At 36.3% G+C, this 115,343-nt stretch carries 114 protein-coding genes, 2 tRNA genes, 1 pseudogene and 4 other annotated features (1 of these 121 running past the window's edge); of the genes and pseudogenes, 99 read left to right on the top strand and 18 right to left on the bottom strand.

Features of this window, described 5'->3' with window-relative positions:
- The 4 genes from pheT to G9F74_RS10165 form a co-directional block, all read left to right on the top strand.
- On the top strand, positions 1-1,781 hold the 3' portion of the coding sequence (gene pheT / locus G9F74_RS10180) for a phenylalanine--tRNA ligase subunit beta (protein ID WP_165406224.1). Its footprint begins 640 nt before the window's first position; 1,781 of the gene's 2,421 nt are visible here — the last part of the coding sequence; its start codon lies off the left edge, out of view; it ends in the stop codon at positions 1,779-1,781.
- 176 nt (positions 1,782-1,957) lie between these two features.
- Positions 1,958-2,209, top strand: a binding site (T-box leader).
- Between the two features lie 52 nt (positions 2,210-2,261).
- Positions 2,262-3,653, top strand: a complete 1,392-nt coding sequence (gene asnS / locus G9F74_RS10175; RefSeq protein ID WP_000432186.1) for an asparagine--tRNA ligase — start codon at positions 2,262-2,264, stop codon at positions 3,651-3,653.
- A 177-nt stretch (positions 3,654-3,830) separates the two neighbouring features.
- A complete protein-coding gene (locus G9F74_RS10170; RefSeq protein ID WP_000503915.1) occupies positions 3,831-4,733 on the top strand; it encodes an SDR family oxidoreductase in 903 nt (300 codons plus the stop codon).
- An 82-nt stretch (positions 4,734-4,815) separates the two neighbouring features.
- Positions 4,816-4,950: a YuzL family protein gene (locus G9F74_RS10165; RefSeq protein WP_000039591.1), complete on the top strand. Its 135-nt coding sequence runs from the start codon at positions 4,816-4,818 to the stop codon at positions 4,948-4,950.
- A 168-nt stretch (positions 4,951-5,118) separates the two neighbouring features.
- Here the strand turns inward: G9F74_RS10165 and rnhC are convergent, their stop codons facing one another.
- Positions 5,119-6,054, bottom strand: a complete 936-nt coding sequence (rnhC, locus tag G9F74_RS10160; protein ID WP_016109169.1) for a ribonuclease HIII — start codon at positions 6,052-6,054, stop codon at positions 5,119-5,121.
- A gap of 123 nt (positions 6,055-6,177) precedes the next feature.
- Here rnhC and zapA point away from each other — a divergent pair, with 123 nt between their 5' ends.
- The 13 genes from zapA (at position 6,178) to srtB (ending at position 21,410) form a co-directional block, all read left to right on the top strand.
- Entirely contained in the window at positions 6,178-6,447 is a 270-nt protein-coding gene (gene zapA / locus G9F74_RS10155) for a cell division protein ZapA (RefSeq protein ID WP_000082703.1), read from the top strand.
- A gap of 2 nt (positions 6,448-6,449) precedes the next feature.
- Positions 6,450-6,989 (top strand): CvpA family protein, encoded by a 540-nt coding sequence (locus G9F74_RS10150; RefSeq protein ID WP_000565405.1) that lies wholly within the window; start codon positions 6,450-6,452, stop codon positions 6,987-6,989.
- Positions 6,990-7,044: 55 nt separating this feature from the next.
- On the top strand, positions 7,045-8,763 hold the full coding sequence (gene polX, locus G9F74_RS10145) for a DNA polymerase/3'-5' exonuclease PolX (protein ID WP_016109168.1): 1,719 nt from the start codon (positions 7,045-7,047) through the stop codon (positions 8,761-8,763).
- Between the two features lie 19 nt (positions 8,764-8,782).
- Positions 8,783-11,143 (top strand): endonuclease MutS2, encoded by a 2,361-nt coding sequence (locus G9F74_RS10140; protein WP_000893740.1) that lies wholly within the window; start codon positions 8,783-8,785, stop codon positions 11,141-11,143.
- 193 nt (positions 11,144-11,336) lie between these two features.
- Positions 11,337-12,026, top strand: coding sequence for a 23S rRNA pseudouridine(2604) synthase RluF (locus G9F74_RS10135; protein ID WP_016109167.1), 690 nt, complete (start codon positions 11,337-11,339; stop codon positions 12,024-12,026).
- Positions 12,027-12,134: 108 nt separating this feature from the next.
- Positions 12,135-12,390: a binding site (T-box leader), on the top strand.
- Between the two features lie 114 nt (positions 12,391-12,504).
- On the top strand, positions 12,505-13,830 hold the full coding sequence (gene brnQ6, locus G9F74_RS10130) for a branched-chain amino acid transport system II carrier protein BrnQ6 (RefSeq protein WP_016109166.1): 1,326 nt from the start codon (positions 12,505-12,507) through the stop codon (positions 13,828-13,830).
- 490 nt (positions 13,831-14,320) lie between these two features.
- Positions 14,321-15,019: a heme uptake protein IsdC gene (gene isdC / locus G9F74_RS10125; protein WP_016109165.1), complete on the top strand. Its 699-nt coding sequence runs from the start codon at positions 14,321-14,323 to the stop codon at positions 15,017-15,019.
- 23 nt (positions 15,020-15,042) lie between these two features.
- Positions 15,043-15,501: an NEAT domain-containing protein gene (locus G9F74_RS10120; protein WP_000476169.1), complete on the top strand. Its 459-nt coding sequence runs from the start codon at positions 15,043-15,045 to the stop codon at positions 15,499-15,501.
- Between the two features lie 29 nt (positions 15,502-15,530).
- Positions 15,531-17,891: an NEAT domain-containing protein gene (locus G9F74_RS10115; protein ID WP_165406223.1), complete on the top strand. Its 2,361-nt coding sequence runs from the start codon at positions 15,531-15,533 to the stop codon at positions 17,889-17,891.
- 69 nt (positions 17,892-17,960) lie between these two features.
- Positions 17,961-18,842: a heme ABC transporter substrate-binding protein IsdE gene (isdE, locus tag G9F74_RS10110; protein ID WP_002093211.1), complete on the top strand. Its 882-nt coding sequence runs from the start codon at positions 17,961-17,963 to the stop codon at positions 18,840-18,842.
- Between the two features lie 27 nt (positions 18,843-18,869).
- On the top strand, positions 18,870-19,853 hold the full coding sequence (locus tag G9F74_RS10105) for a FecCD family ABC transporter permease (protein ID WP_001036848.1): 984 nt from the start codon (positions 18,870-18,872) through the stop codon (positions 19,851-19,853).
- On the top strand, positions 19,843-20,613 hold the full coding sequence (locus tag G9F74_RS10100; RefSeq protein WP_000403763.1) for an ABC transporter ATP-binding protein: 771 nt from the start codon (positions 19,843-19,845) through the stop codon (positions 20,611-20,613). The genes G9F74_RS10105 and G9F74_RS10100 overlap by 11 nt, the downstream gene beginning before the upstream one ends.
- A 32-nt stretch (positions 20,614-20,645) precedes the next feature.
- A complete protein-coding gene (gene srtB, locus G9F74_RS10095; protein ID WP_016109162.1) occupies positions 20,646-21,410 on the top strand; it encodes a class B sortase in 765 nt (254 codons plus the stop codon).
- 66 nt (positions 21,411-21,476) lie between these two features.
- On the opposite strand, the gene isdG is transcribed toward srtB, so the two are convergent.
- A complete protein-coding gene (isdG, locus tag G9F74_RS10090; protein ID WP_000587821.1) occupies positions 21,477-21,800 on the bottom strand; it encodes a heme oxygenase in 324 nt (107 codons plus the stop codon).
- A 286-nt stretch (positions 21,801-22,086) separates the two neighbouring features.
- On the opposite strand from isdG, the gene G9F74_RS10085 reads away from it, so the two are divergent.
- Positions 22,087-23,286, top strand: coding sequence for a class I SAM-dependent rRNA methyltransferase (locus G9F74_RS10085; protein ID WP_016109161.1), 1,200 nt, complete (start codon positions 22,087-22,089; stop codon positions 23,284-23,286).
- Positions 23,287-23,325: 39 nt separating this feature from the next.
- Here the strand turns inward: G9F74_RS10085 and G9F74_RS10080 are convergent, their stop codons facing one another.
- Both G9F74_RS10080 and G9F74_RS10075 read right to left on the bottom strand, forming a co-directional pair.
- A complete protein-coding gene (locus G9F74_RS10080) occupies positions 23,326-23,520 on the bottom strand; it encodes a YwbE family protein (protein WP_001014310.1) in 195 nt (64 codons plus the stop codon).
- Positions 23,521-23,694 carry a hypothetical protein gene (locus tag G9F74_RS10075; protein WP_001293579.1) on the bottom strand — a complete coding sequence of 58 codons (174 nt, stop codon included), beginning with the start codon at positions 23,692-23,694 and terminating at the stop codon, positions 23,521-23,523.
- 168 nt (positions 23,695-23,862) lie between these two features.
- Between G9F74_RS10075 and G9F74_RS10070 the strand changes: the two genes are divergently transcribed.
- From G9F74_RS10070 to G9F74_RS10040, 7 genes are all read left to right on the top strand, one after another.
- A complete protein-coding gene (locus tag G9F74_RS10070) occupies positions 23,863-24,555 on the top strand; it encodes a response regulator transcription factor (RefSeq protein ID WP_000018038.1) in 693 nt (230 codons plus the stop codon).
- Position 24,556: 1 nt separating this feature from the next.
- Entirely contained in the window at positions 24,557-25,492 is a 936-nt protein-coding gene (locus tag G9F74_RS10065; RefSeq protein ID WP_000183219.1) for a HAMP domain-containing histidine kinase, read from the top strand.
- A 126-nt stretch (positions 25,493-25,618) separates the two neighbouring features.
- A complete protein-coding gene (locus tag G9F74_RS10060) occupies positions 25,619-26,542 on the top strand; it encodes an ABC transporter ATP-binding protein (protein ID WP_016109160.1) in 924 nt (307 codons plus the stop codon).
- Entirely contained in the window at positions 26,535-26,696 is a 162-nt protein-coding gene (locus G9F74_RS10055; protein ID WP_016109159.1) for a hypothetical protein, read from the top strand. Before G9F74_RS10060 ends, G9F74_RS10055 begins: the two co-directional genes overlap by 8 nt.
- Before the next feature lie 34 nt (positions 26,697-26,730).
- Complete coding sequence (locus tag G9F74_RS10050) at positions 26,731-27,435, top strand: ABC transporter permease (protein ID WP_016109158.1); 705 nt, start codon at positions 26,731-26,733, stop codon at positions 27,433-27,435.
- A gap of 35 nt (positions 27,436-27,470) precedes the next feature.
- Positions 27,471-28,343, top strand: coding sequence for a DUF4097 family beta strand repeat-containing protein (locus G9F74_RS10045; RefSeq protein ID WP_016109157.1), 873 nt, complete (start codon positions 27,471-27,473; stop codon positions 28,341-28,343).
- A gap of 26 nt (positions 28,344-28,369) precedes the next feature.
- Positions 28,370-29,065, top strand: a complete 696-nt coding sequence (locus G9F74_RS10040) for an ABC transporter permease (RefSeq protein WP_000902921.1) — start codon at positions 28,370-28,372, stop codon at positions 29,063-29,065.
- A gap of 62 nt (positions 29,066-29,127) precedes the next feature.
- Here the strand turns inward: G9F74_RS10040 and G9F74_RS10035 are convergent, their stop codons facing one another.
- Positions 29,128-29,460, bottom strand: coding sequence for a YfjL-like protein (locus tag G9F74_RS10035; RefSeq protein ID WP_016109156.1), 333 nt, complete (start codon positions 29,458-29,460; stop codon positions 29,128-29,130).
- Positions 29,461-29,597: 137 nt separating this feature from the next.
- Complete coding sequence (locus tag G9F74_RS10030; RefSeq protein ID WP_000284956.1) at positions 29,598-30,101, bottom strand: DinB family protein; 504 nt, start codon at positions 30,099-30,101, stop codon at positions 29,598-29,600.
- 185 nt (positions 30,102-30,286) lie between these two features.
- On the opposite strand from G9F74_RS10030, the gene G9F74_RS10025 reads away from it, so the two are divergent.
- Entirely contained in the window at positions 30,287-30,838 is a 552-nt protein-coding gene (locus G9F74_RS10025; protein ID WP_033668606.1) for a sigma-70 family RNA polymerase sigma factor, read from the top strand.
- Complete coding sequence (locus G9F74_RS10020; RefSeq protein ID WP_016109153.1) at positions 30,835-31,503, top strand: hypothetical protein; 669 nt, start codon at positions 30,835-30,837, stop codon at positions 31,501-31,503. Before G9F74_RS10025 ends, G9F74_RS10020 begins: the two co-directional genes overlap by 4 nt.
- Before the next feature lie 36 nt (positions 31,504-31,539).
- Here G9F74_RS10020 and fhuB read toward each other — a convergent pair whose 3' ends face one another.
- The gene (gene fhuB, locus G9F74_RS10015) at positions 31,540-33,576 is read right to left on the bottom strand and encodes a Fe(3+)-hydroxamate ABC transporter permease FhuB (protein WP_033668557.1); all 2,037 of its coding nucleotides are present in this window, start codon (positions 33,574-33,576) and stop codon (positions 31,540-31,542) included.
- Between the two features lie 7 nt (positions 33,577-33,583).
- A complete protein-coding gene (locus G9F74_RS10010; RefSeq protein WP_016109151.1) occupies positions 33,584-34,558 on the bottom strand; it encodes an ABC transporter substrate-binding protein in 975 nt (324 codons plus the stop codon).
- Between the two features lie 356 nt (positions 34,559-34,914).
- Between G9F74_RS10010 and G9F74_RS10005 the strand changes: the two genes are divergently transcribed.
- The 8 genes from G9F74_RS10005 to uvrC all read left to right on the top strand — a co-directional run bounded on the left by G9F74_RS10005 (position 34,915) and on the right by uvrC (position 43,393).
- The gene (locus G9F74_RS10005; RefSeq protein WP_097854233.1) at positions 34,915-35,709 is read left to right on the top strand and encodes a BclA C-terminal domain-containing protein; all 795 of its coding nucleotides are present in this window, start codon (positions 34,915-34,917) and stop codon (positions 35,707-35,709) included.
- Positions 35,710-35,898: 189 nt separating this feature from the next.
- Entirely contained in the window at positions 35,899-37,584 is a 1,686-nt protein-coding gene (locus G9F74_RS10000) for a long-chain-fatty-acid--CoA ligase (protein WP_016109149.1), read from the top strand.
- Between the two features lie 106 nt (positions 37,585-37,690).
- Complete coding sequence (locus G9F74_RS09995) at positions 37,691-38,278, top strand: fatty acid metabolism transcriptional regulator FadR (RefSeq protein WP_000742218.1); 588 nt, start codon at positions 37,691-37,693, stop codon at positions 38,276-38,278.
- An 11-nt stretch (positions 38,279-38,289) separates the two neighbouring features.
- The gene (locus G9F74_RS09990; protein ID WP_000911298.1) at positions 38,290-39,066 is read left to right on the top strand and encodes an enoyl-CoA hydratase; all 777 of its coding nucleotides are present in this window, start codon (positions 38,290-38,292) and stop codon (positions 39,064-39,066) included.
- 80 nt (positions 39,067-39,146) lie between these two features.
- Positions 39,147-39,920 carry an electron transfer flavoprotein subunit beta gene (etfB, locus tag G9F74_RS09985; protein ID WP_001029031.1) on the top strand — a complete coding sequence of 258 codons (774 nt, stop codon included), beginning with the start codon at positions 39,147-39,149 and terminating at the stop codon, positions 39,918-39,920.
- A 36-nt stretch (positions 39,921-39,956) separates the two neighbouring features.
- Positions 39,957-40,934, top strand: a complete 978-nt coding sequence (gene etfA / locus G9F74_RS09980) for an electron transfer flavoprotein subunit alpha (RefSeq protein ID WP_000101960.1) — start codon at positions 39,957-39,959, stop codon at positions 40,932-40,934.
- 211 nt (positions 40,935-41,145) lie between these two features.
- The gene (gene trxA / locus G9F74_RS09975) at positions 41,146-41,460 is read left to right on the top strand and encodes a thioredoxin (RefSeq protein WP_000974757.1); all 315 of its coding nucleotides are present in this window, start codon (positions 41,146-41,148) and stop codon (positions 41,458-41,460) included.
- 148 nt (positions 41,461-41,608) lie between these two features.
- Entirely contained in the window at positions 41,609-43,393 is a 1,785-nt protein-coding gene (uvrC, locus tag G9F74_RS09970; RefSeq protein ID WP_000544286.1) for an excinuclease ABC subunit C, read from the top strand.
- 114 nt (positions 43,394-43,507) lie between these two features.
- Here the strand turns inward: uvrC and G9F74_RS09965 are convergent, their stop codons facing one another.
- The gene (locus tag G9F74_RS09965) at positions 43,508-43,957 is read right to left on the bottom strand and encodes a YslB family protein (RefSeq protein WP_000042215.1); all 450 of its coding nucleotides are present in this window, start codon (positions 43,955-43,957) and stop codon (positions 43,508-43,510) included.
- A 299-nt stretch (positions 43,958-44,256) separates the two neighbouring features.
- Here G9F74_RS09965 and sdhC point away from each other — a divergent pair, with 299 nt between their 5' ends.
- The 4 genes from sdhC (at position 44,257) to G9F74_RS09945 (ending at position 47,980) form a co-directional block, all read left to right on the top strand.
- A complete protein-coding gene (sdhC, locus tag G9F74_RS09960; protein ID WP_000678354.1) occupies positions 44,257-44,883 on the top strand; it encodes a succinate dehydrogenase cytochrome B558 in 627 nt (208 codons plus the stop codon).
- A 13-nt stretch (positions 44,884-44,896) separates the two neighbouring features.
- Positions 44,897-46,690, top strand: coding sequence for a succinate dehydrogenase flavoprotein subunit (gene sdhA, locus G9F74_RS09955; RefSeq protein WP_000676745.1), 1,794 nt, complete (start codon positions 44,897-44,899; stop codon positions 46,688-46,690).
- A complete protein-coding gene (gene sdhB, locus G9F74_RS09950) occupies positions 46,683-47,444 on the top strand; it encodes a succinate dehydrogenase iron-sulfur subunit (protein WP_001291830.1) in 762 nt (253 codons plus the stop codon). The genes sdhA and sdhB overlap by 8 nt, the downstream gene beginning before the upstream one ends.
- Positions 47,445-47,533: 89 nt before the next feature.
- On the top strand, positions 47,534-47,980 hold the full coding sequence (locus tag G9F74_RS09945; protein WP_000822752.1) for an acyl-CoA thioesterase: 447 nt from the start codon (positions 47,534-47,536) through the stop codon (positions 47,978-47,980).
- A 38-nt stretch (positions 47,981-48,018) separates the two neighbouring features.
- On the opposite strand, the gene G9F74_RS09940 is transcribed toward G9F74_RS09945, so the two are convergent.
- Positions 48,019-48,798: a M15 family metallopeptidase gene (locus G9F74_RS09940; RefSeq protein WP_016109148.1), complete on the bottom strand. Its 780-nt coding sequence runs from the start codon at positions 48,796-48,798 to the stop codon at positions 48,019-48,021.
- A gap of 264 nt (positions 48,799-49,062) precedes the next feature.
- Between G9F74_RS09940 and motA the strand changes: the two genes are divergently transcribed.
- Positions 49,063-49,857: a flagellar motor stator protein MotA gene (gene motA / locus G9F74_RS09935; protein ID WP_000344856.1), complete on the top strand. Its 795-nt coding sequence runs from the start codon at positions 49,063-49,065 to the stop codon at positions 49,855-49,857.
- Positions 49,847-50,632 carry a flagellar motor protein MotB gene (gene motB / locus G9F74_RS09930; RefSeq protein WP_001256738.1) on the top strand — a complete coding sequence of 262 codons (786 nt, stop codon included), beginning with the start codon at positions 49,847-49,849 and terminating at the stop codon, positions 50,630-50,632. Before motA ends, motB begins: the two co-directional genes overlap by 11 nt.
- A 29-nt stretch (positions 50,633-50,661) precedes the next feature.
- On the opposite strand, the gene G9F74_RS09925 is transcribed toward motB, so the two are convergent.
- Positions 50,662-51,489: a 5'-nucleotidase, lipoprotein e(P4) family gene (locus tag G9F74_RS09925; RefSeq protein WP_000782780.1), complete on the bottom strand. Its 828-nt coding sequence runs from the start codon at positions 51,487-51,489 to the stop codon at positions 50,662-50,664.
- A gap of 342 nt (positions 51,490-51,831) precedes the next feature.
- On the opposite strand from G9F74_RS09925, the gene G9F74_RS09920 reads away from it, so the two are divergent.
- The 3 genes from G9F74_RS09920 (at position 51,832) to G9F74_RS09910 (ending at position 54,495) form a co-directional block, all read left to right on the top strand.
- On the top strand, positions 51,832-52,716 hold the full coding sequence (locus tag G9F74_RS09920) for an ABC transporter ATP-binding protein (protein WP_000058105.1): 885 nt from the start codon (positions 51,832-51,834) through the stop codon (positions 52,714-52,716).
- 2 nt (positions 52,717-52,718) lie between these two features.
- A complete protein-coding gene (locus tag G9F74_RS09915; RefSeq protein ID WP_001224992.1) occupies positions 52,719-53,945 on the top strand; it encodes an ABC transporter permease in 1,227 nt (408 codons plus the stop codon).
- Positions 53,946-54,063: 118 nt separating this feature from the next.
- Complete coding sequence (locus G9F74_RS09910) at positions 54,064-54,495, top strand: Rrf2 family transcriptional regulator (protein WP_000512996.1); 432 nt, start codon at positions 54,064-54,066, stop codon at positions 54,493-54,495.
- Positions 54,496-54,554: 59 nt separating this feature from the next.
- Here the strand turns inward: G9F74_RS09910 and G9F74_RS09905 are convergent, their stop codons facing one another.
- Positions 54,555-55,220 (bottom strand): aquaporin, encoded by a 666-nt coding sequence (locus G9F74_RS09905; protein ID WP_000913214.1) that lies wholly within the window; start codon positions 55,218-55,220, stop codon positions 54,555-54,557.
- Positions 55,221-55,361: 141 nt separating this feature from the next.
- Positions 55,362-56,327 carry a DMT family transporter gene (locus tag G9F74_RS09900; RefSeq protein ID WP_001201643.1) on the bottom strand — a complete coding sequence of 322 codons (966 nt, stop codon included), beginning with the start codon at positions 56,325-56,327 and terminating at the stop codon, positions 55,362-55,364.
- 100 nt (positions 56,328-56,427) lie between these two features.
- Between G9F74_RS09900 and G9F74_RS09895 the strand changes: the two genes are divergently transcribed.
- Entirely contained in the window at positions 56,428-57,000 is a 573-nt protein-coding gene (locus G9F74_RS09895) for a helix-turn-helix domain-containing protein (RefSeq protein WP_016109147.1), read from the top strand.
- 68 nt (positions 57,001-57,068) lie between these two features.
- Here the strand turns inward: G9F74_RS09895 and G9F74_RS09890 are convergent, their stop codons facing one another.
- On the bottom strand, positions 57,069-57,254 hold the full coding sequence (locus tag G9F74_RS09890; protein WP_000038412.1) for a PspC domain-containing protein: 186 nt from the start codon (positions 57,252-57,254) through the stop codon (positions 57,069-57,071).
- Between the two features lie 189 nt (positions 57,255-57,443).
- Here G9F74_RS09890 and G9F74_RS09885 point away from each other — a divergent pair, with 189 nt between their 5' ends.
- The 5 genes from G9F74_RS09885 to G9F74_RS09865 all read left to right on the top strand — a co-directional run bounded on the left by G9F74_RS09885 (position 57,444) and on the right by G9F74_RS09865 (position 62,058).
- A complete protein-coding gene (locus G9F74_RS09885) occupies positions 57,444-58,685 on the top strand; it encodes an amidohydrolase family protein (RefSeq protein ID WP_016109146.1) in 1,242 nt (413 codons plus the stop codon).
- 98 nt (positions 58,686-58,783) lie between these two features.
- Positions 58,784-60,079, top strand: a complete 1,296-nt coding sequence (locus G9F74_RS09880) for a purine/pyrimidine permease (protein WP_000792689.1) — start codon at positions 58,784-58,786, stop codon at positions 60,077-60,079.
- A 165-nt stretch (positions 60,080-60,244) separates the two neighbouring features.
- Positions 60,245-60,469, top strand: a complete 225-nt coding sequence (gene gerE, locus G9F74_RS09875; protein ID WP_000659484.1) for a spore germination transcription factor GerE — start codon at positions 60,245-60,247, stop codon at positions 60,467-60,469.
- 107 nt (positions 60,470-60,576) lie between these two features.
- Entirely contained in the window at positions 60,577-61,239 is a 663-nt protein-coding gene (locus tag G9F74_RS09870) for a type 1 glutamine amidotransferase domain-containing protein (protein WP_016109145.1), read from the top strand.
- A 180-nt stretch (positions 61,240-61,419) separates the two neighbouring features.
- Positions 61,420-62,058, top strand: coding sequence for a TetR/AcrR family transcriptional regulator (locus G9F74_RS09865; RefSeq protein ID WP_016109144.1), 639 nt, complete (start codon positions 61,420-61,422; stop codon positions 62,056-62,058).
- A gap of 43 nt (positions 62,059-62,101) precedes the next feature.
- On the opposite strand, the gene G9F74_RS09860 is transcribed toward G9F74_RS09865, so the two are convergent.
- Positions 62,102-62,791, bottom strand: coding sequence for a type 1 glutamine amidotransferase domain-containing protein (locus G9F74_RS09860; RefSeq protein WP_016109143.1), 690 nt, complete (start codon positions 62,789-62,791; stop codon positions 62,102-62,104).
- 219 nt (positions 62,792-63,010) lie between these two features.
- Here G9F74_RS09860 and G9F74_RS09855 point away from each other — a divergent pair, with 219 nt between their 5' ends.
- From G9F74_RS09855 to G9F74_RS09815, 9 genes are all read left to right on the top strand, one after another.
- Complete coding sequence (locus G9F74_RS09855) at positions 63,011-64,342, top strand: MFS transporter (RefSeq protein WP_000503390.1); 1,332 nt, start codon at positions 63,011-63,013, stop codon at positions 64,340-64,342.
- Positions 64,343-64,598: 256 nt separating this feature from the next.
- Positions 64,599-65,405: a glutamate racemase gene (gene racE / locus G9F74_RS09850; RefSeq protein WP_000773999.1), complete on the top strand. Its 807-nt coding sequence runs from the start codon at positions 64,599-64,601 to the stop codon at positions 65,403-65,405.
- Between the two features lie 180 nt (positions 65,406-65,585).
- Entirely contained in the window at positions 65,586-66,632 is a 1,047-nt protein-coding gene (locus G9F74_RS09845; RefSeq protein WP_001126732.1) for a GerMN domain-containing protein, read from the top strand.
- A 128-nt stretch (positions 66,633-66,760) separates the two neighbouring features.
- Positions 66,761-67,498, top strand: a complete 738-nt coding sequence (gene rph / locus G9F74_RS09840) for a ribonuclease PH (RefSeq protein ID WP_001261767.1) — start codon at positions 66,761-66,763, stop codon at positions 67,496-67,498.
- A gap of 11 nt (positions 67,499-67,509) precedes the next feature.
- A complete protein-coding gene (locus tag G9F74_RS09835) occupies positions 67,510-68,118 on the top strand; it encodes an XTP/dITP diphosphatase (RefSeq protein WP_016109142.1) in 609 nt (202 codons plus the stop codon).
- A 13-nt stretch (positions 68,119-68,131) separates the two neighbouring features.
- The gene (locus G9F74_RS09830; protein WP_000645514.1) at positions 68,132-68,635 is read left to right on the top strand and encodes a metallophosphoesterase; all 504 of its coding nucleotides are present in this window, start codon (positions 68,132-68,134) and stop codon (positions 68,633-68,635) included.
- Between the two features lie 109 nt (positions 68,636-68,744).
- Positions 68,745-68,818 (top strand) — tRNA-Gly (locus G9F74_RS09825).
- Position 68,819: 1 nt separating this feature from the next.
- Positions 68,820-68,893 (top strand) — tRNA-Arg (locus tag G9F74_RS09820).
- A gap of 412 nt (positions 68,894-69,305) precedes the next feature.
- Positions 69,306-69,506: a hypothetical protein gene (locus G9F74_RS09815; protein WP_000090056.1), complete on the top strand. Its 201-nt coding sequence runs from the start codon at positions 69,306-69,308 to the stop codon at positions 69,504-69,506.
- A gap of 84 nt (positions 69,507-69,590) precedes the next feature.
- Here the strand turns inward: G9F74_RS09815 and G9F74_RS09810 are convergent, their stop codons facing one another.
- Positions 69,591-70,205 carry a PH domain-containing protein gene (locus tag G9F74_RS09810; RefSeq protein ID WP_016109141.1) on the bottom strand — a complete coding sequence of 205 codons (615 nt, stop codon included), beginning with the start codon at positions 70,203-70,205 and terminating at the stop codon, positions 69,591-69,593.
- A 113-nt stretch (positions 70,206-70,318) separates the two neighbouring features.
- Between G9F74_RS09810 and G9F74_RS30665 the strand changes: the two are divergent.
- The 8 genes and pseudogenes from G9F74_RS30665 to ysxC all read left to right on the top strand — a co-directional run.
- Positions 70,319-70,431, top strand: a pseudogene (locus tag G9F74_RS30665) (group I intron-associated PD-(D/E)XK endonuclease); the annotation flags it as partial.
- A 288-nt stretch (positions 70,432-70,719) separates the two neighbouring features.
- The gene (locus G9F74_RS09805; RefSeq protein ID WP_001983650.1) at positions 70,720-70,968 is read left to right on the top strand and encodes a hypothetical protein; all 249 of its coding nucleotides are present in this window, start codon (positions 70,720-70,722) and stop codon (positions 70,966-70,968) included.
- Between the two features lie 198 nt (positions 70,969-71,166).
- The gene (locus G9F74_RS09800) at positions 71,167-72,165 is read left to right on the top strand and encodes a hypothetical protein (protein WP_000358251.1); all 999 of its coding nucleotides are present in this window, start codon (positions 71,167-71,169) and stop codon (positions 72,163-72,165) included.
- 309 nt (positions 72,166-72,474) lie between these two features.
- Complete coding sequence (gene tig, locus G9F74_RS09795; RefSeq protein ID WP_000729257.1) at positions 72,475-73,752, top strand: trigger factor; 1,278 nt, start codon at positions 72,475-72,477, stop codon at positions 73,750-73,752.
- Between the two features lie 264 nt (positions 73,753-74,016).
- Positions 74,017-75,276 (top strand): ATP-dependent protease ATP-binding subunit ClpX, encoded by a 1,260-nt coding sequence (clpX, locus tag G9F74_RS09790; RefSeq protein ID WP_000472286.1) that lies wholly within the window; start codon positions 74,017-74,019, stop codon positions 75,274-75,276.
- A 106-nt stretch (positions 75,277-75,382) separates the two neighbouring features.
- The gene (gene lonB / locus G9F74_RS09785; RefSeq protein WP_033668605.1) at positions 75,383-77,053 is read left to right on the top strand and encodes an ATP-dependent protease LonB; all 1,671 of its coding nucleotides are present in this window, start codon (positions 75,383-75,385) and stop codon (positions 77,051-77,053) included.
- 184 nt (positions 77,054-77,237) lie between these two features.
- Positions 77,238-79,568 carry an endopeptidase La gene (gene lon / locus G9F74_RS09780; protein ID WP_000097313.1) on the top strand — a complete coding sequence of 777 codons (2,331 nt, stop codon included), beginning with the start codon at positions 77,238-77,240 and terminating at the stop codon, positions 79,566-79,568.
- A complete protein-coding gene (gene ysxC, locus G9F74_RS09775; protein WP_000869123.1) occupies positions 79,565-80,161 on the top strand; it encodes a ribosome biogenesis GTP-binding protein YsxC in 597 nt (198 codons plus the stop codon). The genes lon and ysxC overlap by 4 nt, the downstream gene beginning before the upstream one ends.
- Positions 80,162-80,194: 33 nt before the next feature.
- Here ysxC and G9F74_RS09770 read toward each other — a convergent pair whose 3' ends face one another.
- On the bottom strand, positions 80,195-80,611 hold the full coding sequence (locus G9F74_RS09770; RefSeq protein ID WP_016109139.1) for an organic hydroperoxide resistance protein: 417 nt from the start codon (positions 80,609-80,611) through the stop codon (positions 80,195-80,197).
- A 2-nt stretch (positions 80,612-80,613) separates the two neighbouring features.
- Positions 80,614-81,066: a MarR family winged helix-turn-helix transcriptional regulator gene (locus G9F74_RS09765; protein ID WP_016109138.1), complete on the bottom strand. Its 453-nt coding sequence runs from the start codon at positions 81,064-81,066 to the stop codon at positions 80,614-80,616.
- Between the two features lie 416 nt (positions 81,067-81,482).
- Between G9F74_RS09765 and hemA the strand changes: the two genes are divergently transcribed.
- The 32 genes from hemA (at position 81,483) to pheA (ending at position 115,170) form a co-directional block, all read left to right on the top strand.
- Positions 81,483-82,817 carry a glutamyl-tRNA reductase gene (gene hemA, locus G9F74_RS09760; RefSeq protein ID WP_000547854.1) on the top strand — a complete coding sequence of 445 codons (1,335 nt, stop codon included), beginning with the start codon at positions 81,483-81,485 and terminating at the stop codon, positions 82,815-82,817.
- A gap of 17 nt (positions 82,818-82,834) precedes the next feature.
- On the top strand, positions 82,835-83,668 hold the full coding sequence (locus G9F74_RS09755; protein WP_000009003.1) for a cytochrome c biogenesis protein: 834 nt from the start codon (positions 82,835-82,837) through the stop codon (positions 83,666-83,668).
- Between the two features lie 15 nt (positions 83,669-83,683).
- The gene (gene hemC / locus G9F74_RS09750; RefSeq protein WP_016109137.1) at positions 83,684-84,613 is read left to right on the top strand and encodes a hydroxymethylbilane synthase; all 930 of its coding nucleotides are present in this window, start codon (positions 83,684-83,686) and stop codon (positions 84,611-84,613) included.
- 2 nt (positions 84,614-84,615) lie between these two features.
- Positions 84,616-85,368 carry a uroporphyrinogen-III synthase gene (gene hemD, locus G9F74_RS09745; protein WP_016109136.1) on the top strand — a complete coding sequence of 251 codons (753 nt, stop codon included), beginning with the start codon at positions 84,616-84,618 and terminating at the stop codon, positions 85,366-85,368.
- A gap of 169 nt (positions 85,369-85,537) precedes the next feature.
- Positions 85,538-86,527 (top strand): porphobilinogen synthase, encoded by a 990-nt coding sequence (gene hemB, locus G9F74_RS09740; RefSeq protein ID WP_016109135.1) that lies wholly within the window; start codon positions 85,538-85,540, stop codon positions 86,525-86,527.
- Positions 86,527-87,816, top strand: coding sequence for a glutamate-1-semialdehyde 2,1-aminomutase (gene hemL, locus G9F74_RS09735; protein WP_016109134.1), 1,290 nt, complete (start codon positions 86,527-86,529; stop codon positions 87,814-87,816). The genes hemB and hemL overlap by 1 nt, the downstream gene beginning before the upstream one ends.
- 79 nt (positions 87,817-87,895) lie before the next feature.
- Positions 87,896-88,900, top strand: a complete 1,005-nt coding sequence (gene spoVID / locus G9F74_RS09730; RefSeq protein WP_002045157.1) for a stage VI sporulation protein D — start codon at positions 87,896-87,898, stop codon at positions 88,898-88,900.
- Positions 88,901-88,966: 66 nt separating this feature from the next.
- Positions 88,967-89,992 (top strand): spore coat protein YsxE, encoded by a 1,026-nt coding sequence (ysxE, locus tag G9F74_RS09725; RefSeq protein WP_000350668.1) that lies wholly within the window; start codon positions 88,967-88,969, stop codon positions 89,990-89,992.
- A 176-nt stretch (positions 89,993-90,168) separates the two neighbouring features.
- Positions 90,169-90,400: a binding site (T-box leader), on the top strand.
- Between the two features lie 38 nt (positions 90,401-90,438).
- A complete protein-coding gene (locus G9F74_RS09720; RefSeq protein ID WP_000072230.1) occupies positions 90,439-93,084 on the top strand; it encodes a valine--tRNA ligase in 2,646 nt (881 codons plus the stop codon).
- 92 nt (positions 93,085-93,176) lie between these two features.
- On the top strand, positions 93,177-94,478 hold the full coding sequence (locus tag G9F74_RS09715) for a bifunctional folylpolyglutamate synthase/dihydrofolate synthase (RefSeq protein WP_016109133.1): 1,302 nt from the start codon (positions 93,177-93,179) through the stop codon (positions 94,476-94,478).
- Positions 94,479-94,643: 165 nt separating this feature from the next.
- Entirely contained in the window at positions 94,644-95,606 is a 963-nt protein-coding gene (locus G9F74_RS09710; protein WP_016109132.1) for a hypothetical protein, read from the top strand.
- A 220-nt stretch (positions 95,607-95,826) separates the two neighbouring features.
- Positions 95,827-96,402, top strand: coding sequence for a Maf family protein (locus G9F74_RS09705; protein ID WP_001226282.1), 576 nt, complete (start codon positions 95,827-95,829; stop codon positions 96,400-96,402).
- 47 nt (positions 96,403-96,449) lie between these two features.
- Positions 96,450-97,127, top strand: a complete 678-nt coding sequence (radC, locus tag G9F74_RS09700; protein WP_001013401.1) for a DNA repair protein RadC — start codon at positions 96,450-96,452, stop codon at positions 97,125-97,127.
- 158 nt (positions 97,128-97,285) lie between these two features.
- A complete protein-coding gene (gene mreB / locus G9F74_RS09695; RefSeq protein ID WP_000466737.1) occupies positions 97,286-98,305 on the top strand; it encodes a cell shape-determining protein MreB in 1,020 nt (339 codons plus the stop codon).
- Positions 98,306-98,346: 41 nt separating this feature from the next.
- Positions 98,347-99,201: a rod shape-determining protein MreC gene (mreC, locus tag G9F74_RS09690; RefSeq protein WP_001135475.1), complete on the top strand. Its 855-nt coding sequence runs from the start codon at positions 98,347-98,349 to the stop codon at positions 99,199-99,201.
- A 14-nt stretch (positions 99,202-99,215) separates the two neighbouring features.
- Positions 99,216-99,761, top strand: coding sequence for a rod shape-determining protein MreD (mreD, locus tag G9F74_RS09685; RefSeq protein WP_000975760.1), 546 nt, complete (start codon positions 99,216-99,218; stop codon positions 99,759-99,761).
- Between the two features lie 35 nt (positions 99,762-99,796).
- Entirely contained in the window at positions 99,797-100,483 is a 687-nt protein-coding gene (gene minC, locus G9F74_RS09680; protein ID WP_000391516.1) for a septum site-determining protein MinC, read from the top strand.
- A gap of 2 nt (positions 100,484-100,485) precedes the next feature.
- On the top strand, positions 100,486-101,283 hold the full coding sequence (gene minD, locus G9F74_RS09675; protein ID WP_000503310.1) for a septum site-determining protein MinD: 798 nt from the start codon (positions 100,486-100,488) through the stop codon (positions 101,281-101,283).
- Positions 101,284-101,417: 134 nt separating this feature from the next.
- Positions 101,418-102,164: a stage IV sporulation protein SpoIVFA gene (spoIVFA, locus tag G9F74_RS09670; RefSeq protein WP_000797540.1), complete on the top strand. Its 747-nt coding sequence runs from the start codon at positions 101,418-101,420 to the stop codon at positions 102,162-102,164.
- The gene (gene spoIVFB, locus G9F74_RS09665; RefSeq protein WP_000598976.1) at positions 102,157-103,017 is read left to right on the top strand and encodes a stage IV sporulation intramembrane metalloprotease SpoIVFB; all 861 of its coding nucleotides are present in this window, start codon (positions 102,157-102,159) and stop codon (positions 103,015-103,017) included. Before spoIVFA ends, spoIVFB begins: the two co-directional genes overlap by 8 nt.
- Before the next feature lie 67 nt (positions 103,018-103,084).
- A complete protein-coding gene (locus G9F74_RS09660) occupies positions 103,085-104,473 on the top strand; it encodes an Rne/Rng family ribonuclease (RefSeq protein ID WP_000855449.1) in 1,389 nt (462 codons plus the stop codon).
- Positions 104,474-104,550: 77 nt separating this feature from the next.
- Positions 104,551-104,628: a sequence feature (ribosomal protein L21 leader region), on the top strand.
- Positions 104,629-104,642: 14 nt separating this feature from the next.
- Positions 104,643-104,951, top strand: a complete 309-nt coding sequence (rplU, locus tag G9F74_RS09655) for a 50S ribosomal protein L21 (protein WP_000270907.1) — start codon at positions 104,643-104,645, stop codon at positions 104,949-104,951.
- 11 nt (positions 104,952-104,962) lie between these two features.
- On the top strand, positions 104,963-105,307 hold the full coding sequence (locus tag G9F74_RS09650; RefSeq protein WP_001973720.1) for a ribosomal-processing cysteine protease Prp: 345 nt from the start codon (positions 104,963-104,965) through the stop codon (positions 105,305-105,307).
- Between the two features lie 3 nt (positions 105,308-105,310).
- Positions 105,311-105,601, top strand: a complete 291-nt coding sequence (gene rpmA, locus G9F74_RS09645; protein ID WP_000944957.1) for a 50S ribosomal protein L27 — start codon at positions 105,311-105,313, stop codon at positions 105,599-105,601.
- A 63-nt stretch (positions 105,602-105,664) separates the two neighbouring features.
- Entirely contained in the window at positions 105,665-106,213 is a 549-nt protein-coding gene (locus G9F74_RS09640) for a sporulation initiation phosphotransferase B (protein WP_001003572.1), read from the top strand.
- Positions 106,213-107,499, top strand: coding sequence for a GTPase ObgE (obgE, locus tag G9F74_RS09635; protein ID WP_000497121.1), 1,287 nt, complete (start codon positions 106,213-106,215; stop codon positions 107,497-107,499). Before G9F74_RS09640 ends, obgE begins: the two co-directional genes overlap by 1 nt.
- 213 nt (positions 107,500-107,712) lie before the next feature.
- A complete protein-coding gene (locus tag G9F74_RS09630) occupies positions 107,713-108,420 on the top strand; it encodes a response regulator transcription factor (RefSeq protein WP_000276708.1) in 708 nt (235 codons plus the stop codon).
- Complete coding sequence (locus G9F74_RS09625) at positions 108,410-109,492, top strand: HAMP domain-containing histidine kinase (protein WP_016109131.1); 1,083 nt, start codon at positions 108,410-108,412, stop codon at positions 109,490-109,492. The genes G9F74_RS09630 and G9F74_RS09625 overlap by 11 nt, the downstream gene beginning before the upstream one ends.
- A gap of 93 nt (positions 109,493-109,585) precedes the next feature.
- Complete coding sequence (locus G9F74_RS09620) at positions 109,586-110,362, top strand: ABC transporter ATP-binding protein (protein WP_000114533.1); 777 nt, start codon at positions 109,586-109,588, stop codon at positions 110,360-110,362.
- On the top strand, positions 110,337-112,259 hold the full coding sequence (locus tag G9F74_RS09615) for an ABC transporter permease (protein WP_016109130.1): 1,923 nt from the start codon (positions 110,337-110,339) through the stop codon (positions 112,257-112,259). Before G9F74_RS09620 ends, G9F74_RS09615 begins: the two co-directional genes overlap by 26 nt.
- A 49-nt stretch (positions 112,260-112,308) precedes the next feature.
- Positions 112,309-114,222 carry an ABC transporter permease gene (locus G9F74_RS09610; RefSeq protein ID WP_016109129.1) on the top strand — a complete coding sequence of 638 codons (1,914 nt, stop codon included), beginning with the start codon at positions 112,309-112,311 and terminating at the stop codon, positions 114,220-114,222.
- 96 nt (positions 114,223-114,318) lie between these two features.
- Complete coding sequence (pheA, locus tag G9F74_RS09605; RefSeq protein ID WP_000621713.1) at positions 114,319-115,170, top strand: prephenate dehydratase; 852 nt, start codon at positions 114,319-114,321, stop codon at positions 115,168-115,170.
- Positions 115,171-115,343 lie beyond the last annotated feature (173 nt).

Raw genomic sequence — 115,343 nt, 5'->3', positions numbered from 1 at the left:
TAAGTGTAGAAGCGAAAGAAGAAAACCCATTATATATTGCAAAAATGGTGAAGAACGTAAAGATTGGTCCATCACCAATGTGGATGCAAACGCGCCTTATGGCAGCTGGCATTCGTCCAATTAGCAATGTAGTTGATATTACAAACTACATTTTAATGGAATACGGTCAACCGTTACATGCATTCGATTACGATAAATTAGGTTCAAAAGAAATCGTTGTTCGTCTTGCAAAAGAAGGCGAAAAAATTGAAACGTTAGATGATCAAGAGCGTACGTTACAAGAACATCATCTTGTAATTACAAACGGCACAAAAGCTTTAGCGGTTGCTGGTGTAATGGGCGGAGCTGATTCTGAAGTTACAAATGAGACGGTAAACGTTTTAATCGAGTCTGCATACTTTGCAGGTCAAACAGTGCGCCGTACATCAAAAGACTTAGGTCTTCGCAGTGAATCAAGTGCACGTTTTGAAAAAGGAATTGATCCAACACGTACGTTTGAAGCAATTCAACACGCAGCTGCTTTAATGGCGAAATATGCTGGCGGAGAAGCACTTGAAGGTGTAGTAGAAGCTGATAACTTACAAGTACAAGAGCGTACAGTATCTGTTACGGCTGAAAAAGTAAACCGTGTATTAGGTACAGATATTTCTGCAAGTGAAATGGGTACAATGTTCACAAACTTGAAATTCCCATTCACAGAAGTAGAAGGAACATTCCATGTAAATGTACCAGCACGTCGTCCTGATATTACAATTTCAGAAGACCTAGTAGAAGAAGTGGGTCGTCTGTATGGGTATGATCACATTCCAGTTACATTACCTTCTGGAACGATGACACGTGGTAAACTAACATCAGCACAAACGAAACGTCGTAAAGTACGTCGCTTCTTAGAAGGTGCTGGTTTATATGAAGCAATCACATATTCATTAACAAGCGCTGACAAAGCGAAACAATATATGGTTGAGCCGAACGAAAAAGCTCCTGTAAATCTTGCGCTTCCAATGAGTGAAGAACGTAGTCAACTTCGTTTAAGCTTAGTGCCACAATTGTTAGAAGCAGTTTCATACAATGTTGCACGTAAAAACGACAGTGTTGCTCTATACGAAGTAGGTTCTATCTTCTTACCGACAGAAGCAGGAGAACTTCCGAAAGAAGAACAACATCTTGCAGGTGTTATGACAGGTCTTGCTCTTCACCATGCATGGCAAGGCGAGAAGAAAGTAGTAGACTTCTTCGTTATGAAAGGTGTGCTAGAAGGATTATTCGACGTACTTAGCGTTGCAAACCAAATCGCATATGCACCAGCAAAACGTGAAGGTATGCACCCAGGCCGTACAGCTGACATCGTATTAGATGGCGAAGTAATTGGATTCATCGGTCAATTGCATCCAGAATCGCAAAAACAATTAGATGTGAAAGATACATTCGTATTCGAACTATCTCTTGTAAAAGTATTCGGTGCAGACGTGGAAGAAACTTACTACTCACCAATCCCACGTTTCCCATCGATGACACGTGATATGGCTGTTGTTGTAACGAAAGAAACAAAAGCTGGCGAAATGAAGCAAGTCATTGCTGAAGCTGGTGGAGAACTTCTGAAAGACGTAACACTATTCGACTTATACGAAGGTGAAAAAATGGAAGAAGGCAAGAAATCACTTGCATTCTCTATGACTTACTTCGATGCAGAACGTACGTTAACAGACGAAGAGGTAACAGAAGCACATAACCGTGTATTAACAACGGTAGAAGAGAAATTTGGTGCGGAGTTACGTAAGTAATAAGAAATTGCCGGATCTATTCCGGCAATTTTTTTTATGATGCGATTGTCGATATATTATAAAAATTGCCGATATATTTGAAGTTACGGTCGATATATTGCGAAAATCGCTGATATATTTTCTGGTGTCTTGCATCTTTCCCTCGAATGTAGTACATTAATTTTAGTTTAACAAAATGAAAGACGATGATAAGGAAAAGTAGTATATACTATAATCCATAGCGAGTCAGGGACGGTGAGAGCCTGATGAGGCGGTATATGTGAAGAACACCTTGGAGTTGCTAACCGAAATTGAATCTTGTATTCAAGAGTAGACTTAGACGGGAATCCGGCCTGTTACAAACCGGGAAGTATGTATTACATACGAGTTAAAGTTGGTCTTTATGACAAATTGGGTGGTACCGCGAAGTTTAACCTTTCGTCCCTTTATGGATGAAAGGTTTTTTTGTATTTAAATATATCAGCAAAGGAGAATTTCACTATGGAAAACACATTAGTAAAAAGTCTGTATAGAGATACAGAAAAGTATGCAGATCAAACAGTACAAGTATCAGGGTGGATTCGTAACTTACGTGATTCAAAAGCATTTGGTTTCATCGAATTAAACGACGGTAGCTTCTTCAAAAGCGTTCAAATCGTTTTCGATACAGAATTAGAGAACTTCAAAGAAATTGCAAAACTTCCACTTAGCTCTTCAGTTAAAGTAGAAGGTAAAGTAATTGCAACGCCTGGAGCGAAGCAACCATTTGAAATTAAAGCAGAAAAAATTGATATCGAGGGCTTATCAGATTCTGATTACCCACTTCAAAAGAAGCGTCATACGTTTGAATACTTACGTACAATCGCTCACTTACGCCCAAGAACAAATGCATTCTCTGCAACGTTCCGCGTACGTTCTATCGCAGCATTTGCGATTCACCAATTCTTCCAAGAGCGTGGATTCGTACATGTTCACACACCGATCATTACTGGTAGTGATACAGAAGGTGCTGGCGAAATGTTCCGTGTAACAACGCAAGATTTAAACAACGTATCAAAAGGTGAAGACGGACAAGTTGATGAATCAAAAGACTTCTTCGGTAAAGAAACAAACTTAACAGTAAGTGGACAGCTGAACGCTGAAGCTTATGCATTAGCATTCCGTGATGTATACACATTCGGACCTACATTCCGTGCGGAGAACTCAAACACAACTCGCCATGCAGCTGAGTTCTGGATGGTTGAGCCTGAGATTGCATTTGCTGAATTAGGCGATGTAATGGATCTTACAGAAGATATGCTGAAATATGCAATGAAATATGTATTAGAACATGCACCAGAAGAAATGGACTTCTTCAACAGCTTCGTTGATAAAACAGTTCTAGAGCGCATGAACAATGTGATTAACTCTGACTTCGGTCGTATCACTTATACAGAAGCAATTAAAGTACTTCAAGAATCAGGTGCTGACTTTAAATACCCAGTAGAATGGGGTATTGACTTACAAACAGAGCATGAAAGATACTTATCAGAAGAAATCTTCAAACGCCCTGTATTCGTAACAGACTATCCAAAAGACATTAAAGCGTTCTATATGCGTATGAATGAAGACGGTAAAACAGTAGCTGCTACTGACCTTCTAGTTCCTGGCATCGGCGAATTAATTGGCGGAAGTCAACGTGAAGAAAGAATGGACGTTTTAGTAGAAAGAATTAAAGAACTAGGCATGAACGAAGAGGACTACTGGTGGTACTTAGAACTTAGAAAATACGGCGGTACAAAACACGCTGGATTCGGTCTAGGTTTCGAGCGCTTCCTAATGTACATTACTGGTATGGCTAACATCCGTGACGTAATTCCATTCCCAAGAACTCCAGGTTCTTCTGAGTTTTAAGATATAAAAAAAGCGAGAGCAACTGCTCTCGCTTTTTTTATTGAGAAAGGTTGTAATTGCAACCTGAACTTTATAAAGTATTTCACGACTAGAAAAGATGTTGTTCATAGTTCAATTCCCACTTCATATATAAGTAAAACGAATGCGACATTTATATAGGGAAGGGGTTTTTATACAATGGGGGAAATTCCAAGTCATACAAAGTGGACATTGCGTGACAAGTATATAGTAATCACTGGTGCAACAAGTGGTATTGGATTAGCGGCAGCTAAGGTGTTTGCAAAAAGCGGTGCTAAGCTAGGAATCATTGCACGTAATGAAGCAAAAGCGAATGATGTTATGACTCAACTTGAAAATATAACGGATGGGAATGCAGTGGTAGATATATTTTTCGCTGATATGTCTTCCCAACAATCTATACGCCAGGTAGCTACCAATATTTTAGAAAGATGTCCGAGAATTGATATATTAGTAAATAATGCGGGTGCTTTATTTCAAACAAGGCAAATTACAGAGGACGGTTTGGAGATGACCTGGGCGGTAAACCATTTAGGTCCATTCTTACTTACAGATTTGTTGTTGGAGCGTTTAAAAGAAAGTGCTCCTGCTCGCGTCATTACCACTGCATCTCACGGTCACAAAATGGCTAAAAAGGGAATTGATTTCGATGATCTAGATGCAGAACAACTGTATCGCGGTATTAAGAAGTTTATGGGCGGTCCTACAATGCGTTATGCACAAACAAAACTAGCTAACATTTTATTCACCTCTGAATTGGCACAGCGGTTGGAGGGAACGGGTGTTAGTGCTTATAGCTTTGACCCGGGGCTAGTGAATACGAATTTTAACCAGGATAATGGTCTAGCTGCTCGCTTAACTATGGCAGCAATGAAACCTTTCTCCCGTACGCCGGAGAAAGGTGCTGAAACTTTAGTATGGCTAGCAGAATCAACTGGATTTACTAATCAGAGTGGTTATTACTATGCCGATAAACAAGTAGGGGAAATGTCTGAAGCTGCCTTGGATAAGGATGCAGCAAAGCGTCTATGGGACATAAGCGAAAACCAAACACGAGAGTAAAAGAGTAGCGAGTATATGTTCAGATTATTATGTTGAATAGTTTTTTACCCTTAAGTAAAAAGTAACCTTGGGGGTGAGTGCAATGAGTAAAAAAGTGAAAAAAGACCATTCAAGATCAATCCTAGGTTCTCCAGAAGTGGAAGGACAAGGGACAACAACACATGAAACTGGTTCTCATAAAGTATCTTCATCAAATAAGAAGCAGAAACGAAGCTAATATAAAAAAGGGAGAGTCTTGGCGGCTCTCCTTTTTTATAGGGGAATTACTAAAAATGAGTTAATTTAGCGATATAGTTAGGAGAGGAAAATAGTAAATGCAATTACATTGAATCGAGAACACATGAAACAAAAAACAGGAGTTTGTAAGCCCCTGTTTTTGTCGATACTATTTCAATAAGCGAAACGCTTTCTCTGTATTAGCAAAATGCAGTTTTACAAACTCAGGTAATCTTTCTTTACCTACTTTTTGAATTAATTTAGCAGCGGCGATATCAACTTGTTTACCAGCACCTTTTGGAAGTGGCACACCAGCTTTTTTACTTAGTTCGTCAAATTGTTTTACGAATGAGTAACGAGCTAAAATGGAAGCGGCGGCAACAGCTAAATGAACACTTTCACCTTTCGTAGCGAAGTAAACATTTTCACGCTGTACCTGTTTTTGTTTTGCTAAATACTTATAGTATGTATCAGGTTGCGTAAATTGGTCGATTAAGATGCCTTCTGGTGTTGTAGGAGCAATTTTCGCTAATAAGTTTGTAATGGCTTTATTGTGTAGTAAAGCTTTTAGCTTACCTTGATTATTTCCTTTATCAAATAGCTCGTTATATTTTTCATTATGAAGAACGAGAGAGCTGTAAGGAACAACGTGAAGTAGTTGTTTTGCAATAGCGGTAATTTGAGCATCGTTTAAGTTTTTGGAGTCTTTTACACCAAGTTCTTTTAAAAGTGGAATTTGTTTTGCGTCCACATATACAGCAACTACTGTCATCGGTCCGAAGTAATCACCAGTACCTACTTCATCTGATCCTGCTATAGACATTGTACCGATGGAAGCAGGCGGTGCAAAACGATGAGAATCGACCGATTTTTTTACAGTTGTTTTCGGTGTTTGAGAGACAGTTTGCCAACGAGAAGCTTCTGCTTCAGCACGTCCACCTTGGAACATTACTTTTCCAGATTTATATGCTGTAATCGTGCAAGATGGCACCTTTGCCATAAAGATACCGCCTTGCGGAATTTTTGAGCTAAGTGCTTGTTTATATTGTTGTTTCATGTCTTCAATTACTGTAGAACTTGTTTGTATTACGATAGAATTTGACAAAATGGTCGCTCCTTTTTTATATTGTTATTTTTATCATATCGGATTGTTCTTTCTGTTTCCATATTATGATGGTTCATGGTATGATAAACTTTAGGATTCTGTACGTGATTGGAGGCCGGTGAGTTGTCACAACAAAAGGGAAATAAAAGTCGAATTAATGTAGAAATATATGGCCAACAGTATTCAGTTGTTGGCGATGAAAGTACAAGTCATATCCGCATGGTAGCAGCGATTGTGGATGATAAAATGCGCGAACTCAATGCCAAGAATCCTTCGCTTGATACGAGTAGACTAGCGGTATTGACGGCGGTAAACGTCATACACGATTACATAAAATTAAAAGAAGAACATGAGAAGTTGAAAGAAAGTATGACAAAAAAAGGAATGGAATAAACATGATTGATATTATTATCATTTTACTGCTTGTTATGGGATTTTTCCTCGGATTACGCAGAGGTTTTATCTTACAACTTGTAAAGTTAACAAGCTTTATTATCGCATACCTTGTTGCATACTGGTACTGTAAAGATTTAGCGCCAGCACTTGCGAAATTTATTCCGTATCCATTTGATAAAAATGTATCTGTTCCAGAATGGATTGATGCAAATAATATTGAGACAGTATTTTATCAAGCAATTGCGTTTATCGTATTATTTATTATTACAAAAATCGCACTTTCATTACTTGGTAATTTGTTAAATATGTTTGCAGAAATACCGGTGTTAAAGCAAGTAAATGCGTTTGCGGGGGCAATCCTCGGATTTTTAGAAGTATATATTATTTTGTTTGTTTTAATTATTGTTGGAAATATTCTTCCGATTGAACAAATACAAACACCATTACAAAAATCATCAATTAGCAAAATAATTGTAGACGATACACCGATTCTCTCTGAAAAGGTGAAGGAGCTATGGCAGACAGGTAGCAGAGTATAACTTCTCTTTTTTCGGAAAGAGAAGTTTTTTTCTATGAAAGAAAGGCGGGGCAATGATGAAAGTAAATAAAAAACAAGTTATTAAATTACTAGAGACAATCGGGCTTTTTATGGAATTAAAGGGTGCGAATCCATTTAAAATATCTGCATTTCGTAAAGCAGCAGCAGCACTAGAAAGTGATGATCGTAGTCTTTCTGAAATTGAAGATTTTACAAAGATTCCAGGCATCGGAAAAGGAACGGCAGCAGTTATTCAAGAATATATAGAATCGGGAACATCTGAAGTATTACAAGAACTTGAAAAAGAAGTGCCAAGCAGTTTGTTACCGTTATTAAAACTTCCGGGCCTTGGTGGTAAAAAGGTAGCTAAGTTATACAAAGAACTTGGTGTAGTGGATATGGAATCGTTAAAAGCTGTTTGTGAGGAAAATAAAGTACAAGCTTTAGCAGGTTTCGGTAAGAAAACAGAAGAGAAGATATTAGAAGCAATTGATCAAGTAGGATCTCGTCCAGAACGTTTACCGATTGCGATGGTATTACCTATTGCCGGGGAAATAGAGGAGAAGTTGTCGAATATTGCTGAAGTAATTCGTTTTTCTCGCGCTGGTAGCTTACGCCGTGTTCGTGAGACAGTAAAGGATTTAGATTTCATTATTGCAACGACAGAACCAGCAGCAGTACGTGAACATTTATTGCAATTCGATAATATGATTGAAGTAATTGCAAGTGGAGATACGAAAGTTTCTGTTCGTCTTCAATACGAATATGATATTTCAATCGATTTCCGTTTAGTAAAACCAGAAGAGTTTATTACAACGCTTCACCATTTCACAGGATCAAAAGACCATAACGTAAAAATGCGCCAAATTGCAAAAGATAAAGGCGAAAAAATTAGTGAGTACGGTGTAGAGAACTTGGAAACAGATGAAGTAAAAACATTCGAGACTGAAGAAGAATTTTTTGCTCATTTCGGTCTTCCATTTATCCCACCAGAAGTGCGTGAAGATGGAAAAGAAATTGAATTAATTAAAGAGTATCCAAACTTAATTCAGTTTTCTGATATACAAGGTGATTTACATATGCATACAACGTGGAGTGACGGTGCTTTTTCTATTGAAGAAATGGTACAGGCATGTCGTGCCCGTGGATATAAGTTTATGGCGATTACTGATCACTCACAATACTTGAAAGTAGCGAACGGTTTAACGAAAGAGCGTCTTCGTGAACAAGCGAAAGAAATTGAACGTATGAATGAAAAGTATCCAGACATTACAATTTTACGCGGAATTGAAATGGACATTTTACCGGATGCATCACTTGATTTTGATGATGAAGTATTAGCAGAATTAGATTATGTTATTGGAGCTATCCACTCTAGCTTCTCACAAGACCGTGAAACGATTATGAAGCGTCTTCGCGCTGCACTTGAGAATAAACATGTTACAATGATTGCTCACCCGACAGGACGCCTTCTTGGACGTCGCGAGGGTTACGATGTAGACACAGATTTATTAATTGAACTCGCAAAAGAAACAAATACAGTTTTAGAATTAAATGCAAATCCAAACCGTCTAGATTTAAGCGCGAAATTATTAAAACAAGCACAAGATGCTGGTGTAAAAGTAGCGATTAATACGGATGCTCATACACTTGAAATGTTAGAAGACATGGAAACAGGTGTAGCAGCAGCACGTAAAGGTTGGATTCAAAAAGATAACGTGATTAACACGTGGGATATTGAACGTTTATTAGACTATATTAAACGTAATAAGTAACACAAGGGGGACCTGCAACATGTTAGAAAGAACGTTGCGTGTATTAGAATACAATAAAGTAAAAGAACAATTACTTGAACATACAGCCTCTTCACTTGGTCGTGACAAAGTGAAGAATTTAGTACCGAGCACTGATTTTGAAGAAATTGTAGAACTACAAGATACGACGGATGAAGCGGCGAAAGTCATTCGTTTAAAAGGGAGTGCGCCATTAGGTGGTATTACTGATGTTCGCTCAAATGTGAAGCGTGCAAAAATCGGAAGTATGTTAAGCCCAAATGAACTACTTGATATTGCAAATACGATGTATGGTAGTCGCAATATGAAACGTTTTATCGAAGATATGGTTGATAATGGTGTCGAGCTTCCGATTTTAGAAACTCACGTCGCTCAAATTGTATCTTTATATGACTTAGAAAAGAAAATTACAAATTGTATCGGTGATGGCGGTGAAGTAGTCGATAGCGCAAGTGATAAACTACGTGGTATTCGTAACCAAATTCGTACTGCGGAAAGCCGTATTCGTGAAAAGTTAGAGAATATGACGCGTTCTTCAAACGCACAAAAGATGTTATCTGATGCGATTGTAACGATCCGTAACGAACGTTACGTAATCCCGGTAAAACAAGAATACCGCGGTGTATATGGTGGTATTGTTCACGATCAATCTGCTTCTGGACAAACGTTATTTATTGAACCACAAGTAATTGTAGAATTAAATAACGCACTTCAAGAAGCACGTGTGAAAGAAAAACAAGAAATCGAACGCATCTTATTAATGTTAACAGAAGAAGTGGCAGTAGAAGCTGATATTGTTTTGTCTAACGTAGAAGTAGTTGCAAATCTTGACTTCATTTTTGCAAAAGCTTTTTATGCGAAGCGAATTAAAGCAACGAAGCCAATCGTAAATAACGAGCGCTACATGGATTTAAGACAAGCGCGTCATCCGCTTATTGATCCGGAAATTATTGTGCCAAATAACATTATGCTCGGTAAAGATTTCACAACAATTGTAATTACAGGACCGAATACAGGTGGTAAAACAGTTACGCTGAAAACGGTTGGTATTTGTGTATTAATGGCGCAATCTGGTCTTCATATTCCAGTAATGGATGAGTCAGAGATTTGTGTATTTAAAAATATTTTCGCTGATATCGGTGATGAGCAATCGATTGAACAAAGTTTAAGTACGTTCTCCTCACATATGGTGAACATTGTAGATATTTTAGAAAAAGCTGATTTTGAAAGCTTAGTTTTATTCGATGAATTAGGTGCTGGAACAGACCCGCAAGAAGGGGCTGCACTAGCAATTTCAATTTTAGATGAAGTATGTAATCGTGGTGCTCGCGTTGTTGCAACGACGCATTACCCGGAATTAAAAGCATACGGATATAACCGTGAGCAAGTTATTAATGCGAGTGTTGAGTTCGATGTGAACACATTAAGCCCAACGTATAAATTATTAATCGGTGTACCAGGACGTAGTAACGCCTTTGAAATTTCGAAGCGCCTTGGATTATCTGATCGCGTTATTGATCAAGCGCGTAACCATATTAGTACGGATACAAATAAAATTGAAAATATGATTGCGAAGTTAGAAGAAAGTCAAAAGAACGCAGAGCGTGACTGGAACGAAGCAGAAGCGCTTCGTAAGCAATCTGAAAAACTTCATCGTGAATTACAGCGTCAAATTATTGAATTTAACGAAGAGCGTGATGAAAAATTATTAAAAGCGCAAAAAGAAGGGGAAGAAAAAGTCGAAGCTGCGAAGAAAGAAGCAGAGGGCATTATTCACGAACTTCGTCAATTGCGCAAAGCGCAGCTTGTAAACGTGAAAGATCACGAGCTTATTGAAGCGAAGAGCCGCCTAGAAGGTGCAGCGCCAGAGCTTGTGAAGAAACAAAAAGTGAATGTGAAAAACACAGCGCCAAAACAACAATTACGTGCAGGCGATGAAGTAAAAGTATTAACGTTCGGTCAAAAAGGTCAATTACTTGAAAAAGTAAGTGATACAGAGTGGAGCGTACAAATTGGTATTCTGAAGATGAAAGTGAAAGAATCCAATATGGAATACATTAATACACCGAAGCAAACAGAGAAAAAAGCAGTCGCAAGTGTGAAGGGTAGAGATTATCACGTGTCGTTAGAGCTTGACCTTCGCGGTGAGCGTTACGAAGATGCAATGATGCGCGTTGAAAAATATTTAGACGATGCACAGCTTGCAAGCTATCCTCGTGTGTCAATCATTCACGGTAAAGGAACAGGAGCGCTTCGCCAAGGTGTACAAGATTACTTGAAAAAACATCGCGGCGTGAAAAACTACCGTTACGGTGACATGGGCGAGGGAGGCCTAGGCGTAACAGTTGTCGAATTAAAATAGCAAACAACGAAACAAAGGGGAAACCATTATATGTTTATGGACAAACTTGCAAAAGCATTGTTAGCTTGTTGTGGAATATTTTTGGTGATTGGGGTTATTTATTTAGTTGTTTTTGCGAAGTGAAGGAGCGTCAATCATGGCATAATGATATTGCCATAGATTGACGCTTTTAATATACGAAAAGGAACAAAATATGAAAATCAACCAATACATAAGCGAAGCAAAATCCTGCTCAAGACGCGAAACAGATCGTCTTATTAAAGCTGGACGCGTGGCTATTAACGGCGAAATTTGTACGCACGGTGCTCTCGTGAGCGATGATGATGTTGTAACGATTGATGGGCAGGTTATTGCAAAAGAAGAGAAAGAAAAGGTGTATATCGCCTTTCATAAACCAGTTGGAATTACTTGTACAGCAGCCGATCATATTGAAGATAATATTATTAATTATATCAATTACCCAGAGCGAATCTTTCCCGTTGGACGATTAGATAAAGCATCGGAAGGACTTATTTTATTAACGAATGATGGCGCGATTGCGAATCAAATTTTACACGGAGATCACGAGCATGAGAAAGAATACGTTGTGACGGTAGATAAACCTTTTACAGATTGGTTTATTGATGAGATGTCCAGCGGTGTAAAGATTAAAGATGGAATGACGAAGCCATGCAAAGTGACGAGAGTCGGCCAATCTACATTTCGCATCGTTTTAACACAAGGAATGAACAGGCAAATTCGTAGAATGAGCCGTGCTTTCGGGTTTACTGTAACAAAGCTAAAGCGAGTGCGCATTATGAATATAGAATTACATGAGCTTGAAGTGGGAAAGTGGCGGAGCGTTACAGCTGAAGAGTTAGAAATTTTAATAGGGCAGTTATAGGGAGGAAAAATTTTCTCCCTATATTTTTTTGTCAGAAAAAATAAAACTATTGATTTTTTAAAAAATAGCCCATATAATAAAAAACAACAAGTTTCGACAAGATATTTTATAAAAGTAATGATGAGGACATGAGTTGTTTTCTACGATTCTCAGAGAGGGAAGCCTTAGGCTGTGAGCTTCCTAATACGAAAAGACAATCTTACCACCTCTAAACTTCAAGAGTGAACTGCATGCATGATGCATTGTAATTCTTGGCGGATAAAACCGTTATCAATTTACACGAGCTATAAAATGAGCTTATTTCGTTATAAATTCATTTTATTAGAATAAGGGTGGAACCACGATTTCAACACTCGTCCCTTTGTTAGGGACGGGTGTTTTTTGCGTTCTTTTACGGGGAAGTATGCTTGAAAGAGGAGATTTGACGGATTTTAATTCAGAATATTTTGTCAATTAATTATTTAGGAGGTTAGTAGAAATGAAATCATCTTTAAAATTTTCTGAGATGTTTGCAATAAGTTTAATGTTATTTGCACTATTTTTCGGTGCAGGTAATATGATTTTTCCACCAGCGTTAGGACAAGGTGCTGGAACAGATGTATGGATCGCGTTATTTGGTTTTATCGTAACAGGTGTTGGATTGCCTTTATTAGGGGTAATCGTTATAGCTCTAAAGGGAGATATTAATGAGCTAGCAGGACGTGTGCATCCTATCTTCGCACTTGTTTTTATCACTGCAATTTATTTATGCTTAGGCGTATTCGTAAGCGTTCCGCGTACAGGGACAGTTGCTTATGAAATGAGTGTTGCACCATTTTTACCAAGTGAGATAGCTAGCCAATCCTATCCACTTGTTATCTTTACATTTATTTTCTTTGCGGTAACTTTCTATTTAGCTTTAAATCCTTCAAAATTAGTGGGACGCATCGGTAAAGTGTTAACTCCAATTTTATTAGCTGTTATTGCAATTATTGTAGGTAAAGCACTTATTACACCAATTGGAGAATTTGGTTCACCGACAGAAGCGTATAGTGCTCCTCTTTTCAAAGGTTTTATTGACGGATATTTAACTTTAGATGGACTGGCAGCACTTGTTTTCGGAAATGTTGTCATTAATGCTTTAAAAGCAAAAGGTGTTACAAATAAGAATAGCATTGCGAAAGTAACAATCTTTGCAGGATTTATTGCAGCACTTGGTTTACTACTTGTGTATTTAGCGCTTGCGTATCTTGGAGCTTCTAGTGTATCGCTTGGAATGGGCGCAAACGGGGGCATTATTTTAACAAACGTTGTAAATCATTTATTTGGTAGTTACGGAACATTATTACTAGGTATCGCAATTACAGCAGCATGTTTAACAACTTCTGTAGGTATTGTTGCAGCTTGTGGAGAATATTTCTCTTCCTTATTACCAAAGCTTTCATATCAAAAAGTCGTTTTCATTTTCTGTGTACTAGCATTTATGGTAGCCAATCTTGGTTTAACGCAGTTAAACGCATTAGCATTACCAATCTTAATCGCCATTTATCCAATTGGAATCGTTCTTATCGTATTATCACTTGTTGAAAACTACGTTCGTCTTCCATTAGCGACGTATGTGGGTGGTATTGTAGGAGCGTTCGCAATTAGTTTCTTTGATGGATTACACAATGCAAACCTTCAAATTGCAGCATTAGCACCTATTTTAGATAAAATTCCATTATATAGTGTAGGAATTGGTTGGTTAGTTCCAGGCATAATCGGTATAGGATTTGGTTATATAGTTTCTAAGTTTCAAAAGCAGGAAATTGCTGTAGAAAAATAGAGAAAAGAGGCTTTCTATAATAGAAAGTCTCTTTTTTTTTGTAGAAAAAGCCACATATAGAGAAATTCAGATATTAAAAATTTTATACGTAATATAGTTGACAAAAAATTTATGAGTAGGCTAAGATTGACTTAGTTGTGGAAATATTGGAAGGGAAGTGAAGGAAAGGGGTTTCTATAACTATAGTGTTGTTATGGGAAGAGGTGAAAGAGGAGGAGAAGGGATAGTTTATTTTTTTTGATTTATATTGAGAATGATAATCAATGAATAAGTTTTATAATTTTTTCTCAGTTTCTATGCCTTCGTATAAGGAATAGGGTGAGATATTATTTTTAACATTCAATGAGAATGATAATCAATAATACTTATATTACATAAAAGAATGCTAATTAAATATAGGTGGAAAAGATTATTTTTTTTCTTATAAATTGAGAATAATTATCATTTTCAAAAAGTGAAATGCAAGATAAATAAGGAGGAAAAAAGAAAAATGAAAAAGTTTTCTGTATTACCCGCTTTTATTATGACATTTGTATGTATGCTAGCTTTTCTTGTAGTGCCGTTCGGACAAGCTTCAGCAAAATTAGCTGACGGTACGTATGATATTAACTACGTAATACAAAAAGCGGAAAACGAGTCAGCTTCAATGGCAAATGATTATTTTGAAAAGCCAGCTAAGTTAATTGTAAAAAATGGTGAGATGAAAGTTCAAGTTCCAATGAAGCATAGTGCTTGGATTACAGAATTTAAAGCACCGGAGAATGGGAATTTTGTTGATGCAAAAGTAGTGAGTAAGGACGAAGCGGCTGATAAAAGAACGGTTGAATTTAAAGTTGATGATCTATCAAAGCCGTTGGGAGTAAAAATTCATGTTGTTGTACCAAGTGCAAACTATGACCACCACTATACAATTCGTTTTGCGTTTGATGCAAATGTAAAAGCTGTAGGTGGCGATAACGGTGTAGTTGCTGCAACAAAAAATAATGACCAAGCGAAAACAGATACACAAGTAAAAGAAGAAAAAACGAAAGTAGAGAATAAAGAAGTGAATAAAGAAACAAATGAGAGTGGAAAAGCTGAAAAAACAGATAATCCAAAAACAGGAGACGAAGCACGTATCGGATTATTTGCAGCGTTACTTCTTGTTTCAGGTGTTTTCTTAATTCGTAAAGTGAAGCTAAACAAATAAATATTTCGAAGGGTGATGAATATATGTTTAAACAATTTAAAATGATTATTGCCGTATTTGCTGTTTTATTTACGTTTATCGCAACACTAGGTTCACAAGATGCAAAGGCTGCTACAAAACTAGCTGATGGGAAATATAATATTGCTTTCACTGTATGGAAAGGCGATAAAGATGAATCATCTAGAATGAATAGTTATTTTGAAAGCCCAGCAACATTAACAGTTAAAAATGGAAAACAATATATTTCATTTAAAGTGAAAGATAGTTCTTCTATTAAAAGTTTCCAAGTAGAAAAAGATGGTCAATTTATAGAAACAACCGTGTTAAGTGAAAACAAAACAGATAATACTAGAGTTGTAGAATTTGAAGTTGCTGACTTGTCAAAAAAACTAAACGGCAAGGTGAAAATTAATATCCCAATTATTAATTACAATGCTTCATATGATATTCGCTTTGTATTTGATGGGAACAGTGTTAAATAATTAATTTTTTATAAAGGAGCGTTATTTCATTGAACAAGTATCTTAAGATTGTTGTTGCAATGTGTCTAATGATATTTACATTCGTATCAACATTACAACCACTTGCAGTTCAAGCAGCTACCAAGTTAGTTGACGGTGAATATTCAATTGGCTTCAAAGTTTTAAAAGATACATCAGATGAAGAATCGATGATGAATCAATATTCAGTAAGCCCGGGAACTTTAAAAGTGAAGGATGGGAAAAAAAAAGTATCCTTTACATTAACGAATAGTTCATGGATTACGAAGTTTGAAACAGAAAAAGCAGGCCAACTTGTTGAGACAAATGTAATTAGTGAAGATAAAGAAAAAGATACAAGAGTAGTAGAATTTGATGTGGAAGATGTAGAGAAGGTATTAAATGCAAAAGTAAAAGTAGATATTGATTTTTTAAATTATCATCATGACTATGATGTGCGCATTGTCTTTGATCAAAATAGCATTAAACCCGTTCATGTAGAAAAGCCAAATGAAAAAGAGGACCCAGCTAATAAGCCAGATCCAAATGAAAAACCTGATCCGAGTCAGAAGCCCGACCAAAAGCCTGACCCAGATCAACAACCAAATTCTAACACAATTACAGATGGTGAGTACAGCATTCCATTTAAAGTGTTCAAAGATCAAACAGATGAAGAATCCAAGATGAATAGTTACATGGTAAATCCAGGAGTATTAAAAGTAGAAAATGGTAAGAAAAAAGTCGTTATAACACTAAAAAGTAGCTCATTAATTAAAAATTTCCAAACGGAAAAAGATGGTGCATTTGTTGATGCAAAAGTAGTGAGTGAGGATAAGGAAAAAGATACAAGGGTAGTAGAGTTTGAAGTAAACGATTTATCTAAAAAACTAAATACAAAAGTATTTATCGAAATGGCATCAAGAAATTATAAGCAAACGCATGATGTACAACTTTTATTTGAACAAGATAAACTTGAAAAAATTAAAAATGAAGAGAAAAAACCAGAAGTAGAAAAACCGGAAGTAGAAAAACCAGAAGTAGAAAAACCAGAAGTAGAAAAACCAGAAGTAGAAAAACCAGAAGTAGAAAAACCAGAAGTAGAAAAACCGGAAGTAGAAAAACCGGAAGTAGAAAAACCAGAAATAGAAAAACCAGATGATAATAAAAATCCAGATGCTGAAACAATTAAAGATGGTGAATACAGCATCAATTTTAAAACATTAAAAGATCAAACAGAAGAAATTTCAATGATGAACACATATACAAAAAGTCCAGGTGTGTTAAAAGTAAAAGATGGTAAGAAGTATGTGTCCTTTACGTTAACGAATAGTGCTTGGATTACAAAGTTTGAATTTGAGAAAAATGGTGCGTTTGTTGATGCAAATGTAATAAGTGAAGATAAAAAAGCTGATACACGCGTAGTGGAAGTAGAAGTACCGGATTTATCGAAAAAGTTAAATGCAAAAGTAAAAGTAGATATCGATTCAATGAATTATCACCATTTTTACGATATTCAATTTGCATTTGATAAAGGTAGCATTAAGCCGTTAAATAACCAAGGTGGAAACGACAACCAAGGTGGAAACGACAACCAAGGCGGAAACGACAACCAAGGCGGAAACGACAACCAAGGCGGAAACGACAACCAAGGCGGAAACAATAACCAAGGTGGAAACGACAAGCAAGGCGGAAACGACAACCAAGGTGGAAACAATAACCAAGGCGGAAACAACAACCAAGATAATAACACAACAATTGATCCAAAAGCTCTTAAAGATGGTGAATACAGCATTGGCTTTAAAGTGTTAAAAAATCAAACAGATGAAATCTCAATGATGAACACATACACAAAAAGTCCAGGTGTATTAAAAGTAAAAGATGGTAAGAAATATGTATCGTTTACATTAACAAATAGTACATGGATTACGAAATTTGAATTTGAGAAGAATGGTGCTTTCGTTAATACAAAAGCGTTAAGTGAAAATAAAGAACAAAATACAAGAGTAGTAGAAGTAGAAGTAAACGATTTGTCTAAAAAATTAAATGCAAAAGTAAAGGTAGACATCGATGAGATGAACTACCATCATTTCTACGATGTACAAATTCAATTTGATACAAATAATATCGGTGCGTTAGGAACTATTAAAGAGGATCCAAAAAATGAACCAAAAAATCCAGTGACTACACCGAAAGTAGATAATGTAAAAACAGTAGGTAATCCTGATTTTAATCGAAATGCAGATGATAAGAAGAAAAACAACGCTACAGATAATGATGCAAAAAAAGAGAAAAACTCAAAAACTGCAGATACAGCACAACTTGGTTTATACATGGTGTTACTGCTAGGTTCACTTGCTTTACTAGTTCGTAAATATAGAGCGGGTAGATTGTAATTTTTGGAGTCTTGATGCATGTTCGCGTGCATCAAGACTTGTTTCATATTGTATGGAAAGGAGTGGTGATTGAGAGTGAAGAAAATTGCAAGTGTACTAATGGCTATCATTTTGTTAATGAGTATAGCCGGGTGCTCATCACCCAAAAAAGAAACAGCAAAGCAGGTAAAGAGTGAGAGTAAAGAGCGCATTGTTGCAACAACAGTGGCTGTTACTGAAATTATGGATGCGTTAGAAGTAGATTTAGTCGGCGTTCCAACAAGTTCTAAAACTTTACCAAAGCGATATAAAGGTTTACCTGAAGTTGGGAATCCAATGAGTCCAGATATGGAAAAGGTAAAATCATTAAAGCCGTCAGAAGTATTATCTGTGACAACACTTGAATATGAATTAAAGCCAGTTTTTGATGGTGTGGGTATGAAAGCAAACTTTTTAGATTTAACAAGCTTGAAAAATATGCAAAATTCTATTAGCGATTTAGGTAAGAAATATGGACGTGAAAAGCAGGCTGAAGAAGTTGTAACTAAGTTAGATAAAAAGGTTGCTAGCATTCAAAAAGAAGTAAAAGGAAAGAAAGAACCGACAGTACTTATTTTGTTAGGTGTGCCAGGAAGTTATTTAGTAGCAACAGAGCATTCTTATATTGGAGATTTAGTGAAACAACTAGGTGGTAAAAACATTGTACAAGGTGAACGAGTAGAGTATTTAGCTTCTAATACAGAGTACTTAAAGAAAGCTGATCCAGATATTATTTTACGAGCAGCTCATGGTATGCCTGATGAAGTTGTAAAAATGTTCGATAAAGAATTTAAAACGAATGACATTTGGAAGCACTTCGCTGCAGTTAAAAATAACCGTGTTTACGATTTAGAAGAGCGTTTATTTGGAACGACAGGCAATTTAGCAGCAATTGAAGCGTTAGATGAATTGAAAAAAATGATGTATCCGTGATGCATTTTAATATAAAGGAAGAGTGGAATGAATAAAAAAACTTGGAGTTTCCTCATTGTTACTGCATTGCTTATTGTTATGACATCATTGTCAGCGATGAAAGGGAGTTTAGAAGTAGGTATTGTTGAGCTTGTACAAGGGATATTTACAGGGGGAAATGAAGATGTTGAAGTGATTAAAGATTTACGTTTCCCACGTATTATTATTGCACTATTTACTGGAGCAGCTCTGGCTGTTTCAGGTGTGCTTTTTCAAGCTGTTATGAAAAATCCACTTGCTGATGCTGGTGTAATCGGGATATCTTCTGGAGCAAGTTTTATGACACTCGTTATTATTACGTTGTTTCCACAATTCTTTTTCTGGACACCAGTATTCGCATTTTTAGGCGGTGCGCTTGCGTGTTATCTCGTTTACTCTTTTTCATGGAAGTCTGGATTAAGTCCACTCCGCATTATTTTAATTGGTATTGCTATTAATGCAATGTTTACTGGATTAAATGAATCATTCGTTACGATTTGTGGATATTTTATTAAGAGTATTAAGCAAACGACGACTTCTAACATAACAATGAAGACGTGGGGCGATGTAGAAATAATGGTGACTTATGGAACGATTGGTCTTATTCTTGCTCTGTTCGTAGGAGCTTGGTGTAACTTATTATCGCTACAAGATAAGACTGCGAAAAACTTAGGCTTGCACGTGACGAGAGTTCGTCTTATTATTTCTGCCATTGCAGTACTCTTAGCGGCAGTATCAACAGCGATTGCAGGTGTTATTGCTTTTGTAGGATTACTCGTTCCGCATATTTCAAGACAATTAGTCGGTTCAGACCATAAAGTATTAATTCCATTTTCTGCTCTTGCAGGGGCGTTATTAATTTTGACGGCAGATACAATTGGAAGGTTAATTGTGCCACCTAATGAAATTCCAGCAGCAACAATTATGGCAGTTATTGGTGGTCCATTCTTAATATTCTTGCTTAGAAAGAGTGATAAAGTTCATGGAAATTAAAAATGTAACCTTTTCATACGATAACGTAACAAATCGTTTAAAGTCTGTTAGTAGTGAAATAGAAATTGGGAAAATTACAACAATTATTGGCCCAAATGGATGTGGGAAATCAACATTACTTAGTGTTATGTCTAGAAATCACGCTCCTAGCAGTGGAGAAGTAATACTTGATGGGAAAGCGATTAGTGAATATAAACCGAAAGAGTTTGCTAGAAAGTTAGCTGTTGTCCATCAACAAAATGAGGCTCCAGCAGATATTACAGTGGAAAATCTAATAAGCTTTGGGCGTATGCCATATAAAAATATTTTCTCTCCGCAAACAGATGAAGATAGAGAAGCAATTGAGCGTGCACTAGTATGTACGAATTTACAAAGTAAGCGTGATAAGCCAATTTATGCTTTATCAGGCGGAGAGAGACAGCGAGTTTGGATTGCAATGACATTAGCTCAAAATACACCAATGCTTTTCTTAGATGAGCCGACAACATATTTAGATATTTATTATCAGATAGAAATATTAGAGTTAGTGAAAGAGTTAAATGAAGTGTATGGACTAACGATTGTAATGGTATTACATGATATTAATCAAGCCATTCGTTACAGTGATCATATTATCGTTATGAAAGATGGAGAGATTGTTACGAAAGGTAATCCTAATGATGTAATAACAGAAGAAATGGTTAAAGCAATATATGGTGTAGATGTCGTTGTAAAGCAGGATGAAGATACAGGACTATACATGGTACCAATGGGAATCTAAAGGCTGAGCATAATCCGTTTTGAGGTGATAATTTGAATAGTAAGAAAGAACGGAAAAAGAATTCATTTTTTCAACGCATACTTACCATTGTGTTTTTAGGAATCTTTTTCTATTCAATGTATGAATTGGGTGGGATTTTCATGGATTATTATGAAAATCGTAAAGTAATGGCTGAAGCGCAACATATTTATAAGAGAAGTCCAATGGAAGAAAAATCAGAGGATGGGGAAGTACGTAAGCAGTTTCAAGCTCTCCAAAAAATTAATCCGGAGATAGTTGGATGGATTACGATGGATGATACACAAATTAATTATCCAATCGTTCAAGCGAAGGATAATGATTACTATTTATTTCGTAATTACAAAGGTGAAGATATGAGAGCAGGAAGCATTTTTATGGACCATCGTAATGATGTGAAATCTCAAAATCGAAATACGATTTTATATGGCCATCGTATGAAAGACGGTTCTATGTTTGGTAGTTTTAAAAAAATGTTGGATGAAGAATTCTTCATGTCCCATCGTAAATTATATTACGATACATTATTTGAAGGATACGATGTTGAAGTTTTTTCAGTATATACGACAACAACGGACTTTTATTACATTGAAACGGATTTTGAAAATGATGCAGCATATACATCGTTCTTAAAGGAAATTCAAGAAAAATCACTGTACAAAACGGATACGGAATTGACGGCTAATGATGAAATTGTAACACTTTCTACATGTGACTATGCGCTTGATCCAGAGGCTGGAAGGCTAGTTGTACATGCAAAATTAGTGAAAAGAAATTAAAGAAAAAGTATAGAATATGAGAAGTGATAGCGCTCCTCATATTCTATACTTAAAAAATAACTGTTTTTACTGTGCTGCAGCCATTGGCATACGTACAACTTTTACATCATAGTAAGCAATTTTATTATCAAGAATATATTCTGGCATTCCGCCTTGATGTGAGTGAGCATCTTTAAATGCTGAGCTCTTTGTCCAACCTTGGAAATCTTCTTTTGCATTCCAGCGAGTGCTAATTGTTACTTCATCATAATCAACTGTATTTTGCGTTAAAAGAACTTCTAATCCTAAAAATCCTGGCATCGTTTCAACTTTACCTACTTTATTAAAACGCTCAATTAATTTATGTCCATTTCCCTTTGTAATTTTAGCTGTATTTGTAACAATAATCATGTGTATTCCTCCTATAAATCTAGCTATATTTTCAAGAACTCATATACATTAAATGATAATGAAAATCATTATCATTGTCAATGGCAATAATGAAATATATAAATTTTTTTTGAAAGTATGATGTTTATTTCATAAGTTAGTAAATATATTGCGATTAGGTGTAAGGCTGAGCGGGTTGTACTAGCAAAGCGATAATATGGTATAGTGAAACGAGGCTGTTTTTCGGCCTCGTTTTTTACATGCTTCCTACTAATAGAAAGCATTCAAATGGAAAGGAAGACATTACATGCGATCTGAAGTAACTATAAAAATAAAACCGAAATTTATAAAAGAAATTAAAAGTGGATATCCGCTTATTTTAAAAGATGCAATTCAAAATTTAAACGATATTCGTGAAGAAGGGACAATCATCAAAGTAGTAGATGAGAAGAACCAATTTATCGGAAAAGGCTATTATGGAAAACAAAATAAAGGATACGGCTGGATTTTAACGAGAAAAGAGAGTGAACAAATTAATCAATCTTTCTTTGAAAGTAAAATCAAATCTGCCTTACATAAACGAAAACAGTTTTACAAATCAAATGATACGACAGCATTCCGTGTCCTAAATGGTGAAGGTGATGGTCTTGGCGGCTTAATCATCGATTATTATGACGGTTATTACGTAGTGAGCTGGTATAGTGAAGGGATTTATACTTTTAGAGATGAAATCATAGCGGCACTTCAAAAAGTAGCAAACTTTAAAGGTATTTATGAGAAAAAGCGTTTTGATACGAAAGGGAAATACATTGAAGGCAATGATTTCGTAGCAGGAGAGCGCGGTGAGTTCCCACTTATCGTAAAAGAGAATGGTGTGAACTTTGCGGTTTATTTAAATGACGGAGCAATGGTTGGTGTATTTTTAGATCAGCGTAACGTTCGAAAACAAATTCGTGATACATATGCACAAGGAAGAACTGTGTTAAATATGTTCTCTTATACAGGTGCTTTCTCTGTATTTGCAGCACTTGGTGGAGCGACTAAAACAACGAGTGTGGACCTTGCAAATCGTAGTTTAAGTAAAACGATTGAACAATTTAGTGTCAACGAAATTGATTACGAAGCACAAGATATTATTGTAGAAGATGTATTCCTTTACTTTAAATATGCTGCGAAGAAAAAAATGAAGTTCGATATGGTTGTATTAGATCCTCCAAGCTTTGCACGTTCTAAAAAGTATACATTTAGCGCAGCGAAAGATTATAAAAACTTATTAAAAGAAACGATCGCGATTACAGAAAATAACGGTATTATCGTTGCTTCTACAAATTGTAGCGCATTTGATATGAAAAAGTTTAAAGGCTTTATCGATACTGCATTTAAAGAAATGAACGGTAAATACAAAATATTAGAAGAACATTCTTTACCAGAAGATTTTCGTACAATTGATCAATTTAAAGAGGGAGACTACTTAAAAGTAGTTTTCATCGAAAAAATTAAAGGCTAATAAAGAAAAAGGAGCTCGGGTTTACTTGAGCTCCTTTTCTTATTGAACGATATTTTGTACTCTACCGACTTGCCCGTCCTGCAATCGCACTTTAATGCCATGCGGATGGGAAGGGGAGTTTGTTAAAATATCTTTTACAATTCCACGTGTTAATTTGCCTGTTCGTTGATCTTGTTTTAATACAATATCAACTTCAAGACCGGGTGCGATATTAGAACGTTTTTGTCCGTTCATTTATACACCTGTACGTCTACGTTGGTTGTTTGTTTTTTTCGTTTGTTGGTTTTGTAATTTTTTCGTTTCTTGGCTTTGACTTTTTGCATTTTGGCCATTTCCATTTCCTTGCTTTTTCTTAGCAAGTTGTTCGCGCATTAAATCAGCTAAGCTTACTTTTTTATTCTCTGACATGATAAGTCTCCTTTATATAAAGTTAATTATGAACAATCGTAGTGAATTTCATCATATCATTGTTAAGGAAGGAAGGGAAGTTGGTTTGAAAATTCATATAATTGTTTCCAGTCTGTAGTAGTTACGATACAATTGAATTGTTAACGTTTGTAAAAAGGGGATAGAAATATGTCACATCATATTTTATTAGTTGAAGATGATATCTCAATTCAAGAGATGGTGGAAAAGTATTTAATAAAAGAGGGCTTTCAAGTTACAATCGCGTCTGATGGAGAAGAGGGAGTAAATACATATTTAAAAGGTTCATTTGATTTGATTATCCTCGACATTATGATGCCAAAGCTAGATGGCTTAGAGGTTGTACGAATCATTCGAGAAAAAAGTGCCGTTCCAATTTTAATGATGTCAGCAAAAGATACAGATGTTGATAAAGCTGTTGGATTAGGACTTGGGGCAGATGATTACATTTGTAAGCCATTTTCTATGATTGAATTAGCTGCACGTGTAAAAGCGGGTATTCGGAGGTCTACAAAATATTCGACTACGGAAACAACAGAAAAGATGATTCAGATTGGTGATTTAACAATCGATCCAATTAATTTTACTGTAGAAAAAAACGGGAACCCTCTCAAACTTACTTTAAAAGAATTTGAGATTTTAAAACTGTTCGTAAAGAATCAAAATCGTGTATTTACAAAAGCACAAATCTATACGTTAGTTTGGAATGAAGAGTATTACGGTGATGATAACGTTATTAATGTTCATATGAGAAGATTGCGTGAGAAAATTGAAAGTGATCCATCTAATCCAGAATATATTAAAACGTTATGGGGCATCGGCTATAAGTTGGAAGTGATGTAATATGACCAATCTGTTAATGGGCATTATTTTTATATTGTTATGTATCATTTACATACAATATAAGATGAGAAAAAATAGTAGCAAAAACTTAAGATACACATATGAAAAATTAGAAAGTATTGTAAATGAAAAAACAGGCGAGACGTTACTCGTTATGACAGATGATCTAGAATTGCAAAAATTATTAGTGGCAATTAATCAATTATTAGATGCAAAACAGAAAACGAATGCAGATCATGCAAAAGTAGAAATTTCGATGAGAAAAATGCTTTCAAATATTTCGCATGACTTGAAAACACCACTAACAGTTATTCTTGGATATACAGAAATGTTAAATGAGGATAAAACGATAAATGAAGAAGAACAGAAAATATTACTTGAAAAGGTTCATATAAAAACGCTGGAAGTGATGGAACTAATTCATAAGTTCTTTGATTTAGCAAAATTAGAATCTGGTGACAAGGCAATAGAGATAACAAAAGTAAATATGAATGAAGTTTGCCGTGAGAAGATTTTATCTTTTTATGATTTAGTGACGACGAAAGGATTTCATGTTCATATTGATATACCTGAAAGAAATATATATGCACTTGGAAATACAGAAGTATTAGGCAGAGTGTTAAATAATTTAATATCAAATGCAATTACATATGGAGAGGCTGGAAAAACACTCGGTATGACGTTAAGAGATGATGAAACGAGTGTGTATATAGACGTATGGGATAAAGGAAAAGGAATTGATGAATCTCATATTGATAAAGTGTTTGAGCGTATGTATACACTTGAAGACTCAAGAAATAAATTGTACCAAGGAAGCGGCCTGGGATTAACGATTACGAAAAGGCTTGTGGAAGCGATGGATGGAAAGATTCATCTTTCTAGTAAGCCATATGAAAAAACGATTTTTACAGTTGTATTAACAAAGATGAAGTTTTAGCTTGTAGAGAAGTAAATTCTACAAGCTTTTTTTTCAGCGTAAGGAATTTGTAAGGAACGAGTAAGAAAAAAGAGATTTCCGTTGTCTATTATAGAAATATAGAGCAGCGCGAAAGGGGAAAATGACATGACATATATATTAAAAACGAACCAGTTAACGAAAGTGTTTAAAGGAAAAGAAGTTATTTCTAGCGTTAACATGCATGTGAAAAAAGGAGAGATATACGGTTTCTTAGGACCGAATGGTGCTGGTAAAACAACAATTATGAAAATGATTGCAAATTTAATAAAACCGACGAGCGGCGATATTGAAATTTTCGGTGAGAAGTTAACAGACACATCTTATGAAGTATTAAAAAGAATGGGAACAATTATCGAATATCCAATCTTTTATGATAAATTAACGGCGAAGGAAAACCTAGAATTACATTGTGAATATATGGGCTATTACGATAAAAACGGCATTGATCATGCTTTACATTTAGTGAAACTACACGGCATAGACAATAAAAAAATAAAAGATTTTTCATTAGGGATGAAACAACGACTCGGTATTGCAAGGGCAATCGTGACAAAGCCAGAATTGCTCATTTTAGATGAACCAATTAACGGTTTAGATCCAATTGGTATTAAAGAGTTACGAGACTTATTTAAAATGCTCTGCAAAGAATATGGCATTACATTATTAGTTTCTAGTCATATTTTAGGTGAGATGGAACTAATGGCGGATACAATTGGTGTAATTCAAAATGGAAAACTAATAAAAGAAGTTTCAATGAAGAGTATTAACGGAAAACAAACAGAGTATATTGAAATTACTGTTCCTGATGTGAAGCGTGCAGCTTATATTTTAGAAGATAAACTTGGTATAAAAAATTACAAAATAATGAGTGGAAATATGGTTCGTGTGTATGAATTGAAGGTGACGCAGCAAGCCATTTCAAAAGCACTTATTATGAACGATGTGGAAATTGAAAGTATTAATAAGAAACATAGTTCCTTAGAGGAATATTTCTTAAATGTAATGGATGGAGAGGGCATTCATGCTTAATGGATTGTTAGTGAATCTAGTAAGTGGATTGGTCGTAATGTTCATAAGTGGGATTTTATATTATAGGAAACCAGAGCGGAAATGGTTGTTAGTTCTACTAATGATAGGAATGTTAAGCGTAGTTACTGCTGGAATTAGAATGTTAGCAGTGTAGAGACAGGTATATAAAGAATGGAGGCGTGGTTTATATGTTTAAATTAATGAAGCTCGAATGGAAGAAACATCAATTATCTAGTTACTTTAAAAGTGTAGCAATTTGTATCATAGCAATTTTCGCTGTAGTAAGCCTTATGGCATTGGGAATGAAAGCCGAGGGAGACGTGCTCTTCTCTGACTTCACACAGAACATGGCTTTAACAAATATTTTTATTAGGATAACATTCATTATTTTTAGTTCGGTCATTTTATCACGTTTAGTAATTGATGAGTATAAGAACAAAACGATACAACTATCATTTATGTATCCGCTACAAAGGAAAATGCTAATGAGTGCGAAATTAACAATTGTTTTTTGTTTTTGTTTTGTGAGCACGATTATCGCGACTTTCATTATTAGTTTGCTCGTATATTTTGTGAGTCCAATGATGGGACTGATTGAAACACCTGCTACGATAGGTGAAATAATAGCTATCGTTCCAGGTACTATTATAAGTGCATTTATGATATCTGGGATAAGTTTAATTCCTTTGTTTTTTGGAATGAGAAAGAAATCGACACCGACAACGATTACTTCGGCAGTAATAATTGGTATGCTGATTAGTGGTAACTTTGGTTCTGGAAACGGTCAAGTAAGTATGTTTGATTTTATAGCGATCCCAATAGTGCTCTGTTTATTAGGAATTTTCATTAGTTATCTATCGTTTCGTAAAATCGACAAGATCGATGTGGCGTGAAGCAAGCCTAAAACAAAAAACGAACTGGGGTATGAATGGTGAAAAAAATAATAGTAATTGCAATATTATTCATTACAATTGCTAGTGTAGTTTTTGGTATTAAGGTATTTCAGGGGAAAGATTTTAAGAAAGAAAAGTCTTTTGAAATCAATAATATAAAAGAAATAGAAGTAGACAATGAAAACTGGGATATTGAATTCAAAAGTGCAGACGCTAATAAAATAGTAATTTCCGCTCAAGGTGAACAAGTAGATAAAGAGATAGATCCCGTCAAAATAGCAACTGACGAAAATAAAATTATGGTTAAGCAAAAACAAGAGGCGAACAAATTTTTTAATGGTCTTACGTTTAGGAAGAAAAATAGTATATGTATAGCTATTCCGAAGAAAGAAATAGATAAAATTGTAGTAAATAATAAATCAGGTGATGTGAAAATAAGAGATATAGTAGTAAAAAGTATCGTGACGAAAGGAAAATCTGGAGATGAAATGATTACAGGATTATCGGCAGAGAAGGGTGAATTCACATCCGAAAGTGGAGATTTAATGTTAAAAGATAGTTCATTACAAGATGTAAATATAACTTCCACTACTGGTGATAATTATGTGAAAAATGTAAAAAATGAAAATATGAACATCACTTCAACATCTGGGGAAGTATTACTGAAAGATATGACAGAAGGAAAATCATTATTTGTAGAAACAAAATCAGGGGATATTGGCGTACGGTATAAAGGTGTCCCGGCATCATTGAAGCTTATGGCTAAAAGTAATTCAGCTGACGTAATAGTGGATTTAAAAGGACTTAAGAAAGATAAAAATACAGAAAAAATAAAAGAAGGAACTATTGGTGAGGCAAAAAATGAAGCGAAGATTTTAAATGAAACAGGAGTCATTTATATTGATTAAATCTTAGGAGGAAGGAGGACACTATCATGCTACATTTAATGAAGCTAGAATTGAAAAAGTTTAAGCTTGGTTGGTACGTGAAGAGAGCAATTATTGCAAATATTGTTATACTGGCATTAATGATCTTTGTGAGCATCATCGCTCAAGTAGAAGGTGATGCAGAAATAAGGAATCCAGAGACGATATTGTTAATGGCTAGCACAATAGTAAGAGCAACGTTTATTGTTTTTGGTAGTGTATTAATCGCAAGGCTAATAATTGGTGAATATAAAAATAAAACAATACTACTTATGTTTTCTTATCCTATTAATCGGAAGAAATTGATGATTAGTAAGTTGGCTATTGCAGCAATAGTAACATTTATAACAGTTATTGTATCTAACATTTTAGTAGTAGGAGTTTTCTTTGGTATAGATAGTTATTTTTCAATTCTTCCTAATTCATTTACAGTAGATCAATTGATGCAAGAAGGAATAAAACTGGTTCCTTTAGCCGTTGCAACTGCGGGAATGAGTTTAATCCCATTATATTTTGGAATGCGTAAACGTTCAGTGCCAACTACAATTGTTTCATCTCTTATCGTTGTATCAATTGCAATGAATGGCAACCCAATGTTTCCTATAGCAACTTTTCTTCCCCTTCAACTAGCACTCGCAGCAATTGGAGTTGTGATTGCATATTACGGAATTAAAAATATAGAGAAGGAAGATATAACTGTATGACAAGAATAAGAAAAAAGAGTTGGCGTTACACCAACTCTTTTTTGTATATGTATGCTTCGTTACTACTCTGTAAATTTAGAGTGTGTGCTTAAATACTCTTGCACTCCTGGAGAAATGTTAAAGTTATTAGGACTTTTATATTCGATAGTAAACTCTCCGTCGGTACTTGTTTCAAAGGAGATTGCATAGCTATTCATTTTAGCATCGTAAGAAGTATTTTTGACTTCTGCATCTAGATTAAAATATTTTGTAATATATTCTTTTGATTCCGTAATTGCTGCTTGTTTTCCCCAAGGGGTGCCATAATAGGTGAAATAAAGAGATACACTAATCACTCCAATAATAGAAGTTAGTAAAATAGTTCCCATAGCTATTTTTTTATTTTTTGTATTCAATTTGGTTACTCCTCTTCGTAATATGTATTCATTTTAATCTATCTTTTCCATAAAACAACCATTTAGAAAAAATAGTTTCACATGAAACAAGTTACAGAAAAAGACAAGATGTGTAAACACCTTGTCTTTTTTTGTTTTTACATTTTAGGAACTTCCATTCCAGCGGCAGCCCATTCTTCTTTTGCAGGACCATATACGCCAGGAACTGTTAAGCCAGCTTGCCTCATTAAAACCGTCATTTGTCCGCGGTGGTGATTTTGATGATTAATAAGTGTCATTAAAAATATAGAATTCGGCATAGGACGACCAAAGAAATCATTAATAGTTGCTAAATCTTTATCATTCCATTCGTTTTGAAGTGCTTCAACGAAAGCTGCATTCACTTTATGGTATTCATCTGCAATTTTTTTTGCAGAAGTTGGAACAGGATAATCTTTCGTTTCTCCTTCAAACTTTAGGCCTGTGCCAGATAGTATAACAGGAATTGCCGTTACGATATGCCAAGCAACTCTTCCTAATGTCCAATGCCCAGGCGCAATTTCTTGTGATAAAGATGCATCGGTTAATGAATTAAGCATTTTCTGAGTAGACTCTGCTTCGTAAGTCCATGATTGAAAGAAGCCTTCAATTGTTTGGTACATTGTTATCCCTCCTATTTTTGTTCATAGATTAAATTCGTGAGAGATAATATAATCCCTGTTCCACAAGAAATAATTAATTAAGTATTTGCTACAATATGAAAACAATTAGAAAATATTTGTAAAAGTGTCAGGAAACGAATGTGTTCATTCGTATATATAATGAATAAAGAAGGGGATAAAGAGTGGTGATAAGGGTGAAGGATATAGAAATAGTAGAAGGTCTTCGAAAACAAGACATGTTAGCATTACATACAGCAATGGATCGATATGGGGATTTAATTTATAAGGTGGTTCATAGTGTTTTAGATACGGCACAGAGCAAGGTATTAGTGGACGAATGTGTTGACGATATTTTATTAATCGTTTGGTACAACATTAGTAGTTATGATGAAAATCGTGGGAAGTTTAGAAACTGGCTTATATCTGTCGCTAAGTTTAAAGCTATTGATTATAAACGAAAAAGTAATAAGGCTTATCAATTACAAGAGCTTCAGCAAGAAATATATGAAGATAGAAAAAATGTCAATTTAACAAAAGAAGAGCGAGATTATAATTTTTACGTTTTAATTAAAGAATTGAATGAAGAAGATAAGAAAATTTTTATAAAAAGGTATTTAGATGAATATAGCGTACAAGAAATAGCGCTTGAATTCGGTATGACACGAGATACTGTATATAGCAGGCTTTCAAGAGGGAGAAAGAAATTGAAGAAGCTGTTGGGGGGGAGAAAGAAATGAATAAAGAAAAGTTACTTCAGGAATTAAATAACTTGCAGTATAGCGATAATTTTGTAGATGATTATAGAAATGATGAGAAAATAGATAAAAAGAAAATAAATCGTACAAAAGAAGTTGTAACAAAAACAATTTTAATGAAACGTTGTTATGAGGTTGTACAAGAAGAGTTACAGGGAAGCGAAGAGATTTTATATAGTATGCTTGTCGAAAATCCTCGTGTGAAAAATTGGCAGACAGGCACAGCCATGACATTAGGGGTAGGCGTTCTTGCGATGAACTTCGGTATTAATAATGTGCTAATCGTTACAAATAAACGGTTGTATGTATTTTTTGTGGATCGTTATTATAATGAAGTTGATATAAAAGTATGTGTATTAAATGAAATAGCTTCTATGAGAACAATATTAGACCGTAAAGGTGGGAGTGAATTTCTACATATAAAGTATAAAAATGATAAGGAGTACGTATTATTGGGAAATGCTGATGATTACAGAGAGTTATTTAAAATGGTAGGTAGACTGAAAGTAGCAAATGGAATAGAACTAAAATTACAGGATAAGAAATTAAAGAGAAAGTTAACTTTAAAACGAAGTGTATTCAATATAATCATGTATGCACTTGTTATATATATTCTGTACAAAGCTTATATTAATTTTATGCCATAATAGGAAAAGACAGCTTCATATATATGAAGCCGTCTTTTAATTAACTTTCTTCCCACTCTTCCTCATCAACCATAAGAAATAAGGTGCCCCAAGTACAGCAACGACAAGGCCAGAGGGAATTTCTTTCGGATATGCGATTGTACGTCCAAGTAAGTCAGCAACAGAAAGAAGGATTGCTCCAAACAGAGCGGAACAAACGAATAATCTTTGATGATTCATACCAACAACAATTCTTGCTAAGTGAGGAGCGACAAGGCCTAAAAAGGCGATTGTACCGACAGCCGCGATATTTATAGATGCAAGAAGTGTCGCTAGTACAATTAGAGCAAGACGCGTTTTATTTACAGGCTGTCCGAGTCCAGTTGCTAAATCGTCTCCAAGTACAAGGACATCAAGTTGTTTCATTAAGAAAAAGATAATTGGTATAAGAATAAGTGATGGATATAGAATGATATTTTCTAAGTGATTCCATCCTCTTGCATACGTACTGCCTGATAGCCATGTTAAAGCAGCAGCAACATTCAAGTTCGCTCTAACGATAAAGATTTGAATAATTGCTGAGCCGAGAGCCGAAATACCAATCCCTATTAAAGCAAGAGCTGTTGGACTAAATCCTGCTTTCCATGAGAAGAAGAGGACAATTCCAACTGCAAGTAGTCCGCCGATAAATGCACCAATTGGTAGGAAGAAACCTGGAAGTGCAGGGAAAACATACATAATAGTTAAAGCACCGACACCTGCTCCAGACGAAATACCAATAATCGAAGGGTCGGCAAGTGGGTTTCGTAATATTCCTTGGAAGACAAGCCCACTTATTGCAAGGCATGCGCCAGCAATAGCGGCAACGAGCATTCTTGGTAAACGAAGGTTCATCATCATATTTTTATCAAATTGCGTTAATTGCCCTGTTATAACATTTGTAATGCTTTCGATATAAGCATTACTACCGATTGTAACACCAAGAGCAATCGTCACAATACAAAGCGTGATAGATATGATGATTACCTTTTTATAAGAGTAATAGCGGGAACTAGCTCCAGCTGCATTCGCACCGTTATCATTCATATATTGTTTCGACTTCATCATACGATACACTAAATAAATAAGCCAAGGTGACCCAATCATTGCTGTGACTGATCCAACAGGAAGTTCTGCACCAGTTGGATCTATTAATCTACCGACGACATCTGCCCCAAGTAATAATACTGCTCCCCATAAGAATGAGGAAAGAAGAAGAGTAAAGTGTTGCCGGTAACCAATAAGGCGCATTAAGTGTGGTGCAACTAAGCCAACAAACCCAATCGGTCCAACGACAGTGACAATTACTGCTGTTAAAAAGATTGCAGCAATGAAGGCGATAAGACGTGTTACTGCTGTTTTTTCACCAAGAGAAACAGCAACATCGTCACCAAGTAAGAGGATGTTGAGTTTACGAGACATAAATAGTAAAACTAGGAAAGAAATAATGATAAATGGAAAAGCAAATTGAACGCCATCCCAGTTATTTTGGATAAGAGAGCCAGCTCCCCATAAAAATAAACCAGCCGTTTCATTTTCATAGAAAAGCTGCATCGTTCCAGTAAAAGCAGAAAGCATTAATGTAACGACCATCCCAGCTAGTGCCATTCTAAGTGGGGTTCCCTTTTTCCCACCAGAAATACGGTATACAAATAAAGCAGTAATAGCACCACCGATAAATGTGAAAAGAAGTGAGTTAATTTGCAGACCTTTCGGTAAGAAAATTGTAGCCGCTACTAGAAAGAAATATGCGCCAGAGTGAATTCCCATTGTACTTGATTCAGCAAGTGGGTTTTTTGTTAATGTTTGCAAAATGACCCCAGATGCAGCAAGAGCACCTCCAGCTAAAATAGCAATTACGGCTCTAGGTAATCGAAGCATGATTAAAGTTTGGTGCTCTAGTGATTGGTTCGGTGAGATAAGAGCATCGATAATCATACTATAGGAAATATTTGCTTGACCTTGTCCGATATGAATAAAGAAAAGGAGGAGCAAGAGAGCTGCTCCTCCTCCGAATACAAGACTTGCTCGAAGTGTATGTTGTAAGCTATTCATCGTGTAATCACTTCTTCGCTGTCATTACATCTGCTACTTGTGTTGCTAAAGATTTTGCAGACTCAGGACCACCGAAAATCCAAGTGTCGCCTTTTAATTTATACATTTTGTTTTCTTTTTTGAACTTTAATTCTTCCCAAGCAGGATTGCCTTTTAGTTGAGTGTCAAAAATGTTATCTTCATCCGCTACAATGTAAATGAAGTTTGAATCTTGTACACTTTGTAATGATTCTACAGTTGTTTGTTTGAAACCATCTGCCTCTGATTTACCCGCTTCAAAAGTGTTTGTTAAACCTAATTTTTTTGTAACTTGTAAAGCTGTAGAATTGTCAGTTAAGATGCGGAATGTTGGCACGTTTTTAGCAGTAAATGCTTGTGCCATTGCAATGTTTTTATCTTTTAAGCCTGCTTTGTCAATTTTTGCTTTTGCATCAGCAAATGTTTTATCCATATCAGCTAATACTTTTTTACCTTGTTCTTCTTTTCCAACAGCTTTTGCAATTTGTTTAAATGTTTCTGTCATTTCAGCAAAGTGATCGTTGTTGCTAGTTGATGGATCAAACATAACTGTAGGAGCAATTTGCTCTAATTCGTTTTTAATTGCTTTACCACGGAATGATGCTGTGATAATTAAATCTGGTTTTAGACGGCTAATTTCTTCTAAGTTTGGTTGTTGACGTGTCCCTACATCTACAACATCTTTACTCGGTTTTGTTTTTGTATTTACCCATTTATTATAATTCTTAATGTCTGCCATCCCTACTGGCTGAACACCAAGTGCTAATAAGTCTTCTGAATATACCCACTCAAGTACAACAACTTTTTTCGCTGGTTTATTTAACTTCGTTTCCCCTTCAGCGTGTTTAATTGTTATAGCTTGATTTTTATTGTCCGCTTTTGTTTCCTTTTTCTCCTCTTTTTGCTGTCCGCATCCAACAGCGAATAGAAGAATTACTATGAAAATACTGAGAATTTTCTTCATCTTCTGCCCCCAAATAAATTATTTAATTTGCAATGTACGATATTGAAAATCGTTATCAATTACAACATCCAAATCATACTATGATGATATTTTAAGTGTCAATATATTTTTAAAATTTTGACGAAAAATAACGAATTATACAGATTTCAATATGTGAGGTTGAAATCTATATGTATATGAAAATGCAGAAAAGGAATTTCGTTTAAGCAGGAAGGCGAATGTACAAGCAAAAGGGAAGGGTGTCGCATGTAATAATTATTAGAATGTACGGAATAAAGTATTTCTTTATTATTGGATAGTTGTTTTATAATTCGTTGTTTGTACTGAAAAGATTGAATTTGAAGGAAGGGATCAACATGTCTTCATGGCTCAATAATACAAATGGATATTGTGGGTGTAATAATCAAAATGGTGTACATGTTGATTCATGTTGTTTTAGTTGCGATGGGACAGTACCTAAGCTTGGTCCAACGGGTCCAACAGGAGCAACGGGTCCGACGGGAGTAACAGGTTCAACAGGAGCAACGGGTCCAACAGGAGCGACAGGTTCAACAGGAGCAACGGGTCCGACGGGAGCAACGGGTCCAACAGGAGCGACAGGAATAACAGGTCCAACGGGGGCAACCGGTTCAACAGGAGCGACAGGAATAACAGGAGCAACGGGTCCAACAGGAGCGACAGGAATAACAGGTCCAACGGGGGCAACCGGTGATACAGGCCCAACAGGAGCAACCGGCACAAGTATAACGGCAACATACGCATTTGCAAATAATACGTCGGGTACAGCAATATCGGTACTACTTGGTGGAACAAATGTCCCGCTTCCAAACAATCAGAATATCGGTCCAGGTATTACAGTGTCTGGGGGGAACACAGTATTTACGGCTGCAAATGCAGGGAATTATTATATTTCATATTCGATTAATATAACGGCTTCATTATTAGTCAGTTCGCGAATTACAATTAATGGTGCACCGCTTGCTGGGACGATCAATTCCCCTGCAGTAGCAACCACATCGTTTAGTGCAACAATTATTACGACTCTTGCGGCGGGGAGTGCAATTAGTTTGCAATTATTTGGCTTGTTAGCTGTTGCGACGTTATCAACGACTACTCCAGGAGCGGTATTAACAATTATAAGACTAAGTTAAATAATAACTCTCTTACTCTTAAAAGAGTAAGAGAGTTTGTACATATAATAAGAAGTTAAAGAGGTAAGGCATAGTTATATAAAAGTCAGAATATTATGATTGTAACGTTGTTATGACTATAATATAATGAAAACAACCATCATGAATGAACATTCATTTATTTTTTATGTATTTGAAGGGGGAATGAAGGTGGAAAAACCTTGGTTAAAAAGTTATCCAGAGGAAATTCCTAGTACTATTTCTTATGATATTCAGCCACTTCATGGATATTTAGAGAAAATAGCTTCTTGTTATCCAGAAAAGAAAGCGCTTCATTTTTTAGGTAAAGATGTTACATTTTCAGATTTCCATGACAAGGTAAAGAAGTTTGCGAATTATCTGCAAAGTCTTGGTGTTGAAAAGGGAGATAGAGTTGCAATTATGTTGCCGAATTGTCCGCAATCTGTAATCGGTTATTATGGTACTTTGCTTGCCGGGGGGATTGTCGTACAAACGAATCCTCTTTATACAGAAAGAGAGCTTGAGTACCAACTTCATGACTCTGGGGCAAAAGTCATTCTTTGCCTTGATTTAGTGTTTCCGAGAGTTACTAATGTTCAAAATGCCACAAAGCTGGAGCACATTATCGTAACTCGTATTGCAGATTTCTTACCATTCCCTAAAAATTTACTTTATCCATTTGTACAAAAAAAGCAGGCGAATCTTGTTGTGAATGTGTCGGAAAGCGAAACGATTCATCTATGGAAATCAGTAGAAAGGGAAAGTACTGCTGATGTTGAGGTTCCCTGTGATCCTGAAAATGATCTAGCTCTTTTGCAGTATACGGGGGGAACGACAGGATTTCCAAAAGGGGTTATGCTGACGCATAAAAACCTCGTTTCGAACACTTTAATGGGAGCACATTGGTTATATAATTGTAAAGAGGGAGAAGAAGTGATCCTTGGTGTCCTTCCGTTTTTTCATGTATACGGAATGACAGCTGTAATGAATTTAAGTATTATGCAAGGGTATAAAATGGTGCTTATTCCGAAGTTTGATATGAAAATGGTTTTTGAAGCAATTAAAAAACATAAAGTTACACTATTTCCAGGAGCGCCGACCATTTATATTGCTCTATTAAATAGCCCTCTTTTAAAAGAATATGATATTTCTTCTATTCAGGCTTGTATTAGTGGCTCTGCACCGCTTCCTGTAGAAGTACAGGAGGAGTTTGAGAGCGTTACAGGTGGTAAACTGGTAGAAGGTTACGGATTAACGGAGTCATCACCCGTTACACATGGGAATTTCTTGTGGGAAAAACGTGTGCCAGGAAGTATTGGGGTACCGTGGCCAGATACGGAGTCAATCATCATGTCACTTGAAACAGGAGAGGCATTACCTCCAGGTGAAATCGGTGAAATAGTTGTTAAAGGCCCACAAATTATGAAAGGGTATTGGAATAAGCCAGAAGAAACGGCGGCTGTATTGCAAGATGGCTGGCTTCATACAGGTGATGTAGGATACATGGATGAGGATGGCTTTTTCTATGTGAAAGATCGTAAGAAAGATATGATTGTTGCTAGCGGTTTTAACGTATATCCTCGTGAAGTAGAAGAAGTGTTATATGAACACGAAAAGGTGCAAGAAGTAGTGACGATCGGTGTTCCTGATCCGTACAGAGGGGAAACTGTAAAAGCATTTGTTGTTTTGAAAGAAGGCGCTGAATGTTCTGAAGAGGAATTAAATCAGTTTGCACGTAAATATTTAGCGGCTTATAAAGTACCGAAAGTATACGAGTTTAGAGATGAATTGCCGAAAACGACAGTAGGGAAAATTTTGCGCCGCGTCCTAATAGATGAAGAGAAGAGGAAGAATGAGGATGAGCAAACGGGCTAAGGCCCTTTCTTTTTGAAAAAATAGGATTGACACTTTTCTAAATAGTCAGTATTATAAGAATATGAATGACTATTCATTCAGTCATCTTCTTGAAGGGGACAGTAAAGTGAAGAAAAATAGACCGAAATACAATCAAATTATTGATGCGGCAGTCATTGTGATTGCAGAGAATGGATACCATCAAGCGCAAGTTTCTAAAATTGCAAAGCAAGCTGGGGTAGCTGATGGCACGATTTATTTATATTTTAAAAATAAAGAAGATATATTAATATCCTTATTCCAAGAGAAGATGGGAGAATTTGTTGAAACAATTCGTCAAAAAACAGCAGGAATTGAAAGCGCTGTAGCGAAGTTATTCATGTTGGTAGAAACGCACTTCTTGCTGTTATCACAAAATGATCCTCTTGCTATCGTTACGCAATTAGAGCTAAGACAGTCCAATCAAGACTTGCGCCTTAAAATAAATGAAGTATTAAAAGGCTACTTACAAGTTATGGATGAAATTTTAGAGACAGGTATAAAGCAAGGTGAGTTTCAGGCGGACTTAAATGTTCGTGTGGCAAGACAAATGATCTTTGGAACAGTAGATGAAGTTGTGACCAATTGGGTAATGAGCGATCATAAGTATGATCTGGTCGCACTTTCAAAAACGGTACATGGGCTACTTATTGCGGCTTGTGGTTATCGTCAATAATGGGAGGGATCATGTTGAAATTCCTATCTGTAAGAGTTGAAGACCATATTGCGGTGGCGACGTTAAATCACGGGCCAGCGAATGCGATGTCTTCACAAGTTATGCATGACGTTACTGAGTTAATTGATCAAGTGGAGAAGGATGATAACATTCGTGTTGTTGTTATTCACGGTGAAGGGCGCTTCTTCTCAGCTGGAGCAGATATTAAAGAATTTACATCTGTTACTGAAGCGAAGCAAGCGACAGAATTAGCACAGCTTGGACAAGTTACATTTGAGCGTGTTGAAAAATGTTCAAAACCAGTTATCGCGGCAATTCATGGAGCGGCACTTGGCGGCGGCCTTGAGTTTGCTATGTCTTGCCACATGCGCTTTGTAACTGAAAGTGCAAAACTTGGTTTACCTGAATTAACACTTGGATTAATTCCTGGTTTTGCAGGTACACAGCGCTTACCACGTTATGTTGGGAAAGCGAAAGCTTGTGAAATGATGTTAACGAGTACACCAATTACTGGTGCAGAAGCATTAAAATGGGGACTTGTTAACGGAGTGTTTTCTGAAGAAACACTTTTAGACGATACACTTAAAGTTGCAAAACAAATTGCTGGAAAAAGTCTAGCAACAACTCGTGCTGTGTTAGAGTTATTGCAAACGACAAAATCGTCTCATTATTACGAAGGTGTACAGCGCGAAGCTCAAATCTTCGGTGAAGTATTTACGAGTGAAGATGGAAGAGAAGGTGTAGCAGCGTTTTTAGAAAAACGTAAGCCTTCGTTTAGTGGTAGGTAGTTCAATTATTTTTTTAATATAAATTAACAGAATTTTAAAATTGATAGAATCTTTCTGAAAAAAATAAGGGGGTAAATGGAATGAACATCTACGTACTCATGAAACGAACATTTGATACAGAAGAAAAAATCGTAATTAAAAACGGTGCAATTTACGATGGCGAAGCGGAATTCATCATCAACCCTTACGATGAATATGCGATTGAAGAAGCAATTCAAGTAAGAGACGCACAAGGTGGAGAAGTTACTGTCGTAACAGTTGGTGGCGAAGATAGTGAGAAAGAACTTCGTACAGCATTAGCGATGGGCTGTGATAAAGCGGTATTAATTAATATTGAAGATGATGTTGAAAATGGCGATCAGTTTACAACAGCAAAAGTACTTGCTGAATATTTAAAAGATAAAGATGCAGATTTAATTTTAGGCGGAAACGTTGCGATTGACGGTGCATCTGGACAAGTTGGTCCACGCGTAGCTGAAGCGCTAAATATTCCGTACGTAACGACAATTACAAAACTGGAGATTGATGGTACAAACGTGAAGATTGAGCGTGACGTTGAAGGTGATACAGAAGTTATTGAAACTTCATTACCAGTTTTAGTAACAGCACAACAAGGTTTAAACGAACCGCGTTATCCATCGCTTCCAGGTATTATGAAAGCGAAGAAAAAGCCACTGGAAGAAGTAGAATTAGATGATTTAGATTTAGAAGAAGATGATGTGGAAGCAAAGACAAAAACAATTGAAATCTATTTGCCTCCTAAGAAAGATGCAGGAAAAGTGTTACAAGGCGAGCTGCAAGATCAAGTAAAAGAACTTGTATCGTTGCTCCATACAGAAGCGAAAGTAATCTAATAAAATACGAAATTATATATGCAGGAGGGAAAATCTATGGCTCGTAAAGTATTAGTAATGGGTGAAGTTCGTGACGGATCGCTACGTAACGTTTCGTTTGAAGCGGTAGCAGCAGCAAAAACAATTGCAGAAGGCGGTGAAGTGGTAGGTCTTCTAGTTGGAGACAGCGTTGCCTCTTTTGCAAATGAATTGATTCATTACGGTGCAGATCGCGTTGTGACAGTTGAAAATGATAAATTAAAATCATATACATCTGATGGTTACGCACAAGCGTTTTTAGCTGTATATGCTGAAGAAAAGCCAGAAGGTATCGTATTTGGACATACAGCACTTGGTAAAGATTTATCACCAAAATTAGCAGCGAAACTTGAAGCTGGTCTAATTTCTGATGTAACTGCTTTAGAAGTTGAAGGTGGAAATGTTATCTTCACTCGTCCGATTTACTCTGGTAAAGCGTTTGAGAAGAAGATTGTAACAGATGGTATCTTATTTGCGACAGTGCGCCCAAATAACATTGCAACTCTTGAAAAAGACGAGTCTCGCACAGGTGACGTGTCTTCTATTACAGTAGATGTGAAAGATTTACGTACAATTATTCAAGATGTTGTCCGTAAAACTGCAGAAGGCGTTGATCTTTCAGAAGCGAAAGTTATTATCGCTGGCGGACGTGGTGTGAAGAGTGAAGATGGATTTAAGCCATTAAAAGAGTTAGCTGATGTACTAGGCGGCGCTGTTGGAGCATCTCGTGGTGCTTGTGACGCTGAGTATTGCGATTACTCATTACAAATTGGTCAAACGGGTAAAGTCGTTACGCCAGATCTATACATTGCATGCGGTATTTCTGGTGCGATTCAGCATTTAGCTGGTATGTCTAACTCAAAAATAATCGTTGCAATTAATAAAGATCCAGAAGCAAGTATTTTCAAAGTAGCTGACTATGGTATTGTTGGTGACTTATTCGAAGTTTTACCTCTTTTAACAGAAGAGTTTAAAAAGTTAAAAGTACATTCATGATTTGAGTACCCTTGAGTTCCAAGTGAAGTACCCCTATATATAGAAAAAGGTGAGGGATCCCCTGTCCCTCACCTTTTTAGTATTTCATCCATATTTTTATATAGTATAAAGGAACATTTTTTTGTTACAATACATAACGATACATATTATTCGCCACGTATATAAGTTAATGATATACTCTTGGTAGAATATACTTGAAGGAGGAAATAAAATGGCAATTATAAACGCAAATGACCAAAGCTTCGCAGCTGAAACTAGCGAAGGTGTTGTATTATTAGATTTCTGGGCACCTTGGTGTGGACCTTGTAAAATGATCGCTCCTGTATTAGAGGAAATCGATTCAGAACTAGGTGAAAAAGTAAAAGTAGTAAAAGTAGACGTTGATGAAAACCAAGAAACTGCTCGTCAATTTGAAGTAATGAGCATTCCAGCTCTTTTCGTATTAAAAGACGGTAAAGTAGTTGATCAAGCGTTAGGTTACAAACCGAAAGAAGCGTTAGTAGAATTAGTTTCTAAACACTTCTAAAAGAAAGAAGCTACCATTTGGTAGCTTTTTTTATTTTCCTTTTTTAAACCTTTCCGTTACAATAAAAGAACGTATGTTGGGTGTTTTGTCATTGTATGTTTTTATTTTGAATTTGCAATGATAAGCATGTAGAAATGGAGGTAGGCGAGTGCACGAACATTTGAAAGAGAAATTGGCTATTTTACCAGATCAACCTGGTTGTTATTTAATGAAAGATAAGCAAGGAACGGTTATATATGTCGGGAAGGCAAAAGTGTTAAAAAATCGTGTGCGCTCGTACTTTACTGGTTCGCATGATGGGAAAACACTTCGGCTTGTAGGAGAAATTGTAGATTTTGAATATATCGTAACCTCTTCAAATTTGGAGGCTCTTATTTTAGAGTTAAATTTAATAAAAAAGTATGATCCAAAATATAATATTCAATTAAAAGATGATAAAACATATCCTTTTATTAAAATTACCGCTGAAAAACAGCCGCGCTTACTCATTACACGTAACGTAAAAAAGGATAAAGGAAAGTATTTTGGCCCTTATCCGAATGCACAATCAGCTCATGAAACGAAAAAACTATTAGATCGCATGTATCCGCTTCGCAAATGCTCAAACATGCCCGATAAAGTGTGTTTATATTATCATATGGGCCAATGTTTAGCACCTTGTGTGAAAGAAGTGACGGAAGAACAAAATAAAGAAATTGTGGATGAAATTATTAAGTTTTTAAATGGTGGACATAAAGAAATTCGTTCAGAATTAGAAACAAAGATGTATGAGGCTTCAGAGAAACTAGAATTTGAACGTGCGAAAGAATTGCGAGATCAAATTGCTCATATAGATGCAATTATGGAAAAACAAAAGATGATTATGAGTGACTTAGTGGACCGTGATGTATTTGGATATGCAGTTGATAAAGGATGGATGTGCGTTCAAGTTTTCTTCGTTCGAAAAGGAAAGCTAATTGAACGTGATGTTTCTATGTTTCCAATCTATGATGAACCAGAAGAGGGATTTTTAACGTTTATCGGTCAATTTTATGAAAACAGCAGTCATTTTAAACCGAAAGAAATTGTTGTTCCAGGAAGTATAGACTCAGAATTAGTAGAGCGCTTTTTAGAAGTTGAAGCGACGCAGCCGAAACGTGGTAAGAAAAAAGATCTTGTAGAATTAGCAAATAAAAATGCGAAAATTGCACTTGAAGAGAAATTCTACTTAATTGAACGTGATGAAGAGCGAACGATTAAAGCTGTAGATCAGTTAGGAAAGCAGCTCGGGATTGAAACACCGTATCGTATTGAAGCGTTTGATAACTCAAATATTCAAGGAACAAATCCCGTTTCTGCAATGATTGCTTTTATCGATGGGAAACCAGCGAAGAAAGAGTACAGGAAATATAAAATTAAAACGGTTCAAGGACCAGATGATTATGAGTCTATGAGAGAAGTTGTGAGGCGCCGTTATACAAGGGCGCTTAAAGAGAATTTACCATTACCAGATTTAATCATTATTGACGGGGGAAAAGGTCATCTGGCAGCTGTAAGTGATGTTCTAGAAAATGAGCTTGGGTTATATATTCCGATGGCAGGCCTTGTAAAAGATGACAAACATAAAACATCCCATTTAATTATTGGGGATCCACCTGAACCGGTGATACTTGAGAGGAATAGCCAAGAATTTTATTTATTGCAGCGCATTCAAGATGAAGTGCATCGATTTGCGATTACATTCCATCGTCAATTACACGGGAAATCTGTCATTCAATCAGCACTGGACGATATTCCAGGAATCGGTGATAAACGGAAAAAGGTATTGTTAAAACATTTTGGTTCATTAAAGAAGATGAAAGAAGCTTCTGTAGCAGAATTTGTCGAAGCGGGTATGCCGAAAAATGTCGCAGAAACAATTTATACGTATTTAACAGATAAGAAGACGTTGTAGTTTACAACGTCTTCTGTTTTTTGGTATAATTTCTGAAGATTTAAAATAAACTCATCTGAATGAAAATACAAAAAAGTCAACTAAACTTATATGTCTAGTTGACTGTAGGTAAGGCTACACTTCAATGAGATCTTTTATATCCCATTTCACAAGAAATGTAATAGAGTCTGAACGTTTTTTCTTTTCTTCGTATGACTCTGCTACGACGTTTCGTTGCTTCTGAATTTGCTCAGCAATGAATCCAGCTTCTAATTGATAAGAAGAATGTCTGTTTTGTTTTTGACGTTCAGCAATGAGAGTGCCTTTAAGTTGGAACTGCATTTCACGACGTTTATGCTCAATAATACTTAAAGTGCCCCAACCAGCTTTTTCAAAGAACTGAATGACTTCTTCAATTGTTTCTAGCGGATATTTTCTTGCAAGGTTTCTACCGGACCAGTATAAAATACCATCTAAATCGTTACCAATTAAATCAGGTAGTAATTCTTCACGTAGCAATTCATAAGCGAAGGCGTTCAATGAAACATCTTCTAAAGATGTTATATCGATTGTATTTTTGCTCACAATATTCCCCTCTTTCTATAGGGCTTATTATATAACATTTCTCATTTATAAAAACAGATTTTTCTTTAGGAAAATCTGAATATATAAGAAGAAAAAAAGAATTGGCAAATTATATGCAAATTATGTATACGTTTTCTTGACGCTTCGACAAAAATAGGAGTAAAATGAACTTGGTATCAAATTATGCTGAAATATTTCGAATAATTTTTTCAGTTTTTCTTATGCCAATAGTGAAAAAACATTATTGTTGTAAATTAATCTGAAAACAGCAGTCAAACATTCAAGGGGGTAATGGGGACATGAAAGGCCGCGAGTATACGTTTCGTAAGTGGCACTCATTAATGGGGGTCATCCCGGTTGGTGTCTTTTTGACGCAACATCTAATTGTAAACAACTTTGCAACAAGAGGAGCAGAGGCTTTTAACAAAGCTGCAGGCTTTATGGAGCTCCTTCCATTCCGGTATGCGCTAGAAATTTTCATCATCTTTTTACCTATACTGTACCATGCTATATATGGCTTATATATTGCATTTACAGCTAAGAACAATGCGGTATCTTACGGTTATTTCCGTAACTGGATGTTCGTCTTCCAACGAATTTCAGGTATCGTTACGCTGATCTTCATTTCTTGGCATGTCTGGGAAACTCGTATTCAAGCAATGTTAGGTAAAGAGGTAAACTACGATATGATGGCAGATATTTTAAACAATCCAGCTATGTTTGCATTCTATTTAGTTGGTGTTGTTTCAACAATTTTCCACTTTGCAAATGGACTATGGACATTCTGCATTAGCTGGGGAATTACAGTGTCTCCACGTTCACAAAGAATCTCTACTTATGTAACATTAGCTATTTTCTTAGGTCTATCTTATGTAGGTGTGAGTGCATTATTAGCGTTCATCGATCCACAGCTAGCAAACCAGTAAGGAGTGGGAGAGCATGAAAGGGAAACTTATAGTAGTCGGCGGTGGCTTGGCTGGCTTAATGGCAACGATTAAAGCGGCAGAAGCAGGAGTAAATGTTGAACTGTTTTCATTAGTACCAGTAAAACGTTCACATTCTGTATGTGCTCAGGGCGGAATTAACGGTGCCGTAAATACGAAAGGTGAAGGGGATTCTCCATGGATCCACTTTGACGATACAATTTATGGTGGGGATTTCTTAGCGAACCAACCACCAGTTAAAGCAATGTGTGAAGCAGCACCTGGTATTATTCATTTAATGGACCGTATGGGTGTTATGTTCAACCGTACGGAAGAAGGACTTCTTGATTTCCGTCGTTTTGGTGGAACACAACATCACCGTACAGCATTTGCTGGTGCAACAACTGGACAGCAATTACTATACGCATTAGATGAGCAAGTACGTCGTCACGAAGTAGCAGGACTTGTAACGAAATATGAAGGTTGGGATTTCTTACGAGCTGTTGTTGATGATGAAGGTGTGTGCCGAGGAATCGTTGCACAAGACTTACAAACTATGGAGATTAAAAGTTTCCAAGCTGATGCCGTGATTATGGCAACAGGGGGCCCTGGTATCATCTTTGGAAAATCAACTAACTCTATTATCAATACAGGTACAGCAGCGTCTGCTGTATATCAACAAGGTGCATATTATGCGAACGGTGAGTTTATTCAAATCCATCCAACGGCAATTCCTGGAGACGATAAGTTACGTCTTATGAGTGAATCTGCACGTGGTGAAGGTGGGCGTGTTTGGACATATAAAGATGGTAAGCCATGGTACTTCTTAGAAGAGAAATATCCTGCTTACGGAAACCTTGTACCTCGTGATATTGCAACGCGTGAAATCTTTGATGTTTGCGTAGAGCAAAAACTAGGTATTAACGGTGAAAACATGGTGTACCTAGATCTTTCTCATAAAGATCCGAAAGAACTAGATATTAAACTTGGTGGAATTATTGAAATCTATGAGAAGTTTACAGGAGATGATCCTCGTAAACTACCAATGAAAATCTTCCCAGCGGTTCACTATTCAATGGGCGGGCTATGGGTTGATTATAAGCAAATGACAAGCATTCCAGGTTTATTTGCAGCAGGTGAGTGCGATTATTCTATGCACGGTGGTAACCGCCTTGGTGCGAACTCACTATTATCAGCAATTTACGGTGGTATGGTAGCAGGACCGAACGCAATTGAGTATATGAAAGGTCTTTCTAAATCATCTGATGCTGTTTCTTCTAGTGTATATGAGCAAAATGAATTAATCGAAACAGAGAAATTTAACAATATTTTAACGCTTGATGGTAACGAAAATGCATATGTTCTTCACAAAGAGCTGGGAGAATGGATGACAGATAACGTTACAGTAGTTCGTGAAAATAAAAAGTTATTAGAAACAGATGCAAAAATTGAAGAGTTAATGGCGCGTTACAAACGCATTAACATTAACGATACAGCAAGATGGAGTAACCAGGGTGCTTCATTTACACGTCAACTTGCAAATATGTTTGAGCTAGCTCGTGTTATTACAATTGGGGCATATAACCGTAATGAAAGCCGCGGAGCGCATTACAAACCGGAATTCCCAAATCGTGATGATGCAAACTTCTTAAAAACTACAATGGCAAAATTTGAGGGAGAAGGAAATGCACCAGCATTCCATTACGAAGAAGTGGATGTTTCATTAATTAAACCACGTAAACGTGACTATTCTTCAAAACATGATGTAGCTGCTAAGGGTGAAGAGAAGGGGGATAAGCAACATGTCTGAGAAAACAATCCGCCTCATCATTACGAGACAAGATGGACCAGATGCACAAGAGTTTGACCAAGAGTTTGAAATTCCATATCGTCCAAATATGAATATTATTTCGGCACTTATGGAAATTCGCCGTAATCCTGTTGATTCAAAAGGGAACCAAACAACTCCGATTGCATGGGATATGAACTGTTTAGAGGAAGTATGTGGCGCTTGCTCGATGGTTATTAACGGAAAACCACGTCAATCATGTACAGCGCTTATTGATCAATTAGAACAGCCAATTCGCTTAAAACCGATGAAGACATTCCCGGTTGTACGTGATTTACAAGTTGACCGTAGTCGTATGTTTAACGCATTAAAACGCGTTAAGGCTTGGATTCCAATCGATGGTACGTATGACCTAGGTCCAGGACCAAGAATGCCGGAGAAGAAACGTCAATGGGCTTATGAGCTTTCAAAATGTATGACATGTGGTGTTTGCTTAGAATCATGTCCAAACGTAAACAGTAAATCTGACTTTATTGGACCAGCACCGTTATCACAAGCTCGTTTATTCAACTCGCATCCAACAGGTGAAATGCACAAAGCAGATCGCTTACGTGCAATTATGGGAGATGGAGGGCTTGCAAACTGTGGTAACTCTCAAAACTGTGTGCAATCATGTCCGAAAGGTATTCCATTAACAACTTCAATCGCAGCATTAAACCGTGATACAACAATTCAATCGTTCAAAGATTTCTTTGGTAGCGATAATAACTATTAATAAATATGCCTCTTCATTTGAAGGGGCATATTTATAAGATTATTTTTCAGTTTATTCTGTATATTAGTAATTGAAAAGGAGAGAAAACGATGAAGAGAATTTCTTATATTGAAGACTTTAAGAAATGGGAAAGTGGTTTTTCGTTTTACAATCCTGTAAAAGTTCGTTTCGGTGAAGTAGATATGTTTGGACATGTAAATAATGTCATTGCTTTTACATATTTTGAAGAAGCACGTATCGCATTGTTTAAAGAACTTGGATTTATGCAAGAATGGACAAATGAATCATCAGAAACGATGATCGTTGTTGCAGATTTACAATGTAATTTCATCAAACAAATATATTTTGATGAGCAGTTGAAAGTATATGTAAAGGCAGAAACAGTTGGGAATTCTTCTTTAGATTTGCACTATATGGTCAAAAATGCAGAAGGGGAAGTTTGTTTAGTTGGACGCGGTATGATGGTACAAGCATCGAAAAAAACAGGAAGAGGCGAGCCATGGCCTGAAGAATGGAAGATGAAATTACTAAAATAATAGAAGAGAATACAAAAATAAGAGAGCGAATCGCTCTCTTATTTTTTATCCTTCATTGCCTCTTCTAATGTTAGATGGTGTTTATATATGTATGTGGCATATGGATTACCAACGTAGCGTAAGTGCCATGGTTCGTATGCGTACTCTGTTGTTTCTGTTTTATCTTCTAAATAACGAATGACAAATCCAAACTCATGGGCGTGTTTTGCAACCCATTTCCCTTCTGTTGTCTCGCCAAAGATTGGTTCTAATTGGAATTTAGCAGATTTTGAGCTAATATCCATTGCTAGACCAGTTTGATGCTCACTTGTTCCTGGAATTGCACTTACCGAATTAGCCTCAGTTTTTCCTTGGCGCTTAATATAGGTATTATGTAATGACTGTTGACGTTTGTAAGAACGGTAACCTGAAACTGCTGTAAGTTCTATCCCCTCTTTTTTCGCTGCTTGGAACATTTTCTCAAGCGCATCTGCAGCATCTTTACGAAGTAATGTTTTCTCTTTATCTTTTGGACTAGTAAATGGTACGTTCGGTTTCTTTAAATCTTCTGGAATATACCCATCTGGTAATTTACGATGTTTATTGACTAATACAAGAGCAGAATCCGGATTTGTTACAACGGAAAAATTATCATCTAGTTTTTTTTCATTATGATCAGCTTTTGGAAAAGCAGGAATCTCTTCTTTTGGATGATTACTATGTTTTTGACTTTCGACAGCTTTCGCCCCATTTTGTAATGGTGATTCAGAACTGAAATAAGCGAAAGATGTGATACCGATTACAATAGTAGCGGCAGAAATAATTATTATTTTTTTCATGATGCCTTGTAATCACAGTCCTTTCTTAATAAAATATGTATTGTTTTTATTATAAGTTTAGTTTGTTGAAAAAGAAATATAAGAGCCGTAACGTAATGAAAATGCAAAGAAAATGTCAGAAAATGTGTGAAATTGTAGTATTTTTTCATATAATTCATTTCTTATCTTTCATGAATTGAATTTTTTATGTAATATATATACATAAGAAGATGTAGCGATTATCGAGAATAAAGAACTTCTTGTATAGACTAGGAGTGAATGGGAATGGATTTTGCAACAATTATTGGACTCATTTTAGGATTTGTAGCGGTAGTAGTAGGGATGGTCGTCAAGGGCGCTGACGTAACAGCCTTATTGAATCCTGCCGCAGCATTAATTATTTTCATCGGTACATTTGCCGCAGTTTGTATTGCATTTCCGATGAATCAACTAAAAAGGGTTCCAAAATTATTTAAAGTTCTTTTTGGTTCAAATAAAAAGGATTTAAGTTACGAACAGTTGCTAGAATTATTTGTTCATTGGACATCTGAAAGTAGAAAATACGGTATTTTGTCTTTAGAGCAACAATTAGACAAAATTCAAGATGAATTTCTTTTACGTGGTATGAAATTTGTGATTGATGGCGTATCCGCAGAAGATTTAGAGCAGATTTTAGAAGCTGAATTAGAAGCAATTGAAGAAAGGCATGCAAAAGGAGCGGCGATTTTTTCACAAGCTGGTACGTATGCACCGACATTAGGGGTTTTAGGTGCTGTTATTGGTCTTGTAGCTGCGCTTGGTAATTTAACTGATATTGACAAGTTAGGACATGCTATTTCAGGTGCGTTTATTGCAACGATTTTTGGTATTTTTTCAGGTTATGTACTATGGCATCCATTTGCAAATAAGTTAAAGCAAAAATCTGCAGCTGAAATCGAGAAAAAACGTTTAATTATTGATTGTTTATTAATGTTACAAGAAGGTACATATCCGTTTATTATGAAGAACCGTATTTTAGGTGCACTTTCTGCAACTGAGCGTAAAAAGCTAGAAATAGGAGCAGAAAAAAATGCGGAGTAAAAAAAATAGAAGAGGTAAAAAGAAAAAACATGATGAGCATATCGATGAAACGTGGTTAATTCCGTATTCTGATATGTTAACGTTGTTATTTGCATTATTCATCGTATTATTCGCAATGAGTAGTATAGATGCTGCGAAGTTTAAACAGATGGCAGTAGCTTTTCGGAGTGAACTAGCAGGCGGAACAGGAAATAAAGAGTTTTTAAGTGATCAGAAGCCGAATGAAGAGAAAGAGTTGTCAGCAAATAGTTTAGAATCTGAGCAGATTAAAAAGAATGCTGAGGCTGAAGTAAAGCAGCAAGAAATGAATGAATTAAAAGCGGTACAAAAAGGTATTGATAAATATATTGAGGAAAAGCAATTATCGTCTTCTTTTAAAACCGATTTAACTGAAAAAGGATTAATGGTAACAATATTAGAAAATGTACTATTCGACTCGGGGAAAGCAGATGTGAAATTAGAATCGTTAGGGATTGCAAAAGAGATGTCTAACCTGCTTGTTTCCGCATCACCTCGTGAGATTACAGTATCTGGTCATACAGATACTGTTCCTATCGCAAATGCTCAGTTTGCATCAAACTGGGAGTTAAGTACACAGCGTGCCGTTAATTTTATGCAGGTATTACTTCAAAATAAAGATTTGCAACCAGGAAAATTTAGTGCAATTGGTTACGGAGAATACCGTTCGATTGCACCAAATGATACACCGGAAGGAAAAGCAAAAAATAGACGTGTAGAAGTGTTTATTTTACCTTTAACGAGAAATATGCAATAAAGAAAGAGGATGGCAAATGCCATCCTCTTTTATTTTGCTTCAAATGATTTTAAGTTGTCACGACGGACTTTATCTTTTTCCGTATCTGATTTTTTGAAATCATAGTCATACAAAGCTCCTTCCCAATCGCCGTACATTGGATTAGGGAAAATGATGAATTTCTCACCAAATTGTGCTTTTGAATCTGCAACTGTTTGATTGCGATCTTTTACCGATTTACCATCAAAACCAGTGAAATCAGATAAGTTATCACCGAAGAATAAGACAATATCATGTGTTTGAGAAACGAGTTCACGGCGTTTCTCTTTCCCTTTTTCTTTCGGATCTTGTAATAATATATGTTCTTTCGTTGCTTGAGGAGCACCTACGCGCTCAAGATTTTTAATAGTCGCATCTAGTTGGTTCGTTTTACGATTTGAGATGTAGTAAATATCTACACCTTTAGACTCTGTATATTTTAAGAAATCAATTGCGCCTGGAAGGGCTTCAGCTTCAGCCTTATTAATCCAATCATCCCATTTGTAAGGATAGCCTTTTCCTGTCTTTACACTCATTGCTTGATGAGGACTGTTGTCTAAAACAGTTTCATCTAAATCAAGTACGATAGCAGGTTTTTTTGCTGTCCCTTTTGCAAGAGCTGCATCCAGCTTCAATTGACCGATATTGTACCCTTGGTAGTAAAGTGCTTTCGTTTCACCAGCTGTTTGATACCATAAATCAGCCATTAATTGCTGTTCTGTTAATTTTACTTTTTCTTCTTTGGCCGCTGTTTTCTCTGTCGTTCCTGAACATGCTACAAGCGATGTAGATAGAACCGCTACAGATAATAAAGTGGTAATGCCCCTCTTCATCTTCATATGTATCCTCCTTGATGTTAGAAAATCATCTTATATTATATATTAAAATATAAAAATTTTTTATGAACATTTGCATATTGTCTTTTGTATATATAGTAGTGTGTCCTATATTAGAAAGATGAGCAAAATAATGATAGTCATTTTGACAGGTTTTATTGTCGTAATGACAATTATAATTGACAAATAAACCTTTGTTATTTACAATTTTAACTAAATAGAACAAATGATGGATTAAAGGTAATGTTATATATAAGAGGATGAAGCGTAGTGCTATATTTTATCCTAAATAAACATAATCTTTGAAAGAGAGTACGAATGATAATAAAGGGGAGGCTTTATACTTTGAGTTTACAAATTCAAAACTTAACGAAACTATTTGGGGAATCAAAAGCAGTTAACGGTTTGCAAATTTCGTTACCAAAAGGTGAAGTGCTAGGATTACTTGGACGAAATGGTGCAGGGAAAACAACTACAATCAAAATGCTTCTCGGATTATTAACGCCTAATGAAGGCTCTATTACATGGGATGGAAAATCATTTGGGACTAGTGGGGTAACGATTGGTTATTTACCAGAAGAAAGAGGTTTATATACAAAAAGTAGAGTAATAGACCAGCTGCGATATTTTGGTAGATTAGAAGGAATGACGAAAAAAGAAGTAGATCTTGCCATTGACCACTGGTTAGAGCGATTAGCAATTCCAGAATACAAATTTAAAACGGCAGGAGAGCTTTCAAAAGGGAATCAGCAAAAAATTCAATTAATTGCTGCTCTTCTTCATAATCCTGAACTTCTCATCTTAGATGAACCGTTTAGCGGACTTGACCCAGTCAATGCTGGGATGTTAGCTAGCATTATTGAAGAACAAGTACAGAGCGGGAAGACAATTATTTTATCCAGTCATCGTATGGAACAAGTAGAAGCTTTTTGCCAACATGTATGTATTTTGAAAAAAGGCGAAGCAGTTGTCAAAGGACAGTTAAGTGATATTAAGAAAGAATATGGTTTCCGTAATTTAACGATTGAAGATACAGCAGAGAATGAAAAGGGATTAGAAGCTATACATGTTTCATATGAAAAACAACAAGGCCTTCTTTATATAAAAGTACAAGACGATGCAGAAGCTCTAAAGATTTTACAACAATTGCAAGAACAAGGTGTTACCTTGCGTCAATTTAAAATGTTAGAGCCGACGTTAAATGAAATCTTTGTAGAGAGGGCGAAATAACGATGCGTAAATTTTCTCATGTATTTTCATTTTATTTTAGAGAAGCGTTTTTATCTAAAAAATCATTAATTACGAGTGCGATATTATTTTTAGTTGTATTTGGGATTTTTGCATTTAATCATTTTACTTCAGGGAATGATAAAAGTAAGGATAAAGATAAAATTGCAGTTGTAACAGAAAGTTCCACATACAACGTACAAAAAGAAGAGTTAACTAAGCTATTACCATCAGCAAAAATAACGGTTGGTTCAAAAGCAGATTTTGATAAACTGCATAAACAAGTAGAAGACGGTGAGCTGGATGGTTTGTTTCATGTAATAGAAAAGAATGGAGCTCCAGAGGTTACGTATATGTATAATGGATTTCCTAGCCAAGCAACTTCTGCAATCATGGCAAGTTATTTCAAACAACAATATACAATGGTGACAATTGCAAAGCATAATGTTTCACCAGAAATTGCACAGCAATTGCAAACTGAAATTTCAGTGAAACAAGAAGCAATAAAAGATCGCTCTTCTTCTTTCGGAATTGCCTATTTCTTTACATTTGCTTTATATATGTTTATTGTCGCGTTCGGAAATACAATTGCAATGAATATTGCATCAGAAAAGGCGTCACGTGTAATGGAAGTCATGCTGCCGAAAGTAAAACCGCTTACGATGATGTATGCGAAAATATTAGCAGTTGTTTCAACAGCTTTATTACAACTGGTCATATTAGCGTGCGGTTATCTTATTCCTTATTTGTTAGGGTGGGTCGATTTAGAAAACGCCTCATTATTTGGAATTCCAATTGACTTTACAAAATTAGATGCAAAAGTTATAAGTATGTTCCTTGTTTATTTCATTACGGGATATTTACTTTATGCGATGATGTACGCTGCAGCTGGCGCTGTTGTTTCTAAGACGGAGGATTTACAAGCTGTATCTTTCCCGATAATGATTTTAATTATGGCTGCATTCTTCATTAGTATTAAATCATTAAGTGATCCGAATAGTACTATCGTTGTTGTAAGTTCTTACGTTCCGTTCTTTACACCGATGGTTACCTTCTCACGTATTGTAGCCGGTGAAGCAGGCATGTTAGAAATTACGATAACATTAGTAGTCTTATTGGCGACGATTGGTATATTAAACGCTGTTACAAGTCGTATCTATGTAAATGGTGTAATGAATTACTCAGACAAAGTGAAATTTAAAGATTTAGCAAAATTTATTAAGCGTCAATAATGAGAGAAAAGCATGATTTTCTATTGAAATCATGCTTTTTCTTTATGTATAAATTAAAAATAGTATATAATAGTAAGGGTTGTCTTTTAATAGAATGAATACAAAGGAGGGTGTGCAGATGGGAATTAGTAGTCGTTTTACAGTAGGTGTTCATATGTTGACTTTACTTGCGATAGATCGAAACTCTCGCTGTACCTCTGAATGGATTGCTGGTAGTGTGAATACAAATCCAGTTGTGATTCGTCGCATTACAGGAATGTTGAAGAGAGCAGGACTTGTTGATGTACAAGCCGGTAAAGGTGGTACGACACTTGCTCGTGATTTAGAAGAAATTACATTACTTGATGTATATAAAGCAGTGGAAGTTGTAGAAGAAGGACATCTATTTTCCTTCCATGAAAATCCCAACATTGAATGTCCAGTAGGAGCTAATATTCAATCAGTATTAGAAATTATTTTAATGCAAGCGCAAGAAGCGATGGAAAACGTACTTGCAAATGTAACGGTAGAGCAATTAGTTACAAATTTAAAGTCTAAAATAAAAGAATAAAAAAGCGAGCTTCCTCATAATGAGGGCTCGCCTTTTTTTATTCAGAAATATTGAAAATTCTATTTTTCAGTATTTAAAATGAATTTACCTACGATAGCTGCTACGATACCACCAAGAATTGGTGCTACGATGAATACCCATAGTTGAGAAAGTGCTTCTCCACCAACAAATAAAGCTGGTGCGATACTACGAGCAGGGTTAACAGATGTTCCAGTTAAAGGAATTCCTAATAAGTGAATTAAAACTAATGTGAAACCAATTACTAGTCCCGCTAAAGAAGAACTTCCTTTTTTACCTGTTACAGCCATGATAACTAAAATAAATACGAAAGTTAAAACGAACTCAACTAAAAATGCTCCAGATAAACCAAGAGTTCCGAAACCATTTTGTCCTAAATTATCTAAAGGTGTTTTAGCAGAGCGTAAAATCGTTACTAACGTTGCAGTTCCTAATAAACCACCTAAAATTTGAGCTAATACATAATAACAAAGTTCCATAGCGTTCATTCTTTTGTTAATGAACATAGCTACCGATACTGCTGGGTTAATGTGACATCCAGAAATTGTTCCAATGCTATATGCCATAGCTACAATAGATAGACCGAAAGCCATAGCGATTCCTAATGTTCCAATTCCTTCAATTCCGCCGCCAGTGACAGCTACTCCAGTTCCGAATAATACAAGTACAAATGTACCAATAAATTCAGCGATTGCTTTTTTTAACATAATTTACCTCCTATTAATGCGCATGAAACGTATTATAACATAGGTTTTCGTATAAACAGCCAATGAAATACTATTCTGATAAGGCGAAATAGGGGGACAATAAAAAAGATATGGTTCTATGAAGAAGAACCATATCTTTTGTTATGCTGACTTTTTCTGTTTAATGACTGGAACAGAACGGTTTAAAATACTATTTGCAACCATTCCTAACATAATAATAATCATTCCAAATAGGGAAAGGCCACCAGGGAATGAACCGTTCAAGAACACAATTTCACCAAGTACTGTAAAGACCATCGTTCCAGCTTGTGTTGCTTCAACGGCACCAAGTAAAGCGAGGTTGTCTTTTGCTAAGTCAGTGGCAAAGAAAAATGTCATCGTCGCAATGACGCCGGAACATAAAGCTAACAAAAATCCTTGCAGCATTTGGCTGGATGTTGGAATACCAGTAGTAGAAAATCCGTATATACCAAGTAAAATTGTAATAGGAAGACTGCCTATTGCCATTCCTAATACACGCTGGAATGTATCAAGACGTCCCCCCACAAGTTCCATCATTTTTCGGTTGCCGAACGGATATAAAAAAGCAGCTAATACGACAGGTAAAAACCCTGAAATGAACTGAGTTATTGTAATGTGTCCAGCTGCAGTTGTTTGCATACAAATTACACCTAGTAAAATAAATAATGCTACATATAAACTACGAAGCGGAATTTTTCCGCGTACAAGTTTTGTACCTGACTTCGTTTCTATTTTTACGAAAAATAGTGGTGATAAAAGTAAACCTGCTAATATCGTAACTTGCCAAGTTCCGGCAACGAGCCAAGCCGGAGAGAAGACAGCTGCGAAACTTAATAAAGAATAGAAACCAATCCCTGCAACGGAACCCCATCCGATCCATGCGAATGGATGTTTTTTTAACTCTGCCCATAACCCACCTAAGTTTTTGCGAAATAAAACGATAAGGAATAAAATAGGGAGAGCGAATAAAAAGCGGAAGGAAGCTGTCCAAGCCCAGCTCGTTCCAGATACATTCATTGCTCTATTAATAATAAAAGTTGCAGAAAAAAAGGCTGATGATAAGAGGCCTAATAATATTGCACGCATGAAATATAACACTCCTTTTGGAAATAAATAATTATGTATAGTATAATATACTTTAAGATAATAAAAGTAAACTATTTTATAATTTAAGGTGGTTTTATAGATGAAAGAACATGAAGATATGCAAACGAAAGAAGTCATTCAGCAAGTAGGTCAGCTATTAAGACAAATTCGAAATGAACAAAAATTAAGTTTAGAAGAATTAGCCCAAAAAACAGGAGTTAGTAAATTAACATTAGGGAAAATTGAGAGAGGTGAAACGAATCCAACGTTAGCTGTCATTTGGAAAATAACGAAAGGGTTATCGATACCTTTATCGAGATTAATGGTTGTTGGAGAACCTGTAGCTGTTGCGCGCTGCGGAGAAGGATTTGCAGTAGATGTAGGACAAGTATGGCATTTAGAAACGATGTTCCGTTACACGAAAGAAACAGGGATGGAAATGCACCGTGCTTGTTTAAGAGCGAATAGTATATATGAACCGGAAGCTCATCATGAAGGTGCTATTGAGCTTGTAACGGTAATGAAAGGGAAAGTATCCATTCAAGTGGAGAATGATGTATACGAATTAAACGAGTTTGACTCCATTCAATTTGAAGCGAATAAGAAACATAGCTATAAAAATGAAGAAGATGAAGTGGCTGTATTACATTTAACGATGAAATACTCTTCATGAAAAAATCACCTATAGAATTCTATAGGTGATTTTTTATATGCTCTTCTTAAGTATAGGAAGTGATGCCATTAGTACGAACGTGGCATAAGTAATAAACAAATAAAGTAAACTAAAAATCCCGTTCCAAAACATAAAATAGCAATGACCCAAAGGATACGAATGAGAGTAGAACTAATATCAAAATATTCTCCTAAACCACCACATATACCAAATAGCATTTTATCAGTTTCGGATTTACATAATTTTTTTGACATATAACGATCAACTCCTTTTTTATATGAAGCTATATACTTCTATTCTATATGGAAATTTATGAGAAGACTATGAGGTTGTATTACATTTTTTTAGAGAAACGATCATATTAATTGTCTTAATTTTCAGTGGATATTAAACTTATAGTAAGAGGTATGAGGCGATTTTTAATAAAGGGTGGGGAAATAGAAATGACAGTATATTGGTTGACTAATGTAATGCTTGAATCAAGGTATACATATGAAGAAGGGGCAATTTCACGAACAGAAACAGAATTATGTAGTTTACTCATTGAAGATGGACGAATTAAAAAAATTATAGAAGGGATTGTTCAAGAGGACGGGATAGTAACTCTTGATGCGAATCGCTTATTAATTTTGCCGTCTTTCGAAGAGATGCATATTCATATTGATAAAACATATTATAGTGGGCCTTGGAAAGCTTGTATGCCAGCAGACAGTATTTTTACACGTTTTAATGAGGAAGGGAAGATTTTGCCAAAGCAATTAACAACTGCTCAAGACAGGGCGGAAAATATGCTAGAGTTACTACTTCGAAATGGTACAACGAATATTAGAACGCATTGTAATGTTGATCCAATTATTGGACTTCATAATTTGGAGGCGACGTTAGCTGCATTAGAAACATATAAAAATCGGATGTCTGGTAGAATCGTTGCTTTTCCGCAACATGGATTATTGCGCAGTAATTCTGTACAACTTGTGAAAGATGCGATGCGTATGGGTGCGAATCTAGTCGGTGGAGTGGATCCAGCTACAGTGGATAATGATATCGAAAAATCATTACATACGATTATGGATATCGCAGTAGAATTTAATGCAGATGTTGATATTCATTTGCATGATGCGAATAATCTAGGAACGTTTACGATGAAGAGGTTGGCAAGCTTAACAGAAGAAGCAGGGTGGCAAGGTCGTGTAACAATTAGTCATGCGCTTGGACTTGGTGGTGTTACTGATAAAGAAGCTGAAGAAGTGGCAGAAAGACTAGCAGCTTTAAGTATTGATATTACTTCAACGGTGCCAATTGGTAAACAAGTAATTCCAATTCCATTATTAGATAAAAAAGGTGTTAAAGTTTCATTAGGAAATGATAGTATTACAGATCATTGGTCGCCGTTTGGAACTGGCGATATGCTTCAAAAGGCAAATCGATTAGCAGAGCGTTTTGGGTGGAGTGACGAAAGGTCTTTAGGAAAAGCACTTCGCTTTATTACGGGAGGAAAAGAAACGTTAAACAAGGAAGGGAAACGAGCTTGGCCAAATGTAGGAGATGAAGCGAGCTTTGTTTTAACGAATGCAACATGTACTGCTGAAGCGGTAGCGCGTCAAACAGAAAAGCGTTTAGTCGTGTATAAAGGGGATATTGTTGTTGGAAGTTTAAATGAGGTGGAATTAAATAATCTTGTGTAGAAGAATCGTTTAAATAATTTGAGGAGGGTTCTAATTGAGAATATAGAACTCTTCTTTTTTATTCTTACAATATATTTCGTATAGGAAAGCTAGAAGGGATGAAAAATTTGGACAATCAACATAACCAAAATCATATTATGGGAACTTTGCAATGGTTTATATTTTTATTAGCGAATTCAATCGCACTACCAATTGTCGTTGGTGGGTTATTTCATCTTACGACGGAAGAAATATTTTATTTAATGCAGCGTACGTTTTTTGTAGTTGGTATATCTTCTTTTTTACAAGGATGGATTGGACATAGACTACCAATTGCGGATGGGCCAGCTGGATCTTGGGTTGGTGTATTTACCGTACTTGCTTATGCAACGGCCGGACAGGATCAATTACATAGTACACTGCAAATTTTGGAATTAGGAATGATCATTTCCGGTGTTATTTTAATAGGATTAGGAGTAACTGGTTTTATTGGACGTATTTTATTTTTATTTACGCCGGTTGTGACAGGGACGTTTTTACTTTTATTATGTTTACAATTAAGTGGTGTATTTTTAAAAGGAATGCTAGGAATTACAGCTACTATTTCTCAAATTGATGGATTTACAGCAATAATCGCGTTTAGTATATTTCTGTTCGTTATTATACTATCTAATTTTGGAAAAGGTTTCGTTAAAAGTTATGCCGTTTTAATAGGATTAATTAGTGGGTGGATTATTTTTCTCATTGCAGGGAAAGTGACAATCCCATCTCAAGTAACTCATTTTGTGCAACTTCCACAAATATTTGCTTGGGGTCTTCCAAAGTGGAATACAGGGATGGCTGTATCGAGTTTCGTTATGGTATGTATTTTAGTTTCAAATACAGTGGCAGCTATTATAGCGATTAATCAAGCTACGATTCATAAAGCGACTATTGAACAAAAACAGTTGAAGGATGGTACGTGGGTTGGAGGGATTTCACATATCATTTCGTCCGTATTTTCAACTGTAGGTGTCGTGCCGCTACCGGCGACAGCGGGATTTATACGTTTAACAAAACAAAAGTATATACGATCGTTCTTACTAGCATGTATATTACTAGTCGTAATGTCGCTGTTTCCGAGTATTATTCGTTACTTAGCATCGTTGCCATCCGCTGTCGCATCTGCAGTGTTAATGGCTTCGTTCGTACAGTTAATTGGAATTGGATTTAATAATATAAAACAAGTGCCGATGAGTGAAAGGAATATAACGATTTTAGGCGTTGCAGTATTATTTGGCAGCGGCGTTATGTTTTTACCGTCTGGAGCACTCCAATCATTGCCGTCTGTTATGCAATATATATTCGGGAATGGTTTATTTGTAGGTACAGTTGTAAGTATATTGCTAGAACAAATATGGCGTACTGGAAAGTAAGTGGATAAAAAGAGTGTCCGCACTGTATAAAAGTCTAAAATAACATAGGAAATAAAGCCCATTTTTATTCACCACCTGCACATTTCGTTCATACAATATCTTGACTAAATAAACACCCAACTTACACATACACAGCTCTGGCTTAAGCAAGGAGGGTTATACCAGTTGAAGGAAAAAGCGTATCAATCTAAACCTTTACTCACAAAGAGAGAGAGAGAAGTATTTGAATTACTGGTTCAAGATAAAACAACGAAAGAAATTGCAGGTGAACTTTTTATAAGTGAAAAGACAGTTCGCAACCACATCTCAAACGCAATGCAAAAGCTAGGGGTTAAAGGACGTTCACAAGCAGTTGTTGAGCTTCTTCGCATGGGAGAGCTCGAACTATAAGAAAGCAGCCGACTTTTATAAAAAGAGTCGGCTATTTTTCTGTTTGTTTCACGTGCTATATGAATGATAAAAACGTTTCATACATAAATAGGTAATAAGGAGGGGATATGTTGAAAAGGATACTGTTAGTTTCAACAAGTGCTCATGATATGAATGGACACCCGACTGGTTTGTGGCTGGAAGAGCTCGCAGCTCCTTATCTTTTATTTAAAAAAGCTAAGTTCGATGTTGATATTGTTTCTATAAAAGGCGGAAGAGTGCCGATTGATAGAGTATCTATTCCGAATGGCATACCTCGTGAATTTAAGCATGTCGCTTCTTTATTGCAAAATACGAGGGTGATTTCAACTGTCCATTCTTCAGAGTATGATGCGGTATTATTTGGTGGTGGACACGGGGCGATTGTAGATTTTCCAGGTAATCCATATGTAGCAAATTTAATTGAGAATATGTATAACAATAACCGGATTGTAGCGGCTGTTTGTCACGGGGTAAGTTCTTTAGTTGGTGTGAAAAATAAAGATGGTTCGTTTTTTGTTGCCGGTAAGCGTATAACAGGTTATACAAACGATGAAGAAAAAGCTGTACATTTAGAAAAGCGAGTTCCATTTTTGCTAGAAAGTAAATTGAAAGAAGAAGGGGCCTTGTTTTATGTAGCTCCTAATTTTACGCCACATGTTGTAGTGGATGGTCGTTTAATTACAGGGCAAAATCCGCAGTCTAGTGTGGAAATAGGTAAAGCTATAAGAAGAGCTGTAAATAAATTATAGAAAAAATACCCGCTACTAATAAAGGGAGCGGGTATTTTATTGCGAAAGGAATATTTTTTGTATAGTGTAGATTGAAAATACAATAAACTAAAAAGACATAATGAGTATAATAACTTCATTTATAATCATTCATGAATTTGCTATACTATTTTGTATGAACAAAAGGGGAGGCTCTTTTAAATGGGAAAAGTTGCGTGTGCAAATACTTATATTAATAAAATAAAGCCTATTATTCGAAAAACGAGTTTTAGCCAATTAAAAATAGATGAAATCGCGAAATATATGGATATTAGTAAAGCTACTTTATATAAACGTTTTTCTTCGAAAGATGAGATTATTGAAGCGGTAGTAGAGGATTTCATAAACTATCTTCTTGAAGGTGATGCGGATAATCAAGATGAAAGTCTGTCCTTTGCAGAACGTTTCCAAAAGACGTTTATCCATTCTTTAAAATGTGTGACGTATATTTCGGATATCTTTTTGCAAGATTTGAAAGAAGCGTATCCGCATTTGTCAGATCAGTTAGTCGCTGCACAACAAAATCGTAATCGTAATTTACAAATGTTTTTTGAGTCGGGTATGGGACAAGGATACTTTAATAAAATGAATGCGCAATTATTTATGGTACAAGATGATGTGATGTTAAGGCGTATTATAGATCATTCTTTTTGTATTCAATACGATATTACGTTAAAGAAAGCGATACTGGATTTTTATCAATTAAAGAAGTATCAACTTTTTAAGCCGGAGTATATAGAAGCAATTGATGATTCTGAAATTGAAAAAGAAATTATTGCTATTTTGCAAATGATTTCGTAAAAAAGCAGGTTTTCCTATACGAATGGAAAACCTGCTTTTTTTATTACATGTTATTTTTTACGTGTTGTAATACGAATTCAGCTACTGGGCCACCTGAAGCCGGATTTTGACCAGTGATAACACGATTATCTTCTACAGCGTAAGCTTCCCAAGGCTGCGCAGCTTTTTCGTAAAGCCCTCCATTTTTAATGAGTTCATCTTCTGTTAAAAATGGAACAAATTGATCCAATCCAGCTAGTTTTTCTTCTTCATTTGAGAATCCTGTTACTTTTTTACCGCTAATTAAACGTTCCCCATTACTTAATGTGATATGAAATAAACCAGCAGCTCCGTGACAAACAGAGGAAACAATTCCGCCATTTTCATAAATGTTGCGGCTAATCATTTGAAGTTCTTTATTTTCTGGGAAGTCCCAAATCACACCGTGACCGCCTGCGTAATAAATAACAGCGTAGTCTTCTGGATTCACTTCACTCGGTTTCATTGTAGAACCGAGACGATTCATAAACTCTTTCTTTTGATACCATTCCCAATCGATGCTCTCCGCCATTGCTAAACTATGCGGATCAATCGGTGTATAACCACCTTGTGGGCTGACATAATCTACTTCGTAACCAGCTTCTTCAACTTTTTTAACGAAATGGACGGCTTCACCAAGCCAAAGCCCAGTAGCTCGATTTAAATTTGGATATTTTTCTACGCTCGTCAACACAACTAACATTTTTTTCTTCATCATAATCCTCCTGTAATGTTTCTTCTATATAAAAGTTCTTTATTTACTTCATTTTATTAAGTTAGAAATTGCAAATTTGAATAACCATGTCAGTCCTCCTTATATCGGATTCGAAATTAGTGTATAACAATTTTTGAACGAAGTAAACTAAAAACACTAAATTAGTTTACTTTGTATATTTTTCATTTGCAGTTACTACAATCAGGAGAGGTGTTACACATGGGGGAAGATATAAGTAACCATTCAAAATGGTTTGTTTTCACATTATGTTTTATCGTTTTATTAGGACCGATGAACGCGGTTTTATTTAATGTAGCGTTAGAAGATATTGCTAGTGATTTGTCGATTAGCCAATCGAAAGTCAGTTGGGTTGTAGTAGGGTATTCCTTAGTTGTCGGTATTGGTTCGATAATATATGGGAAACTGGCGGACCGTTACAGTGTAAAAAAACTATTAATAACTTCCATTATCATATTTGTAGCTGGTTCAATTATTGGATTTGTAAATCAATCTTATGCGATTGTCATTTTCGCAAGATTAGTGCAGGCGAGTGGGGGAGCGGCGTTTATTGCGCTTAGTATGATTGCGGTGGAAAAATTAGTTAATCCTGCTAAGAAAGCGGGTGTGCTAGCAATGATTAGTTCTTCTATTGCATTAGCAGTTGGTATCGGTCCTTTAGTTGGTGGAGCAATTACGAATACGTTAGGATGGCCGTATTTATTTTTATTTATGGTTATTTCAATGATTGGTATTTTCTTGCTTGTAAAATTTATGCCAGAAGAGGTGCAACATACCGATGAAGTGTTCCGCTTTGATTTCATTGGAGCAGTTTTATTATTTGTATTGATTACGACCGTTTTATTAGGTGTAAATATGAATAGTTGGCTATTTGTGCTATCTGCTGCTTTCTTATTTTTATTCACGGTTCGTATGAAGAACGCGGAGAATCCCTTTATTGATATTGAGTTATTTACGAATAAACCATTTCTGCGTTTAATTGCGGTTGGATTTATAATTAATGTGGCGCTATGTGCTAGTTTGTTATTATTACCATTACTGCTAGGGAGAGAGCATAGTTTATCTCCGTTCGTTATCGGGATTGTATTGTTTGTTGCATCTCTCTTTGGTATTGTATCTAGTTTTGTTACCGGAAAGATTGTTCCTTCGTTTGGGAATGTGAGACTGATTAATGTAGCGTCTGTAGTTATGATCGTTGGTTTTTTAATTTTAGGGCTTATTCCGAAAGGGAGCTTTATTGTTATTTTAGTAGCGATTATTTTAACATTTATGAGTTATTCAGCTATTCAAGTATCATTAAACACATTTATACCGAAAACATTACATCCAGCTAAAGTTGGATTGGGACTTGGTTTATATAATTTAATTAACTTTTTCGGTATGGCATTTGGACCAGCTGTAGCGAGCAAAATTATGGAGTCTACAAATAGTTATCGTTTGAATTTTAGTTTAATCGTCATTTTAATTTCTGCTCATTTCTTCTTATTAATAGGAATGTCTTCTTTCCAAAAAAAAGATGGAGCAATAAAGTGAAACTTTAATTAGTGGGGGTCTTACTGCCCGGCAAATAGCGAGGTAAATATGCACTTTATATAGAAGAAACCGACTTTCGTATAGAAGGTCGGTTATTTTTCTGTCTTGCAAATTATGAAAAAAAGGAGCAAAATAAAAAAGGTCCTAGTCTATACAGGTACAAATGAAAATTTTCATACAGAAGCAGTTTAAGTGAGCGAACTTAAAGTGTGTAAAATATAATGATAAAATAAGATGATGAATGAGAAAACGGGTGATGAAGTTGAATAGAGCAATCGGTGTTATCGATTCAGGAGTTGGTGGTTTAACTGTAGCGAAGGAATTAATTCGTCAGTTGCCGAAAGAGCGTATTATATATTTAGGGGATACAGCGCGTTGCCCTTATGGTCCACGTTCTCGAGAAGAAGTGCGTCAATTTACGTGGGAAATGACGGAGCATTTACTAGATTTAAATATCAAGATGTTAGTTATTGCGTGTAATACAGCAACTGCGGTTGTATTAGAAGAAATGCAGAAACAATTACCAATTCCGGTAGTGGGAGTTATTCACCCAGGATCACGTACAGCTTTAAAAGTGACAAATACGTATCATGTTGGGATTATTGGTACGATTGGAACGGTGAAAAGTGGTGCATACGAAGAAGCGTTAAAGTCTATTAATAACCGTGTTATGGTAGAAAGTTTAGCATGTCCGCCTTTCGTCGAACTTGTAGAAAGTGGGAATTTCGAAAGTGAAATGGCGTATGAAGTTGTAAGAGAAACATTGCAACCGCTGAAAAATACCGATATTGATACACTTATTTTAGGTTGTACACATTATCCAATTTTAGGTCCTGTTATTAAAAAGGTAATGGGAGATAAAGTGCAACTAATTAGTTCTGGTGATGAAACAGCGCGTGAAGTAAGTACAATTTTATATCATAGTAAAATGTTGAATGAGGGAGAGGAACAAAGTGATCATCTCTTCTTAACAACAGGGAAAATAGGCCTATTTAAAGAAATTGCATCAAAATGGTTCGGTCAGCCGATTGAAAATGTGAAGCATATTCATTTAGAAGAATAATAATAGAATTCATATAAGTGAACCCCTGAGAAATTAGGGGTTTTTTGTTTATCCCGCTATTTGCCGGGCAGTAAGACCCTGCTGATTAAAGTTTCACTTTATAAGAAGCACAGCTTGTTCTAAAACGTGAAATAGCTCGTATACATAATAGTACAAACTTAGTTTTTAGGGGGGAAAGGCATGCCTAAATCCACTTTTAAATGGGTTATTGGTGCTACGGTAAGTGCTGTTTTATTAACAGGGTGCGGCTTCATAAATCAGGAGAAAGCTACCGAACAAATTGATCCACCAAAAAAAGTTACGTATACAGATGGTGAAAAGAAAGGGACGGCTAAAAATAAACAAGGGCAAACGATAAATAGAGAAATATACTTAGTTGATAAAAATGGATATGTTGTACCGCAAACAATCGCAATGCCTACTCCGAAAGCGAATGAAGTAATACAGCAAACGCTAGAATACCTTGTGAAAGATGGGCCGGTAACTGATTTATTACCGAATGGGTTCCGTGCAGTCATTCCAGCAAATACATCGATGACTCTAGATTTGAAAAAAGATGGGACAGCAGTAATTGATTTCTCTAAAGAAATGAAAAACTATGCAAAAGAAGAAGAGCGTCAAATTGTTGAGTCAGTAGCGTGGACTTTGACTCAATTTAAAGAAATAAAACAAGTGCAGTTTCAGATAAATGGTGAAAAGTTAGCGAAGATGCCTGTCGCGGGTACACCGCTTGGAGAAGGGGTGAGTCGTGCGAATGGTATTAACTTTGATGATGAACAAGTGGCAGATGTAACAAATACAAAACCAGTTACGCTTTACTTTATGGCGCAAAATAATGATAAGCAGCAATATTATGTACCGGTAACACGCCGCGTTGTAGAGGGAAAAGAAAATGATTATGCAACCATTATAGATGAACTTGTAAAAGGACCGATTCATCAATCGCTCCTGAATGATTTTAACCCAGGAGTTAAGCTTATTACGAATCCAAAATTGCAAGACGGAAATCTTACATTAAACTTTAATGAAAATATATTTGTAAACCCAGATAAAAATATGGTTTCAAATTACGTATTGAAGTCGTTAGTTTTATCTTTGACAGAAAAGAAAGGCGTAAAAAGTGTTTCTATTGAGGTAAATGGTAAAGCAAATCTTATAGATGAAAAGGGCGGAAAGTTAATAAAACCTGTAGATCGTCCAGAAAACGTGAATACAGGTAGTTTTTAATCGTGGATAATTTGATATACTTAAGTAAGAAAGGGGAATTGCTTTTTGGGTTCCCCTTCTTTTATTGTATACATATCATACATTTAAATTTGGCTATACTAACAAGTAGTTATGAGGAGGTTATTTTTATGCGAGTAGATGGTAGAGAGAAAACAGAATTACGCCATATACATATTCATACGAATTATTTAAAACACCCAGAAGGATCAGTATTAATTGAAGTTGGGGATACAAAGGTAATTTGCTCAGCGACAATTGAAGAGCGTGTCCCACCGTTTATGCGCGGGGAAGGAAAGGGCTGGGTAACAGCTGAATACGCGATGATTCCGCGTGCAACAGAACAACGTACAATCAGGGAGTCAAGTAAAGGGAAAGTAACTGGACGTACAATGGAAATCCAGCGTTTAATTGGACGAGCATTACGTGCGGTAGTTGACTTAGAAGCACTTGGCGAGAGAACAGTTTGGATTGACTGTGATGTTATTCAAGCAGATGGTGGAACGAGAACAGCTTCTATTACAGGTGCATATGTAGCGATGGTATTAGCGTTTGAGAAGTTATTACAAGCAGAAAAAGTATCTAAAATTCCAGTAAAAGATTATTTAGCAGCAACGTCAGTGGGAATTGTGGAAGAGCAAGGTGTTGTTTTAGATTTAAACTATGCAGAAGATTCTAAAGCGGACGTTGATATGAACGTGATTATGACTGGAAAAGGTCAGTTTGTCGAAGTGCAAGGAACTGGAGAAGAAGCGACGTTTAGCAGAACACAGTTAAATGAACTACTTGATGCTGCGGAACAAGGCATTTTCCAACTAATTGACATGCAAAAAGAAGCGTTAGGTGACATCGTATCTCATATAGAGTAGAGGTGGAAAATATGAAACAAGTTGTTGTTGCGACAAAAAATATGGGGAAAGTGCGTGAGTTTGCTGAGTTATTTGAGCGCTTTGATTTAGAAGTGAAATCATTACACGATTTTCCTCATATTGAAGAAGTCGAAGAAACTGGTGAAACGTTTGAAGAAAATGCAATCTTAAAAGCAGATAGTTTGAGTAGACAGTTGGATTCTATCGTAATTGCGGATGATTCAGGTCTGATCGTAGATGCTTTAAACGGAAAACCAGGCGTGTATTCAGCTCGGTTTGCAGGAGGGCCGAAAGACGATCAAGCGAACATGGATAAAGTGTTACAAGAATTAAATGGAATTGACTTTGAAAAACGTAAAGCGCGTTTCTACTGTGCATTAGCAGTTGCATTCCCAGAAGCGGATAAAGAACCGGTCATTGTGAATGGAACGTGTGAAGGGTACATTTTAGAACAGCGCCGCGGGGAAAACGGCTTTGGATATGATCCAATCTTTTATGTAGAAGAATATAAAAAAGCGATGGCAGAACTAAGTTCAGATGAGAAAAATGCCATTAGTCACCGCGGACGTGCTCTTCGTAAGTTAGAAGAAAAAATTCCGGAATGGTTTTTAGGAGAATGAGGGAGAGAGATTGATGAAAGCTTTAATCGTAAGCGATAGTCATAGCTCTGTGAAGGAATTACAGCAGTTAAAAGAGAAATATGAAGGGAAAGTAGATGTCATGATCCATTGTGGTGATTCGGAGTTAACGCCTGCTCATGAAGAACTGCAAGGTTTCCATGTTGTAAAAGGAAATTGTGATTATGCTAACTTTCAAGATGAAATTGTAACTGACGTAGATGGCATTCGCTTCTTAGTTGTGCATGGACATCGTCATAACGTGAAAATGACTTTACAAACGTTAGCGTACTATGCAGAAGAAGTGGGGGCACAAGTTGCATGCTTCGGACATTCTCACGTATTAGGTGCGGAATTTATTGATGGAGTTTTATTTATCAATCCAGGAAGTATTTTATTACCACGTCAGCGTGTAGAAAAGACATTTGCCTTATTAGAAATGAATGAAAAACATATAGATGTTCGCTTTGAAACATTAGACGGACAACTAGTTGAACAAGCAGTTTTTAAAAGAGGATAAGAAAAATTATCCTCTTTTAAAAAAGGTGTTGACTTTATGTATGGATATACATATAATAAATATTGTCGATAGGGCAACAGCGCTAACGAAGAAAAATAAAATAACATATGCGGGTGTAGTTTAGTGGTAAAACAAGAGCCTTCCAAGCTCTGGTCGAGAGTTCGATTCTCTTCACCCGCTCCATGTCCCAGTAGCTCAGCCGGATAGAGCATACGCCTTCTAAGCGTACGGTCGGGAGTTCGAATCTCTCCTGGGACGCTAAGAAAACCTTGTTATCTTTTGATAACAAGGTTTTTTGTTTGTCTAAAAATTGATGTATGTGCAAGAGGTGTAAAAAATATAACGTAACATATAATAATTATTATATACAACAGATTAAAGTGCATTAAGAAAAGAGCGCCATTTATGCGCTCTATTTCTCTTGTTTAATTTAAAGAATCAATAGGCTTATGATGGAACTTAAATCCATATCTATATTATCCCAATTGTTCACTTAGAGTGTTATAAAACTTTTTATCATTCTAGTACGATTGAGCACCCGTTATCGAAACTTATCCCCGACAGTGTGTTACAATTAATAGAAGCGGAAAACGAGAATCTCCAATTGACTGGACGTGTGATTGGTTGGACAGTTTAAGAAGGTTGTATAAAAAAGGGAGATGGCGCAAAGATGGCGAGAGCAAAAGAGAATGATTTAACGGAGAAATTGGCAGAAGGTCAACGGAAATATGGTGACGGCAACTTTACAATACAGAACATCGGTGATGAAACTAACCCGAATTGGACTGTCGTAAAAAATGTGAGGAAGGGATCGGCAGGCATTCGCGAAGAGGAAGATATATTAAGACTGCGATCAAAATATATAAAATAGTACGGAAATGAGCGGGCCGAGAGTTCGAACCTCTCCTGGGACGCTAAAAAAACCTTGTTATCTTTTGATAACAAGGTTTTTTGTTTAGTTATTAATAAACTTCTCAAAGACAAAACCATAATCTTTCACATTATATTGTTTTTTCGTATCAACGAGCCAGTTAAAGGCGATTTCATTCATCTCTTTAAATTGCTCTGCTAAATTTACTTGTGCATTTGAGATACGGCTAAAAGCGTTAGATGCCATATCTAGACTTTTATGTGCATACTGCAATGTAATATCGTTTTCGTATGAAATTTCTTCTATTTTAAGTAAAGCCTTATATAAATCTTTTAATTCTTCAATGTGTTTTTTATGAACATCAATTGAATAATGCTCATCTCCCATTTGAAACTTAATTTCTACATCTAAATCAATCGTTCCGGCAGTTTCAAGTGCTACGTTTTTAATTTGATATTTACTATAGCTAAAGCGGCGTAGTGTACGTTTTTTACTTGTTGCGCTTGTGCCATCTAGGTGGATTAATCCTTTGTTTGTGAAACAATATTCATCTGATTTTGATTTAATTAGAAAATAAATTTTCTCTCCATCTTCATGCATCAAGTAATCATCAGCATCAACCTTATCGTAATCTTTCGGTGTAATGACAGACCCTACATCGCTTAGTCCTAATACATCTGCAGCCATTTTTTTAAACATATATAATCCCCCTTTTAAATTCTTAATTATACAAAAATATATTAACATGATTTTAACAAAATGTTTTCTTGTAAGGCGAAAATATTTGAAGGTAAGTTAAGAAAAATAACGAATATTATTTCGATCCTAAATTATTTAATAAATCCATTAGTTTGAGAGTTGATTCTCCGAAAAATTATCAAGAGAAAAGGTTAATGTTGCAAGTGATTATAGAGAAATTCCATGAAAGCACCTCAAGCGATAGGAGGTGTTTTTCTAACCCTTTTGAAATCTTACAATTCTGTAAGGTAACTGTAAGGTAGTTCGATGGTAAGAATTTGCTAATCTTTTATAATGAAGGTAACAACGATAAAACGAGGAGGAAGAAATGATGAAGGGATTAGTTGTAACAGGCTTAACAGTTGCTTTTGGATTTGTAGCGTATGAGAAATTAACGTATGTAGTTGATGTTGTAAAACATTTAATCGCTTAGTAAAAAAAACTACCATGAGAGGGAAAGGGAATGAGTGAATGAATGGAATGGTTATTTGGAATTATAGGTACTTGTAGTGTAGTGTTATTGTTCTTTGTCCCGAGTGGTATACTTAGTTCGACAACGAGTTTGTTTTTCTTAAGTTTGTTTGCTTGCACGATGCTTATTATTATGTTTTTAATGAAGCGAAGTAAGCCAATCTTCTATTTTAGCATGATTGTTATGGCAATTATTGTTCTCCAAATTATTACCCTTGTAATATACCCCACAATTATAAAAGCTTTCCATTAATGATGAATCCTCTGCGTCTGTTGCTGAGGATTTTTATTTGTATAATTTTGATTTTTTAATAAAGATTTAGCTGTATTGAAATATAAAAATAGAATATTTTTATATTTCAAACAAAAGGTTTTAGATTGTTGTGTTCTTATTACGCATTTGATATATTTACTTTGAAGATCATTAAAATCTAGAAAAAGAGGCGGACGTATGGATAAAAAAGAAAATACGGTCGTATTGTTTCCGCAACTATCAGAACGCTATATTGATGAAGGCTTTTTAGCGCTGAAAGAGCGGGAATTCGAAGATGCATTGCGCTGCTTTGAAATATTACGTCAGTATAATGCAGAAACGGAACAAACGGAATTAGCTTCCGTTATTTGTTTGCTGGAATTAAAACGTATGGAAGAAGCGAAAGACAAATGTGAACAGTTGCTTGAAACAGGAGCTGTCTTATTTGGTGATATTCTTGAAACGTATGTGACGATTTTAGTTCAAACAAATGATTATGAAGGCGTTATTGAAACTGTTGAAAAAGTTTTGCGAACGAAAGATATAATGCCTGAGCAAAAGGAAAAATTAGCGCAACTCGCTTTATTTGCAGAAGGTATGCTAAATGAAGAAGACACGTCGCTAATTGATTCAAATTTCGAATTGGATGAATTTACTAAGGAGATTTTTGGAGAAAACTTTGGGCAAAAGCTGAGAGCGATTCAACAGATTTCGTTAAAAGACTTGGATCTCGCATTACCTGTTTTAAAGAAATTTTTAATAGACGAAAAGCAACATCCTTATTTGAAAACTTCTATTTTGTATAAAATGATAGAAAATCAAGTAGAAGAAGAGATAGAAGTAGAAAAGTTTGGAAATAGGGTTAAAGTGATTCCAGCATTTACAGGTCATAATGAGGAGCAATCCGATAACATTATACATACATTATCAAGCCGATTGGAGCAAAATTATCCCGATATATTTAGTGCGATGGTTGTATATTGGAAAGAATTACAAATTAGCGTTTTCCCATTTGCACTATTAATGGATAAAGTAGAGATTTGGGCTGCTGTTTTAGAGAGAATTGGAAGAAAACGTTTCGGATTGGCTATTGATGAAGAAGAACTTATGACAGCATATAATATTGAATTAGAAGAGTTTCATATTGCCTATCAATGGTTATTGCGTGTTGAAAGAGAAGGATATTTGCCCGTATAATTATGAAAAAGAATCGTTCAGTTCTTGAAACGAGCATATTCTATGTTATAATGTAAGGGTTGCAAAAGGCAGAAATCTGCCTGTTTGTAAGAGAAGAGAAGTGTAATTCTCTTACTTAATATGTTTCATATTAGTCTCGAACAAAATATACCGTAGTTGTCTTTTAGACAACTAGTAGATTGGAACATTATATCTGAAAGCATTTGCTAGAGGATTATTTGTACATTTATTATTTCGAAAGAGAGATAATGAATATTTTGATCTATAAAGGTATGTGCATACATTATTATAGTTGGAGGGAAAGAATAAATGGCTGCAAAATGGGAAAAATTAGAAGGTAACGTAGGCGTTTTAACAATTGAAGTTGATGCTAAAGAAGTAAACAACTCTATCGACGCTGCGTTCAAAAAAGTAGTAAAAACAATCAACGTACCAGGTTTCCGTAAAGGAAAAATGCCTCGTCCGTTATTCGAACAACGCTTTGGTATCGAATCTTTATACCAAGATGCTTTAGATATCATCTTACCAAAAGCATACGGTGAAGCAATCGATGAAGCTGGTATCTTCCCAGTTGCTCATCCTGAAATCGATATTGAGAAGTTCGAAAAAAATGCTAATCTTATCTTCACTGCAAAAGTTACAGTGAAACCTGAAGTTAAATTAGGTGAGTACAAAGGTTTAGCAGTAGAAAAAGTTGAAACAACTGTAACTGACGAAGATGTAGAGAATGAAGTAAAAGCTTTACAAGAGCGTCAAGCTGAACTAGTTGTTAAAGAAGAAGGAACTATTGAAAATGGTGATACAGCTGTAATCGACTTCGAAGGTTTCGTTGATGGCGAAGCATTTGAAGGCGGAAAAGGCGAAAACTATTCTCTTGCAATCGGTTCTGGTACTTTCATCCCAGGTTTCGAAGAGCAAGTAATTGGTCTTAAATCTGGTGAGTCTAAAGACGTTGAAGTATCATTCCCAGAAGAGTACCATGCTGCTGAATTAGCTGGCAAACCAGCAACATTCAAAGTAACAATTCACGAAATCAAAACAAAAGAACTTCCTGAGTTAAACGACGAGTTCGCTAAAGAGGCTGACGAAGAAGTTGCAACTCTTGATGAATTAAAAACAAAACTTCGTACAAACTTAGAAGAAGGCAAAAAGCACGAAGCTGAGCACAAAGTACGTGACGAAGTAGTAGAATTAGCTGCTGCTAACGCTGAAATCGATATTCCAGAAGCTATGATCGACACTGAGTTAGATCGTATGGTTCGTGAATTCGAGCAACGTTTAAGCCAACAAGGTATGAACCTTGAGCTTTACTACCAATTCACAGGTACTGATGCTGACAAATTAAAAGAGCAAATGAAAGAGGATGCACAAAAACGTGTAAGAATCAATCTTGTTCTTGAAGCTATCATTGAAGCTGAAAACATCGAAGTTACTGAAGAAGAAGTAACTGCAGAAGTTGAAAAAATGGCTGAAATGTACGGTATGCCAGTAGACGCTATCAAGCAAGCTCTTGGAAGCGCAGACGCTTTATCTGAAGATCTTAAAGTGCGTAAAGCTGTAGACTTCTTAGTAGAAAACGCTGCATAATAAAATAACAAGGCGCGATTTTAATCGTGCCTTGTTTTATAAATATAGAAATATATTTATAAAACTTTTCGATGAAGAAGGAAAAGTTCCTTTATAAGTCGAATATACATATTTCAAAAGTTTTAAAAACTTTTTATTTGTACATAACTAGTCATATTATTTGTATTTCTCGCTACGTAGTGACATAATATGTATTTACATACGATACATTTATCGTGTACATACGAAGGCAAGAGGTTAGCACTTTGTAAGGGGTGTGAAAATATGTTTAAATTTAATGATGAAAAAGGGCAATTAAAATGTTCTTTCTGTGGTAAAACACAAACGCAAGTTCGAAAGTTAGTTGCAGGTCCAGGTGTTTACATTTGTGACGAGTGTATCGAGCTTTGTACTGAAATTGTACAAGAGGAGCTTGCGAAGGACGAAGAAGTAGAATTCAAAGATGTACCGAAACCGGTAGAAATTCGTGAAATCTTAGATGAGTATGTCATCGGACAAGATAACGCGAAAAAAGCACTAGCGGTAGCGGTATATAACCATTACAAACGTATTAATTCTAACAGCAAAATTGATGATGTAGAATTAGCGAAGAGTAATATTTCACTTATTGGTCCAACAGGTAGTGGTAAAACATTATTGGCACAAACATTAGCGCGTATTTTAAATGTTCCATTTGCAATCGCGGACGCAACATCTTTAACAGAAGCTGGATACGTTGGGGAAGATGTAGAAAACATTTTACTAAAACTAATTCAAGCGGCTGATTATGATGTAGAAAAAGCAGAAAAAGGAATTATTTATATTGATGAGATTGATAAAGTGGCACGTAAGTCCGAAAATCCATCAATTACACGTGATGTATCTGGTGAAGGTGTACAGCAGGCACTTCTGAAAATTTTAGAAGGTACTGTAGCAAGCGTTCCACCTCAAGGTGGTCGTAAGCATCCGCATCAAGAATTCATTCAAATTGATACAACGAATATCCTATTCATTTGTGGTGGAGCGTTTGATGGCATTGAGCCAATTATTAAACGTCGCCTTGGTGAAAAAGTAATTGGATTTGGTTCAGAGAAGAAAAATGCTGATGTAAATGAAAAGCATGTTCTATCTCACGTATTACCAGAGGACCTTTTAAGATTTGGTTTAATTCCAGAGTTTATCGGTCGTCTTCCAGTTATTGCGAACCTAGAGCCACTTGATGAAGATGCTCTTGTTGATATTTTAACGAAACCGAAAAATGCACTTGTTAAGCAATTCCAAAAACTGTTGGAGCTTGACGATGTTGAGTTAGAGTTTGAAGAAGGCGCACTGATTGAGATTGCGAAAAAAGCAATTGAACGTAAAACAGGTGCTCGTGGACTTCGTTCTATTATTGAAGGCTTAATGCTTGATGTAATGTTTGAACTTCCATCTCGCAAAGATATCGAGAAGTGTATTCTTACGAAAGAAACAGTAGCTGATAATGAGCCACCGAAATTGGTGCTACAAGACGGTACTGTACTTGATACAAAAACATCTGCATAATGCGAAAGAGAAACAGCAATTTTTATAATTGCTGTTTTTCTTTATGTTTAGCTACGTTCTTCCGCGGAAATACTAAATGATAAAACATTGCGGGAGGAAATAAATGATGAGCTGGACAAATATATTTTTACTTGTTCAACTTGTTTTTGGTGTAATTGTCGGATTATATTTTTGGCACTTACTTCGAAATCAGCGAACACAAAAAGTTTCAATTGATCGAGAATCAAAAAAAGAATTAGAACAGCTTCGTAAAATGCGTGAGATTTCTCTAACAGAGCCGCTTGCGGAAAAGGTGCGCCCTACATCCTTTTTAGATATTGTAGGGCAAGAAGACGGGATTAAGTCGTTAAAAGCGGCTCTTTGTGGTCCGAATCCGCAACATGTAATCATATATGGCCCGCCAGGTGTCGGAAAGACAGCGGCAGCGCGTCTTGTATTAGAAGAGGCGAAACGAAATCCGAAATCTCCATTTCGTACGAATGCAACATTTATCGAACTTGATGCGACGACAGCTCGGTTTGATGAACGTGGTATTGCAGATCCTTTAATTGGCTCGGTTCATGATCCGATTTATCAAGGTGCTGGTGCGATGGGGCAAGCAGGTATTCCACAACCGAAAAAAGGCGCAGTAACAGATGCACATGGTGGTATTTTGTTTATTGATGAAATTGGTGAACTACATCCGATTCAAATGAACAAAATGTTAAAGGTGTTAGAAGATCGAAAAGTATTTTTAGAAAGTGCGTACTATAGTGAAGAGAATACGATGATTCCAACGTATATACATGATATTTTTCAAAAAGGTTTACCAGCAGATTTCCGCTTAGTTGGAGCGACAACACGTTCACCAGAGGAAATTCCACCTGCTATTCGGTCTCGTTGCTTAGAGGTATTTTTCCGTGAGCTAGATACAGAAGAAATTCAAAAAGTAGCGAAGAATGCAGCCGACAAAGTGGAAATGCAAATCGGTGAGAACGGTATTGAAATGATTGGTATGTATGCAAGGAATGGACGAGAAGCAATTAATCTCGTGCAAATCTCTGCTGGTATGGCGATAAATGAAGAACGTTCTTTCATTAAAGATGAAGATATAGAGTGGGTTGTTCATTCTAGTCAGCTTGCACCGAAATATGAAAAACGTATTTACCCTATTCCGAGGATCGGTCTTGTAAACGGACTTGCTGTATACGGACCGAATACAGGAGCGTTATTAGAAATAGAAGTAACAGCAATCACGGCGAAAGATAAAGGGTCGGTAAATGTTACCGGTATTGTAGAAGAGGAAAGTATTGGTAGCCAAACGAAATCAATTCGTCGTAAAAGTATGGCGAAAGGTTCTGTAGATAATGTATTAACAGTACTTCGTTCTTTAGATGTGTTGCCAGAAGGGTACGATATACATATTAATTTTCCAGGTGGTATCCCGATCGATGGTCCTTCTGCAGGGATTGCTATGGCAACGGGTGTTTACTCAGCCGTGCATCGTACATATGTGAATAATGAAGTGGCGATGACAGGTGAAATAAGTATACATGGAGAAGTGAAGCCTATTGGTGGTGTATACGCAAAAATAAAGGCTGCGAAAAAAGCAGGAGCTAAGAAAGTCATTATTCCTGCTGAAAACATGCAACCGTTTTTGTACACAATAAGGGGAATTGAAATCATTCCTGTTCGTAAGTTAAAAGAAGTATTTGAGCTAACATTTATGCAGGAAAATATGCATCGAGAGCTTGATGTACATACTACTGTAGACGAAACAGATGCACAATCCATGTGAGAATGAATGATAATAAAATTTGCCAGACTTCGTTTAAGTTTGTATGCTTAAGCGGAGTCTTTTTTTCTTTTCATAAGGGAGAAAAAACAAGGGATTTACAATTGCTCAGAATCTCTGCAATTGCATCTAGATGTATTGTAATATAAAATAGTTGAACAGGAGTTTAATTTATTATGGAGGTGCTATGTCTAGTATGAATACGAATGAAAGAATCGTACCCCTCCTACCATTAAGAGGCGTTCTCGTATATCCAACGATGGTTCTGCATCTTGATGTAGGACGTGATAAATCGATACAGGCACTAGAGCAGGCGGCAATGGATGAAAATATCATCTTTTTAGCGATGCAAAAAGAAATGAATATCGATGATCCGAAAGAAGATGACATATATAGTGTAGGTACAGTGGCGAAAGTGAAGCAAATGTTAAAATTGCCGAACGGTACGCTTCGTGTCCTTGTAGAAGGTTTACATAGAGCAGAAGTAGTAGAGTTTATCGAGGAAGAAAATGTAGTACAAGTTTCTATTAAAACGGTAACTGAAGAAGTGGAAGATGATTTAGAAGAGAAAGCTCTTATGCGTACGTTACTGGAGCATTTCGAACAATATATTAAAGTTTCGAAAAAAGTATCAAATGAAACATTTGCAACGGTAGCTGATGTAGAAGAACCAGGAAGACTAGCTGATTTAATTGCTTCTCACTTGCCAATTAAAACGAAACAGAAACAAGAAATTTTAGAGATTGTATCTGTGAAAGAACGATTACATACACTTATTTCAATTATTCAAGATGAACAAGAGTTACTTAGTTTAGAAAAGAAAATTGGACAAAAAGTGAAACGTTCAATGGAACGCACGCAAAAAGAATATTTCTTACGTGAGCAAATGAAGGCGATTCAAACTGAACTTGGCGATAAAGAAGGTAAGGGCGGGGAAGTTGAAGAACTTCGTGAGAAAATTGAACAGTCAGGAATGCCTGAAGAAACAACGAAGGCTGCACTGAAAGAATTAGATCGTTATGAAAAGCTACCAGCAAGTTCTGCGGAGAGCGGTGTTATTCGCAATTATATTGATTGGTTATTAGCACTTCCGTGGACAGAAGCGACAGAGGATATGATTGATCTTGTTCATTCTGAAGAGATTTTAAACAAAGATCATTACGGTCTTGAAAAAGTAAAAGAGCGAGTGCTTGAATATTTAGCTGTACAAAAATTGACGAACTCATTAAAAGGACCTATCCTTTGTTTAGTAGGCCCTCCAGGGGTCGGGAAAACTTCGTTAGCTCGTTCAATTGCGACATCATTAAATCGTAATTTTGTCCGTGTATCCCTTGGTGGTGTGCGTGATGAATCTGAAATTCGTGGTCACCGTCGTACATACGTTGGAGCAATGCCGGGACGCATTATTCAAGGTATGAAAAAGGCGAAAACAGTTAATCCAGTCTTCTTATTAGATGAGATTGATAAAATGTCTAACGATTTCCGTGGCGATCCATCAGCAGCATTACTTGAAGTGTTAGATCCAGAACAAAATCATAACTTCAGTGATCATTACATTGAAGAACCATATGATCTATCGAAAGTTATGTTTGTAGCAACCGCTAATACACTTTCAAGTATTCCGGGTCCATTACTTGACCGTATGGAAATTATTTCGATTGCTGGGTATACAGAACTGGAAAAGGTGCACATTGCTCGAGAGCATTTATTGCCGAAACAATTAAAAGAGCATGGCTTACGAAAAGGTAATTTACAAGTACGTGATGAAGCGCTTCTTGAAATTATTCGTTATTATACACGTGAGGCTGGTGTTCGTACGCTAGAGCGCCAAATTGCAAAAGTTTGTCGTAAAGCAGCGAAAATTATCGTTACAGCGGAACGTAAACGTATTGTTGTGACAGAGAAAAATATTGTAGATTTACTTGGTAAACACATATTCCGTTATGGGCAAGCAGAGAAAACAGACCAAGTCGGAATGGCAACCGGGTTAGCTTATACAGCAGCGGGCGGCGATACACTTGCAATTGAAGTGTCTGTAGCGCCAGGTAAAGGGAAATTAATTTTAACAGGGAAACTTGGGGATGTTATGAAAGAATCAGCACAAGCTGCGTTTAGCTATATTCGTTCTCGTGCCGAAGAGCTTCATATCGATCCAAATTTCCATGAGAAAAATGATATTCATATTCACGTTCCAGAAGGAGCAGTTCCAAAAGATGGACCGTCAGCAGGTATTACGATGGCAACGGCACTTATTTCTGCACTAACAGGTATTCCTGTAAGTAAAGAAGTTGGTATGACAGGTGAAATTACACTTCGTGGCCGTGTATTACCAATTGGTGGATTGAAAGAAAAAACATTAAGTGCTCATCGCGCAGGCTTAACAAAAATTATTTTGCCAGCAGAGAACGAGAAAGATTTAGATGATATTCCAGAAAGCGTAAAAGAAAATCTTACGTTTGTGCTTGCATCTCATTTAGACGAAGTATTGGAGCACGCATTAGTAGGAGTGAAACAATGAAAGTAACAAAAGCAGATATTGTAATTAGTGCTGTTAAACCAGAACAATATCCAGACAGTGATTTACCAGAAATTGCATTAGCAGGTCGTTCAAATGTCGGGAAGTCTTCCTTCATTAATAAAATTTTAAATCGTAAAAAGTTAGTACGTATTTCTTCTAAACCAGGAAAAACGCAAACGCTGAACTTTTTCTTAATCAATGAAATGATGCATTTTGTTGACGTTCCAGGTTATGGATATGCGAAAGTATCTAAAACGGAACGTGCAGCATGGGGCAAGATGATTGAAACGTACTTTACAACACGTGAGCAATTAGATGCAGCTGTATTAGTAGTAGATTTACGTCACCAACCAACAAACGATGATGTGATGATGTATGATTTCTTAAAGCATTATGAAATTCCAACAATTATTATTGCGACGAAAGCCGATAAAATTCCGAAAGGGAAATGGCAAAAGCATTTAAAAGTTGTAAAAGAAACGCTTGCTGTTGAAATTGGCGATGAAATCGTTCTATTCTCTTCTGAAACAGGACTTGGAAAAGAAGAAGCGTGGAAGGCAATTCATAAAATGACAAAAACAAAAAACGCGTGACGAATGTCGCGCGTTTTTTGTTTGTATAAATTTTTAGCGTACGTTTAATGTTACTCCAATATTCCCTCGTGTTGCTTTAGAGTACGGACATACACCGTGAGCGGCTTCTACAAGTTCTTGTGCTTCGGCATGAGAAACGCCAGCGACATGTACGTCAAGTACAGCAGATAGTCCGAAACCACCATCTGTATCTTTTCCGATAGAAACGTGAGCAGTTACTTCTGTACTTTCCACTTTCACTCGTTTTGTACGAATGACAAGTTGCAATGCACTATCAAAACAAGCGGCATAACCAGCGGCAAATAGTTGCTCAGGGTTTGTTGCTTCCCCGCCAGCACCACCTAATGCTTTCGGCATTTTTACATCAAGATTTAATATGCCATCATCTGAAACTACTTTCCCGTTTCTTCCACCTGTTGCTGTTACTGAAGCAGTATATAATTTATCCATGTTTATTCCCCTGTTCTATCATTTATTGTTTTCATTGTTTCAATTAGTTTATTTAATTGGGTTAATAAAGAACGATACTCTTGCTCTGTAATTCCTAAATTTGTAGCCATCGTTTTCGGTAATGAACAAGCCTTTTCTTTTAAATCTTTACCTTGTTCTGTTAATTCAATACAAACTTTTCGCTCATCTTCTTTTGAACGAACACGTTTTACAAGGTTTAATGATTCCATCCGTTTTAGCATAGGTGTTAACGTGCCGGAATCTAGAAATAGACGTTCTCCAATTTCTTTTACTGTTAGTCCGTCTTGTTCCCATAGTACAAGTAAAGTAATGTACTGAGGGTACGTAATACCCATTTCGTCTAAATACGGTCGATAAAAACGTGTAACCTCTCTAGAACAGGCGTAAATAGAAAAACAAAGTTGGTTATCTAGATGCAAAGAATCTTCTATCATGAATAACTCCTTTCTTTTTAAATTGTGCACAATTTAATTTTGTAAAACCAATATAACGAAAAATAAATACAATGTCAAATACATTGTATTGAGAAAGTGTGTGCTATATTTTGGAACAATCATACATATTTTCCTTCATGATGAAAGAAGATAGGAAAGATGATGTTATAATTTATATGGAATAGTTTCCATCACTTGATTATGAGGACTTTTTTTGGTAACGTACAAATAGAGTTATTAATTTATAATCATTATAAAGTAGGGAGCTTTTTATTAATTTTACTGAATCTCCTTTATTACATACGGAGAATATATAAAAAATAATCGGTTGTTCACACGATTGTCAGATTCATAAGAGGAAAGTTGTATTATGATAGTAGATAAAGTGATAAAACGGGTGAAGGGGGACATGCTGCGTGCATATTCTTGTTGTTAGTGTAAATTATCGAACAGCCCCTGTAGAATTTCGTGAGAAACTCACATTTCAGGCAGCAGAGCTAGAACAAGCAATGACTACATTACAAAGTCAAAAGAGCGTGTTAGAAAATGTCATTGTATCAACTTGTAATCGCACTGAGATTTATGCTGTTGTCGATCAATTACACACGGGACGGTATTATATTAAGAAGTTTTTAGCTGATTGGTTTCAGCTTGAAATAGAAGAAGTCGCACCATATTTAACTATTTTTGAACAAGATGGTGCAATAGATCATTTATTCCGCGTAACGTGCGGTTTAGATTCTATGGTAGTTGGAGAAACGCAGATTTTAGGTCAAATAAAAGATAGCTTTTTAGAAGCGCAACAAGTAAAAGCGACAGGTACAATTTTTAATGAATTGTTTAAGCAAGTCATTACGTTAGCAAAACGTGCTCACTCAGAAACAACAATTGGTGAGAGTGCAATGTCTGTTAGTTATGCTGCTGTTGAACTTGGAAAGAAAATATTTGGTGAGTTAACAGATTGTCATGTACTTATTCTTGGTGCTGGTAAAATGGGAGAACTTGCATTACAAAATTTATACGGAAGCGGTGCTCGTAAAGTAACCGTTATGAATAGAACGCTTTCAAAAGCGGAAGTAATGGCTGAGAAATATATGGGACATGCAAAATCTTTAAGTGAATTACAATGTGCATTATTAGAAGCGGACATTTTAATTAGTTCCACTGGTGCATCAGAGTATGTCATTACGAAAGAGATGATGACAAAGGTAGAGAAAATGCGCTCTGGTCGTCCTTTATTTATGGTTGATATTGCAGTGCCACGTGATATTGATCCAGCAATTGATGAGTTAGAAGGTTCTTTCTTATATGACATTGATGATCTGCAAGGAGTAGTGGAAGCAAATCGTGCTGAGCGTTTGAAAGAAGCAGAGAAAATTCAATTTATGATTGAAGAGGAAATTGTTCTATTTAAAACGTGGTTAAGTACACTTGGTGTTGTTCCGTTAATAGCAGCTCTTCGTGATAAGGCACTTGTAATTCAAAGCGAAACGATGGAAAGTCTTGAACGAAAAATACCAAATCTTAGTGATCGTGAGAAAAAAGTAATTAGTAAGCATACGAAAAGTATTATTAACCAATTATTAAAAGACCCAATTTTAGTAGCAAAAGAAATAGCTGCTGAAGAGGGGGCGGGCGAAAAATTAGCGTTATTTGCAAAGATTTTTGATTTAGAAACGGAAGAAGTAGAGAGTCGTGCGGAAGAAGTAGAACATAAAAGAGTGTGGACACCATCCGTTCCATCTTTATAATTTGGAAGGATGATCGGATGAGTTTTTTAAATAACAGTATTATTTATCATATTGCAATTATTTTATATGCTTGTAGCATTAGTTTATATTTTATAGATTATTTCCAAAGTAACCGAAAGGCGAACCGATTTGCTTTTTGGTTACTTTCGATTGTATGGGTATTGCAGTCTATTTTTATGTTGCTTAGGGCGACAGATTCAGAAACGAATCCCATTTTAACTTTATTATCAGGGATTTATTTTTATGTTTGGTTATTGATTACGATGTCGTTAGTCATAAATCGATTTATGCGCGTTGACTTTTTAGTCTTCTTTACAAATGTTGTAGCATTTGGCGTAAGCGCCTTTTCTATTTTTACACCGCTCGGAAAGATGTCGCCAGTACTTGCAGAGCAATTAGTTTCAGAACTTGTATACGTGCATGTTGGAATGGCGATTATTTCTTATGCAACGTTTACGGTATCGTTTATTTTTTCTATTATGTATTTACTGCAATATCGCCTATTAAAAAAGAAAAAGTGGAATGCGAGATTAAGAAGGTTAGGGAATTTGCCGAAGCTTGAATCTACGTCTTACGGGTTAAATTTATTTTCTGTTCCATTTTTCTTACTAGCAATTTTATTAGGATGCATATGGGGATATACAAAATTGGACAATTTTCATTGGTATGATACGAAAGTAATCGGTTCGTTTGTCGTTCTATTTGTATATTGTACGGGCTTGTATTTACGAGCGGCAGATGTGTTGCAAGGGAAGAAAATTGTACTGTGGAATGTAGGGGCCTTTCTCGTAATGCTAGTTAACATTTTTCTATTAAGTAGTTTATCTAATTTCCACTTTTGGTATTTATAATGAGGAGAGAGAATTATGCGCAAAATTATTGTAGGTTCACGAAAGAGTAAGCTAGCATTGACGCAAACAAACTGGTTTATTGATCAGTTAAAAGCACTTGGTTTACCATATGAATTTGAAGTGAAAGAAATTGTCACTAAAGGTGATGTGATTTTAGATGTTACTCTTTCAAAAGTAGGCGGAAAAGGTTTGTTCGTTAAAGAAATTGAACATGCGTTACTTATGAAAGAAATCGATATGGCTGTACATAGTATGAAAGATATGCCAGCCGTACTTCCAGAAGGATTAATGATTGGCTGTACACCAAAGCGTGTTGACCCTCGTGATGCTTTTATTTCTAAAAGCGGAGAATCATTTAAAGATTTAGCAGAAGGTGCGATTTTAGGAACGAGTAGTTTAAGACGTAGTGCACAGTTATTAGCTGCGAGACCAGATTTACAAGTGAAATGGATTCGCGGAAATATCGATACACGTTTACGTAAATTAAAAGAAGAAGATTATGATGCAATTATTTTAGCGACAGCTGGATTACAAAGAATGGGCTGGGATGATGAAGTGATTACAGAACATTTAGATGAAACGTTATGTGTACCAGCTGTAGGACAAGGTGCATTAGCGATTGAATGTCGTAAGGACGATAACGATTTATTACAGTTGTTATCGCATATGAATGATGCTGTAACAGAGAGAACAGTGGCAGCGGAGCGAGTATTTCTTCATAAACTTGAAGGTGGATGTCAAGTTCCGATCGCTGGATATGCAACTCTTACAAAGGATGATGCAATCGAATTAACAGCTCTTGTCGGTTCTATGGACGGCTCTGTTTTATTAAAAGAGACAGTGGTAGGCGTTGAACCAAAGGAAGTAGGGCTAGAGGCTGCGGACCGTTTAATTAAACAAGGCGCAAAAGAACTCATTCTTGCTGCAAATAAGGGACAAAGATAAATATGAATGCTCTTGCTGGCAAAACAGTATTGATTACACGTGCCCAGCATCAAGCGAAACAAATGAGTGTAGCAGTGAAAGAACGGAGCGGAATTCCATTGGAAATTCCGCTTTTGCGTATGGAAGGCACATCTCATAGGCGAATTCACCATACAGCAAGGCGGCTACATTCGTATGACTGGGTTATTTTTACGAGTAAAAATGGTGTAACTTTTTTTCTAGATGGTTTAGAAAAGAAACTACCATTAACTATTAAAATCGCTGCGGTAGGCGTGAAAACAAAATTAGAGTTAGAAAAAAGGGGCTATCAAGTTCATTTTGTTCCAACCTCATTTGTTGCAGAAGTGTTTGCCGAAGAGTTTCTAAAAGAATTAAGTGGAAACGAGCGTATTTTATTTCCGAAAGGGAATTTAGCGAGAGATGTAATTCCAGTTAAACTTCGGGGAATTGGTGTTTCTCTAGATGAGCTAATCGTATACGATACGAAAGTAAATGTAGAGAAAAAACAAGAACTTATAACAGCATTGAAAGTAAGGAAAGTAAATGTTATTACATTTACGAGTCCTTCAACTGTTGATAGTTTTGTTCGTTTACTGGAGGGCACAAACTGGAGAGAATGGACAAAAAAATGTACAATTGCTTGTATAGGGCCTATTACGGAAAAAGAAGCGAACCTTTATTTTCCGCATGTTATTGTGCCGAAAGAGTACACTGTAGAAGCATTACTACAATGCATTTGTGAATCTATAAAGTGAAACTTTAATTAGTGGGAGGTTCATTCCCCACTAATTATTAGCCCTCACCAATTGGGCGTTTATGGGCAGTTGATTTCCCATCTAACTTCTTTGCTCTAGCCGAATTTTGAGATGGGAGTCTTACTGCCCGTTAACGCGGGACAAAATAAAAGAATGGGGATAGAAATTTATGAACTCTTTACAATTTAATCGTCATCGTCGCTTAAGACAAAGCGGGGGCATGCGTGCGCTTGTGCGTGAAACGTTTTTACATACGGAAGATTTTATTTACCCTATTTTTGTATTAGAAGGAGAGAATGTTCGTAATGAAGTTCCTTCTATGCCGGGTGTATATCAAATCTCTTTAGATTTATTGCAAGCTGAAATGCAAGAGGTTGTTGATTTAGGTATTCGTTCTGTTATTGTATTTGGTTTACCTGCTGAAAAGGATGAAGTTGGATCATCAGCATATTGTGATCATGGAATTGTACAGCGTGCCATTAAGCAAATTAAAGATGAGTTCCCTGAGTTAGTAGTAGTTGCAGATACATGTTTATGTCAATTCACAAGCCATGGTCATTGCGGTGTAATTGAAGATGGTATTATTTTAAATGACGAGTCTCTTGCAGTACTTGCGAAAACAGCTGTAAGCCAAGCGAAAGCAGGAGCGGACATTATTGCGCCATCAAACATGATGGACGGATTCGTAACAGCAATTCGCCATGCGTTAGATGAGAATGGTTTTGGACACGTACCAGTTATGTCGTACGCTGTGAAATATTCATCAGCATTTTATGGACCGTTCCGTGATGCTGCACACGGCGCGCCGCAATTTGGTGACCGTAAAACATATCAAATGGACCCAGCGAACCGTATGGAGGCATTCCGTGAAGCAGAATCAGATGTAGTGGAAGGTGCTGATTTCTTAATTGTAAAGCCAGCTCTTTCTTACTTAGATATCATTCGTGATGTGAAAAATAACTTTAATTTACCAATCGTTGCTTACAACGTAAGTGGTGAATATTCAATGATTAAAGCGGCAGCGCAAAATGGTTGGATTAATGAAAAAGAAGTTGTGCTTGAAAAATTAATTAGCATGAAACGTGCAGGAGCAGACTTAATTATTACGTATCATGCGAAAGATGCAGCAAAATGGTTACAAGAAGGAGGCGCTAAATAATGAAAAAGTTTGATAAATCGATTGCGGCGTTTGAAGAGGCACAAGACTTAATGCCTGGTGGCGTAAATAGCCCTGTTCGTGCCTTTAAATCTGTTGGTATGAATCCATTGTTTATGGAGCGTGGAAAAGGCTCTAAAGTATATGATATTGATGGAAATGAATACATCGATTACGTATTATCATGGGGTCCTTTAATTCATGGTCATGCAAATGATCGTGTTGTTGAAGCGTTAAAATCTGTTGCTGAAAGAGGTACAAGCTTTGGTGCGCCGACAGAAATCGAAAATAAATTAGCGAAACTTGTTATTGAGCGTGTACCATCGATTGAAATTGTCCGCATGGTTAACTCTGGAACAGAAGCGACAATGAGTGCACTACGTTTAGCTCGTGGTTATACAGGCCGTAACAAAATTTTAAAATTTATTGGTTGTTACCACGGTCATGGTGATTCGTTATTAATTAAAGCTGGTTCTGGTGTGGCGACTCTAGGTTTACCAGATAGCCCTGGCGTACCAGAAGGTGTAGCGAAAAATACGATTACAGTAGCTTATAATGATTTAGAAAGTGTGAAGTACGCTTTTGAACAATTCGGTGATGATATTGCTTGTGTAATTGTAGAACCAGTAGCAGGGAATATGGGGGTTGTTCCTCCGCAACCAGGATTTTTAGAAGGGCTTCGTGAAGTAACAGAACAAAACGGTGCACTGCTTATTTTTGATGAAGTAATGACAGGATTCCGTGTTGCTTATAACTGTGGACAAGGTTACTACGGTGTAACACCTGATTTAACTTGTTTAGGTAAAGTAATCGGTGGTGGCTTACCAGTAGGGGCGTACGGTGGTAAAGCAGAAATTATGCGTCAAGTTGCGCCGAGCGGGCCGATTTATCAAGCTGGTACTTTATCAGGTAACCCACTTGCAATGGCAGCAGGTTATGAAACGTTAGTACAATTAACGCCAGAATCATATGTAGAGTTTGAGCGTAAAGCAGAAATGTTAGAAGCGGGACTACGTAAGGCGGCTGAAAAATATGGTATTCCTCATCATATTAACCGTGCAGGCTCTATGATTGGTATTTTCTTTACAGATGAGCCGGTTATTAATTACGATACAGCGAAATCTTCAAACTTAGAATTCTTCGCGGCTTACTATCGTGAAATGGTAGAACAAGGTGTATTCTTGCCACCATCTCAATTTGAAGGTTTGTTCTTATCGACAGCGCATAGTGATGCAGATATTGAAGCGACGATTGCAGCGGCTGAAATTGCAATGTCAAAGTTACAAGCATAATATATTAGAGAAAATCGCTCTCCATAAGGGGAGCGATTTTTTTTATTCATAAAGTGGGCTTTACATACATAAAACTGTAATGACATATAGTTTGGGAGGGGGAAAAGAAGTGACAACAGATCATTCGTTACGATTTTCATTAAAAGAATCTGTTTGGTTCCAAAAAGGACAGGAAGTCGAAGAACTTTTGTCAATTTCGTTAGATCCAGACGTTGAGATAGAAGAGCTTGATCATGAAGTTATCGTGAGAGGGCAGTTAGATTTAACAGGGGAGTATGTTGCAAGGCAAGATGATTCGGCCTATTCATTAAGAGAACTATCGCCAGCAAAGTCAATTGATTATGTAGAAACAAGGGAAGATGGGGTGAATGAACTTGTTCATTCCTTTCCACTTGAAATATCAATTCCAAGAAATCGAGTGAAAGTAATTGAAGAATTATATGTATCAATTGAGGAATTTGATTATGAATTGAAGGAAAATGGTTGCTTACAATTATTAGCGGATATATCTATTACAGGTTTATGTGATGAGGAAAGAATCGAGGATGAAGAGGAAGAAACGGCGTATGCTGAGTTAGAAGATGATTCAGCTGAAGAGGATGAAAATAGACCCGCGCCGCATGTAGCGGAACCAACCTATAAAGAATCGGATGAATGGGAAGATTACGCATTTGAACCGTTCCAGCTAGAAGAAAGAAAAGAGCAAGAAGAAGCGGAAGAGGAATTGGCAGAACATGAATTTGCGGAGCGTGAAGAGGAGCAAGAAACGACGCTGCAATTTGAATTGTTTGGACGAAAAGATTATCAAAAAGAAAAGGCGAAAAAGCAGGAAGAGCAAGAAGAAGCATACTCACAGCGAGATGAAAATGCGCTTTATTTAACACAATTATTTACGAAAGAACCGGAAGAAGAATTTACGAAGTTAAGAATGTATTTCGTGCAAGAAGGGGATACAATCGAATCTGTTGCAGAACGTTATGACACGTCTGTACAAAACTTATACCGTGTTAATCAAACAGAAGATATATATTTAACTACGGGACAAATTATTTATATTCCCGTTTCAAAAGCAAAGGCGAAATAAGGGGGGGAGTGCTTTCACTCCCCTATTGTCCTAGAGGCTATGTTTTGAATAGAAAGGGTTATTCGTATGGATATTGAATTACGAAATCGCTATGAACCCATTGTAAGGCAATATAGATTGGATACGCAGCATATGGAAGAGCACGGAAGTGTAACGAAAATTTACACGAATCAAGGTCCATATGCGCTAAAGAAAATAGAAGATAGAAAGTTAGAGCGGAATAACTTTCTACATCATATTCAATATTTGAAGGAGAAAGGTTTTTCAAATTATGTACCTATATACCATGCGACGGATGGGAATTATATTTTAAGTGACGGGACTTATAATTATTATTTAATGCCTTGGTTAGAACGCGCGGAAGGAAACGGCGAGGATAATGATCAATACCATAAAATGTTTCAAACACTTGGAACGTTGCACCAAAAAACGGTGAAAGAAGAAACATATACAGAAGAGGATTTAGAAAAACATTACACAAGTATATCCGATCGTTGGGAAAATGATGGTGAGATGTTAGAAGAGTTTCTTGTAGAATCTGAAGCGAAGTGGTATATGTCTCCGTTTGAATTACAATATTGTACGTACTATCATCATGTAATGAGGGCGCGTGAATTTGCAACGAAGCAATTAAATGAGTGGAACGATGCGATGAAAGAAAAAGATAAAACACGCATTACTTTTGTGCATGGTAACGTGTCACTTAATCATTTTTTATTTGACTATGAACGGAATGGCTATTTTATTAGTTTAGAAAAATCGAAATTTGCAACGCCTGTGCAAGATATTGTAGGGTTTTATTCGCGGTCTTTAAACACATATCCAATTGCGCGAAGTGATCGTTTTGAATGGTATCAAATGTACCAAAAAAACTTCCCGTTTACGAAAGAAGAGCAACTGCTTATGTATGCTTACATGACCTATCCATCGCAATTTATTCGGCAAATTGAGTCTTATAAAAAAAGAAGGCAGAGTCGCAATAAGGAAAATGAGATTCGCGGAGTAAAGAGCTTGCAACAATCACATTGGCTCGTTAGCAATGTAGAATATTTCCTGTCACAATTACAAGCTGCCCAGCAAGGGAACGGATAAAGTGAAACTTTAATCAGTGGTGGGGGTCTTACCGCCCGTAAATAGAGGAGTAAAAAAGATAAGTGGAGGATGCTACTTATCTTTTTTATATTCGCCCGGAAAGTGATAGTCTTAAATTTATCTTGACGAATAAGGTTTCGTTTTTTACACTATTGTATATAATAATTAACAATCATATAAATGCCTTGAAGGGGAAGAGTATAACATGAAACGTCTTCAGAGAGGAGAATCATTAGCTGGGAGATTCTCTAGATAGTTATGTTAGAAGGTAGCCCTGGAGCATCTTTTCTGAACGGAATAGTTCTCATTAGGAAAAGACGGATTTGTCCGTTATCAAATTAAGAGTATAAGCAAATTCTGAATTTGTTTGTAAATAAAGGTGGTACCGCGATGTCCCTCGTCCTTTTTTGGATGAGGGGCATTTTTTATTTTAAGGAGGGAAAATAATGTCAAACACGGAAAAGAATTTACCAACTAAATATGATCATATGTCCGTTGAAGAAGGCCTTTATCAATGGTGGCTTGAAGGCAAATATTTCGAAGCAACAGGAGACGAGAAGAAACAACCGTATACAATTGTAATTCCACCTCCGAACGTAACTGGTAAGTTACACTTAGGTCATGCTTGGGATACAACTCTTCAAGATATTTTAACTCGTACGAAGCGTATGCAAGGATACGATGTATTATGGCTTCCAGGAATGGACCATGCGGGTATCGCAACACAAGCGAAAGTAGAAGGAAAACTTCGTGAAGAAGGTATTTCACGTTACGATCTTGGCCGTGAGAAATTCCTTGAAAAAGCTTGGGAGTGGAAAGAAGAGTACGCTTCTCACATTCGTCAACAATGGGGGAAAGTTGGTTTAGGACTAGACTATTCTCGTGAACGTTTCACATTAGACGAAGGTTTATCTGATGCAGTTAATAAAGTATTCGTTCAATTATACGAAAAAGGCTTAATTTACCGCGGTGAATATATTATCAACTGGGACCCAGCAACACGTACAGCTCTTTCTGATATCGAAGTAATTCATAAAGAGGTTCAAGGTGCATTCTACCATATGAACTATCCGTTAACAGATGGTTCTGGTCACATTCGTCTTGCAACTACTCGTCCCGAAACGATGCTTGGTGATACAGCTGTAGCAGTTCATCCAGAAGACGATCGTTACAAACATTTAATCGGAAAAACAGTTACCCTTCCGATCGTAGGCCGTGAGATTCCGATTATTGCCGATGAGTACGTAGAAAAAGACTTTGGAACAGGCGTTGTAAAAATTACACCAGCTCATGACCCGAATGACTTTGAAGTAGGTAACCGTCATGACTTACCACGCATCTTAGTAATGAACGAAGATGGAACGATGAACGAAAAAGCTGGTAAGTATAACGGTATGGACCGTTTCGAATGCCGTAAAGCGTTAGTGAAAGACTTACAAGAAGCGGGCGTATTAGTAGAAATTGAGCCTCATATGCATTCAGTAGGTCATAGTGAGCGTAGCGGTGCAGTTGTTGAGCCTTATTTATCAACACAATGGTTCGTAAAAATGGCTCCACTTGCAGAAAAAGCAGTAGCACTTCAACAAAAAGAAGAAGAAAAAGTAACGTTCGTACCAGAGCGTTTTGAAAACACATACTTACGCTGGATGGAAAACATTCATGACTGGTGTATTTCTCGTCAATTATGGTGGGGACACCGAATTCCAGCTTGGTATCATAAAGAAACTGGTGAAGTATACGTAGGTACTGAAGCGCCAGCGGATATTGAAAACTGGAATCAAGATAACGACGTACTTGATACATGGTTTAGCTCAGCGTTATGGCCGTTCTCAACACTTGGTTGGCCAAATGAAGAGGCAGTAGACTTTAAAAAGTTCTATTCAACAGATGCTTTAGTAACTGGTTATGACATCATCTTCTTCTGGGTATCTCGTATGATTTTCCAAGGTTTAGAGTTTACAGGAGAGCGTCCATTTAAAGATGTATTAATTCATGGTTTAGTTCGTGATGAACAGGGACGTAAAATGAGTAAATCTCTTGGTAACGGTATCGACCCGATGGATGTTATCGAGAAGTACGGTGCAGATGCAATGCGTTACTTCTTATCAACAGGAAGTGCACCAGGCCAAGATTTACGTTTCAGCATGGAAAAAGTAGAATCTACTTGGAACTTCATTAATAAAATTTGGAACGCATCACGTTTCGTATTAATGAACATGGATGATATGAAGTATGAAGAAATCGATTTAACTGGTGAAAAATCAGTTGCAGATAAGTGGATTTTAACTCGCTTAAACGAAACGATTGAAAGTGTAACACGTAACATGGATAAATATGAGTTCGGTGAAGCTGGTCGTTCATTATACAACTTCATTTGGGATGATTTCTGTGACTGGTACATTGAGATGGCGAAACTTCCACTATACGGTGAAGATGAAGCAGCTAAGAAAACAACTCGTTCTATTTTAGCTTACGTATTAGACCAAACGATGCGTCTATTACACCCATTCATGCCGTTCGTAACAGAGAAGATTTGGCAACATTTACCGCATGAAGGCGAGTCTATTACAGTAGCGGCTTGGCCAACAGTTCGCGAAGATTTACAAGATAAAGAAGCGGCAGCAGAAATGCACCTTCTAGTTGATATCATTCGCTCTGTTCGTAACATCCGTGCAGAAGTAAATACGCCAATGAGCAAAAAAGTTCAAATGCAAATTAAAGCAAAAGATGAGGCTATCCTTGCTCAACTTACGAAAAACAGCTCTTACATTGAGCGTTTCTGTAACCCAAGTGAATTAACAATTCAAACGAATTTACAAGCGCCAGAAAAAGCGATGACTGCAATCGTATCAGGTGCAGAGTTATTCTTACCGTTAGCTGATCTTATCAACCTTGACGAAGAGAGAGCACGTCTTGAAAAAGAACTTGAGAAGTTCGATAAAGAGGTAGAACGTGTACAGAAGAAACTTTCAAACCAAGGATTCGTAGCGAAAGCTCCTGCGGCAGTTATTGACGGAGAGCGTGCGAAAGAGCAAGATTACCTAGAAAAACGCGAAGCAGTTCGCCAACGTCTAGCAGATCTTGAGAAATAAAGTGTATTTTAGAGACTCACTATATTGGTGAGTCTCTTTTCTTTGCGTATAATAGAATGATGAAGGTTGTCTTTTGAAAGGGGAAAACATACGTGATACATACATACGAAGAAGCGATAGGGTGGATTCATAGTCGATTGAAGTTTGGTATTAAACCAGGATTAGAAAGAATGAACTGGATGCTAGAAGAACTCGGAAATCCAGAGCGTCATATAAAATGTGTTCATCTTGCTGGTACAAATGGAAAAGGTTCAACTTTAACGTATATGCGCTACATGCTAGAAGGCGCAAAATATAAGGTTGGAACATTTACCTCTCCTTACATTGAAACATTTAATGAGCGTATTAGTGTGAACGGAACACCAATTGCAGATGAAGAGATTGCGGAACTTGTAAACATAGTAAAGCCAGTCGTTGAAAAACTAGACGAGACGAATTTAGGGGAAGCGACTGAGTTTGAGATTATTACTGTTATGGCAATTTGTTATTTCGGTAAAATCAATTTCTGTGATGTTGTTTTATTTGAAACAGGGCTTGGAGGGCGCTTTGACTCTACGAATGTTATTCATCCTGTTCTCACAATTATTACAAATATCGGTCACGATCATATGCATATTTTAGGGGATACACTAGGAGAAATTGCGTATGAGAAGGCAGGAATTATTAAGTCGGGTGTTCCGGTTATTACAGGCGTGCAAGATGATAAAGCATTGCAGGTCATTCAAAAGGTTGCAAAGGAAAATCATGCAAACTTATATGAACTGGGCAAACATTTTACAGCGTTACATAAACAGTCTAACGAAGATGGGGAACGTTTTGATTTTGCTTGTCCTTTCGCATCTTTTGAAGATGTTCGAATGTCAATGAAAGGTGTTCACCAAGTAGGAAATGCCTCACTAGCACTTATGGCAATTATGTATTTAAAAACATATGTATCATTTTTAATTGAGGAAGAGGAAATAAGAGCTGGATTACATGAAGCGTATTGGATTGGCCGATTTGAAAAGCTGAAAAATAATCCTGATATTATAATAGATGGTGCTCACAATCCAGAAGGTATTGAGAGTCTTGTGAAAACAGTAGAGGCACATTATAAAGATAAAAATATAATAGTTTTATTTACTGCGCTTGGTGATAAACAGTTGCATAATATGGTAGGTCAATTAGAAACAATTGCCGATGAAATTATTTTTACAACATTCGCCTTTGATCGTGCCATTTCCGCTGACAAACTTGCAGCGCATTCGCAAAAAAAATCAAAATTAGTCTTTGAAAATTGGAAAGAGGCAATTGATACAAAGGTTGAAATGATAGGGGGAAATGATGTCTTTATCATAACGGGTTCTCTATATTTCATTTCTGAAGTTAGAAAATATATTCGCGAGAAAAACTAGATAGCCTTTGCTATCTAGTTTTTTTGTTCTACAAATGAAGTCAAATGCATACATATAAGATAATTATATAGGGTTATTTGGCGAATTTCTCTGACAAATATCTCGTTTTTTTGTGAAATGAATATGATATGATGCGGACAACGACAAGAGGTGAGGTGTGAGTGTATGGACAAGCAATCACGAACGATCTCGGTGAAAGTAAATGGAACAGAAGCGAAGTATGAAGAAAAGAAGAAAGATGAGTTTGAATGGATGGTAGTGGAAAGTGAAAGACCGAAAAACGTTGTTCCGTTTCAAAAAAAGAAATCAGCGTCCATGGAAAAATACAGAAAGAAGTGGAGTAATACATTAATTGTAATTGTTACAACTGCAATTATAATTGGTACGGCGTTTGGAATGGGAATGCTGCAGTTACTCACAGGACAAGGGACAACAGGGGAAAGTACGGTAACGGCTTCGAAGCAGACTGGAAATGAAGAATCAAAAGTGGATGGAACGGCAGAACAAACACCAGCATCAAAAGAGGAAAAACAAAAAGCGCAGACAGGAACGGCATTAGAGCCAATGAAATTATTTTTTGTTCAAGGTGGGCTTTATTCTTCCAAAGAAACGGGACAGGCCGCTCTTGAAGAATGGAAAGGTAACGGAGGGGTTGCTGCTTTGAAACCGAGCGGTGATAAGTATGCACTAATTGTTGGTATTGCTAGCGATGAACAGGCTATAAATCAATTAATGACGCAGTATAAAAATGATGGTGTCTCCGTTTTAAAAAAGAACTGGGATATTACGGATAAAGCGTTGCTTAAAGATGATAAAGAAATAGGAGCATTCTTAACAAAAGTACAGCCATTATATACTCATTTAGCAAAATATGCTTCTAGCGTACAAGCTGGTGGGAAAAGTAATGCAAAAGATATAGAAGTAATTGAGAAAGAATGGAAAGCGATTGAAAAAGTAGGGAAAAGTATGAAGCAGGAGGAGGTAAAAAAACTGTATATGTATACGTCAATAGCTGTGCAAACAGTGAAGGACGGAAAGGGCGATAAAGAATCTTTGGCGAAATTAAATCAAGTTGTTATTGATGGTATACTTTCGTATGAAAAAATTGTTTCGCAAAAAGTGAAATGATAAGATAATGAAATGACGAAGAAAGAAGTATAGATACTTCTTTCTTTTCTTTTAAATTTAGAGCAAAGTGCTTTCTCTATGGCTGGAATATAATCGTATGCAGTAAAGAAATATTATTTTGTTTAGAGAAAATAATATTTCTTTCATTTGTGGATAAACTATTCCTTTGATACGATTGATGTAAATTGTTCTGCTTCATGTGAGAAAGGAAGGAGAAAATATGAGAAAAATTATTTTAGCTTCAGGATCACCTCGGAGGAAGGAATTGCTGGAGTTAGCTGGCGTACCATTTGAAATCGTTGTAAGTGAAGTGGAAGAAACGATTGGTGCGTATTCATCACCTCCTGATATCGTTATGTCCCTTGCCCTGCAAAAAGCATCTGCGGTAGCAGAAAATAATAGTGATCACATTGTGTTAGGTGCAGACACAATCGTTACATATGAGTCGCGTATTCTTGGAAAGCCTTCTAATGAGGTTGAGGCGAAAGAAATGTTACAATTATTATCAGGAAAAACACACGAAGTGTATACAGGTGTGGCAATTATATCGAAAGAAAAAACGGTCACTTTTTATGAGCGTACAGAAGTTACGTTTTGGGAATTAACAGAAGAAGAAATTGACGTATATGTTGCATCGAAAGAACCTCTTGATAAAGCAGGAAGTTATGGTATCCAAGGAAAAGGGTCTATTTTTGTTCAACATATTCAAGGAGATTACTACAGTGTAGTCGGCTTACCAATTGCACGTCTTGTCCGGGAATTAAAACAATTTGATATTGATGTAACCCATGCGTAAAATTGCATGGGGTTTTCTTTGAGAGAACAGGTAAAAGGGGTGGAGAGATGAACGGTATTCGTGATGTTGTCAGAGAAGAACAGCCACGGGAGCGTTTATTATTAGAAGGAACAGGGAGTTTATCAAATCGGGAGCTTCTTGCAGTGTTACTCAGAACAGGTTCTAAAGAAGAGACAGTTTTAAAGTTGTCAGATAAAATTTTACATCACTTTGATGGTTTACGTATGTTGAAAGATGCAACGTTAGAAGAGTTAATCAGTATTCATGGTGTTGGGATTGCAAAGGCATCTCAGCTTATGGCTGCTTTTGAACTAGGTAGAAGAATGGTACGTTTAGAGTATCAAAATCGATATAGCATTCGAAGCCCAGAAGATTGTGCGAAATACATGATGGAAGAACTACGCTTTTTACAACAAGAGCATTTTGTTTGTTTATATTTAAATACAAAAAATCAAGTTATACATAGGCAAACGATATTCATTGGAAGTTTAAACACGTCAATTGTACACCCAAGGGAAGTCTTTAAAGAAGCGTTCCGCCGTGCAGCAGCCTCTATCATATGTCTTCATAACCATCCCTCAGGAGATCCTACGCCGAGCCGAGAAGATATTGAAGTAACAAAACGTTTAGTAGAATGCGGCCAGATTATCGGAATTGAAGTGCTTGATCATATTATAATAGGTGACCATAAATTCGTGAGTTTAAAGGAAAAAGGTCATATTTAAGACTATGCTTTTTACTTATTTTGTTTTATAATGTGATTTATGAGTTTTTTGTAGAAAATTATCTGCAAAAAGGATATAGATATAAAAAACGTACTGTTTTTATAATATAAAATAAGAAAAAAATGAGTCCGTGAAAACAAGAAAGGAAGATAAAAAATATGTTTGGATTTGGTGGCTTTACTCGCGATCTTGGAATAGATTTAGGAACTGCGAACACGCTTGTATATGTAAAAGGAAAAGGTGTAGTTTTACGTGAACCTTCAGTAGTAGCATTACAAACTGATACGAAACAAATCGTTGCTGTAGGTAGCGATGCAAAACAAATGATTGGTCGTACACCAGGAAACGTAGTAGCACTTCGTCCGATGAAAGACGGTGTAATTGCTGATTACGAAACAACAGCAACAATGATGAAATATTACATTCAACAAGCTCAAAAATCAAACGGCTTCTTCTCACGTAAACCGTATGTAATGGTATGTGTACCGTCTGGTATTACAGCTGTTGAAAGACGTGCAGTAATTGATGCGACTCGTCAAGCGGGTGCTCGTGATGCATATCCAATCGAAGAACCATTTGCAGCAGCAATTGGTGCGAACTTACCTGTTTGGGAACCAACTGGTAGTATGGTTGTTGATATCGGTGGTGGTACAACAGAAGTTGCAATCATCTCATTAGGTGGTATCGTAACAAGTCAATCAGTTCGTGTTGCTGGTGATGATATGGATGATTCAATCATTCAGTACATTAAGAAAAGCTATAACTTAATGATTGGTGAAAGAACAGCAGAGGCATTAAAATTAGAAATCGGTTCTGCAGGCGAGCCAGAAGGTATCGAGCCTATGGAAATTCGTGGTCGTGATTTAGTAAGTGGTTTACCAAAAACAGTACTAATTCAACCAGAAGAAATTGCGGATGCATTAAAAGATACAGTAGATGCAATTGTAGAATCAGTTAAAAATACGTTGGAAAAAACTCCACCTGAATTAGCGGCAGATATTATGGACCGCGGTATTGTATTAACAGGCGGTGGTGCATTACTACGTAACTTAGATAAAGTGATTAGTGAAGAAACAAATATGCCAGTTCTTGTTGCAGAAGATCCATTAGATTGCGTAGCAATTGGAACAGGAAAAGCATTAGATAATATCGATCTTTTCAAAACGGCTGCTCGATAATATTGCAAAATAAAAATCAATGGAATTAAGAGGGTGTGAACGTGCCACAGTTTTTCTTAAACAAAAGATTAATTGTTTTGTTAGTTAGTATTATTCTTCTCGTGGCATTGATTGGAATCTCATTGAAAGAACGGAACAGTTTAACATGGCCAGAGCAGTTTGTTAAAGACACTGTCGGTGTTGTAGAACGTGTATTCCAAAAGCCAGCGAAATATGTAGCTGGATTCTTTGAAAATGTAGAGGATGTAAAGCGCACGTATGAAGAGAATAAAGAATTAAAAGCAAAAATAGATAACTATGCGAGTTTATCAGTTAAAGTGAAGCAATTAGAGGAAGACAACAATAAATTAAGACAGCTAACTGAAAAAAAAGAGTTGCCGAGCGATTTTTCTGAAATTCCAGCTACTGTTGTTTCTCGCAATCCAGATAAATGGTACGATTTAATTGGAATTGATAAAGGAGCACAGCAAGGGATTAAAAAGGATATGGCTGTTATGACTTCAAAAGGTTTAGTTGGACGCGTGAAAAGTGTATCTCAATTTACAGCATCAGTAGAGTTGTTAAGTTCTATGAGTCGAACAAATCGTGTTTCTGCTGTTGTACATGGAAATGAAAATATCTTCGGTTTAATCGAAGGTTATGACAAAGAAAAAAAATTGTTACTTTTCACAAAGATTGGCTCTGATGCACCAGTAGCTAAAGGTCAAATGGTTGTAACGTCTGGACTTGGTGGGGAGATTTTCCCGAAAGGTCTTGAGATTGGGGAAATCGTTGATGTTCAACCAGATGCATACGGTTTAACAAAAACAGCTTATGTAAAACCTGCCGCTGATTTAAATGACGTAGAGCATATTATAGTAGCTAAACGTGATATGAAATCAGCGCCATTAGAATAGGAGGAGGAGAAGAGATGATGAAGATTTTAAAAAGAGCAGCTCTTCCTCTTTTGCTCCTTTTTGTTTTTCTGTTTGAAAATATGTTTGCTACTATTGTTCCAACAGAAGTTTTTTGGAAAGACAGTATAGCAGCGCCGCATTTCTTTATCATTGTGTTATGTTTTGTTACTGTGTACTATGGTCCGGTCCAAGGGATTTATTACGGGCTATTATTTGGTTTCTTATTTGATACCGTATACACAGAACTTGTCGGTATATATATATTTGCTTATCCGATTTTAGCTTATTTAGTTTATAGTGTGATGAAGGTACTACAATTGAATTTATTCATTGTTGTGTCTATCGTATTAGCTAGCATTGTAGCATTAGAATATTATGTGTATGGATTTTTAACTTTGTTAGGACGTACTCATATGTCGGCGTATGTCTTTTTCACGGATCGTCTCCTTTCTACTTTATTGCTGAATGGAATTTTCATATTGATAGTTTGTTTCCCACTGAGACGATATTTAGTGCGTCTTTCAAGAGCGATGGAAGAAAAAGAAAAAAGGATTTTCTAATTTTATGTCGAATTGAATCGGTGGGGTGAACTTTAGTGGAAGAAAAAAAGCAACAAAATGTAACGATAAAAGGGACAAAAGACGGGATAACGCTTCATTTAGATGACTGCTGTTCATTCTCTGAATTACTGAAAGAATTGGACGAAAAACTATCTACACATTACTATGATGGCGATGGGCGTTCTTTAATTGAAGTGCATGTGAAAGTGGGAAATCGTTATTTAACAGAAGTCCACCAAGAAGAGCTTCGTACGTTAATTCGTAATAAAAAGAATCTTGTTGTGGATTCAATTGAAAGTGATGTTATAACTAAATCGGAAGCAATAGCATGGAAAGAAGAAACAGAGATTGTCCCTATTTCCAAAATTGTTCGCTCTGGACAAGTTTTACATGTAAAAGGAAATTTATTATTAATTGGAGATGTTAATCCAGGCGGAACGGTTATCGCTGGGGGGAATATTTTTGTCGTAGGATCATTAAGAGGGATTGCACATGCTGGGTATTATGGGGATTCAGAGGCTGTAATCGCTGCATCTGTTATGAACCCGATGCAACTTCGAATTAGTGATGTGGCAATGCGGGCTCCGGAAGAGAAAGAAGACGGAGCGGAGACGGCAGAATGTGCGTATATTAATGAGGACAATCACATTGTTGTCGATCGCCTGCAACTTCTCACTCATCTTAGACCTAATTTAACAAAGTTAGAAAGGGGAATTGTATAGCTGTGGGAGAGGCAATAGTAATTACATCTGGAAAGGGCGGAGTAGGTAAAACTACAACGTCTGCGAACATTGGTACAGCCCTAGCCTTATCTGGAAAGAAAGTGTGCTTAATTGACACAGATATTGGTCTTCGAAATTTAGACGTAGTAATGGGGCTGGAAAATCGTATTGTATTTGATCTTGTTGATGTCGTTGAAGGGCGTTGTCGTTTACCTCAGGCTCTTATTAAAGATAAACGTTTTGATGATCTTTATTTATTACCTGCAGCACAAACGAGTGATAAATCAGCGGTAACACCTGAACAAATGGATGAATTAATACAAGTATTACGTCAAGATTATGATTACATATTAATTGATTGTCCTGCGGGGATTGAGCAGGGATTTAAAAATGCGGTAGCTGGTGCGGATAAAGCAATCGTTGTTACGACGCCAGAAGTATCCTCAATGCGTGATGCAGATCGTATTATTGGGCTTTTAGAAAAAGAGGATATTGAACCACCGAAACTTGTTATTAACCGTGTGCGTAGTCATATGCTTCATGAACAGGATATGTTAGATGTTGATGAAATCGTACGTACATTATCAATCGAGCTTCTTGGTGTTGTTGAAGACGATGATGAAGTTATTCGTGCTACAAATACAGGTGAACCTGTAGCGTTGCAACCTAGTGGAAAAGCAGCGTTAGCTTATCGTAATATTGCAAGACGCTTGTTGGGTGAGAATGTACCATTACAAGCATTTGAACAAGAAAAGGTATCGGTATTTACAAAGATGAAAAACTTCTTTGGCATCCGTTAAAAGCACTTCGCACATATGCGAAGTGCTTTCTTTTTTTCTTCATACGAATATCTTTCTTTCCTAGCTCATACATATGTACAAACTGTATACAACTGTTTCTATTTAAATAAGGTTAGCGAAAGAAGGGAGACAGTATGAAGAATAGAAGTGTAGAAGAAATTAAAAAGCGGATTGCGAAAAGGAAGGCAGAGCAAGAAAGAATGGAGGAAGAGCAGTATTTTGCCGGGGGGAATTTTGATAGTGAAGGGGTATTTATTGAAGAGGGAGAAAAGGAAATTCATCCTTTGTTTCGAAAGGAAGTCTTTTTCTTCAAAGTTTTATTATCAGCAATCTTAGTTCTTTCAATTGCTATTTTGTATAAGAATGCGCCTTCTTCTTTCGATGGTGCTAAAGCTGTTACAGAAAAAGTGATGAAAGAGGAGTTTCAGTTTGCTACTGTAGCGAAATGGTATGAAAAACAGTTTGGAAAACCTCTCGTCTTCTATTCGCCTAACGAGAAAAAGGAAGGGACTATTCAGCAAAAAGACTATGCAATTCCTGCTTCAGGAAAGGTAATGCAAGGATTTCAAAAAAATGGCCAAGGTGTATTTGTCCAAACGGCTACAAATGCAACAGTTGAGTCAGTAAATGAAGGATTAGTTGTTTTTGCGGGTAAGAAAGAGGAACTTGGAAATACAGTTCAAATTCAACATGCAGATGGCACGGAGTCGTGGTATGCAAATTTAAATGATATGTCAGTAAAGTTATATGATTACGTTTCAAAGAAACAAAAAATTGGAACGGTGAGTAATGATGCAAATAATAAAAATGGGAAATTTTATTTCGCAATAAAAAAGAATGAAAAATTTGTTGATCCGATTCAGGTGATTTCATTTGATTAAATATAAGGAAGTTTTAACGAAAATTTCAGTGCATCCGTTGTTTTGGGTTATTATAGTTATTGGTATTTTTACGGCGCGTTTTAAAGAGTTACTATTGTTGTTTTGTATCGTACTCATTCATGAACTCGGTCACGCTTTTGCAGCAGCGCATTATAATTGGCGTATTAAAAAAATTCAACTGTTACCGTTTGGTGGTGTGGCTGAGCTTGAGGAACATGGAAATAAATCATTGAAAGAGGAACTTGTTGTCGTAATTGCAGGACCTATTCAACATATTTGGATGATGCTAGTAGGGTATATATTGTTTGAGATTGGCTGGCTGAATGCGGAATTATATTATTTTTTTATGTGGAATAATATAATTATTTTAGCCTTTAATTTACTCCCTATTTGGCCACTTGATGGCGGGAAAGTGTTGTTTAATGTATTATCATATCGTTTTCCTTATTTACAAGCACATGAAAAAATGATGCAATTGTCATGTGTTTTTTTTAGTGTCATATTAGGATGGCAGTTACTTTGGAATAGTAACAATATTATGATGTGGGTACTACTCATATTTTTAGCAATATCGTTATATCAAGAATGGAAGCAAAGACGTTATGCGTTTATGCGCTTTTTATTAGAGCGTTATTACGGAAATAAAAGAGGGATTGAAAAGATTGCACCTATAGAGGTGCAATCAGAAGATCGTTTATATACGATTTTCACCAAATTTCGTAGAGGATATAAGCATTCTATTATCGTCCATGGAGAATATAAAGAGCATTACACATTGGATGAAAATGAATTACTCTATGCGTATTTTACTGAAAAACGAACAACTTCATCTGTTGAAGAATTAATCGGTTAGTGTTGACGATAGCACTAACCTTTTATTATTGTAAAAACAAAGAAGATTATAAAGTGAGGAAAGAAATTTGAAAACCTTATACATGAACTATGCTGGATCGGAAAAGCGCGTTGCAATTGAAGAGAAGAACAAAATTGTTGAATTTTTATGGAAACGTAATGAAGAACAAGAGATTGTTGGGTATATTTACGTTGGACGTATCGTAAGAACAATTGCTGGAATGAATGCAGCATTTGTAAACATCGGTTTAGAAAAACATGCGTACCTTTCATATGATGATGTACCGTCTTCTTATCGTATACATGAAGGACAAGCAGTACTCGTACAAGTTGTGAAAGAGGCAATTGATACGAAAGGACCGAAATTAACAGCGAATATAGAATTTACCGGGAAATATGTCGTTTATATGCCATATGATGAAATGCGCGCTGTTTCTCGGAAAATAAAAAACAATAAAAGAAGACAGCAGTTACTCGAAATTGAAGTAGAAGGGACAGGAGGGTATATTTTCCGCTCCGCTTCTGAAAAAGGAGAAATTGAAGAAATACAAACTGAAATGCAAAGGTTACAGCAGTTATATGAAGAGTTAAAAAGAAAAGAGGGCCAAGGAAAGGCACCGCTATTACTTCATCGACCAGCGACTTTTTTAGATCGTGTATTTCAAGAGAATCCAATTGAAACAATCGAAAAAATAGTTGTAGATACAAGAAGTGTAGTAAAAGAATTAGAAGACAAGGTCGGAAAAGAAAAAGTATCTTTTTATAATGAAAAATCTTCGATGTTTAATCATTTCGGAATAGAGCGAGAAATTGAAAAAGCACTTCAAAAAATTGTGTGGCTCCAAAACGGTGCTTATTTGATTGTGGAACAAATGGAGACGATGACTGTAATAGATGTGAATACGGGGAAGTTTACCGGAAAACAAAATTTACAAGATACAGTACTTCGTACAAATGAAATGGCCGCTGACGAAATCGCTCGCCAATTAAGACTTCGTGATATTGGTGGAATGATATTAATCGACTTTATTAATATGAAAAAACGAGAAGATAAAGAAAAGGTAAGAGAACGTCTCATAGCTGCTATGCAAAATGATCGCACTTATACAAGAGTACTTGGGTTTACTGAGTTAGGGATTTTGGAGATGACACGTAAACGTAAAAAACATTCTTTACGTGACGTATTGCTAGAAGAGTGTGTACCGTGTAAGGCGACGGGGTATGTAATGTCGTATGAAACGATTGCTTATGAGTTAGAGCGAGAACTCATTACATATGGCAATATAGAGGATGAAGCAGTATTAATTGCTGCACCTCAAGATCTGCAAAAACAATTTTTACAAAAAGAATTACAAAAAAATATTCCATTTGAAATTTATTTCAAAGATGATACTATCGAAAAGTACGCTATTATAAGATTTGGAAGTAAAAAAGAAATTGTAGAACGGAAAAAATAGTTAGCAGAACATTTATTGACAACCGTCTATGATTCATGATAACATCTTTATGTTATAGTTTATAGCACCTAAACGGCTATATGCTACAACCGCACAAGACAGGTTCCCTAAAGGCATTTATGTCTACCTCGTTTTTGGCGAGTCTTAGTAATTAAGAGGAGGTGCAAGTATGTACGCAATTATCGAAACAGGTGGAAAACAAATTAAAGTTGAAGCTGGTCAAGCAATCTACATTGAAAAATTAGATGTTGAAGCTGGTGAAACTGTTACTTTTGACAAAGTTCTTTTCGTTGGTGGCGAAAACGTTAAAGTTGGTAGCCCAGTTGTAGAAGGCGCAACAGTGACTGCTAAAGTTGAAAAACAAGGTCGCGCTAAGAAAATCATCGTTTTCAAATACAAAGCGAAAAAGAACAATCGTAAGAAACAAGGTCATCGTCAACCTTACACTAAGCTAGTTGTTGAAGCTATCAACGCTTAATTCAGGTTAACATGATTAAAATTACGATAAGTCGCACGAAATTAGGAAGTATCCAATCATTTAAAATGACTGGACATGCCGATTATGCGCCACATGGACAAGACCTTGTCTGTGCTGGAACTACAGCGGTTGTGTTTGGTTCTATAAATGCAGTGGAAGAGCTTTGTAATGTGCAGGCAACTATTGAACTCGGAAGTGATGGTGGATTCTTAACGTATGAATTGCCTAATGATTTAGACGTTCATGCAGCAGAAAAAGCTCAAACGCTTTTAGAAGGATTAGTTGTTTCGCTAAAGACGATCGAACTTGATTACGGAAAGTATATCCGTTTAATAGAAAAAGTGCAGGAGGTGTAACGTATGTTAAGATTAGATCTTCAGTTTTTCGCATCTAAGAAAGGTGTAGGTAGTACAAAGAACGGTCGTGACTCTCAGTCAAAACGTCTTGGTGCTAAACGCGCAGATGGTCAAACGGTTTCAGGTGGTTCAATTCTTTACCGTCAACGCGGTACAAAAATTTATCCAGGTGTTAACGTTGGTCGTGGTGGCGATGACACTTTATACGCGAAAGTTGACGGCGTAGTACGCTTCGAGCGTCTTGGCCGTGACCGCAAACAAGTGAGCGTATATCCTGTTGCTCAAGAAGCATAAGAACTCACGGAAAACTCTAACCTGAGTGCAGGTTAGAGTTTTTCTATATTAAGGGGTAGCTAAATGAATGAAAAATGGACAATTATAGATGCGTTGCGTCATTCAAGACATGATTGGCTCAATCGTATGCAGATGGTTAAAGGAAACCTTTCCCTTGGAAAAGTGGAAGAGATTCATCGGCTCATCGATCGTTTTGTCCAAGAAGCGAGACAAGAATCCAATCTGATGGGGTTATCAATGCCTTTATTTTCAGAGTGGATTTTAACATATAATTGGAAACAGCAGCCGTGCTTATTGGAGTACGAAGTATTAGGAGAATTACATAACTTATCTCACTTAGATGAGACTGTATGTACATGGGCTAATCAATTCTTCTCAATGCTTCAGCATAGTTTAGACGTATATGTTGAAAATTATGTTTGTATCACAATTGAATGTGACGCGGAGAATGCTCGTTTCTTTTTTGATTTTCGTGGTAAGCTAACGAGTGTAGAAGAACTACAGAATTGGCTTGCGAACCAAAACAATAAATGGTATTCCATTTCTTATACAGTACGAGACGAAGAAGTCTCAGTTATATTACAACCAATCGAAAAAAGTGTGGTGAAATAATGTTTGTAGATCAGGTCAAGATATATGTAAAAGGCGGCGACGGTGGTAACGGAATGGTTGCGTATCGTCGTGAGAAGTATGTTCCAAAAGGTGGCCCAGCAGGTGGCGACGGTGGTAAAGGCGCAGATGTTGTTTTCGTTGTTGAGGAAGGCTTACGTACATTAATGGACTTCCGCTACCAACGTCATTTCAAAGCTGATCGTGGTCAGCACGGAATGAGTAAAGGTCAGCACGGACGTAAATCTGAAGATTTAATCGTAAAGGTTCCACCAGGAACAATAGTAAAAGATGAAAAAACAGGTCAAATTCTTGCCGATTTAGTAACGCATGAACAAACAGCTGTAATCGCAAGAGGTGGCCGAGGTGGCCGTGGTAACTCGCGTTTCGCAACAGCTACGAATCCAGCACCTGAAATCGCTGAGAACGGAGAACCAGGTCAAGAACGTGATGTCATTCTAGAACTTAAAGTGCTAGCAGACGTTGGACTTGTTGGATTCCCAAGTGTAGGTAAATCTACATTATTATCTGTTGTATCATCAGCGCGTCCGAAAATTGCAGAGTATCACTTTACAACAATCGTTCCTAATCTTGGTGTTGTTGAAACTGGTGATAACCGCAGCTTCGTTATGGCTGACCTTCCTGGACTAATTGAAGGCGCACATGCTGGCGTCGGACTTGGACACCAATTCTTACGTCATATCGAACGTACACGTGTAATTGTACATGTTATTGATATGTCTGGTTTAGAAGGCCGTGAGCCATATGAAGATTATGTCACAATTAATAATGAATTAAAAGAATATAATATGCGTTTAACAGAGCGTCCACAAGTTGTTGTAGCAAACAAAATGGATATGCCGGATGCAGAAGAAAACTTACAAGCATTTAAAGAGAAAGTGGGAGACGAAGTAAAAATCTTCCCAATCTCAGCTGTAACGAAACAAGGTGTTCGTGATTTACTATTTGAAGTAGCGAACTTATTAGAAACAACACCAGAATTCCCAATGTACGATGTTGTTGAAGAGTCTGAAGCAAGTGTAATGTATAAATTTGATGCTGAAAGTCTTAAATTTGAAATTACACGTGAAAGTGACGGCACGTTTGTTATTTCTGGTTATGATATCGAGAAGACATTCAAAATGACTGACTTCTCACGTGATGAATCTATACGTCGTTTCGCTCGCCAAATGCGCGGAATGGGTATTGATGAAGCGCTTCGTGCACGTGGTGCAAAAGACGGAGATATTGTAAAAATTCTTGAATATGAATTTGAATTTATCGATTAAGACTGCCAAAGTATGGCGGTCTTTTTTTTATTCTGCTATTTGCAAGTAGTAAGATTCCCGCCTCAAAATTCAGCTGAAGCAAAGAAGTTAGGTGTGAATCAGGCTGCTAGTTAAAAATTACGAAGATAGGAAAAAATCCCCACTAATTAAATTTTCAATTTATAATAGAAAAAGAAGTAATTTTAGAAGAATATTTATGGGGAGAAAGAGAACATGTATAAAATATTAATTGTAGAAGACGATGAGAAAATTGCGGGAATATTAGAGGAGCATTTAGAAAGGTATGGCTATCAATCATTTAGAGCAATTGATTTACGTCATATAAAAGATGAATTCGTAAAAGTGAATCCACATCTCGTATTACTGGATATCAATTTACCATATTTTGATGGTTTCTATTGGTGTCGTCAAATCCGCACTGTATCGAATGCGCCGATTATTTTTGTTTCTGCAAGAACAGGGGAAATGGATCAAGTAATGGCAATTGAAAATGGCGGAGATGATTACATTACAAAGCCATTCCATTTAGATATTGTCATGGCTAAGGTGAAAAGTGCACTTCGACGTGGGTATGGTGAGTATGCTTCTGCGGCAGAAAGTGATTGTTTAGGTGTGAATGGACTTTTGTTATTCCCGTCCCAACACGTTGTTGAGTGGCAAGGGCAACAAACAGAGCTGACAAAAAATGAATTTTACTTATTAGAGTGTTTAATGAAACAAGCGAATCAATATGTAACGCGTGAAGAATTGTTAGAAGCTCTGTGGGATGAAGTAGCTTTTGTTGATGATAATACACTGACTGTGAATGTAAAGCGCGTAAGGAAGAAACTAGAGGAGCTAGGTATTAAAAATGCGATTGTAACGAAACGTGGATACGGTTATGCGCTTCTTACAGAGTGGAGTGAAGGGCATGCAGGTTAAAAGTTACCTCATAGACCGCTTTGCTTTACTTCTTTCTTATGTTGTAAGTCTTTGTTTATTTGGACTCGTATTGCAGTTGCAAAGTCTTTTAGAAAAAAGATCAATTGATTGGAGTACGTGGTTATACGGACTTTTATTAGGGACAGTTGTGTTTACTGTATACCTCATTTACGATTACCGAAAAAGAAGTGTTTTTTTAAAGAGAATCGAAAAATATGTTGCTGATGGAAATACATTACATGATTCTTTACTTATTGATACTTCGTATACGACAGAACAAGAGATGATCGTTGAATCTTTTACGCTATTAAGACAGCAATATATGAATGAAGTTTATAAACAGCATGCGAAAGAGCAACAGCAAATGATATTTATGAACCAATGGATTCATCAAATGAAGACACCAGTATCTGTTATTGAGTTACTATTACAGAAGTTTGGTAAAGAGCATCGTGAAGCGAGAGCAACAGTTGAAAGTATTCGTGAAGAAAATAACCGTATACTAAATGGTTTAGATTTAGCGTTACATATGGCAAGGTTAGAGCAATTTGCGAAAGATTATAAAGTAGAAGTAGTAAATGTGATAGATATTATTCGAGGTATTATTAATGAAAATCGAAAGTCTTTCATTCAATCGTCTGTATTTCCGAAAGTAATGTTTGAAGAAGATACTTGTATGGTTGCATCTGATAGAAAATGGCTTAGTATTGCTATAGGGCAAATTGTTGTAAATGCAATTAAGTATACGAGAATTTCAGAAGCAGAGAAAAAGGAAATTCAATTTCAAATTGAAGAGAAAGATCAAAAGGTGTTATTACATATTAAAGACAATGGAATCGGTATTCCGGAGCAAGATGTAAAGCGTATATTTGATCCGTTCTTTACGGGGATAAATGGCCGTAAAACGAGAGAAGCGACTGGAATGGGTTTATATATTACGAAGGAAATTTGTGATAATTTACATCACGGTATTTATGTGCAATCGGCTGAAGGGGAAGGGACAACATTTACGTTCCAATTTGCAAAAGATGAAGAATATCATACATTAATGAGAAAAATGACAAAACTGTAAGATAACAAAACGTTTTGTAAGGGAAATCACTCGTTTCTTTTTCTTATTTTTCTTATAGTAAATGTAAGAAGAAAACACATAGGGGGATTAGAAATGAGTGTTCTTGAAGTAAAAGGATTAACGAAGGTGTATCAATCAAAAGGTTCAGTAGCGACGACTGCTTTAAATGATATAAATTTTAAAATAGAAGAAGGCGAATTTGTAGGGATTATGGGTCCTTCAGGAAGCGGAAAAACAACGCTTTTAAATTTATTAGCAACAATTGATAAGCAAACTTCAGGTCATGTGCTTGTAAATGGCGAAGAAATTAATCAAATGCGTGCTGCAAAATTAGCGGAGTTTCGCCGTACACATTTAGGATTCATTTTCCAAGATTTTAACTTACTTGATACGCTATCGATTAAAGAAAATATCATTTTACCACTTGTAATGGCGAAGAAATCTGTAAATGAAATCGATGCAAAAGTGCTTGAGATTGCAAAGTTTTTAAATATCGAAGGCATTTTAAATAAAAAAGTATATGAAGTATCAGGCGGCCAACAACAACGTGCAGCAGCTGCGAGAGCGATTATTCATGAACCGACGTTAATCTTAGCGGATGAGCCAACTGGAAACTTAGATTCTAAGTCGGCAAAATCATTAATGAGCGCGTTGCAAGATTTGCATGAACAAAAGAAAGTAACAATTGCAATGGTAACGCATGATCCAGTAGCGGCGAGTTATTGCGAACGTATTCTTTTCATACGTGATGGAGAGATTTTCTCAGAAATACATAAGGGAAGAACGAAACAAGCCTTTTTCCAAGAAATTTTGGACGTACTTGCGATGCTAGGAGGAGAATATCATGAACTTTCGCCAGCTCGCGCTTAATAACGTAAAAGGAAATTGGCGTAATTATAAAGCGTTTCTTATTAGCAGTTGTTTATCGATTGTCGTATTTTTCATGTATGCTTCCTTCATTTATCATCCAGATGTCGTAAGCGGTAATATTAGTATGAGGGAGATGATTTCAAAAGGGTTAGAATCGATGAATTATATTGTAGTCATCTTCTCAGCACTTTTTATTTTATATGCAAATTCAACATTTTTAAGAGCAAGGAAAAAAGAGTTTGGTCTATTAACATTAATAGGCGGAACAAAATCACAACTTGGCCGAATGATTATATTAGAACAGCTTATGTTAGGTAGTATTGCAATTGTAGTAGGTATTGGACTTGGTATGCTTTGTTCAAAATTATTCTTCCAAGCATTAAGCGTAATATTGAAAATAGATAAAACACTTCCACTCGTATGGAATAGTAAAGCGGTTTTGATTACAGCGGGTGTATACTTTATTCTATTTTTAATTCTATCATTGTTTAGCGTTTGGACAGTAGGACGCTTGCAAATTATTGATTTATTAAGAGAAGCAAGAAAACAGAAAGTAGAACCTTTTGCGTTTACATGGTTATGCGTAGTTGGTATAGGATGTATTATTGTTGCATATGTACTTAGCTTCCAAGTAACATTTATGAATTTTGTCATCCTGTTTTTACCGATTGTAGGGCTGACGATAGGCGGAACTTATTTACTATTTACACAAGGTAGTACAGTCGTATTAAAGGCATTACAAAAACGAAAAAAATCTTTTTATACATATCCAAATATGTTCGTACTTAGCAATCTTATTTATAAAATGAAAGATAATGCCCGTTTTCTATTTGTAATTTCTATCATTACGGCGGTTGTATCTTCAGCAGTTGGTACGCTGTACGTATTTTTTGAGGATATGAGTTATAAGGCAGTAACTAGTACCCCGCATGCTATTTCTTATGAGGAAAAGGGAATCCATATGCATAATGTCATAAAAGAGGGAAAAACAAAAGAATTAATAAAAAAACACGGATTTGAAGAAGCGCGAGAAGTAACGTACGTAAAACTTCCTGGAACGCAAAAAATCACAATGTTTAACAGTGAACATGAGATGCCAATGGCGATTGTTTCAGAAAAAGAATATAACGCTGAAGTACGTAAACAAAAGAGAGAGCAAGTTAGAGAAGTTCATAATGCACCAGGTAGTGCAACGATGGTCATAATGGATATGGCGAATGATATGATGAAGATAGATCGTACGAAACCGTATGAAATTAAAATTAACGGACAAAAGCAATCTGTTCAATTAAATGAGCCAACTTCATTTTCTGTTTTTAATGATAGTGAATATCTCATTGTGAATGATCAAGATTTTGAGAAATACGCAAAGCTTGTACCAGATGAAGAAAAGACGAAATATTACGGTTATTATATAGAAGACTGGAAAAGTACGGAAGACCTTGTGTTAGATTTGAAAAAGGAGATTGCACCAGATAAGCAAGAGGAGTTAAATAACTCGGTGCTCGCTTATAAAAATATAAGGGAATCAGGAGCAATTACAATGTTCATCGGTTTCTTCGTAGCGGTACTATTCTTCTTCTTCGCTTGTAGTATGACATACTTTAAATGGTTTAACGATAAAGAACAAGATCGTATTCAATTTAAATCGTTAAAGAGAATCGGTATGACAGATAAAGAAATTCGTAAAATTGCAATTCGTCAAATGGGCGTTATCTTCTTTATCCCAATTTTAATCGGTGCCATTCATAGTGGGTTTGCTCTTCATACGTTAGGGAAAATGCTTTATATTGATTTATGGAAATCAGGTGCGATTGTAATTGGAACATACGTTATAGCTTCTGCGATTTACTTTATGATTGCACAAAGAGGATATTTGAAACACGTGCAAAGCTAGAGAAACCTCTAGCTTTTTGCTTATGTAGTAAGTTATAGGGGGACGATAGATGAACATTCGGCAACTAGCGCTGCAAAATATAAAAGGAAATTGGCGTAATTATAAAGTGTTTTTCTTAAGCAGTTGTTTTGCGATATTTGCGTCTTTTGCATACATGTCTGTCATTGTACATCCGTATATGCAGGAGAAGATGTGGTATCAAAACGTACGCTGGGGACTTATTATATGTAATGTTATAGTCATTTCTTTTTTCGTCATATTTATTTTGTACTCTACTTCTATTTTCATAGAGGCACGTAAGAAAGAATTAGGGTTATATATGTTAATGGGAGCGACGAAGTCTAACGTAATAGGAGTGATAATGACCGAGCAAATATTAATCGGGATTTTCGCGAATATTTTCGGGGTTGGGCTTGGTATGATCTTTTTGAAACTCTTTTTTATGGTATTTAGTATGTTACTGGGCCTTCCGAAAGAACTCCCTGTCATATTTGATGTGAGAGCAATTGGGGTAACGTTTGTTACATATATGGTCGTTTTTATTGTCTTATCTTTTATAAGTGCTTTACGCATATGGAATATAAAAATCATTCGGTTATTGAAAGAATTTCGAACAGATAAAAAAGAGAAGAAAACATCAATGTGGCTTTGTATATTCGGTTTTATTTGTTTAGGTATAGGATATGCGTTAGCGTTACAAGCGACGATGCCAACGATAGCATTCTATTTTTTTCCTGTGTCTATACTTGTCTTTTTCGGAACTTATTTTTCTTTTACACACGGAACTGCTCAAATATTAGAAATAATAAAACGAAATAAAAAGATTATGTATACATATCCGTATTTATTTATAGTAAACCAATTGTCACATCGAATGAAAGAAAATGGTCGCTTTTTCTTTCTGATGTCTATGGCAACGACGTTTGTAGTTACGGCAACAGGTACGGTGTTCTTATATTTTTCTAGCATGCAAGATATGTGGCGAACTGGAGGGGTACACTCGTTTTCATACATAGAAAAAGGTATTTCTACTCATGAAGTCTTTGAGGAAGGTGCGGTTGAAAAATTACTGAATCAATACGGGTATGATGATTTTCAATATATGAGTTTTGTTGGAGTGTATGCATCCTTTCGGTCTAATAAAGGAGAAACAACAATAGCACCGCTTATAAAGGAAAGTGAATATAACCAAGAAGCGAGGAAACAAAAAAAGAAAATGTATCGTCCTAAAAAAGGTACAGTGACACTCGTTTATTATAATAAATACAATAATTCGAATGTATATAATCAAAAAGAGATTCAATTGCAAGTAATGAGTCAACCATATTCATTCGTATTTAACGGTCAGAAAGAAGGGGTTCAATTTAACTATCACCCTTCGTACATTAATGGTCTGTTCTTCGTTATGAATGATGAAGATTTTGACAGTATAGCAAATCAGGTTCTCGATTCTGAAAAAATGATATATAGAGGCTACACATTACCAAATATCGAAAAGACGAAGAAATTAAATGAAGATTTACGGAAACATATGAAACAAGATAATAATAATGCGTTTCGAAGTAATATGGAGTTATATGTAAATATGAAAGAAGGCGGCGATATTACTCTATTTGTAGGCTCATTCATTAGTATATTATTCTTTCTTACTTCATGTAGTATCGTATATTTTAAATGGTTTCATAATATTGCATCGGACCGAAAGCATTATGGTGCACTCTCTAAACTTGGAATGACGAAGGAAGAAGTATGGGAAATTTCTCGCTGGCAATTATGTATGCTATTTTTTGCGCCAATTATAGTAGGGAGTATGCATAGTGCAGTTGCGTTATATACGTTTCATAATACTTTCTTTATGGATGGATCATTAGGAAAAGTAGGCTTGTTTATTCTGTATTATATCGCTGCATGCATCGTTTATTTCTTCTTCGCTCAAAGAGAATATAAGAAACATTTAGACTAGCGAATGCTAGTCTTTTTTTAATATTCGAAATTTACATAGAAGAATATAAAAAAGTATGGTATAACAGTAAGAAAAAGAAAAAGAGGGGAAAAGACGATGATTCGAGTAGGATATTTAGGACCAGAAGCAACATTTACAAATATGGCGGTGAGTCGTTTTTTTCCGGAAGCAGAGCATGTACCGTATCGAACGATTCCGGATTGTATAGATGCAGCCGCAAATGAAAGTGTAGATTTCGCAGTCGTACCGTTAGAAAACGCAATAGAAGGTTCAGTAAATATAACGGTCGATTACCTCGTGCATGAGCGACCACTTTCTATTGTAGGAGAAATTACAGTACCAATTCAGCAACATTTACTCGTACATCCGCAGTATGCAGAAGTGTGGGGAGAAGTATATGCAGTGCATTCACATCCGCATGCTATCGCACAATGTCATAAGTTTTTAAATGAAGAATTAAAAGGGGTAACTGTTCGAGACATGACATCAACAAGTGCTGCTGCACAATATGTGAAAGAACATCCTGAAGAAAAAATCGCTGCCATTGCAAATGAAGCAGCCGCAGAAAAATACGGATTAACAATTGTAAGACGTGACATTCATACGCATAAAAACAATCATACACGCTTCCTAGTGCTCCATAAGAAAAAGAAAGTAATACTCTCAAATAACGGAGAAAACCGCGGGGAGAAAACGACGCTTATGATAACGTTACCTGCAGATTATGCAGGGGCACTATATCAAGTGTTATCAGCTTTTGCATGGAGAAAATTAAATTTATCAAAAATCGAATCGCGCCCGATGAAAACAGGACTCGGAAATTACTTTTTCTTAATCGATGTCGATAAAGCATACGATGACGTATTATTGCCAGGCGTAACGATGGAACTTGAAGCGCTCGGTTTTTCTGTTACTGTGCTGGGGAGCTATTCTTCTTATTGGTTGTAAAGGGTAAGGGAGAGTATTTGTCGTATTTTGTAGTTAAATCGATATAATTTCAGTCGATAATATACCGTCTGATAGATAAATAAAATCCCACCATTTTGAACTGAACCCAAAAAATTAGACAAATATATTAAGCAGCTACTAAGGATTGAACTCTGTATTGCACAGGGGACAAT

The sequence above is a fragment of the Bacillus sp. EKM202B genome (genome assembly GCF_011066025.1).
GTDB lineage: Bacteria > Bacillota > Bacilli > Bacillales > Bacillaceae_G > Bacillus_A > Bacillus_A toyonensis.
This window is presented reverse-complemented; position numbering and strand designations above follow the sequence as displayed.

What these genes read in the sequence shown, in the direction of transcription:
- hemB (WP_016109135.1), top strand. Translation starts at nt 85,538, where the DNA reads ATGAACTCTTTACAATTTAATCGTCATCGTCGCTTAAGACAAAGCGGG.
- G9F74_RS09810 (WP_016109141.1), bottom strand. Translation starts at nt 70,205, where the DNA reads ATGTTTAAAAAAATGGCTGCAGATGTATTAGGACTAAGCGATGTAGGG.
- G9F74_RS09865 (WP_016109144.1), top strand. Translation starts at nt 61,420, where the DNA reads ATGGGAAAAGTTGCGTGTGCAAATACTTATATTAATAAAATAAAGCCT.
- G9F74_RS10085 (WP_016109161.1), top strand. Translation starts at nt 22,087, where the DNA reads ATGCGATCTGAAGTAACTATAAAAATAAAACCGAAATTTATAAAAGAA.
- G9F74_RS09885 (WP_016109146.1), top strand. Translation starts at nt 57,444, where the DNA reads ATGACAGTATATTGGTTGACTAATGTAATGCTTGAATCAAGGTATACA.
- G9F74_RS10055 (WP_016109159.1), top strand. Translation starts at nt 26,535, where the DNA reads ATGCTTAATGGATTGTTAGTGAATCTAGTAAGTGGATTGGTCGTAATG.
- ysxC (WP_000869123.1), top strand. Translation starts at nt 79,565, where the DNA reads ATGAAAGTAACAAAAGCAGATATTGTAATTAGTGCTGTTAAACCAGAA.
- G9F74_RS10005 (WP_097854233.1), top strand. Translation starts at nt 34,915, where the DNA reads ATGTCTTCATGGCTCAATAATACAAATGGATATTGTGGGTGTAATAAT.
- G9F74_RS09770 (WP_016109139.1), bottom strand. Translation starts at nt 80,611, where the DNA reads ATGGATAAATTATATACTGCTTCAGTAACAGCAACAGGTGGAAGAAAC.
- G9F74_RS09990 (WP_000911298.1), top strand. Translation starts at nt 38,290, where the DNA reads ATGTTGAAATTCCTATCTGTAAGAGTTGAAGACCATATTGCGGTGGCG.
- G9F74_RS09815 (WP_000090056.1), top strand. Translation starts at nt 69,306, where the DNA reads ATGGCGAGAGCAAAAGAGAATGATTTAACGGAGAAATTGGCAGAAGGT.
- clpX (WP_000472286.1), top strand. Translation starts at nt 74,017, where the DNA reads ATGTTTAAATTTAATGATGAAAAAGGGCAATTAAAATGTTCTTTCTGT.
- spoIVFA (WP_000797540.1), top strand. Translation starts at nt 101,418, where the DNA reads ATGAAGAATAGAAGTGTAGAAGAAATTAAAAAGCGGATTGCGAAAAGG.
- obgE (WP_000497121.1), top strand. Translation starts at nt 106,213, where the DNA reads ATGTTTGTAGATCAGGTCAAGATATATGTAAAAGGCGGCGACGGTGGT.
- G9F74_RS10150 (WP_000565405.1), top strand. Translation starts at nt 6,450, where the DNA reads ATGATTGATATTATTATCATTTTACTGCTTGTTATGGGATTTTTCCTC.
- G9F74_RS09945 (WP_000822752.1), top strand. Translation starts at nt 47,534, where the DNA reads ATGAAGAGAATTTCTTATATTGAAGACTTTAAGAAATGGGAAAGTGGT.
- pheA (WP_000621713.1), top strand. Translation starts at nt 114,319, where the DNA reads ATGATTCGAGTAGGATATTTAGGACCAGAAGCAACATTTACAAATATG.
- G9F74_RS10050 (WP_016109158.1), top strand. Translation starts at nt 26,731, where the DNA reads ATGTTTAAATTAATGAAGCTCGAATGGAAGAAACATCAATTATCTAGT.
- isdG (WP_000587821.1), bottom strand. Translation starts at nt 21,800, where the DNA reads ATGATTATTGTTACAAATACAGCTAAAATTACAAAGGGAAATGGACAT.
- G9F74_RS09915 (WP_001224992.1), top strand. Translation starts at nt 52,719, where the DNA reads ATGCGTAAATTTTCTCATGTATTTTCATTTTATTTTAGAGAAGCGTTT.
- racE (WP_000773999.1), top strand. Translation starts at nt 64,599, where the DNA reads ATGAAGTTGAATAGAGCAATCGGTGTTATCGATTCAGGAGTTGGTGGT.
- tig (WP_000729257.1), top strand. Translation starts at nt 72,475, where the DNA reads ATGGCTGCAAAATGGGAAAAATTAGAAGGTAACGTAGGCGTTTTAACA.
- G9F74_RS09805 (WP_001983650.1), top strand. Translation starts at nt 70,720, where the DNA reads ATGGAATGGTTATTTGGAATTATAGGTACTTGTAGTGTAGTGTTATTG.
- G9F74_RS10020 (WP_016109153.1), top strand. Translation starts at nt 30,835, where the DNA reads ATGAATAAAGAAAAGTTACTTCAGGAATTAAATAACTTGCAGTATAGC.
- G9F74_RS09720 (WP_000072230.1), top strand. Translation starts at nt 90,439, where the DNA reads ATGTCAAACACGGAAAAGAATTTACCAACTAAATATGATCATATGTCC.
- G9F74_RS09830 (WP_000645514.1), top strand. Translation starts at nt 68,132, where the DNA reads ATGAAAGCTTTAATCGTAAGCGATAGTCATAGCTCTGTGAAGGAATTA.
- hemD (WP_016109136.1), top strand. Translation starts at nt 84,616, where the DNA reads ATGAATGCTCTTGCTGGCAAAACAGTATTGATTACACGTGCCCAGCAT.
- G9F74_RS09910 (WP_000512996.1), top strand. Translation starts at nt 54,064, where the DNA reads ATGGGAATTAGTAGTCGTTTTACAGTAGGTGTTCATATGTTGACTTTA.
- mreB (WP_000466737.1), top strand. Translation starts at nt 97,286, where the DNA reads ATGTTTGGATTTGGTGGCTTTACTCGCGATCTTGGAATAGATTTAGGA.
- polX (WP_016109168.1), top strand. Translation starts at nt 7,045, where the DNA reads ATGAAAGTAAATAAAAAACAAGTTATTAAATTACTAGAGACAATCGGG.
- G9F74_RS09855 (WP_000503390.1), top strand. Translation starts at nt 63,011, where the DNA reads ATGGGGGAAGATATAAGTAACCATTCAAAATGGTTTGTTTTCACATTA.
- isdC (WP_016109165.1), top strand. Translation starts at nt 14,321, where the DNA reads ATGAAAAAGTTTTCTGTATTACCCGCTTTTATTATGACATTTGTATGT.
- G9F74_RS10060 (WP_016109160.1), top strand. Translation starts at nt 25,619, where the DNA reads ATGACATATATATTAAAAACGAACCAGTTAACGAAAGTGTTTAAAGGA.
- G9F74_RS09940 (WP_016109148.1), bottom strand. Translation starts at nt 48,798, where the DNA reads ATGAAAAAAATAATAATTATTTCTGCCGCTACTATTGTAATCGGTATC.
- G9F74_RS10045 (WP_016109157.1), top strand. Translation starts at nt 27,471, where the DNA reads ATGGTGAAAAAAATAATAGTAATTGCAATATTATTCATTACAATTGCT.
- G9F74_RS10080 (WP_001014310.1), bottom strand. Translation starts at nt 23,520, where the DNA reads ATGAACGGACAAAAACGTTCTAATATCGCACCCGGTCTTGAAGTTGAT.
- hemC (WP_016109137.1), top strand. Translation starts at nt 83,684, where the DNA reads ATGCGCAAAATTATTGTAGGTTCACGAAAGAGTAAGCTAGCATTGACG.
- G9F74_RS09650 (WP_001973720.1), top strand. Translation starts at nt 104,963, where the DNA reads ATGATTAAAATTACGATAAGTCGCACGAAATTAGGAAGTATCCAATCA.
- G9F74_RS09620 (WP_000114533.1), top strand. Translation starts at nt 109,586, where the DNA reads ATGAGTGTTCTTGAAGTAAAAGGATTAACGAAGGTGTATCAATCAAAA.
- rph (WP_001261767.1), top strand. Translation starts at nt 66,761, where the DNA reads ATGCGAGTAGATGGTAGAGAGAAAACAGAATTACGCCATATACATATT.
- G9F74_RS10165 (WP_000039591.1), top strand. Translation starts at nt 4,816, where the DNA reads ATGAGTAAAAAAGTGAAAAAAGACCATTCAAGATCAATCCTAGGTTCT.
- G9F74_RS10065 (WP_000183219.1), top strand. Translation starts at nt 24,557, where the DNA reads ATGACCAATCTGTTAATGGGCATTATTTTTATATTGTTATGTATCATT.
- sdhC (WP_000678354.1), top strand. Translation starts at nt 44,257, where the DNA reads ATGAAAGGCCGCGAGTATACGTTTCGTAAGTGGCACTCATTAATGGGG.
- ysxE (WP_000350668.1), top strand. Translation starts at nt 88,967, where the DNA reads ATGGATATTGAATTACGAAATCGCTATGAACCCATTGTAAGGCAATAT.
- G9F74_RS09845 (WP_001126732.1), top strand. Translation starts at nt 65,586, where the DNA reads ATGCCTAAATCCACTTTTAAATGGGTTATTGGTGCTACGGTAAGTGCT.
- G9F74_RS10075 (WP_001293579.1), bottom strand. Translation starts at nt 23,694, where the DNA reads ATGTCAGAGAATAAAAAAGTAAGCTTAGCTGATTTAATGCGCGAACAA.
- radC (WP_001013401.1), top strand. Translation starts at nt 96,450, where the DNA reads ATGAACGGTATTCGTGATGTTGTCAGAGAAGAACAGCCACGGGAGCGT.
- asnS (WP_000432186.1), top strand. Translation starts at nt 2,262, where the DNA reads ATGGAAAACACATTAGTAAAAAGTCTGTATAGAGATACAGAAAAGTAT.
- G9F74_RS10030 (WP_000284956.1), bottom strand. Translation starts at nt 30,101, where the DNA reads ATGTACCAAACAATTGAAGGCTTCTTTCAATCATGGACTTACGAAGCA.
- G9F74_RS09860 (WP_016109143.1), bottom strand. Translation starts at nt 62,791, where the DNA reads ATGAAGAAAAAAATGTTAGTTGTGTTGACGAGCGTAGAAAAATATCCA.
- G9F74_RS10135 (WP_016109167.1), top strand. Translation starts at nt 11,337, where the DNA reads ATGAAAATCAACCAATACATAAGCGAAGCAAAATCCTGCTCAAGACGC.
- motA (WP_000344856.1), top strand. Translation starts at nt 49,063, where the DNA reads ATGGATTTTGCAACAATTATTGGACTCATTTTAGGATTTGTAGCGGTA.
- spoVID (WP_002045157.1), top strand. Translation starts at nt 87,896, where the DNA reads ATGACATATAGTTTGGGAGGGGGAAAAGAAGTGACAACAGATCATTCG.
- G9F74_RS09765 (WP_016109138.1), bottom strand. Translation starts at nt 81,066, where the DNA reads ATGATAGAAGATTCTTTGCATCTAGATAACCAACTTTGTTTTTCTATT.
- G9F74_RS10105 (WP_001036848.1), top strand. Translation starts at nt 18,870, where the DNA reads ATGAATAAAAAAACTTGGAGTTTCCTCATTGTTACTGCATTGCTTATT.
- G9F74_RS10100 (WP_000403763.1), top strand. Translation starts at nt 19,843, where the DNA reads ATGGAAATTAAAAATGTAACCTTTTCATACGATAACGTAACAAATCGT.
- sdhB (WP_001291830.1), top strand. Translation starts at nt 46,683, where the DNA reads ATGTCTGAGAAAACAATCCGCCTCATCATTACGAGACAAGATGGACCA.
- brnQ6 (WP_016109166.1), top strand. Translation starts at nt 12,505, where the DNA reads ATGAAATCATCTTTAAAATTTTCTGAGATGTTTGCAATAAGTTTAATG.
- motB (WP_001256738.1), top strand. Translation starts at nt 49,847, where the DNA reads ATGCGGAGTAAAAAAAATAGAAGAGGTAAAAAGAAAAAACATGATGAG.
- G9F74_RS09610 (WP_016109129.1), top strand. Translation starts at nt 112,309, where the DNA reads ATGAACATTCGGCAACTAGCGCTGCAAAATATAAAAGGAAATTGGCGT.
- G9F74_RS10120 (WP_000476169.1), top strand. Translation starts at nt 15,043, where the DNA reads ATGTTTAAACAATTTAAAATGATTATTGCCGTATTTGCTGTTTTATTT.
- G9F74_RS09710 (WP_016109132.1), top strand. Translation starts at nt 94,644, where the DNA reads ATGGACAAGCAATCACGAACGATCTCGGTGAAAGTAAATGGAACAGAA.
- sdhA (WP_000676745.1), top strand. Translation starts at nt 44,897, where the DNA reads ATGAAAGGGAAACTTATAGTAGTCGGCGGTGGCTTGGCTGGCTTAATG.
- G9F74_RS09890 (WP_000038412.1), bottom strand. Translation starts at nt 57,254, where the DNA reads ATGTCAAAAAAATTATGTAAATCCGAAACTGATAAAATGCTATTTGGT.
- G9F74_RS10010 (WP_016109151.1), bottom strand. Translation starts at nt 34,558, where the DNA reads ATGAAGAAAATTCTCAGTATTTTCATAGTAATTCTTCTATTCGCTGTT.
- G9F74_RS10170 (WP_000503915.1), top strand. Translation starts at nt 3,831, where the DNA reads ATGGGGGAAATTCCAAGTCATACAAAGTGGACATTGCGTGACAAGTAT.
- lonB (WP_033668605.1), top strand. Translation starts at nt 75,383, where the DNA reads ATGAGCTGGACAAATATATTTTTACTTGTTCAACTTGTTTTTGGTGTA.
- G9F74_RS09835 (WP_016109142.1), top strand. Translation starts at nt 67,510, where the DNA reads ATGAAACAAGTTGTTGTTGCGACAAAAAATATGGGGAAAGTGCGTGAG.
- etfA (WP_000101960.1), top strand. Translation starts at nt 39,957, where the DNA reads ATGGCTCGTAAAGTATTAGTAATGGGTGAAGTTCGTGACGGATCGCTA.
- G9F74_RS09800 (WP_000358251.1), top strand. Translation starts at nt 71,167, where the DNA reads ATGGATAAAAAAGAAAATACGGTCGTATTGTTTCCGCAACTATCAGAA.
- G9F74_RS09755 (WP_000009003.1), top strand. Translation starts at nt 82,835, where the DNA reads ATGAGTTTTTTAAATAACAGTATTATTTATCATATTGCAATTATTTTA.
- hemL (WP_016109134.1), top strand. Translation starts at nt 86,527, where the DNA reads ATGAAAAAGTTTGATAAATCGATTGCGGCGTTTGAAGAGGCACAAGAC.
- fhuB (WP_033668557.1), bottom strand. Translation starts at nt 33,576, where the DNA reads ATGAATAGCTTACAACATACACTTCGAGCAAGTCTTGTATTCGGAGGA.
- G9F74_RS10040 (WP_000902921.1), top strand. Translation starts at nt 28,370, where the DNA reads ATGCTACATTTAATGAAGCTAGAATTGAAAAAGTTTAAGCTTGGTTGG.
- G9F74_RS09640 (WP_001003572.1), top strand. Translation starts at nt 105,665, where the DNA reads ATGAATGAAAAATGGACAATTATAGATGCGTTGCGTCATTCAAGACAT.
- G9F74_RS10140 (WP_000893740.1), top strand. Translation starts at nt 8,783, where the DNA reads ATGTTAGAAAGAACGTTGCGTGTATTAGAATACAATAAAGTAAAAGAA.
- lon (WP_000097313.1), top strand. Translation starts at nt 77,238, where the DNA reads ATGTCTAGTATGAATACGAATGAAAGAATCGTACCCCTCCTACCATTA.
- G9F74_RS09625 (WP_016109131.1), top strand. Translation starts at nt 108,410, where the DNA reads ATGCAGGTTAAAAGTTACCTCATAGACCGCTTTGCTTTACTTCTTTCT.
- etfB (WP_001029031.1), top strand. Translation starts at nt 39,147, where the DNA reads ATGAACATCTACGTACTCATGAAACGAACATTTGATACAGAAGAAAAA.
- G9F74_RS09900 (WP_001201643.1), bottom strand. Translation starts at nt 56,327, where the DNA reads ATGCGTGCAATATTATTAGGCCTCTTATCATCAGCCTTTTTTTCTGCA.
- G9F74_RS09870 (WP_016109145.1), top strand. Translation starts at nt 60,577, where the DNA reads ATGTTGAAAAGGATACTGTTAGTTTCAACAAGTGCTCATGATATGAAT.
- G9F74_RS09905 (WP_000913214.1), bottom strand. Translation starts at nt 55,220, where the DNA reads ATGTTAAAAAAAGCAATCGCTGAATTTATTGGTACATTTGTACTTGTA.
- G9F74_RS09705 (WP_001226282.1), top strand. Translation starts at nt 95,827, where the DNA reads ATGAGAAAAATTATTTTAGCTTCAGGATCACCTCGGAGGAAGGAATTG.
- rplU (WP_000270907.1), top strand. Translation starts at nt 104,643, where the DNA reads ATGTACGCAATTATCGAAACAGGTGGAAAACAAATTAAAGTTGAAGCT.
- G9F74_RS09615 (WP_016109130.1), top strand. Translation starts at nt 110,337, where the DNA reads ATGAACTTTCGCCAGCTCGCGCTTAATAACGTAAAAGGAAATTGGCGT.
- trxA (WP_000974757.1), top strand. Translation starts at nt 41,146, where the DNA reads ATGGCAATTATAAACGCAAATGACCAAAGCTTCGCAGCTGAAACTAGC.
- G9F74_RS10070 (WP_000018038.1), top strand. Translation starts at nt 23,863, where the DNA reads ATGTCACATCATATTTTATTAGTTGAAGATGATATCTCAATTCAAGAG.
- G9F74_RS09630 (WP_000276708.1), top strand. Translation starts at nt 107,713, where the DNA reads ATGTATAAAATATTAATTGTAGAAGACGATGAGAAAATTGCGGGAATA.
- G9F74_RS09880 (WP_000792689.1), top strand. Translation starts at nt 58,784, where the DNA reads ATGAAAAATTTGGACAATCAACATAACCAAAATCATATTATGGGAACT.
- rpmA (WP_000944957.1), top strand. Translation starts at nt 105,311, where the DNA reads ATGTTAAGATTAGATCTTCAGTTTTTCGCATCTAAGAAAGGTGTAGGT.
- mreD (WP_000975760.1), top strand. Translation starts at nt 99,216, where the DNA reads ATGATGAAGATTTTAAAAAGAGCAGCTCTTCCTCTTTTGCTCCTTTTT.
- G9F74_RS09925 (WP_000782780.1), bottom strand. Translation starts at nt 51,489, where the DNA reads ATGAAGATGAAGAGGGGCATTACCACTTTATTATCTGTAGCGGTTCTA.
- G9F74_RS09895 (WP_016109147.1), top strand. Translation starts at nt 56,428, where the DNA reads ATGAAAGAACATGAAGATATGCAAACGAAAGAAGTCATTCAGCAAGTA.